We start from the raw sequence: 87,474 nt of genomic DNA on the forward strand, positions 1-87,474 counted from the left end.
TTTCAACAGCCTGCTAGCTCATGTTCTTGGTTCGTGCTTCTAAGCGCCTTTTAGCGCACAAACCTTGAGGTGAGCCCATGGACGCCTTGTGGCCGCTGGACTTGGCGCCCTGACGGTCGACCAGGTGAAGCGGACGATGCAGTGTTCGCGCCTGCAGGGGTGCAGCATGGAATGGCTTGAAAACCCAAAACGGTCGAGCCTGCCGCTCGTGGTTCTGCGGGGGCGTTTGGCCGTCCGGATCCGCATCAAGTGTCGGGCGTGCGGGACGCTTTCCCATGTCTCCCCTGAAACGATGATCGCCAAGCTCCAGGCAGAGCAGAAGGGCGGCGACGCCACGTTAGTCTCGGAGATCGCCGGCCTCTTGCAGAAGCCTTGCCCGTGCGGAAAGACTTCTTGGGATGTCGATGTCGCGTGGCCTGACCCGAACACCATTGGGGGACGCAGGGCGCTCGAACAAGCGCAAGCGCAGCGCGATCGTCACCGGCTCCGAGAGCCCACCGACTTTTAGGAGGCAACCCGTGTGCAACGACTACGAGCTTGACCTGGTGCTCGAGGAGATGAATGCGGCGATCGACCGCCAGCTCGGCCTCGAAGTGGACATCCCGAACGCGCCGCCGGAGCAATGGGACCTGCCATTCGCCAAGCGCATGTACCCTAGATATTACGGCCTAATCCTACGGCCGGCGGACCCTGATCGCCCGTTCGGCGAGCCGCTGAAAACCAGCGTGGCCTACTGGAATCTGACGCCGCCCTGGCACCGCGCGCCCGTAAAGGAATGGAAGGCCCAGTGCAACAACGCCCGGTCGGAAGAGATGGCCGGAAAGAACAGCTTCAAGGACGCCGTCAAGAAGCGGCGTTGCATCATCCCAGCAACGGCGTTCTACGAATGGACGGGGCCGAAGGGATCGAAGCAGAAGCATCGCATCACCCGCCGAGACGGTGAGCCCATGTTCTTCGCAGGCCTCTATTCGCCCGCCAATGATCCGGAGCGCGGGCGGATAGACACCTTCAGCATGGTCATGCAGGCGGGCGCGCCGCCAGACGACATCGCGCCCTTCCATAATCGCCAGCCGGTTCCGCTGAACCGCGACAGTGTGCGCGTTTGGCTGGACCTTCAGGCGGATATGACGCAGGGGTCCGAGGCCTGGCGCGAGGTTATGAAAGCCCCAAGGCCGGGGACGTTGATGTTCGATCCACCAGAGCCGAAGGCCGCCTAGCGGCCCGGGTAACGGCTGGCGCGGCCTCCGACGCCACATCGGCCCTCGCGGGCGCATATTTCTCGCCGCATTGGCCGCAAAGGATCTCCAGCCCCGCCCTGCCCCAGAGGTTGGCCGTTCCCGCGCCGCAACGGTGGCTGTACTTGGTCCGAAATGGGCGGGTTGGTGGCGGCGTGGCGAGGCCCAGAACGGCAAGGCGTTGGCCCGCGGCCTCACCTCCCAAAATCTGCTGCACGGCGGCGGACGCAGCCGGATAACGGTCGAGCCAAGTGATCGCGAAGCCGGTCGCCATCAGCTCCTGGCAGGCCTGGTCAAAGCGCCCACCCTGGATCACATAGTCCTGCATGTGATCGCCGGTCTTCTTCCCGCCCGGCTTGCCGGTATCCGACGGCATAAGCCCGATGGCCTCCATTTTTGCGGCCCATTCGAGGTTGTGATAGCGCCCGCGCCCCGGCTTTCCGAAATGATGCTGCCATAAATGGACGAGCTCGTGCCCGACGGTTTGGAGCACTTCAATCACCGGTAGGACGCCGAACCAGCTCGGATTCAGTGCGATCTCGTCCGTCGCAACTGACCGGTCGCTGTTCTTCACGAACCGCGCCGCGCTGAAATAGCCGTAGCACCTCTTCTCGCGCTGGAGCGTGATGAGGCACGGCGGAAGCGCGCCGTCGAAGAGGCGCTGATTGAAATGGTCGAAAGCCTGCTGGAGTTCGCCATAGGCCTCTCGTGTCGGCGTGTGCATGTTCCCTGTTCCTGGATGAGGAAATGGAGGTCGGCCGAGGGGCCGACCTCCGCTCGATCGCCGCTCCAGTGGGTGGTGAGCGGCCGCGCCAGCGTCTGGCGTCGAGCATCGCGGGAAGTGGTGGGCTTCCCGGACTTGGCGCTACCGCGCCAACTCGTTACCGCCCCTTCCAGGCCGGCAGGATCACGTCCTTGGTCAGCTGCACCAGGACCTGTTTGCCCGGTCGGATCTCCAACGTGGGCTGCACAGTCAGGGTGCGGCTCGCCATCTGCATCCCGAGCTGAGCGGTTTGCTGGCCAAGCGCGGCGGCGGCGACTTGGGCGTTGCTGACGTTTTGACCGTTGGTCGCTTGAGGCTGGCTCAGTTGTACGCCCGCGCTAAACAGGCTGACGAACAGGGCGCTACCGAACGCTTTGGCGTAGTGGTTGTTCACCTTGTCGTTCAGGCCAGCATAGCCCGAGGCGTCGGCCGCCGGCATACCGCCGAGGTCGATGCTGGAGCCGTCGGGAAAGATGAGCCGCTTCCACACCACCTGGACTCGGGCTTGGCCGATCGAGACCTGGCTGTTGTAGAGGCCGATCACTTTCGTCCCTTGTGGGATAAGGACCGATGCACCGCTTACGCTGTCGAAAACGTTGCGCGTGACCATGCCCGTGACGATCCCAGGAAGATCGCTATTGATCCCGCTGTTGAGCGTCACGTTGATCACCGAGCCCGCCTTGAGCTCAAGAGCGCCCTTCGGCGCCTCGCGGCGAGCATCGAGATATGCCGGGTCCTTCCCAGCCGCCGAAGCGAAGGCTCGCTTCGCAGCTTGGTTGTTCGGGTCCGAACCTTCGCCTGCGCCGCCGACACCGGCTGGCATTTGGGGCATTTGAGGGAACTGGGGGGTAGCGCCGGCCGCAGCCCTTAGAGCGCTCGCCAGGGCCGCAGTTGGCGAAGCGGAGGCGTCCGAAGCGGCGTGCCCGCCGGCAGACTGGGCTTGAACCTGCGTCGGCGCGGCATAGCTCGCTCTGATCGCCGAGAAGCGTTCAGCTCGCATTTGGCGGACCATGTTCGCGCGCTGGATCCAGTCTTCCTCATAGGGGTTGACCAGGGCGGGCGCGGCGCCCGGTTGCCCCTGCCCTCCGGCGAGCTGCACGTTTTGCCCGGGTTGGGGCCCAGCCGGAGCAATGCCAGCGGCCTCCTCCGGAGTTAGACCTTCAGGACGCTCGACATCGTGGCCGCTAGTTGCGGGGATCACGCCGGCGGCTTGCTGATAATCCAGGAAATCGGGTTGCCGCGACACTTCCTGGATCTGGACCTCTTCGCCCTTGGAGTTGCGCTCAGCGCGCGCTTGCTCGCGGTGATCGGCGGCGGACATCGCCATCCAGACCAGCCCGCACAAGACCCCGCCACCGATGATGAGCGGAAGATTGTTCAGCGTCTTCGTCCCCGCGCCGCCCTTCGGCGGGGGCGTCAGGATGTCGGGATCCGGAGCGCCGGCCAGGTCGAGGTTCGCCTTGGCTTCCTTCTTCTTGAAGAGACCCTTCATCGCGCCGACACCTCCATAGTCCAGCCGCCCGCTTCAACGAGACCTTGGGGCGTGCGGAAGAAAGCCCGGGCCTTCGCGGGCGCGTTATCGACCTGGAGCCGCAGCATGAGCAGGTTGTCTCCGGCGCTCAGCTCGTACCGGACGAAATGAGCCCCCTTCACGCCATTGTCGGCCGCGACCGCGTAGCCGGAGCGGGCCAGCTCGCGGTTGAATGTCGGGGTGAAGCTGTCGCGGCCGGGACACGCGGGCTGGGGTACGTAGATCGTAGTCGCCGCCGGCGGAAGCGTGGCCCTGATTTGATCCAGGGTGGATCGCACCGCGGATTGAACTTCCGCAGGGGTGAGTTCGGCTCCGACCGAGGCCTCAGCCTTCACGGGGCCGAGGCAGGACAGGCTCACCGCCATCATCAGGGCGGCGCTCATGCGCCACCCGTCCGGTGGATGATGACCTTCGTTTGTCGGCGGCCGACACCCGACAGCAACGCGCCACGTTCCAGAACCTGGTCGACGATGAAGCGGTTCTTGACCTTCCGGTAGTTCACCACCTGTTCGGTCGATCCATCGAGCATCACGAGGACGGGCGCCTCGCCGTTTTCGACCTGGTCGGGGAACTCGATGTAGGTCTTCTTACCGTCGGAGTAGACGCGCAGCGGCCGCCACGACGGCCGATCGCCCGTCATCTCAAAATTGAAGTCGAGATCGGTGATCGTTTGGCCGGTCGGGAGCACCGTCGCCCTGCGTTCTTGATCTTTGCGAGCGGCGGCAGCGGCGGCTTGGCGCTGCATATTCTCGTTGAACGCCTTCCACTGGGCGGCCTGGTCCTCGGGATACGTGAAGTTGATCCCCATCATCCGATCGGTCTTTCGGCTCGCCAGCTGCACGTCGTAGAGCCGGCGGTTCGTTGCGATGATGAGGTTGCCAGAGAGCCCGACTTCCTTGGGCTTCACGAGAATGGAAATGGTCTGATTGCCCTCCTCGCCCACGGCGGCCGGCATGATGTCCCAGCCCAGCACGTCGGCGGCGTTCAGGTTGTTGATGACCTCGCCCTGCTGCAGCTCGATCCTGCAAATCTGCATCGGCGCGCAGACGAGGGTCGGCTGGGTTTGGCCGAACACGAACGAGATGAGCCCGTTCGTGCTTCGCACGGGCGTCACCGGCGCGGCCGCATACTCCGTCGTCATCTTGACCGCTTGAGCCTCGCGCGCCCGGAGCGGCTTCTGCTGGCCCGACAGCGGCGCGATCGGCGGCGGGGCGTGCATCGGATACTGAGGGCGCGGCGCCGCATCGACCGTGCCCGGCGACGAGGAAGGCGCCAGGGCGACCGGCGAGGATGAAGCCGGTGTTGCCGCCGGGTTGGCCGGTTGGCCTCCACGTTGCGCCTGCGCCGGCGTCGCCGTCAGAACGATGGGCTGCGAACGAGGAGCCGAGGGATGCGTCGCGATCGGGGCGTCGAGCGCCGGGACCGTTTGGGCGTGGGCTTGAGCGCCGAGCGACAGGGCCATCATGGTCCCGGTGAGAAGCGCTTTGCGGGTGTTCATGCTGGCTCCGATCACAGTTGCTTGCCCCAGCTGAGGTCTTGGATGAACAGGCCGATGGGATTGGCGCGGATCGCGGCCTCCTCGTCCTGCTGTTTGATGGTCGTGGTGACGACGGCGAACCACGGCTCCGTGCGAATGAGCGTCCCGCCGCGATCGCGGACGGTTTCGACCCACTCGATCCGCCAGGTGTTGCCGCCCACTGGCAGGACGGACTTGACGTCCACCGTCACGGCTTCGGTTTCAGCTCGCTTGATCGGCGAGTTCTCGCGGAAGTTCCGATCGACGGTCGCATAGGCCGACGAACCGCGCAGAAGCACGGCATAGGTCTCCTTGGCGATTGCCTGAGCGGCGGCGGCATCGAGGTAGACCGTCCGCGCGTTGCGGACGAACCGGGCGAGTTGGTTCCGGATCACACGCTGATCAGGTCGCGCGGCTTGGTCGGCCTCCTTCACCGGAAGCACCGCGCCCAGGTGATCGACCTCGACGATGTACGGCTTGAGCGCGGGCCTAGTGGCGAGCACGGATAGGCCATAGCCGAAGCCGATGTTTCCGACCGCGAGAACGAGCGCGATTGTCCGCCAGGTTTGCTCGCGCTTGATGGTGTTCGACTCCCGCTCGAGCGTGTCACGGCGAGCGTTCAGGTAGACGTTCTCAGGAACGTCGCGGGCCTTGGTCATGGGGATCCCCTATTCTTCTTCGCGGGCTGCATCGCGCTCAGCGCTACGCAGCGATTCATCATCAGAGCTGGAGGCGCTGTTGCCGCCCGATCCGGACGGACGGCTCCGCGAGCCGCCGTCGTCTTCCATATCGGCCGCCTTCGCCGACGCCTCAGCGCGCTCCTCGCGCCAGGACTTGGCGGCGGCCTCCATCGGTTCGGCTTCGCTAGCGCCGGCGGCGCCGGCCGCACTTCCCGCCATCTTGCCGCCACCAGAGATGGTGCCCTCCCCGGCCGACTTTTCGCCCGATCCGGCGTAGGCTTGGGCGCGCTCCCGGCGGTCCTCGTCCCGCTCCGCGCGTCGCGCGACTTGCTTGCGCAGGTCCTCGCGGTCGCCCTTGAGGCTCTCGGACATCCGGGCAGTGGCCGTGCCGTGTCGGCTACCGCCGGCGAGACGTGACTCAACGTCCTGGACGGCGGCCCTACCGAGGTTGCTCATCGTCCCTTTTGCGAGAGCGCCAAAGGAGGCCGGTTGTCCGCTCGCGCTAAGCTGCTCTCCTGCCAGCTTCGCGGCATTGTTGACTGCCAAGCCAGCTCCGGCCAGGCCAGCGCCAACGCCTGCAGCCGCGCCCGCCACCTGGCCTGCCGCAGTCGCGATCGGATTTGCACCGCCGCCGCCGCCGCCACCGCCTGAAAGTTTGCTTGCGACCCATGTCGGGATAGCCGCTGCGACCCCGAGATAGACGACGCCGGCCGCCAGGATCTCAAGCACCGTCTCGATGTCGTTCCCGGACGCCTGGAGCGCGGCGGCGTAGCCTTTGATTTGGCTTTCGCCGATGCCGACGATGATTTGAAGGACCAGCAGCTCAACGCCGATTTCCAGCGGCGCCTTAAATGCGCCGATCGCCATATCCTTCGTCCAGCGCGATCCGGCGAGGCCCATCATGACAACGCCCACGGAGGTGATGAAGTAGCCCTTCACCAGAGCCATGATCATCAGCGTCGTGATCAGAGCGAACACGACCACGATGATGATAGCACAGAGGCCGAGTGAAACCTTCGCGCCAACAGCGTCCAAGCCAACGCCCGTGTCTGTGCTCCAGATCAGCGTGGCGATCTTCTTGCCGGCGGTAAAAACGTCGGTGGGGCGCATACCCCCGGAGCCACCCGCACTTTGGGCGGCCTGATCGCCGAGTTCGCGCATGGTGTTGACCATGCCTTGCCCCCACTCCGAGGAGTGGTTCAGGATCGCCGACATTACGCCGACAAACAGGATCCGCTTCATCAGCTCGACGAGGAAGTCGGCGGCCGAGCCCTTCGCAATGAGCACCATAAGCATCGCGTAGGTGAACTCGATCGTCGCCAAGCCCCAGAATATGCGGTTGGCGAACTTCCGAAGGATCGGTTCAATCCCTCCGGCCAGTCCGTTCCGATAGCTGTTGGTGATGTTGTCGATCAGGTCGCCGGCGGCCAGGGCCGGGCTAGCGATCATCGCTCCAGCAGTGATCGCCAAGATTGCCGCCGCGACGCGGACCTCACGCTGGTCCAGGCGCATCAAAAGGTTTCCCCTTTGTACTCCGCCTCGGAGGGCTTGAAGTAGGTAGCTGCGCGCGCGCGATCAGCGGCTTCCTTGTCGGCCGCCGTTTGCATCGCCTGAGCCTGCATCTGGACCTGCTGCATGATCAGCTCGCGCAGGCGCATGGTCTGGTGGACGCTTTCCATGGAAAGCTCGTTCGCCACGTCCAGGGCCTCTTTCTGGCCGTCGGCGCTATCGAGTTGGCCCTTCAGCTGATCCAGGAGGGCATACTCGTCGTCCATCCCGTCAGCTTGAGCGTTCAGCGCCTTCATCGTGTTCAGGACGCTATCGTTGGTCTCGTCGGACCACTGACGATATTTGTCCTTCATGTTCGAGCTGGACATGCCCGAGGCCAGATAGGAGTCGAGGCTCTTGTATCGGCTCGTGAACTGATCGCTGAGATTGGACGCGGTGTACGCCAGGCCCTTAGCTTGCGAGTAGATGTTGCGGACGCGGTCGATGTTCGACTTCACGTCACCGATGACCTTCGCGGGCAGGGACGCGGTGTTTTGCACCATGTTCGCATACGACTGGATCTGCTGCTGGAGCTGAGCAGCCTGGTTGATCAGCTGTTCGGCTTGCTGGGCTTGCTGCAGAAGCTGGGTCGTGACGTTGGAGCAGTTGGTGCAGACGACGATTCCGCTACCGAACTGGGCTGACGCCTGTTGCGGCGTCACAGCCGTCGTAAAGGCGAGCGCCGACGTGGCGATCGCAATAGCCTTGCGACGCATCTTACTTCTCCGAGCTGATCAGGTGTTCGAAGGCCACGCCGCGCCGGCGTAGCCACTCATAGGGCCACTCGCTCCCTTTCTCCTCGACCAGGTCGCGGATGACGGGGAGGATTTCGCGGTCGCTAACGCCCACGAACGAAAGGGCGATCGGGCCCAGCTCGAGAGAGAACCGACGCTGGCCCAGGGGCGAGTAGTAGTAATATTCGCGCTTGGGAACGCACTGCGCGATCGTGCGGATCGCCTGGGGGCCCAAGCCGAACTTGGTATAGGCCGGGTAGCGTTCCGCGTTCGGGTTGGCGAGGAAGATCTTGGTCGGGCAGCTTTCGTCGATCACGCTTCCGATCGGCGAGTCCGCGATGTCGGTCAGGCTCTGGGTCGCGAGGATCACGGAGCAGTTCGCGCGGCGGAGCGTTCGCAGGAAGTCAGCGATCTTGTCGCGGAACACCGGATGCTGGAGCGTCACCCAGGCTTCGTCGATGACCAGCATCGCCGGCTGACCCTTCAGCGTCCGCTCGAACTGTCGGAAGAGGGTCAGAAGGACCGGGATGACGATTTGGTCGCCCCGGTCCATCAGGTTCTCGATCTCATAGACGCGGAACTTGGCGTCTTTGACTTCGCCCTTTTCTGCGTCGAGCATCCGGCCCGCGGGCCCGGTGATCAGGTACGGCGCGAGGGACTGCTTGACGTGCCGGTCGTTGCAGAGGTTCACGAAGGCGGTCAGAGAACGTTGACCAGGCCGGCTTCTCATGTTCGCCAGAGCCGAGTGGATGTTCTGCTTCTGGTCCGGGGTGGGCTGCTTCCCGTCGTTTTGGAGGGCGTAGCAGATCCCGAGCCAGTCTTCGGCCCAGGCCACGTCACCGTCGGTTTCGAGGTGCTCCAGGGGACAGAGGCCGGGCGTGTGCTCGCTGCCGAGGTCGTAGAACGACCCGCCCATAGCTTGGCACAGCGCGTAGCTCGATCGCCCCTTATCGAAGAAATCGATCGTGGCGTTGGGGTAGCGGAAGAACTGAGCGCTGATCGTCGTCAGCAACGTGGACTTGCCCGAGCCCGTAGGGCCGAAGACAATCGTGTGACCGACATCCGCGACGTGCAGGTTCAAGCGGAAGGGCGTCGCTCCGGTCGTTGCCGTGTACATGAGCGGCGGCGCCGGATAGCCGAACCGAAACTTGTCGTTCGGGTTCTTTCTCAGCCCCGGCCAGGCGCTCGCCACAGGTAGGAGGTCGGCGACGTTGTCCGTCGCCATCATCGGTCGGCGCACATTCGGATCAACGTGCCCGGGCAGCGAGCCCAGCCAGGCCTCGGTCGCGTTCCACTTCTCGACGCGCGTGGTGAAGCCTTCGTTGTTGATCGCGTTGGCAACCATCCGGGCGCGTTCGGCCAGTTCCTCCGGATCTGGTCCGGTGAGGATAATGACCGACGTGTAGTAGCCGTACCGAACTTGTGCGCTGTTCGCGCGCTGGATTGCGTGCTCGACCTGACCGGCCATATTCGCCGCGTCTTGATTGATCTTGCCGCCGTCGTTCCGCATGATCCGGCTCATCAGCGGAATGGCGACGCTAGCCCACCTGTTCTGGGTCTTGGTCAGCGCCTGGACCGACGTGTGGGGGTCCATGTAGATCATGCGCGTGGACCAACGGTAGGGCAGCGCCAGATCGTCCAGCACGTCCAGGATCCCCGCGAACGAAGCGCTCGGGAACCCCTCGATCGAGACCACGGCGATGAAGTTTTCGCCGATGCGCGGGGGGTCGCCTGGGAAAAACTCCTGTCCAGCGATCCAGCCGTCCATGTAGGTCGGGATCGGCGGAAGATTGAGCGACACGTCGTAATCGCCAGTGATCGCCTTCTGGATGAAGTTCACGACCTCATCCTGGACTTGCTGCTTGCCGGCGCGATCGACGTATTCGATCGACTTCATGCGGCGGATAGCGCGGACCCCGGCGGACAGCGTGTCCTGCAGCTCCTGGAGGCCGCGCTCGAAAGTTTCGATCTCGCGCTCAAGTTCGCTTCGGCCCGAAGAGAGATCCTCGCCCGAGACGAAGATGCTCCCGATGTTCTGACGATCGACCTTTGGCGTCAGGAACTGAGCGAACAGGGCATGTTCGGTTTCGTACTGTCCCGAGAGCCTGGTGAAATGGGCGCGGCGTTCGAGGTCGATCAGCTCGGAGATGGGGTCGGGGAAAGCGGAGTGGGCGCGAGGGCTGTAGCCAGGCGCCTCCAGTCGAACACTCTCAACCCACGTCGCCCAGCCGTTGCCGAGCCGGTTCAGCGCGACATTCAGATAGTCGGACATCAGATCGCGTTCGGCGTTCGTCAGGGTCTGAGCGTCGTGCCCTTCGAAGACGAAGCCCGCGAGGAGCGATCCGTCTTTGCAGCGCACGACCCCCGGTGCGACGACTGCGCTGTAGTTCAGCAGCTCGACAAAGCCCGGCTTCGTGTCGCGATATTGCTTTAGCGAGAGCATCGGGGTCCTACTTCTTGGAGTTCTTCTTCGTGATCTTCACGAAAGGCGTGGAGCGCGGAGCGTAGTGGCGCCGGTACTTCCGCAGCCGCACGTAGACGAGGCGGAGCTGAGGGTCCTTTTTCGCCGCGCTCTGGAGCAGAGGCAGGGTGACGAGCCAAATGGCGGCGCAAACACCGGCCACCCACGGGTCCCACGACACGAAGCCGATGAAACCGCAGATGGCGGCGACCCCGATGACCAGATTGGACTCGGCGCCGAAGACCAACAGGGGGCGATAGAGCGCCCTGTAGATCGGTTTGCGCCGCTTGGGCGCGTCACCCTGCCCGATGGACATCAGCCGAGCCCCAGCTGGCTCGCGGCGGCCTGCAGCACGGCGCCCGAGCCGCGCATCTTGTCGATGAGCGTAGCGATGCCGACGATGACGCCGAGGCCGATCGCGACGCGCATCAGCACTTCCATCAGCTTGCCCATCTCCTGGCCGCTCATGAAGGCGATGACGCCCACGGCGGCCGAGACGATGGCGATACCGGTGATGTACTTGCCGGTCAGCAGGGTCACGACGTAGTTGATCGCAGCGTCCATCTCGGAGACGCCGGCGCTACCGGCCAGGGCGAGCGTGGGCGCGGTGACGGCCGCGACTGCGATAGCGGTCGAGGCGATCTTCTTGAGGTTCTTGGGCTTGAGTTTCTGGAGTTTCATGGGTCAGATTTCCACGGCTTGGGTTTCATAAGATCCGTCTCGCCAGGACTTGACCTGGAGGATCTCGACGACCCTCCTGCCCTTTCCCATGAAGACGACGAGACCGATGGCCTGAGCGACCATCAGGTGGGCCGGGGCGGAAGTTCCTTCCGCCACCAGCTGTTCGAGGCGCATGAGCGCGTCGATCCCGGAATCGGCGTGGATCGTGGCGACACCCCCAGGGTGGCCGGTGTTCCATGCCTTCAGCAGCGCGAGCGCGGCCTTGTCGCGGACTTCGCCGACGACGATGCGGTCGGGCCTCAGCCGCAGCGTAGCCTTCAAGCACTTGAGCATGTCGGCGTTCTCGTCGGCCCGCAGATCGACGTAGTTGGCGGCTGAGATTTGAAGTTCGCGGGTGTCCTCGATGCTGACGATCCGGTCGTCGGGGCAGAGGCTGCAGATTTCGAGGAGGACGGCGTTCGTGAACGTGGTCTTGCCGCTGCTCGTGGCGCCGGCGACCAGGATGTTCTTCCGGTCACGAACAGCCGCTTGGATCACCTCGCGGGCGGCGGCCGACATGCGGTCGTTCTCGACGTAGTCATCCAGGGGGAAGACCTTGGACGCCTTCTTCCGGATCGCGAACGAGGGCCGATCGACGACGGGCGGGATCATGCCCTCGAACCGCATTTCGTAGAACGGTAGTTCGCACTCCAGGATCGGTTGGGAGGGGCCCAGCTCGATACTGTGATAGCTCGCGATCATTCTCATGATCGACTCGGCTGACTGGCTATCGACCAGGCCGGCCGGGGTCATGGGCTCCCCAAGACGATCGAGCCAAAGCTCGCCCGTAGGGTTGAGCATCACCTCAACCACGTTGGGGTCGCGCAAGTATTCGAGAAGGACGGGGCCGAGAGCCTCGTCCAGATTGGCGCGAGTGCGCCTATCGCGCTCGGCGCGAGCCGATATCACGTTAGCAGCGGAACTCATTGGCTTTTTCCGTTTCAACCGCCCACCAGCGGCAGAGCCTATAAGGCCACAAATCGCGAACACCTGCAACAAAAATTACCCTATAGGGTGTTTTGTCGGTTCCGCTTCACGTGATCACCTTGTATTTTCAGGCTCTAGGCGATGACTCCCGCATTCTCGGGGGCCCATTGCCTTCTCTTAATCTGCGTTAACGCTGTTATCGCTTGTCGCAATATTTCTGGGTCGAAGTCTAGTGGGTGCTACTCGCGAGACACGCCCGGCGGATTGATGGAGACCGCTTCGTGACGCTGACCCTCGACTGCTATAGCTATGGCGACTTCGCCGTGCCTCTCGTCCCCGGCTCGCGCGATTGCGCCCTGTTTGAGCGGAACCGGCACGCCGAGAAATGCCTCCCGCTTTCCATCGCCAACACCGCGGGCTGGTCTCTTCTCTGCCCTGACGGCATTACCGTCACTTGGAATGGTGGCCCCTCAGATACGGACCTCGTGGTGGAGTTCGACCACCCGGAACGTTGGGCTCCGACCCCTGATCGGCCCCACGCGAAGCCGTTCGCCAAGTCGCACTTCAAAACCGGCGTCGTGACCTTTGATGTGGGCTGGCTTTTCCGCACTTCGCCGGGCTGGCAAATTCTCGCGAAGGGCCCGCCCAATTCCCTCAAGGACGGGATCGTTCCCTTGGAGGGCATCATTGAGACCGAATGGCTGGACTACAGCTTCACGATGAACTGGGCGATGACCAGGCCAGGCGTCATCCGCTTTGAGAAGGATGAGCCCTTCTGCTTCATCACCCCTATTCAGCTCCAGCCCTTCGTCGATTGCCAGCCTGTAGAGCATCGTCTCGAGCATCATCCCGAGTTGATGGCGAATGTCAGGGCGGGAGGCGCCGAACGTGACGAGTTCATGGCGCGTATGCGCGCCGGCGACGCGCAGGCGATCAAGCGAGGGTGGATGGGTCGCTACATGCGTGGGGAACAGCCCGCCGGGTCCACTGCTCCACGTCCCGAGCGCCACTACCACAAGATCCGGGGGAAGCTGCTGGCGCCGGCCCAGGCCAATTTCGATCCAGAGACAGGCAAGCTTTCACGCTCGCCAGCGACGCGAATCATCCGCTCGAGCGCCGAGGCCTCCGGTCTTGGCTTCCTGGTCGTCGACGACATGGTCTCGGCCGAGACTTGTGACCTTCTCCGGCGTCACTATGAGACTTCCCAGCTCGCCTATCAGACCGGCGTACAAGACGAGTTCTGGGACAATCGCCTTCTGCATTACTCGACGAGCTTGGACCTGGACCCGTCCATGGCGTCGCTCATGGCCCAGGCGATGGAGAAGGGAGTTCAGCGCGCCGAGGCGTTCTATCAGACGCCCTCCCCCCTTTACGCAGACGTGCTCCACCTTCTGGGATGGGAAGAGGGGCGCTTCATGCGAGTCCACGCCGATAACGCCTATTCCGATGGGGCGCCGCACGCGCTGGCGCACCGCGCCTACTCCGGCCTTCTCTACTTGAATGACGACTACGAAGGTGGCGGGCTCTATCTGCCGCGCCAAAACGTGGTTCTTCAGCCGAAGAAAGGCATGTTCGTGTCGCTTCCGTGCGGTCTGAGCCATGAACACGGTGTCGTCCGGGTGGAACGCGGCACACGCTACACCATGCCCTTCTTCCTTACGCTGGATCCGTCAAAAGCGCTTCCAGGTTTGCCGAAGAGACATCCCCGCAATGCCCTTCAGCCGCGATCGTGGATTTCCGGATCCTCCATCGCGGCCTTGACCGGAAAATTGACGGTCTCCAGCGGCGCACGAGAACTCCAGTACGAAGAGAGCGAGGCGTGATCTCCCAGATGAGGAAGAAGTATCTGCGGGAGCCGACACCGGCCGATCTCCGCTGCAATGTGCGCCTGGTCCGAGAGCGGGTTGGTTGGGACGTGAGCCAGTTGGCGAAGAAGATCGGCACGACAGCCCAGACCCTTCGCCGCCTTGAAGCCGAGAAACACGCGCCTTCGCTTCCAGTTGCGTTGCGGATCTCCGCAATTCTTGATGTGCCTGTAGATGATCTCTGGTGCGTTCCTAGCTACGGCGCACTTCGACCTTCGATCACCACAACGGCTACAAGCGTGGATCTCCGCATCGCGGGCGTGGGCGACCAGGGCGAGCCGGAGAAGGCCTAGGCGATCTCCTCTTCTGCTCCGGCGCGGTGCCGCTGCTGGCGCGGCGCGCTCGGCGCAAAACCTTCAGGCGGCGCGGGCCCGGAGCCCGTTGCCGCCTTTTTCATATCACGGTGCTCATGCGCGTCAGCCAATTGCGCCGGCTCACGCGCGCGACCCGGTATCGAGCCGCGGCCTTCGATCAAGCTCCCGATTCCCAGAGACGCCAAGGCGCCGTAGCTGAAAACAGATTCAGCGACGAACAGAGCTCGCCCCCAGATCTTGGGGTCAATCGTTGCGGCAAGGTGCAGGCTCATGATCAGGCCGAGCATCGCGGCGGCGAACATGGGCCACCATTTCGTGGAGCGAAGCGCCACCCAAAGAAGGACCGAAAGTAGCGCCGCGTCGACCAGGGCGAGACCTACCTCCACACCCCGGAGTTTTGCTTGGAAGACGAATGGCGAGGCGAACCAGGCGGCGACCATTGCGGCCGCGACCGACCTTCCCTCCCGCCCGCCAAAAACGAGCCCCGTGGTCGCGGAGATGACCAGGGCCCCTAGGCCGACCCACTGATACAAATGGTGAAGCTTAAGCAACGCGGCAACGAAAAAAGGGCCGGAGCTACAGCGCCCCGGCCCTTCCTATCTCCATAATTCGACCTGGGCGACCAACTCGACCGCGCACAGGACGGCAGGCGCTCGCCTGGCTTGAGATCCGAGGGGGCGGTGCTTGAGGCCCGCCCCCTCATCTAGAACCTGGTCGAACCGCTCGCGCGGACCCTGGTGGTCTGCCCGGCCTTGCTCGCCGCCGTCGTTTCAGCCTCGAGGCCGAACGTCCACTCGCCACGGCGGTAGGTGCCGCCGGCGCCCAGGACTAGAGAGTGATCGTCCGTGCCGCTCGGCTGCAGCGACCAGATCGGGCTATCAGCCCAGTCCGCGTATCGCATCCGAGCCGCCCCGCCTCTGTGGAGTTTCTGGCGATACTCCAGACGGAACGCCGGCAAGAGCGTCCCTTCGTCCAGCTCGTATCGGAGTTGACCACGAACGCCGAGCGCTCCGACCACGTCGCTTGCGCGCTGATCCATGAACGCCAGCGCGTAGGTCGCATCGCCCTGTTCAGTGAAACCGCTAAGGTTGGTCCACACGAACTGAACCCGGCCATACGGCGACACCATCAAACGGGGCCCTTGATGTTCCCAGCCAGCGGAAATCGCGCCGAACACCTGGTCGCCGCGACGCGAGCCAGTGACCGTTGCGCCGGTGGCGTCGATGTATCGCTGGCTGTCGAAGTCGAGCTTGCTAACACCCAGAACGGCATCGACGAAGGTTGCGCGCCCCGGCTGGTAGGACCCGTAACCGAAGAAACTGACCGACGAGGCCGAGGACTTGGTCCCCTTGTCGCCGATCTTCGTTTCGTCTTTGCCGAAGCCCGCGCCTGCACCCAGAACGATCTTCTCGCCGATCGGTGCGTCCACGCCGGCCGAAAGGCCGCCCGTCGTGAACTTCGACTTGGACCGGCGTTGCGCGCCGCGCGAGTTCCCGAAGTCGATCGCGCCTCCGGCCCACACCGAGACATCCGACGTGGTGGTCTGTCGCGCAGGCTCGCCGGCCGAGATTGGGTCATGGCCGCGGCCGAGCGCGCGATCGAGCTGGGCGGTGAAGTCGCGCCCTGCTTCTTCTTCTCGGGACACCAAGTCCCGGGTCAGCGGGAATGCAACGGACAGGCCGCTCTCGCGGCGACCGTTGTGGAGCCCCTCAAGGCGTCTCATGACGTTCGAAACCTGAGAGTCGCCGAACCGGCTCGCTGTGGCCGTTTGTGCGGCAATCAAGCCAGCCACATCACGGTTGAGCGTTGGGTTTTCCCGTTCCTGCACGTCCAGGGTCACGAAGGCCACAGCGGACACCGTGCGGCTGTTGGTCAGGGTGAAGCCGACGCGCGTGAGGCCGGTGAATTGACCTTTCGACGAGAAGACCATGAAGAACCGATCGCCCTCCTGTTCAACTCGCACATTGGCGATCTGGGGATCGAACGCAGCCAGTGAAGCCGCCACGAACGGTCCGCCCAACGCCCCCTCGGTAAGGTCGATCCGGACTTCCTTTCCCTGGAGCACGGTCGCTTTGAGGTCCTTCGAAGGCACGGCGGCCGCGAGGACAGACGCGACCAGGCTCGCGGGCTCCGAGGGGCCCCACTTGTTTCGCACCAAGAACGTCATCCTGGCTTCGCCCGAGAACTCCGCTGGGGCCGTGAAGGTCAGGTTGGTCCCCGATGTGGTCGCGTCCCCCGCCGAGGGCACATCCACGATGTCGGCGCCCTCGAATGGTCCCCCTTCGGCGGCCTGAGCAAGATCGACGGTGAACGGCACGCCAGCCACCACTTCGATCCGCACGTCGCGAACCACGGGCAGGGCCCCTTTCTCAACAACGACCGTCACGACAGCCTCAGCCGCCGCGCCGGAAGACGAGACCGCGCGGTATTTGAACCGATCAGTGCCGACAAAGTCAGGTTCAGGAGTGTAGAGCGCCTCGCCCTGCTCGACCTCTACGACGCCCTTTTGCGCCTGCTCCACGACCGCGAGCGACGCAACCGGCGCGCCTTGCACGAGCCGCATAAGGTTGACTGCGATCGGCGTGTTTACGGGCGTCGACTCTTCCGCAGGCTTCGCCTGCAGCTCCTCCGAGGGCTTCGGTGGCTCAACCGGGCAGATCGCGGGCGGGACTACGGACGAGCCATCCGCGCAGACTATTGGCGGAGGCGGCGGAGGCGGCGGAGGCGGCGGCGGCGGCGGGATAGCCACCACGTCCACGTTGAACACAGCCGGCGCCGAGTCTGCACCAACGCCGCGCCCGATAAGCTGGAAGCTGTCACCGCCCACGAAGCCGGGCGCAGGGGTGTACGTGGCATTCGAGCCTGAGACCACAACGCTTCCGTGCGCTGGAGAAGCGTAGCTCTCGATCGCGGCTAGAACGCCCGACGTGCTGATGCTGAAAACAACCGGCTCTCCTTCCTGAGTGGTCAGCGACGCGCCCTGGAGAACTGGCGCGCCGGGCGCCGCAACGTTGACGGAGAAATGGCCTATGGCCGACGCTCCCCCCGGGCCAGACACGGTGTAGTCGATCCCGCCAGCACCAATAAAGCCGTCGGCGGGTACAAACGTCACGGTTCCGCCTGCGAGTGAGGCCGTCCCTCCCACAGCGGCGCCCGACAGACTGAAACTGTTGACGATTCCCGTTGCGGGCAGGGCGAACGACACCGACTGCTTGTAGCCGGTGTTGACAGAGCCGCCGGTTGCGACGGGCGCGGCCGGCGCGGCGACATCGATGGTGATAGTCCCCGAAGCGGTCTCACCGATATCGTTCGTCCCGGTCACGACGAAATGGTCTTGACCGACGAAGCCGGGGTTGGGCGTGTAAGTGAAGTTACCGCCCGTTCCGATCGAAAGCCCCCCGCTTGCGGGCGGCTCGGTGATCGTCGCGTTCCCCTTCATGAGGTTAGCGCCGAGGGACGTAACGACTTTGTTCGTCACCGGCGTTTCGAATGCAGCGGTCCACGTCGCGTCTAGCGGCTGGACCAGCGGCGGCTTTGCGATCGTGAAGTCCATGCGCGCCGGGGCCGACGTACCGCCGGGACCTGTGAGCGTCACTTCCACGCTCTCGGTGCCGTAAAAGCCTCTGGCTGGATTAAACTCCAGCATGCCGCTGGGGACGTTATACCCGAAGGTCCCATTTGCAGACGGCGGAACGTTGATCGACGTGGCAATGCCGGTGATCGGCATCTGAAGTTGTAGAGGAGTGAGGTACGGTCCCGACGCCGAAGCGGGACCAATCGTTGGGGCGGCAGGCATGCCGATGTTGATCGTTACGACGCCCGACTTGGGCCCGCCCTCACCGTCGGCGGTATAGGTCAAGGTGTCAGTGACGCCGTAGTAGGCGCTGCTACCCGTGTAGGTTAACGTTGTGCCACTGATAGTTGCGCTGCCCTTAGTCGGCGGGGACGTGACGGCGACGCTCGTAAAGGTCCCGCCGATGGGCAGGCTCAGGTTCGTAGCGGCGTTGAAAGGCACGTTCATGGTCGCGTCGCCAGCCGTCACCGGGGCGGGGGCGTTGATGGTCACGCTCATCGAACCAGCCCCGCCGTAGCAGGCGTTCTCCGCATAGACCGTGACCACATCGGTCCCTGCGCTAGATCCGGCAGTGTACGAAACCGTGCTCCCGCTCAGGCTCGCAGTGCCGCGGCCCCAGGAGGACGCGGCCGAATACGCCCAACCATTCACGACTGTAACGGTCGCGGTTCGGGTCGCGCCTGTGCTCAGCGCGATTGCGTTGGGGGAAATCGAGACCGACGGCGACGGATATCCGTCGCACGGATCCACCGGAGGCGGCGGAGGCGGCGGCGGAGGCGGCGGCGGAGGCGGCGGCGGAGGTGGCGGCACCGGGCACAACGAAGGGTCGCTCGCCGTCGACCCGTCGTAGCAGGGGTACGTCGGCGGCGGCGGCGGCGGCGGCGGCGGCGGCGGCTCCACCACGACCGGAGGAGGTGGCGGCGGCGGAGGCGGAGGCGGCGGAGGCGGCGGCGCTGGAGGGGGGGTCGGACACGCCTGATCCGAACCGATTATCTTCCCGTCACCGCAGTCTTGTCCGGGACACCACGGATCGTCCGGATTCTTTTCGCAGTACCAGGGATCATGCGTTTGGCTTTGGGCCGGTGTCGCGGCCAGAACAGCAGCGCCAACTGCTGTAACAATGGCTGCGCTGTTGTTGAATCCGCCGGCCGCTACAGTGGCGGCCGTGGCGACTGAGACGAAGAAGCGCCGAGGCGCTCCGTCCCTGGCGCGCGATGTTCCTTGATCACTTGCACGGCCGCTAAGGCGGCGCTGCGCGGCAGCATCGTTGCCGCCGCAATTTGCTCTTTTGGACATAAGCGGTTCCCTGGTTCGGCGGCGAGCGCGCGTCAGCTGCACACCTAAGCGGCTGCAACATGAATTACCCTATAAGGTACAAACCAGCTGCGATCAACGGCCGCTAATTCGCGCTTTACCCAGTTTATGACCGCTGTGCTTGGCAGTACGCCCGTCTTTTCAGTTCGGAACGTCGATGAGTTTGAGAGCGCCTTGAACCGATATTGCGATCACGGTCGATCGCCGTGACGCGTGCGGCCTTGGAGAGCACGCGCCGATAAGCCGCCATCCACGGCGGGTTGTAATCACGGGGCGGGCCGGCTGTTTTTCAACCGGAAATATACGTCCCGTAAACTATAGCGCGACCCACTTTCGGCGCGAACTCCGCGCATTCGCGCTCCGTTGATGTATAGATTGCTCCAGAGAGTGGTTAATCTCGTATTCAGCACACATAAATTACCCTATAGGGTGTTTTGGGGTTGCTCTCGTTTTTGTTGCCGCTAAACTCCTAATTGTCAGCACGGCGCTGACACCGGCCAGACGGCTCGGAAAATCAAGGAGTTAGACAACATGACCATTCGCTCGAAGATCGCCCAAGCTGCCGCCATCGCCCTGGTCCTGGGCGCCGGTTTCACGGCCAATGCTGAAACCACTCAGAACGTCAGCGCTGCGCCGGAAAAGCTGTTCCTGGTGACGGTCGACAGCACCGGCTGCGCCGACGTGAACGCCTCGGACGGCCCGATCGCCAGCTTCTCGCGCAACTGCGGCGAGTACCAAGCCGCCATGCCCCGCGACATGTGGATCCCGTCCATCCGCAGCCAGGTGATCGACAAGCTGTGCCCGAAGGTCGACGGCGGCCGTCAGTGCATCGACGCCGTGGTGGTCCGCAAGGGCAAGCCCGACGCCAAGCTGACCGAGCAACTGCTGCGCCGGACCAGCGACACCCAGGCCGTGTTCCTGGCCCGTCAGCTCCGCCTCCGCATCCCGATGTAAACCCCTGGTCGCCCTCCCCCGGCCGCTACCCCCTCCGGCGGCCGGGGTTGGAGAGGAGTAGGGAATGTTCCCCGACAACCGAGCGCGGGCCGTGGAGCGCAGAGCGCTTCACGGCTCTGGCGGGCCGCCAGAGCCCGCAGTGGCGTCCGAGGTTCACCGCTTCAGAGATCGCTTGGAGCGCATGAGGCGGGCCAACGAGCTACTCACCAAATGGCGTCCGAACCAGGCCGCTCCCGCTTTGGAGCAGCTGGGTTTCCCTCGATCGACGGTCGCGCGCCTGATCTCTCCCGCAGTGGGGGGGCAATACGGCTTCACAGACGCGGAGATCGCCGAAGCGGAAGCCGAGTTCATCAAGGCGCTCCGGCAGGAGACCACTGCCATTATCCGGGCGGTTGAGTAGCGCGCTTTGAACGGCGCCGCTGTCCCCCGCCCTTCCCTTCCACATCATATCGGCTTGGAGCGAAGCGCATGTCTTGGACCGACGAACAGGTGGCGACCTTGACCAAGCTATGGGTTGACGGGCTGTCCGCCAGTCAGATCGCCAAGCAGCTAGGCGGCGTCTCCCGTAATGCTGTGATTGGTAAGGTTCACCGGCTTGGGCTCGCGGGCCGAGCCGCGCCATCGCAGCCTGCCCGTCCAGCCTTCAAGGCCCCTCGCCTGCCCTCCCGGGCGGCACCGTTGGCCCCGCGGCCCGTGGCGCCAATTAAAGCGCCTCCTGCGCCGGCTCTCGCTGCATCGACCCGGACCGTGGATCGCGAAGAACCTGGCGCGGCCACCGTCCTGACGGTTGGCCCCCACATGTGCAAGTGGCCGATAGGAGACCCCCTGTCAGACGGCTTCACCTTCTGCGCCCGTCGTGCGCCCGATGGGCGGCCATACTGCGGCGACCACGCTCAGAAGGCATATCAGCCACGGCAACCGCCTCGCCGGAAGTCACCGCACGACACCCCCGCGCCCAGGCGCAACATGTCCGGCCTGCGCTACTAGGCCGACCTGTTCACCGCCGCGCGCATTTCAATCGTCATCCCAGGTCCTGCAGGAGCATAATATGGTCGGAAGGTCCAAAACTCAGCCGAGCCACGTCGCCGTCATTGACCATTACGTCGGCACGAACATTCGGCTTCGGCGAAAGGAGCTTGGCCTTAGCCAGTCGCATGTCGCCGACGCGATCGGCGTGTCATTTCAGCAGCTCCAGAAGTACGAGCGAGGGACAAACCGCATTTCGGGGTCCACCCTTTTCGTGACGGCGGAAGTCCTGAAGGTGCCTGTGTCCTACTTCTTCAAAGGGCTCCCTGACCATTCAGCCGGCGAGACTTTCGACGCGCTGACCGGCGTCCAGGATCTGCTCGCGGAAGGCGGCAGCCTGGAGCTGCTTTCTTCGTATCGGCGCCTGTCGCCGAACATGCGCAGGGCCCTCGTTGCGATCAGCTCCGCTCTGGTTGCCGACGATGAGGCTCTGGAAGATCCGGCGCGGGCTCGGATGGCCAGTTAGGGGCGTCGATACAAATCTGAGGCGAGTGCGACGAAATAACGCGAGTCAGCAACTTTCGAGTAACCAGCCGAAACGTAAACATGGTTCAGTTCGGTAAGGGGCGTTTCATGGTAGTGTTTCAGGACGGGTGCGCGTTCGACATCACCCCCGATGATTTGAAGGCTTATCTTCGGTCAGTCGCAGGCGGCCAGGCGGTCGCGCTCGAGCAGTTCAGCATCGAAGTTGGCGACTACCTGGGCGACTTCACGGACATGTCTCCCGCTCTAGCGCGGGTGCTTCAGGGCGCACTAGCGGCCAACGCACTCGGCAGGTCGGCCAGCGGCGATCTTTCTATCCTGGCCCAGCTCGTAGCTTCACGACAAACGGACCTGGTCGCCAATAAGCCGCCCCGGATCCGGCACGTCGCGGCCTAACCAGGTCAGTTCCACAACGTTTTGTAAGGGCCCGGCCGCACGCGCACGCGAGCGGACGGGAGAGTATTGTCTATGCTTAAGCCGCTTTCAGGCCGCCTACTTGATGTCGAGAACGTCGCTCTCGTAGAGGAGCTGCCGAATGTCCGGCGGAAGCAGGAGTTGCCAAAGCGGCACGCCGAGCGCGGCGGCGATACGCGACATCATCGTGATCGTGACGTTCACGCCGCCATGCTCGATGCCGCTGATATAGTTCGCCTTTACACCGGTCGCCTCAGCAACGTGGACCTGATTGATCTCCTGGAGTTCGCGCTGGCGCTTAAGCGCTTCGGCGAAATATCCGACTTCCGGAAACTCGCTTGTGTCGATCGGGCGGACCGTAGGCATAGCATCTCCCTTGCGGCCGTCAGCGCACAGACCAGCATAGCACCTCGACCCTTCTTAAATTGCCCGCCCACACCTTGGGACGAGCACCAATGCACCCGCTCGCGAGGGGTGTGCCGTCTGCCGGCAGAGAACGCCAGATTGGTTACTGCAGCGTTTCGCGGGCGCCAACAGTTCCGGCGAATTAAGAATTGCTGGAGGACGGCGCGGGCTTTGACCGTGGGCGGCCGCGCTTACGCGTCTCCTCTCCACCGAAAAGCTCTGGGATCGTGACCTCGAAAGTGCGCGCGATGCGGTACACCAAGCCCAGCTCCGGCTCGATCCGACCGCTTTCTAGTAGAGAGACCTTCGCCTGGCGCGTGCCAGCGCTATCGGCGAGCTTCTGCTGGGACCAGTTCCTGTTCATCCGCAGGGTCCGGATGCGAGTGCCGAGAGCCTGGCGCACGGCGAGCCAGTCTCCATCGACATGCGGGTCAGCCTTTGGCGCCTGGTCCACCAACATCCGATTCTCTGCCTCTCAGATCCTGACCACCAAGCCTGAATCGACGGCGAGTTTGACGCCCGCAAATCGTCGCAGATTGTGCCGCTATCTATATGACGGTTCGCCAGTTTTTGACCAGCACCTCGCGCAAATTCGCGACGCCGAATTTGGTCTGTTCCCGGTGCCCCAAGCCGCCTACCGACTCAGCGAACCATTGTCTTTATTGGGGAATTTGTCGCTTCCGAGAATCGGCAATTCCTTAAAACTCGTTAATCGCAAGCCTAATTTTATTCTCTCAGAGAATAATAATGGGGGTGTTCGCGGCGTGTCAGTTCGGCACACTACCCCCTGGCGAAGCGAGTCTTCGTTCCGTCTCTTTGGTCTGAGTGTCGCTCGGGTGTGTGTGCGATGAGGCCCAAAAAGACGAAAGCCCAGCTCTTCGGCCGGGCCTTTCGATAGTTCGGGATTTCGTGGCGTTTTCCGCCGGTGTCGCAACCAAGGAAATCCCACGAAACCGAAGGCCAGTCAACTCAGAATCATGATTCTGAGCACGTTACTGGCTTGCCTATCGTCTGGAGCCAGTCGGAGGGCCTCATCCTAGTGGAGAGGATCCGATGGACAGCTCAGTCCTGCTTGGAGGGGTAGCCCCCTCCCCTTTGCTCGCGGTCAGCGAGCGCGACGTTATCTTTCGTGAATCCAGCCGGTTGCGCGGGACTTTTGAGAGATCCTTCTGGCGGTCCGTGACGAAGCACGAGGCCCGAAAGATCGCCGCCGCGTGTGAGGCGTTTGAAGACGCCACCAAGCGCTATGGAAAGCGGGAGGGCGCGCTCGGCGCCACGGCCGTCCGCGTCGCCAAGTATCTCGCGAACATGGCGCACGCCTGCCGTGGCCGCGTGGATCCGTCCTTCGCCGAGATTTGCCGGAAGGTGAAGCGCTCCAGGGCGGCAGTTGCACGGGCGATCCGCAACCTGGTCCTTCATGGGTTCCTGGAACGGGTTCGGCGGGTGGAGCGGACTTCGCGCGTCGGCGCGGGCCCGCAGCTTCGACAAACCTCCAATGCTTATCGCGTCAGCCTTCCGGCCAAGGCCGCGGGCCTGATTGAGCGGTTCTTCCCCCTCCCCGCTGACGAGCTGGTCAGACAGCAACAGCGGGCCACTGAGCAGAAGGCTTACGACAAGGCGGGAGTTGAAATCTTGGGGGCGTCTACCGGGATGTCGGCGGCTCTTAAACGCATGGAGGAAGCTCTTGAGCGGAAACGTTTGGAGAGCCTCGCGCGAGTTCAGTGAGTGCGCCTGAAATCCTCTTTTCCTCTTATTCTATGGATATACCTGTCATGTGAAGGATAACACCGGCTCCCAATGTGCCGGGCGCTATCACTGTGCCTAATGAGCTACCTTCGGGCCACAGCAACGGCCTCCCTATGTCATTCGAGATGGCAGAGGTGGCGATCGCGTGCGCCATGAGGTACCCTATAGGGTATGAGCGACGCCCTCCCCTCACAGCAGTCTCAAGTCTCGCGAATTTCTGGCGCGACTTGCGACCGAAAAGGCGAGCATGTCGGCTACTCACGTAGGACGGCCGAGTGCGGAGAAGCCATCGCGCAGCTCGAGATGCTCCGGAACGCCGGCTGTTCGGCGGTGTTCGAGGATATTGGTGGGATCTCCCTGGTTATCAGACCAGGCCTGGAGGAAGCGATCCGGGCTGCGTCTGGCGGCGTTCTCGTGGTCGCGGGGTTCGATAGGCTTGCCGGTCGGATTGAGGATCTTTTGGAGATCCTTCGGCAGATCGAAGCCGCGAACGCTCATCTGGTGTCGCTTCACGATGGGTTCGATACTCGGGTCGCTACCAGCAGCTTTGAGTTCTCCCGTTTACTGAGCCAGTTCCGACAGAGGGCTTTGCATCTTTCTCGCCGGTCGAGGCGGGCTCGGCGGTTCGGCCCCCCTACCCTTTCCGGCGCCAACCTGGTCAGAGCCCTTGAGGCTTACACTGCAAAGGATATTGGGTTGTCAGAGGCCGTTGCCGCGTCCGGTGTCTCGAAGGCGACGTTTCTTCGGAGGGTCGCTGAGCTTAGATGCGCGCGTGAAATATCAAATTCTGGGTTGAACGCTAACCCGTGCTAAACCTCGTCTGTGCAGAATGTCACCGTTGAGGTGACTTATGATCGTTTCCGAAGGCCAGTGGGCGTTTTCGTTTAGCCGGCAGAAGCTTGACGCTTTCCTTTTGAAGGTTGCTGAGGGCCACGGAGCCGCAGTCTCAGACCTGGCGCCGGCTATTGGGCCGATTTTCCGTGATCTTTCAGGCCTCGATCCGCGCGGCGCTCAGGTCCTTCTGGTCGAGATCGAGCGAGCGGAATCGGCTGGAGAGTCAATCCTTCCCGCGGAAGGCTTGGAGTGATGGAGCTCCACCGGTAGACAAACGGTATACCACTAGCATCCGAATACCATTCCACTTGTCGACGCGTAGTGCGCGGCGACCACGCGCATGACAAACGCAGCGCATAGCGACTGCATTGAACTAGTCCGAATATAGCCGACATATCGCTTGCGTATCGCCCTCGCGTGCTGTACATATGCCCTAGGCTGTGGAGACGCGCGGAATATGGCCGCGATGCGTCTCGCAGCGGGATAGTGGGCCAGTGCGCGACGTAGTGTTGCGGCGGCGCATACGCGGAGTCTACCGATGGGAGCCGTACTTTCGGTGTGTTCAAGTAAGGGTGGGGCCGGGAAATCGACCCTGAGCCTCATCCTCGCCGGCGCGCTTGAGGCGCAGGGCTACAGCGTCCGCATCATTGACGCGGATCCAGCTGGGCGTCTTGTGAAGGTCGCTGAGGCTGGCAGCCTTCCAGACGGCATTTCCGTCACGAAGGCGCTTGAACGCGAAGTGAGCAAGGCCATCCGCGCCGCCGCCGACGAGGTCGATTGCGTGATCGTCGACGTTGCCGGAACGGCGAACTTGGCGATTGCCGCAGCGGCGGGCAATTCGGACCTGACGATCGTCCCGGCCAATCCTAGCGCACCTGACGTAATGGACGCGGTCGATACGGTCGAACTCATCCGCGACATGGAAGAAACCTCGCGGAGAAAGCACCCTTACGCCCTGGTCTGGATGCGCGTGCCGCAGTTCCGATCGCGCGAAATGAACACGCTCGAAGCGACGGTAAGAGGGGCGGGCATCCCCATCCTCTATTCGATTGCGAACCGCACCGCTTACCAGGCGATGTTCTCCTACAGCACTACGCTTCAGAACCTCGACGCTGGCGACGTGCCCAACCTCGACAAGGCTCTGGCCGAGAGTACGGGTCTGCTCGACGCCGTCCTGGATATGATCAAACAGACCGCAGACGCGGCGTGAGGTGGACTATGTCAGAGACCGCAGCAAAACCCGTTCGGCGTGACATTCTGGCCGGTATCAAGCCTCGCGCGACGCGGGAGCCGCTCGACGACGAGGCGATCCTCGCCGTGGCGTCCAAAAGCGGCTTCGCGCGCGAGGACGCGCCAGCGGCAAGCCCGCCGGCGTTGATCCAGCCGTCGTCAGAGGGGCGAGATCGGGCGCCACCGGCGAAAACGCCCTTGCGCCGCGAACGGAAGAAATCGCCCTACAACGAAAGCTTTTCCGCCAAGGTGTCGCTCGAAGCTATGAACGCCATCTACGAAGAGGCCAACAGCCGCGAAATCCAGATTGGTCGCGTGATCGATGAGATGGTCGCCGCCTGGAAGGCGGCCACCGGGAAGTAGGCTCCAGGGGGGCGGTAATTCCACGAATACGGGCGGGGAGGGGAGGGCGAGCTTGAACTCTTCTTCCCCGAGCCTAGACTACCAAAGTCGCATGACGCGATTGCCCTCCGGCGATGTTGCCGGGTCCAATGATGGATGGCTCAAATGCTGGTTTTCTGTGAGTTCGGAAGCTCTAGCGCCATCGGCTTTGTGCCGGATGGAACGCCGCTCAATGCGCCCTTCGCGCTCCAATGCTCGCCCACGGCCCCGCCGATCTCTGTCCTGGGGCAGTTCTGCAACGTCTCGGTCGTTGCCGAAACCGCCGGCGAGACCGAGGCCCAGCGGGTCGCGACGATCTACGACAACATGGTCCGCAGGCAGCAATACGTCAGCGAGCACGGCTTCGCGCGTCTCATCGGGGAGGGCCTGATCGAGATCTCGACTGGCCGAAGCACCGTCCAGGTGCATCACACCGGGAGCTGCTGGAGTGTTCGCGGAGGCCTCTACGAGGCGCTGGATACGAACCTCGAAATCGCCGCTTCCCTGGTGGTGAACGGCTAAATCTTCGCGAGAACCTAACGTCCGCTAAACCTAACGGGCATACCCTATAGGGTGTTACCCACCCCCAAAGAGGGAGTCAGTGAACATGTCAACCGCCAGAAGTCCCGGTGTGCAAAAGGAGAAGCTCGCCAAGCGGGCGGCGAGAATGTGGAACGACACTAACGACTTCGCTGTTGGCGCCATTGGGGCTGTCACGATCGCGGCCGTGGTGTTCACGATCCAGGTCACAAATCCGCCCGTAGAGCATCTTTCACGGGCCGGAGCCGTGGTGGCGGTCGAGCCGGCGGGCGACAGCAGGACAGTCGTTACAATCCCCGGGCGGCGTCTCCAGGTCGTGGGGGTTTGGCCTGGCGTCGTCGGAACGCCTGTAGCGATCAAGACCTGGACCAAGGGCAGTGGCCCGATCAGCTTGCCGATCGTCAGGGCCTCCGAGCTGTGCTTCGCCAGCGGCGACTACTGCTCTCCCATTCAGAACCTTGGAGAGTGATATGGGAAAGCTCTCTAAGGTGTCCGGGTCCGAGCTCATCCAGTTCGCCATTCTCTACGCGCTGGCGGTCGGGAAGCTGACCTACCCATGTTTCGGAGAGGGCTTGGCGGATGTCCTGTCATGCACGCTGCCGGCGGCGATTTTCACCTACGTGACGCTTCAGGTGATCGCCGGCGACATGCATCTCGTCGCAGCAAGGGTCAAAGCGCGGGGAGGCGTGAAATGAACCTGTTCGAGCGCCTGGACCCGCTGGGCCGGATCCTCTTCGTGTTGTGGGTGCTGTTGCTGACCTGCTGGCTCGGCTCCACCGCCATCAACTTCGTTCGAGCCTTCCACGCTTTTAGCGATGTGCCCCGGGACGTGCTGTGGCTCGCCAGCCCAGTCTCCCTAGTTCTCTTTCTCACCGCGACGGGTATGGGCTTCCTGGAGGACAGCTTCCGAGCGGCCATCCTAGCGCCGATCATGGCCGCGTTCTTCCACTTCCTGTCCGGAGAGTGGCTGAAATGACCCGAAACAGCGTGTCAGCGACTCCAGGGACCAGGGGACTCTTCTTCACCTGTGACGGATGCGGCCCGGTTGCGGTCAGGGATGTGATTATCCCCAAAGACCATGTTGGGAATTTCTACTGTCCGACATGCGGCTATGACTGCCTATACGAACACGAATTGCCGGGCCCGCCCGTCGATGAGCGGGAGCGCAAAGCCATCTCAAAACGCGATAGGGCGCTCTGGAATGCCGCGCACTGGCGAGCGTTCTGGATCGTGGCGCCTCGACAGCGGCTGGAGATTGTCTGGCTTTTCTGGCTCTCCAGTCCTGTCGGCGAGAGCTATCGCCGCCTTCGCCGCTCCGACACGCTTTGGCAAATCCGGATGTTCCGAAATCGTGTCATGAGGGGCGTCCGCGGAATGGCGGAGCGATGGGATCGCAAGCGAAAAGCGCGGCTCCTATACGAGCCTCTTCCGCACGCCGACGATGCAGATGACCTCCCGTTCTAGGCGCTGACGGCCGCTGGGCTGTTTGCCGTCGCGATGGAGCTTGATGGCGCTGTGCGCCTCTTCAACTGTCATGAGCTTTTCCCCTGCGACGACCAGAGCGGCGCTGAGGATTTCGCTCTCGCCTGGATCACGGCCCGCGAGATCCAGCCTGATCTATTCGCTTAGCCCGAGGCTTTGGGCCTCGGGGACGGGGCTCCAGAGAGGGGTTTGCGGGCGATTTCGGGGAGGGGAGGGCGGTTTGCCTTTGGCGGTGTCGCCCGGCCGGTCTAATCTCCTAGTCAACCGCTTCCGGCGATGTTGCCGGGTCCAATGTTGGAGAGCGACATGCTCGTTACGGTTTCTTCCCCCGCTGGCGACCTTGCCGGTTTCGTTTCCGATGACGCGGACCTGGACGGGACGTTCCGCCTGATCGAACAAGAGTCATTCGAGGCGATCGCGGTGTATGGCTGGCGTTGCGAAGTGAAACGCTCGCCCCCGTCGCCCTTCACCATGACCGAAGGCGAAATCTTCCACACCATCTGGGAAATGTTCTGGACCAAGGGCCTGCAAATGGGCCGCCTTGGCTGCATCCGACCGCTGGGCGAGGATCAGTTCGAGATGACGACGAGCGCCGGCGTCTATCGGATCACCGAACGTCCCTTCGCCTGCGTGGTGGAATCCGGCGGCCTGTTCGGCAGCTCTTCCACCGTCAACGCCGCCGCTGGCGAGCTGTTTCTCAAGATGAAGGGCGAGTGGCTGGCCTAGCGCCTCCCTCTCGCCTCACGCCCCCCGGCGGCGTTGCCGGGATCCGATGATGGATCATGAACATGGAAGCTCTCGACCTGTTTGGTCGCGTTGACCAGCGAGCCCTCGACATCGAGGCCATCCACCAAGCGACCGCGATCTACACCGTCCCGCCGGAGGTTGAGGCGCTCCTCGACGCCCTGGAGTGGCCGCAGTGCGGCGGAGCTCTACTCGACCCGGGCGCGGGGACCGGCGGTTTCGTGGTTGCCGCCTTGGCGCGCCTCGACCTGGTCGCCGATGGCGTCACCGCGGCCGTCGTCAGGGTGAAGGGCTACGAGTTCCATCCAGGCGCGGCCGGGGCGGCGCGTGAGCGGGTACGTCATCACCTTCAGGGGCGAGGGTGGAGCCTCGCAGCGGCCAGCCTTGCTGCCTCGCAGATCATCGAGCAGCGGGATTTCCTGCTGTCCCTCGTCCCGGTCGGAAAGTTCCGCCGCATCGCCCAGAACCCGCCCTACCTCCGGAATGCGAACCTTCCCGAGGCCTATCGTGAGGAGTTCGACGCCGCCATGCCTCGGCATGTGAGGGGTGACTTGATGCACGCCTACCTTCAGAAGGCGGCCGACATCGTCGAGCCGGGCGGTGTCATCGGCGCCATCACCTCCGATCGCTGGCTGATCAACAGCGGGACGGCCGAGCTGCGCCGCCAGATCGGCGAGATCTTCACCGTCACCGCTTGCCGCCGCCTGGAGTCGACCTCTGCCTTCTACAGGCCCAAGGCGCGGTCCAAGGGGACGCCGGCGCGCGTCCATCCCGTCGCCCTGGTTCTGACCCCCACTCGAACGGGTCGGGCGCTGGGCGGCGAGCCCTTCGACATCGACGACGCGCGCGGGGCGTTCTCCGGAACCCGCTTGGCTGACCTCGCCGAGATCCAGCTCGCGCCCTGGCTTGGCCCCGAAGGGATTTTCGTCGTGAAGGACCTGGAGGGCCTCGACGCCCCCCAAGCCGTGAAGGTGATCGGCCCGAAGGACATTCACCCGCATGAGGACCGCCTCAAGGGGAGCCACCGTTGGGCCCTGGTCACGGAGCGGGGCGACATCAATCCGGCTGTCCGCGCGCATTTGGAATGCACAATCCAGAACATGCCGCCCCGTGGCCGCCGGCGCGAGATCCATATTCCGCCGGAAACCTTTGCCAGCCGCCTACCGCTTCCGGTCGAGGCGATCGTGGTCCCGCGCATCGCCCGACGACTCCGCGCCGTTCCGCTCCCCGCCGGCGTCATGCCGCTCAATCACGACCTGGTCGTGGTGAGCGGGCGTGGTCCCGAGGTTCTCGCGGCGTGGCTCAACGACCCGCGCGTCCAGGCTCAGGCCCTGGCAGGATCCGCGCCGCTAGAGAACGGCTATAGGAGCTTCACCGCGACGCTGCTGCGCGAGCTGCTGATCCCGGCCGACCTGGAGGGGCTCGATGTCTAGCGCAGCCCAGCAAGACGCCGAGACGTTCGACCCCGCCGTTGCCGAATGCTGGATCGCTCGCGGCCGAAAGCCCGAGCACGCCGCAGCTCTCGCGATGGTGTGGCGGGATTTCCCTGACCTTCCGCACGGCGCGCCGGCCGAGGATCGTATGGCCCGCATGAAGTCGCGAACCCAGGCGATGAAGCCCGTCTTCGACGCGATCTCAGCCGAACAGGCCGCCGAGCTGGAGGCGCGGAACTTCGCTTCCGTCGAGCGGAGCGTCCTGGAGGGGAAGGGCAGTGATCGGGACCTGGCCGTCCTGCGCGGCCGGGACGATTACGGCTACGACTGGCATCTTTCCCATCGCTATGCGGACGGGTGGTGTGACGCGCATACGGGCAGGGCGCACAAGTATTCGGAAGCTTTCCCATGCCGCGCGCCGCAAGAGGTCCGTCGCGCCGCGTATGACCGGGGCTTTGCCGACGGCGGCGGCGATCGCGACGACCTATTCGATGTCGCCCGCCGCGCCTACTTCGCCCAGCTCCGCAAGAGCAACATGGTCCCGCCGCCGGCCGCGCCGATCGCGGCGCGGCCGCTCCCCAGCGCGTGGCTCAAGCCGACCGATCGGCCGCGCCCCGCGCGCTGGGATCGGCGCCTGGTCATCCTTAGCGACGCTGACATCGCTACTGCGGATCCGAAGTTCGACTACCTCAAGATCATTCAAGATTGCCCGGGCGCCGACCAGGCCAAGGTGTTGGTTCTGACCAACGAAGGCTTCGTTGACGGCGGAGCATTCGTCCCGCCGGCGGGCGGGCCGCGCAGCGTGTCGGCCGACGCGGCGGCTCAGCAGATCCGCGACCATCTGGCAGGCCGCGAGTTCGATGACATCCTCGTCGCGCTTCAAGGCGCTGACCTTGATCTTCTCGACCAGGTCGCCGGCGCGCTCCCGCTTTGCCGGTCGATGGAGCGCACCCGCAACACCCGGCTCCAGTTCCGGGCTCACCTGAAGGTGTGGCTCGATCGCGGGGTAGGCGGGGGCGATAACGTCGGGGCGGGTCACATCCGTTGGGGGAAGATGATCAATGGCGTCTCGGGCAAACTCGGGGAGTTTACCGCCCGATACGCAGGACCGGCGCTAGGCCGGGGACATCTGGTCCACGTCGAGACGGCGGCGGGCCAGCTGGCCTTTGGCTTCGCCACGGCCGACGGCGTTCCGCTGACGCCTGAAATCATCGTCTCCAGCAAAGCCCGGCTCCGCGCCGAGGTCGCCAAGGCGCTCCGCGCCTTCACGGCGGCCACGCCGATCATGTACGCCGCAGCGGCGCGATCGGCGGTGCCTGCTGGAGCGGTCTCGGACTGTGGAGCCCGCGCGTGATTATTGGGGCCTTCGGCCCCTTGGGGAGGCTCCAGAGCGGGGTTTTCGAAGGATTTCGCCTTGCTTTCGCGCTTCCGTGCTGGGTGACGGTCCCCGGCTGGTGTAGATTCAGGGAGTCGCTGATCAGCGACGCCTTCCCGGCGGGGTTGCCGGGTTCCGATGATGGAAACGACACATGACCATTCGCGAAATCCCCCTCAACAAGCTCGTCCTGTCGCCGAACAACATGCGAAAGGGCGACATTAAAGACCCCGCGACCGGCGTGGGTCAGGTGGACGTTTCGGACCTGCTGGTGAGCTTCCGCGCCCGGCGCGCCGCCAAGCAATCCGTCGTCCTCCAGAACCTTCGCGTCACCGAGGAACTCTCCGAGGCGGGCAAGCCCACGGGCCGGTTCGCCGTCCACGTCGGCGGTCGCCGCTATCGCGCCCTGGACTACATGGCCGCGCTCAAGGAGCTTCCCAAGACCTATGCGGTTCCCTGCATGGTCTGCGACTCCGAGGCTCACGCCTTGGAAGAGAGCATCGAAGAGAACATGGCGCGGCTGGACCCGCACCCCGCCGCCCGCTTCAAGGCGTTCAAGGCCCTGGTCGATGAAGGCCGCACCGTCGCCGAGGTGGCCGAGCGGTTCAACACCACTGAGAACATGGTCGCGCGTCGGCTCAAGCTGGCGATGGTTTCGCCGCGCATCTTCGAACTGTTCGAACGCGACGAGGTCACGATCGAGCAGATGCAGGCCCTGACCCTCAGCGATGATCACGAGCTCCAGGAGAAGGCGTACTTCGACTTCCCGAGCAAGTCCGCGCACGAACTCCGCCGTCGTCTCGTGGAAGGCGAGCGGCAGACGCGCAACTACAGCCTCTTCCAGTTCATCGGCGCCGAAGCCTACAAGGCGGCGGGCGGCTTCATCCGCCAAGACCTCTTCGCGAACGACGATGAGGGCTACGTGGGCGACCACGCCCTGGTCGAGAAACTCGCCATCGAACGCCTGGAAGCCGAGGCCGAGGCCGTTCGCGCCGAAGGGTGGAAGTGGGTCGAGGTCCGCACGGAGCTTTCCTACACCGACACCGAGAAGTTCGGTCGCGTCTACCCGACCGACAAGCCGCTGAGCGAGGAGGCCCTCGCTCGGATCGAAGCCATCAACGCGGAGTTGGAGGAACTCTCCAACGCCGAGGAGACCGAGGAAAACACCGCCCGCTTCATGGAGCTGGAGGGCGAGCTACCCGAGGCGCAAGAGACCGAGGAGGAATACACCGCCGAGAGCTTGGCCCTCGCTGGCGCGATCGTCACCGTCTCGCCCTACAACGGCGACCTCAAGATCGAACGCGGGCTGGTGAAGCCCGAGGACACCAAGGCCATGAAGGCGATGGCCCGCGCGGCTGAGAGCAACGGCGAGACCGTTGAGGTCAAGACTGGGGCAGGCCAGCCCAACCGGCGAGCAGATGGGCTTCCCGCCGCCCTGGTCGAAGAACTCACCGCCCGCCGCACCCTGGCGATCCGGCAGCTCATGATGGACAACCCCAAGGTCGCCCTGGTGGCCCTGGTCCATCGCCTCGCGCTGCTGACCTTCTATCGGAAGAAGGACACCTACGGCAGCAGCATCTTCGCCAGCGCCATCGTGGTTGATGGGGGCACCTATCAGCACGACGTGTTCAAGCACGGCGACGACCTTAAAGCCTCCGCTCCCGCTGCCGCGCTGGAGGCGCGGAAGGGCTCGATCTCGTTCGGCCTTCCCGAAAAGCCTGAGAACCTGTGGTCGTACCTCGCCGACGCCGATGACGCCGACCTCATGCGGATCATGGCCTACTGCACGGCGAACCAGGTCTACGCCGTCGATCTGGGGATCAACTCCGACCTTCGTCGCCGGAACTCCCACGAGATGGCCGACGCGCTGGGCTTGGACATGGCCGACTTCTGGTCGCCGACCTCCGCGTTCTTCAAGCGCATCCCGCGCGAGGAGATCATGCGCGCCATGACTGAGGGCGCCGAGGTGGTCGAGACGCCCGAACTGGCGAAACTCAAGAAAGGCGAACTCGCCGAGCGGGCCGAGCAGGTTCTCGCCGGGAAACGCTGGGTGCCGGAAATCCTTCGCACCCCGCCCCTGGAGCCGGTCCTCTCCGCGCCCGCCGACGATGCGCCCGCCCAGGACGAACACGGCATCGAGGACGAGGAGGCCCTGGACGACGAAGAGGCTCTCTTCGACGACGAGGGCGATGACGAAGTCTTTGACGATGACGGCCAGCTCGACGCGGCTTGATCTAACCGGCCGGGGCATCGTGCCCCGGCCACCCTCTGGAGGTAGCTTTGAACGGTAGTCTTGGAATTTCGGCCCTGGGGGCGGGCGGCGCTCAACCGCTTCGTCGGCCGCGCGCCACAGCCACGCGCCGCGGCCGCTGGCGCGGAGCGAGCGGATCGGCCATAGGTGTTCTATCCTGCAGCGCCACCGCACACGGAAACCCGCCCGACGTGTCCGAGACCTACCGCATCGACATCCGAACTCCCGACGGTCAGCTGCTGCGTCAGCACGAGACGCGGACCCCCGACCGCGCAGCCGCCGTCGCGGCTTATCGCGGCCTCCTCTCCCGCAGCTTCAAGGCGCCCGGCTACGCCGCGCGCCTTGTGGTGATGGGGGAGGGCGGCAAAAACCGGAGCGTCTACTTCTCGCACTACGACAAGCCGTTGGGCCACGGCCGGATTCACCCGCAAGCGCCGTTGATGGCGGGCCTTCTCGATCCGGGCCAGGTCGAGCGCGTCGAGCGTTGGACGCCGCTCGAGGAGGGCACGGGCCAGCTTCTCGCGTTGGTCCGTGATGCGCTCGATCGAGGCGATGATGGCCTGGTCGAGACGCAAGCCGAGTACGTCGCCGGCGTTCTGCTGTCGTCGGTTTTGGCGGATGGGTTCGACGAGGTGAAGCGGCGGGTTTCGGGTCAAGGCGAGGGCTATTCAGTCGACGACGACAAGATGTTGCGGATCTCGATGAGGACGCTCGCGAGTGCGTTGAAGAACGCCGGTTTCGAGGTCGAGTGAGGCCGTCCGGTGTTCGCTGAGTGGTTCTGGCCGCAGTTGGGGGGAGGGGCTACGCCCCTCCCTGAGCCGGAGCCGCTTCGCGTCTCCGTCTACCCACCCCAGCGGGGGCTCGCCCCCGCAACGCCCCCTAGTAGGATGGGCGCTGACGCGCATTAGGGCTCCAGAGGGGGGGTTATCCGACGATTGGAGGGGAGGGGGCAGGGCGGCCATGCTACAAAGGCCGTGGGAGCGATGTTGCTCCGTCCGACGATGGACCCTCAAGATGACCCTTCAGCTTGTCATTTCCCCCGAAGAACGCGCCGCCAAGATCGCCGAGTTGAACGACGCCATGCGCGCCAACTTCACCGGCTCCTGGTTGATGACGCCGGGTGTTCGCGAGCTGATCGGCGAAGACCCGCTCAAGCGTTCCGCTCTCATGCTCGCGATCCACGAGTTCAAGGATTTCGAAGAGGGCGACAATCCTTACGGCGAGCGTGATTTCGGTGCGTTCCTGTTCGACGGCGAGCGCATCCTTTGGAAGATCGACTATTACGACAAGGCTCGCGAGGCGGGTTCGCCCGACCCGGCCGACAAGGCGGTCACGCACCGCGCCATGACGATCATGCTCGCTTCGGAATACTGAGGCGGGCGACCAGGCCGAGAGGCAGAAGGTGGGGGGTATGAGAGTTGTTCTCGACACGAATGTTCTGGTGGCGGCCGCCGGCAGCTCCACAGGCGCTTCGGCCTGGTTGCTGACGCAGGCCGACCAGGGGAAAGTGTCGCCCCTCGCCACAACCGCGCTCCTGCTGGAATATGAGGACGTTCTATCCCGGCCCAAGACCGAGTTGATCACCGGCCGGAGCGCCCAGGACCTGCGGCGGATTTTCGTGACCCTGGCGGCTCTCACGGAACCGGTGCATATTCGGTGGCGATATAGGCCCCTTCTTGGGGATCCAAGTGACGAAATGGTGCTCGAAGCTGCGTTGAACGGCCTCGCTCCCTATATCGTCACCCACAATGTTCGGGACTTCGTTGGAGCCTCAGCGTTCGGAATTTCAGTCATCACCCCAGGCGATTTTGCGAGGAGGTTTAGAGCATGAATAGGTTGGTTCTCAGCACGCAAGTTGACGGCGCGGTGATGGAAGAGGTCTATCAGACTGTCGAAGCCCGCAAGGTCACGCTGTCGCAGTTCGTGGAAGACGCGCTCAAGGAAAAGCTGGAGCGCGACGAGATGGTCGCCGTGTTCGCCTCCAAGGGCGCGGGCGCTCAGCCTGGCGAGCTGACAGCGCTCATGCTCTCCGGTCCCGACCGCGCGCCGCTGTTCGATACCGACATCATGCCGAAGGGCGAGGCCTGAGACCTCAGAGATTGCTAGGCCGCTTCGGGCGGCCTAGCGAGCCTTCGGCGGCGGGGCTCCAGGGGAGGGTTCGCCTTCCTTTTCAGAGGACCCCTCTCTCTTAGGGATTCTGCCGCCGCGTCCAATGTTCTAAGGTGGTGTTCAAGTCAACGGGCGATGTTGCCCGGTCCAATGATGGATTAGACGATGACACGCGATAGCAGCCTTCACCCGACCCTCTACATCAGCGACGTGGCGCCATTCGTGTTCCCCGACGTGCGCGAGGCGATCGACGCCGTGTCTGCGTTCGAGGCCACGAGCCCTGACTTCCACGAATACGACATCGCGTCCTTCAACCCCGCTTGCCCGCTGACCGGCTACGTGGTCGCCGTGAAGACGGGCGGCGAGAAGGCCGGGTGGTTGCGCGAGTGCCCCCACACCTAACCCAAGGGCCGTGAACGCGGCTCTCCTATTGGGGCGACGTTGCCCCGGTCCGAAGGTGGATCAGACAAATGACACCGAGCAAAGTTGAGATCGTCCAGGGGCCTCGCGGGTGCAGGATCATTCTTAGAGAGGATGAGGGCGGTTACAGCGCCGCGTTCGACGCGGAGGGCGACGGCGTCTGGATCAACTCCCCGATGGGGGTTCACCTGTACGCGACCCGGGCGTGGGCTATCTCCAACGCCTCGCGCAAGATCCGCGAGGGCCTCGCCAATCGCATCACCCCCGCCGTCACCGCCTGGTTGGCGTCGCTCGCCAGCCCCCAGCTCGATCTATTCGCCGCTTAGCGGCTCTCCCAGAGGGGCGATGTTGCCCCGGTCCGAAGGTGGATCACATGGCTTCCCGCGAAACTCAAAGCCTCCCCGTCGAAATCGACTTCCTGGAGCTGGCGCGCAGGCGCGGCGCCGCCCTCTTCCGCGTCCTCGCCGATCACCGCGACGGCTGGCGCGGGTGGGTCGGGCACTACATCAACGAGGACCGCGAGGTGGCTCTCCGCCAGGCCCTCGATCTGGCGTTCTGCTACAGGGCCGCCAACGGTTCCGTCGAAGAGATTGACGTGGTCTCCGGAGAGGCGCGTCCGGTGCAGGAGCTGGCAGCGTGAGCGGGGCGGTCCTGGAGATCGGGCGGCATCCGATCGCAGCGGCGATCGACAAGCTAAAGGCCGAAGGCGCGCCGACGCAGGCCGACGCCTTTTGCGACGACGGATCGCCCGTCATGGTCGCCTACGGCGCCGGGGTCGACAGCACCGCAATGGTCATCGAGATGGTTGAGGCGGGGATCCACATCGACGTGTGCCTCTTCGCCGATACGGGCAGCGAGAAGCCCGCGACCTACGAATATCTGGAGATCTTCCGCGCCTGGTTGGCCGTGCGCGGCGTCAGGCTTGAGGTAGTCCAGTATCAGCCCTCCAACTTCAAGAATTTCCCAGCCTACCGGGGCTTGGATGAGAACTGCTTCACGAACGGGACTCTCCCGTCCATCTCGTTCGGCTTTTCGAGCTGCAGCCAAAAATACAAGGTCGCCCCGCAGAACAAATGGACCGAGGCCTGGGCGCCGGCGGCCAGCGTTTGGAAGCGCGGCGGCAAGGTCATCAAGCTGATCGGCTACGACTGTTCTCCGGCCGATCAGAAGCGTTACGCACACGCCGAGGGCTACCAGGATGAGCGCTTCCTCTACTGCTATCCCCTTCGCGAATTAGGGTGGAAGCGCGAGGATTGCATTGCCCGGATCGAGGCCGCAGGCCTTCCGGTCCCTGCCAAATCGGCGTGCTATATGTGCGGCTCAACTAAGCCGTTGGAATTGCACGACTATCCGCCGCATTTGCTGCGCCGTATCGTTCTTATGGAGGCGCGTGCCGCCCCTCGTTTAGTGAAAATCGAGGGACTTTGGCGGAACGGCGTGAAGGGCACGCGCGGCGGCGTCGCCAAGCCTGGGAAGATGACCGACTACATCAGGGCCCAGGGCCTGCTACCGGCCGACGAGATCGACCTTATCGCGGCCTCGGCGCCGGAGGCCCTGGTGAGCTGGCAAGCCGCGCAGGGCTCGTTGCCGATCGCCGATCGTCCGCCCCTTGCTTCGTGGCTTGGCCTTTTTGATCTCCTCGACGAGGGGGCGTTCGGGGCCGACTTCCTCGCCGGCGTCCAAGTCCCCGCCGAGGCGCGGTCGTCCCAGGAGTTGGCCGCATGACCGCCGACAATGTTGAACCGCGGATTGCGCTCGAGCTGGAGATGGTCGCCGCTCTGTTCGAGCCCTGGGACCAGCTGGATATGCGCGTGGCGATCCTGGAGCGGGCCTGCGTAAGTCCCTCTGACATCGCCACGGTCGTTGCGGATGTCGTCGCCGCGCGGGAGGAGCTTCGGCGGAAGCTCTATCCCATCTTGCGCGCATATCAGGCGGTAATGACCGATGATGAGGAGAAGGATTAGCCGGGTAGGGCTGTGGATTGCACAATACATGGATTGTGCAATCCACCAGGGCAGGGAGGTTCCCGCCTAGGGGCGAGAACCTCGACGCCTTCGGCGGGTAGGGCTCCAGAGGAGGGTAAGCGATTGAATTGAAAGGTGAAGCGAGTGATTTCGGTTGTCCAGATTTCGCGGGACTGTATATTTCTAATTGTCAGCAGCCGCTGACGCCCCTTCCGGCGATGTTGCCGGGTCCAATGATGGATGGAATGCTATGCTGAGCACTACTCTTCTCCTCGGTAATCTGGGCGGTGAACCGGAAATCAAGCAAGCCGGTGACGGTCGTGTCGCTAAGTTCCGCGTCGCTACTGACGAAAGCTGGATTGATCGCCGCTCCGGTGAGCGCAAGAAAAAGACCACCTGGCACTTCGTCGAGGTGTGGAAGGTCGGTGTCATCGACGCCCTGGAAGGCCTGCAGAAGGGCGACGCCGTCGTGGTCCACGGCATCATTCAACAGAGCCGTTACGAGGAGAACGGCGAAATGAAGTACACCCAGACGATCGCTGTAAAGGGCTGGGATCACTTCGTCGCCCGCAACCTCTACGTCGGCCGCGACAGCGAGGACTAAGTCCCTCTTCGGGCGCTGAGCTGGCCTCGGCGCCCACATCTCCCGAAACCCTCAATCCTTCAGGCCGCGCCAACGGGTGCGGCCTCTTTGGGTGCGTCAATGCAAAGCCGTCACGTCATCAGTATCTCGCGTGAGATTCCGCGCACGCAGCGGGCTCCTTACGGGGCAGTCGCGGAGCACTTCGGTAGGATCGAACTGCTAGGCGAAAACGAAGTCACCGCCAGGGCTAAGGCGCGGGAAGTCGCCCGCCGCTTCCCGACCTCCGAAGGCTTCAAGGTCGAGCTTCTCTACTGGGAAGCCAGCGGTCGGGCCGTCGACTTCCAGGAGGTGGAGCTTGTCTAACAGCCTTATCCCCCGCGCCACCATCTACCAGATCGAGGCTGCTCGAAACGACGCCCTCCGCCTCTATGCCGAAGCGTTCGACGCCCTGCAGCGCGCGAACGAGGCCCACGGCTTCACCGTGCAGAGTGGGCCACGCGGCCCGGTCATCGCCATTGGCGGATACCGCAGCGAACGCACCTATGGCCCGAATGATCGCGCCGAGTTCCTCGAAGAGATGGCCCTTTCGGTGGACCGTTCCGCCTGGAATTTCCTGATCGGCTTCACGAAGCTGGAGACCCTCATGGATCACAAGGCGCGAACCGAGTTCCGCCGCCAGCTCGCCGACAAGCCGCCGCCCGTCACGGCCGAGACCTGCCTCGCGACCATGGAGAAGCTCGCCGGCGAGGCCGACATGATCTTTAAGCGCGGCGTGGCTGAGGCGTTCTCCGCTCTCGATCGCCGGTTCCGCAGTCACGACGGCTTCAAGATCGGCTCGCGCGTCGTCCTGGCCCGGTCGATGGACGAGAACGGGTGTTGGAACTACGCCTGGCACCGGGACGAGCAGCTCAGGGACGTTGAGCGGGCGTTCTACGTCCTGGACGGACAGCCGACTCCAGATCGAAGCGGCGGCATTGTCGGCGCGATCGAGGCCGCGCGAGGCGGCTGGGGTGCGAAGGCCTACACCGCCAAGAGCGACTATTTCGAGGCCCGGGTTTTCATCAATGGGAACATCCATCTCTGGTTTCGGCGCAAGGACCTGGTCGAGCGCGTCAACCTCCTGTTGGCCGACTATTACGGCGCGGTGCTCGGAGACGGGCAGACCAGGGACAACAGCCACGCCGAGCCAAACCGGACCCCGGCCAAGAACTTCGGTTTCTTCGAGACGCCCGAGGCGGTCGCTCGAACAATCATCGACCAAGCCTACATTAGGCCGACGGATCGCGTTCTGGAGCCGCAGGCGGGACGCGGCGCTATCGCGCGCCTGGTCGTCGCGAAGGCCGCGCGCGTCGATTGCGTCGAGATCCAGAGCCACCTCGTCGACCAGCTCCGCGCGATCGACGGTCTAGGCCGGGTCGTTCATGGCGACTTCCTCGGAGTAACGCCCGAGGAGATCGGGCTCTATGACCGCATCGTCATGAACCCGCCGTTCGACTGGGGTCGCGACATCGACCACGTCCGCCACGCCCTCCAATTCCTCGCGCCTGGTGGTCGCCTGGTGGCGGTGATGTCGCAGGGCGTCGAGTTCAGACAAGACCGGAAGGCGACAGAGTTCCGGAAGCTTCTGGAGGAAATGGGCGGTAAAATGCACGATCTTCCGGCCGGTTCGTTCGCGGCGTCGGGAACGATGGTGAACACAATCTATGTAACGATCAGTCGGCGACTGTAAAACTTGACGCTGTGTGAGCCCGCTATCTTGAGATAGCGGGCTCTATTGTTTCGCCGATGGCGAAATATACGGGCTCCAGAGGGGGGTTAACTATCTATATTGCTTGAGGGGTTGCCTGTCATTTCCTAGAATACATCAAGAGATCAGGGAATACGGACATGCAGATGAACGCCCCCAAGACTTCGGCCGCCAGCAACGCGCAAGTCGCGTTTCCTCGCCCGTCCATGTCCGTGATCTTGGATCAACTTCGCACCATGCAGGCGGAAGCCCGCGAGGCGTCGCAGAACATTCCCGTTCTCGCCACCGCGACCCGCTGAAACCAGCTCTGGACTTAGTCCGAGGCCCGCCGGCGGCGTTGCCGGCTTCCAATGATGGAGAACCCCGTGAACAAACCGCTCCAGGCTTACGAGGTCGTCGACGCTACCCTCGTGACGACCCGCACGCGCTGGCGCCCGCACTGGCCGCGCATCGCGGTCATCGTCGCCCTGATCGGCTTCTGGACCCTCGTCGGGATCGGCATCTGGCGCCTGACCCACCCGTCCTAAGCCCATCTCTATTCATCTCAATGGGCCGCCCCGGTTGAGGACTGGGGCGGCTACAAAGGAGCCTCACATGCGCTTCGACTATTCCCTCAACCCCTTCGCCGCGGTTTGCGCGATCATCCTTGGTTCCGCCCTGGCCTACATCGTGGTCGGCGGCCAGTTCCCCGAGAACGCGGACCTCTTCGACTTCGTCAATGCGGGCAGCTCTTGCTTCCTGGCGTCGGTCCTCGTCGGCGTCGGCGTGACCACCCTGGCCGAGCGGTTCATCGACCGCGAGGAAGAAATCCAGGACCTGAAGGCCAAGGTTCAGGCGGTCGCCATCGAGCGCGACACAGCAATCGGCTACGTGAAAGAGCAGGGCAAGAACTTCGACAACGTCGTCGCCGAGTTCGAGGACGTGAAGCGGCGGTTCCACCTGGTCCCGCGTGACGCGGACGAGGAGACCCCCGACAACGTGGTTCGTCTGCACTCCTAAGCGGTGTGAACCACACAAAAGAACGCCCGGCTCCGACGAGGAACCGGGCGTTTTTCGTTGCACCTGGTCGACTAGATCCGAAGAAGGATCACAGCGGCCGCGATCAAGGTCACGCCCGCGCCCGTCACGGCAATGATGGCGGCCCAGACCGCCCGCCGTTCACTTTGCACGGCGGCCAGCCTATCGGCCTCGAGCTGGACCCGGAACGGCTCAAGGATGGACTTGGCCTCTTCGGCGAAGGTCTTCGCCAAATCGGCCGAGCCTTGCGCCAGGCGCCGGGAATAGAACTCGACGCCGGCGTTCACGGTCTTCTCAACATAGGCTTGGCTCGCGGCGATTTGCTGAGCCGTCCTCGCCGCGATTTGGTCTTCGCTCGCAGTCAGCTTCGCGGACATCCGATCGACCATGCGCGCGGCGATCACCTCGAGCGCGGTGAGCACCAGGAGGACCGGATCGCCCTTGGTCAGAAGCACCTTGTGGCGCTTGGCGACCTCGGCAATGACCTCCTTGTGCGTCAGAGCCGGCGTTGCCGGCTCTGCGTCGTCGGTCAGGTCTAGGCGGCCTTGTTGCACGCGCCCGCCCCCAGGACCTGGTCAAGCTGGGAGAAGATCTCCTTGGCGATCAAGTGGGCGCGCTGCTTTTCCATCACGCCCACGCCGGCGTCGTCGCCCAGCTCCGCGAACTCGGCGAAGGTCAGGCTCGGGCCCAGGAGCTTTTCGCGCAGCAGCTTTTTGAACAGCGTAGCGCGTTGTTCCTTGATCACGACTTCGGCCGTGATCCGCTGCTTCCAGCGCAGATAGGTAGCGAACTGCTCCCAGGTCTTGCCGTCGCCGGCGATCGGACCCTCGTGCTCGTTGAGCCACACGACCATTTCGGTTTGCTCGTCGAGGCCCTTTAGAACCTCGTCCACGCCCTGGACCGACAGTTGAAGAGATCCGCCGCCCATGACGGGCGTGTGCACGATCGGTCGGATGTCGTTGGAGCGCAGCACGTCGAACAGGTCGTTTTCGCGCATGTAGTTGATCAGCGGAAAATAGTTCGAGGCGCCATTGTCGATGACGAAGTCCGACGTGCCAGCGAGCATGTCCGTCACCATCTGGTCGTAGGCGGCCTGGTCGATCTCGTCTTCATTCGTGACGAGTTGGATCCGCTTCACCGGCAAGGCCTTGTAGGCGAAGAGGGTGGCCGTCGCCGGGTCATTGTCGAAGGCCTGGACCTCCTTGTCGCGCGACATGAGCCATTGAGTGATCAGAGAGGCGACGTAGGACTTACCGACGCCGCCCTTCGTCGTCATGACGAAGTGAGCTTGTTTCAAGGTCGACTCCTTAGATGAGATCCTCGCGCTTAACAGCGGCGGGATCGGTTCGGGTTAGGGGTTGGAACCGCTTGATCGGAGCTCGACGCGGTTCGGTCTCAGGTCCTGGGCTCGCCTGGTGCGGCGGAGCCTGGATGATCGGCGGAGGGGCCGGGGGGGCGGCTGTGCCGTAGGGGCTGGCGTTCGGGAGATGGCGCTTCACGAGCTTGGTGAATTGCTCGTAGGTCATCGGCATCTCCAGATCCCGATGGATTTGCTTCATCGGTTCGCCGCGCTTGAGACGCTCCGCGATCCGCTCCTTTGCGGCCAGGAACGCCACTCTGGTTGAGCCCCAGGGCCCTCGCTTTCTCTCTGTCATGGAGGGGTCTCAGGATCGGACGGCCAATCCGCCGATTTCACCCTATAAGGTATGTCAGCAACCGAGCTTGGCGTCAAATTCTCGCAATTCTTAGACAAGAGATAGACAAAGGTTGGCAACTGTTGGCAATTCGCGGGTTGCCAGCGCCTCCAGGACCGGGATTTAACGAGTTTTGCCGATCAATTGCCTGGAGCCTTTAGGCAAGATGTGCATTGTTGGCCAACATCGCTACGCGACGTTGTCCATCAATGCCCGACTTACTCGCCTACGGCTCGACGCGGTCTTGTTCTGCGAAGCTTAGTGCGGCTCCCGCCGCTCTTGAGACTGGAGGGCCAGATGGAAAAGCCAGAGGTGCGCGAGCGGAACCGTCCGCTGCGTGTAGTCGTCTCGAAATCCGAGCGCGCCATGATCGAGGCCCGCGCTGAATCCGCGGGCATGACGGTCTCGTCCTACCTCCGCGTGCTTGGCCTAAATCACAAGCCCAAGAGCATATTCGATCAGGACGCGGTCCTTGAGATGGCGCGGGCGTCGGGGGATGTCGGCCGCCTTGGTGGTCTGCTCAAGTGGCTGTTGTCGGAGGCTCCAGCGGGGGAGATCGCGGCGAAGGCGACGGGCCTTCTCGATGAGATCGCCGATGTCGTCCGCGTGCTCCGCGAAAAGGCGGGCCGGGTATGATCGCCAAGCGCATGAAGGACAAAAAGGTGCTGTCCAGCTTTGTTCGGCTGGGTCAGTACGTCCTCGACGTGAAGTCCCTGGAGGATCCGGCCGTCTATGAGCGGCTGGCCTCATACATCATAGACGACCGAGGAACGGGCGAACGAGTGGTCGGGGCGCGCGTCACGAATTGCATGACCCTGGACCCGGTCATGGCGATCCGTGAAATCGAGGCGACCCAGCGCCGGAACACGCGATCCCAAGCCGATCGCAGCTACCACCTCGTGTTCAGCTTCCCGGAAGGGGAGCGGCCCTCCAAAGAGGTCCTGGAGGCGATCGAGGACGAGCTGGTTGGCGCGATCGGACTGGCTGACCATCAGCGGATCTCCGCGATCCACGACGACACCCGGAACCTGCACGTCCATGTGGCGATCAATCGTGTCCACCCCACCAAGTTCAACAACGTCACGCCGTTCTACGACAAACAGAAGCTCATGGCCGCCTGTGTCGCCCTGGAGCAAAAGTACGGCCTCCAGGTAACGAACCACGGCGCCCAGGCGAACAGGTTGAAGGATGGCGGGCGGGAGATGGAAGCCCACTCCCTCCGCGAGGCTTTGCAGACGTGGATCAGGAAGAACGCCGAGCGTGACCTGGTCCTTGCCGGCCAGGTGGCGAAGACTTGGGCTGAGCTGCACGAAGCTTTCGCCGAGTACGGCCTGGAGATCCGGCCGAGAGGGGCGGGCCTGATCGTGCGCGCCAAGGGTATGCGCGCGCAGCTCAAGGCGAGCGATGTCAGCCCCACCCTGGCCTTCAAGCCTCTCACCGACAAACTGGGGGCCTATGAACCGCCCTCAGAGCAGGTCGAGCACATCGAGCCGAAGGCGGTCTATGAGGGGCGGCCAGTCGAGAAGCCCTCTCCGGAGCGCGACGCCGGCGCTTCGGAAGAGCAGGCGCGTTCAGATGATCGTGAGCCGCCGGGGCAGGATCGCACCCAGGACGCGCCGAAGTCTGAGGGGGCGAAGAAGCGGGGAGGGCGGTCTTCGGCTGTCGATGACCTGTTTGAGCGCTGGAAGCTCGAATCCGCCGCCATTGCAAAGCGCCGCGCCGAGCTGTTGGAGGAGCACCGGAAGAGGCACAGAGCGAACGAGGCCGAACTGGCGCGCTACCATAGTGAGCGTAGCAGCGACCTTGCATACGATCACAGGCTGAGAGGGTTGCGGAGGAAGCGCGCGACGGCAGACCATGCCGAGGAACGGGCGGCGGATTGGAAACAGGCCAATGCTTCCCGCAAGGCTGATAGGCAAGCGATCCTGGATGGGACGAAGCCGATCCGGTGGCCCGACTTTCTGCAGCGTGAAGCCGCCGCCGGCGATGAGGTCGCTTTGGAGGCCCTCCGCCGGAAGGACCGCGCCCGGGCCAAGGTGATCGAGGACATCATCACCGCCCCGAACTTCGCGGCGGCGCGCAGCGTGGTCTACGCCGACCTAAAGCCGACCGCGAACAAGTACGGCGACCTTCGCTACTTCACCAAGGATGGCGGGGCTGTCACCGATCGCGACGTAGGCGTTCGCGTCGATACCTTGTCGCTGGGCGCCGCGGTTCTTGCCGTCGCTCTCGCGTCTGATCGGTTTGACGGCCAGGTCCTGGTTGTCGATGGCACCGAAGCCTTCAAAGCGGCTGTTGTCGAGGCGGCATCTATTCCCGGCCTCGATGTGACTTTTGCCGATCCGGCTATGGAGGCGGCGCGAAAGGCTAAGATCGCCGAGCGTCAGCAGGCGCCGCAGGCGGCCGAGAAGGAAGTGGACCGCTACGTTCGCGAGCGCAACGAGGTCCGGACGAAGGTCGAGGATGTCCTGCCGCATCGGGTTTGGCACGCGAGCGACGCTGGCGACGCCATCTATCGAGGGCGCCGCCAGTTTGAGGACGGCACGGGGGCGCTCCTCTGGGAACGGGCTGGAGAAATGCTTGTCCAGCCCGTGAGTGCCGCCCAGGCCCGCCGCGCCTACTACTTCAAGGGCGGAGATCCGTTTAAGATCAACAAGCATGGAGTTTGTTCTTCACACGGCGTTAAGCAAGAAAGGCCGGGTTCCGAGACTAGAAAGGAGCGGTCGGAACAAAAAAGAAACCGATAGAACCGTTTTCCGTTTGGCGTCCACACACCCTATAGGGTAATTTTTGTTCCCTCTGAAATGGCGATGTCCAGTGAGGGAACGTGGAAACCGTAAAGACAGATCAAACGGCGGGGCGCGGGCACGCGCAACTGTCATACGCTGTGCTCGCGCTCGTCGTGGTGGTCCATTCGGTGTTGGTCACGCAATGGATCGCCGCGCGATGCGGCTACCAGCCCGCGCTCGGACCCCGCCTGTTCGGCCCCTTCTACAATCCGCTCGTCCTGTTCGAGTGGTTCCCGCGCTGGCTGTTCGTAGCGCCCCAGGTGTTCAAGCCCGCGCTCTATGTCTGGGCCGGTGGCCTTGTCGCGGCGGCCCTCATCCAACGCGCGTATCTTGGCTTTTTTGTTCGCCGCCTTCGGCGCACTGAGGGCTTGCACGGCACCGCGCATTTCGCGACCGAAAAGGAGATCGCGCACGCTGGGCTTCTTCCTCGTCGCAAGCTGTTTCGGAAATCTCCGGCGGGGGCGGGCGTCTATTGTGGCGCCTGGCGTCGTCCCGAGACCGCTCTGGACAAGATCCTATTCCAGAAGCCGGCTCTGCGCGCTCTCCGGCATGACGGGCCTGAGCATGTTCTCGCCATCGCGCCGACGCGGAGCGGTAAGGGCGTCGGCCTCGTTGTTCCGACGCTTCTTTCTTGGCCGCATTCGGTCTTCGTCAACGACCAGAAGGGCGAGCTCTACGAACTGACCGCCGGGTGGCGCGAGAAGTACGCGGGCAACCGCGTACTCCGGTTCGCTCCCGGCGACGCGACCGGCAGCGCTCGCTTCAATCCGCTCAAGGAGCTGCGCTGGGAAACCGTTGACGAGGTGGGCGACGTTCAGGCCCTGGCACGGGTTATCGTGGACCCCGAAGGCAAGGGCCTGAACGACCACTGGACGAAGACCGCGCACGCCCTTTTGACGGGCCTGATCATCCACCTGCACTACGCGCAAAAGCCGATCGGCCGGGAGGTGTCCCTTCCCGATGTCGCGTCGGCGTTGTCTTCGCCGGGCCTCATGAACCTCTGGAACGACATGCTCAACAACGAGCATGTGAAGGGGGGCGCCCAGCCCTGGCTTTCGCGGATCGCGGGCAAGCCCGACGGCCATAAGGTGGTCGTTGAAGCGGGGGCCGACATGGTCAACCGCCCAGAGGTGGAACGGGGCTCGGTTCTCTCGACCGCCATGTCCTACCTGGCGCTCTATCGCGATCCCAAGGTCGCTCAGAACGTGAGCGAGAGCGACTTCACGATCGCCGACCTCATGGATGGTGAGAAGCCGCTCTCGCTCTATGTCGAGGTCCGCGCCGACGAAGAAGGCCGGATGCGGCCGCTCATGCGCCTGCTGATCAATCAGATGGTCGAGGTGCTCATGCGGGCGCCCATCAAGTTCGACAAGGGGCGTCCGGTCATGCCCCACAAGAACCGACTGCTTTTGATGCTGGACGAGTTCCCGTCATACGGCCGTCTGGATATTTTCCAACAAGCCCTCGCGGTGATGGCGGGGTTCGGGATCAAGGCCTACCTGATCATCCAGGACACGGCCCAGCTCGCGATATATGGCCGCGACGAAGCGATCACGTCCAACTGCCACGTCCAGATCGCCTACGCTCCGAACAAGCTTGAGACCGCAGAGTGGATCTCCAAGCGCCTCGGCCAGACCACGGTCATCACCGAGAACCTGTCCTATTCGGGCAAGCGTCACGGATCGCTTGGCAATGTGTCCCGCAGCTATCAGGCCGTGGGGCGAGCGCTCCTCAATCCCTCAGAGGTCATGCAGCTCCGCGGGCCGACCAAGGACCCGAACGGCCAGATCACCGAGCCGGGCGATCTCCTCGTCATGGTTGCGGGGAGCCCCCCCATCGCCGGCGAGCAAAGCCTGTACTTCCAGGATCAACGCTTCATCGCCCGCGCCTCAGTGCCCCCGCCGGAGCGCAAGGCGCGGCCTTTCACCACCTACACCAACCCCAGCTACGAGGCCCCCGGCGCCGTGAAGCCAGGCGGCCACTCGTTCGATGTCCCCTTCACAGTCGACGAGGACGGCGTCGTTCACGAGCAAGTTTTCAAGGTGGCCCCATGATCATGCGCTCCGCGTTCGGCGTCGTCGCCGCAACGATGACGCTCCTGTCGATGGCGCAAGCAGCCGGCTTCCGCCTCAACATGACGCCCTCGATCCCGGAAGGGGTCTACATCGCAGACGCGAAGCCGCCCTCGCGCGGCGACCTCGTCCTGGTATGCCCGCCCGATACCCCGTTCTTCCGGGGCGCGCGGGCCAACGGCTACCTTTTCCGAGGGCGTTGTCCGGGCGGCTACGTTCCGCTCATGAAGCCGATCGCGGCTGTCGAAGGCGACACCGTGGAAGTCACTCCGGCCGGGATCCGGGTGAACGGCGTGGCCCTAGCCAATACGCGCGCCTACAGCGCCGACGCCCACGGCAACCGCCTTCCGCACCCGGAGGCGGGCCGCCACGTCGTCGATGCTGGAGAGATGTGGCTTCTGTCGAGCTATGACGGTCGAAGCATCGACAGCCGATACTTCGGCCCACTTCCGATCTCTGGAGTGGAAACGGTCGTCCGGCCGGTCCTCGTCCAAGGGGGCAAGCCTTGATCGACGCAGCGCTTCTCGCCTGTGCGTCGGAGGTCGCGCCCCAGACGCTGCAGGCCATTATTCAGGTCGAGAGCCGGGGCAACCCCCTCGCGCTCAACGTCAACAAACTGCCGACGAAGCCGCCGCCCGCCGCGACGCTCCTGGATGCGGCCGCCACCGCGCGGTTCTACATCTCCAAGGGCTATTCGGTGGATTTGGGCCTTATGCAGGTCAACAGCCGGAACCTCGCCAAGCTCGGACTGTCGGTCGAGCAGGTCCTGGAGCCGTGCACGAACATCCGCGCCGGCGCAGCCATCCTCACCCCATCCTATCAGGCGGCCGCTCGCATCCACGGCGAGGGCCAAACCGCGCTGTTGGCGGCGTTGTCAGCCTACAACACCGGCACGTTCACGCGCGGCTTCTCCAACGGCTACGTCGGTCGCTACTTCGCCACCGGCCCCGCCTTCTCCCCATCGCAGCAAACCCGCAAAGCGCCGGCGCCGCCGGTGGCGGATCGCTACGCGACCTCTTCCTTCGTGTTCATCAGAAAAGGGATCTCCTATGGACCTGCCTTCGATCGAGCAGGCGTCGCAACTGACGCTGTCGCTCAACCTCAATGATCTCGGAATCCCCGGCGTCGCGATCGTCCTCAGTCCCGACGAAGCCGACGATCTTGGCGCCTTCGTCGAAGACGCCGTGGACCTCGACGACGTGATCGCTTCCTCGATCGAGGGGGGCGCTTCCTGATGTCGGAATACGCAGCCAAGGTCGCTCAAGACGTTATCGACCAGCTTGAACGCGGCGTCGCGCCCTGGACCAAGCCGTGGAAGCCGGGCGAGCGCTTCATGCCCTGGAACCCCATCACGGGGAAATCCTACCGGGGCATGAACTCTGTCTACCTGCTTATGCAGGGCCGCCCGGACACGCGCTGGCTTACTCGGCGCCAAGCCGAAGCCGTCGGCGCTCAGCTCAAGGACGGAGAGCGCGGCAACGACATCCGTCTGCAGTTCTTCGCCTTCCACAAGACCGAGACTCGGAAGGATGAGCGCGGGAAGATCGTTCGGGGCGAGGACGGCAAGCCGATCAAGGACATCGTCCAGCTCGAGCGCCCCCAGGTCACGAACTTCTGGGTCTACAACGCCGATCAGTTCGTCGGCCTGCCAGAGCAGACCCGCGAGGTGGCGCCGGAAGCCGAACGGCACGCCAAGGCCGAGGCGCTGATCAAGGCCGCCCAGGCGGACATCCGGCACGTCGAAGGCGATCGCGCCTACTACAACCCGCGCGAGGACCACGTCGTTCTTCCGAACTTCTCGCAGTTCCCGACGCCCGATCGCTACTACGCCACGGCGCTGCACGAGCTGGGTCATTGGACGGGTCACGAGACCAGGCTCAACCGGGACCTGGCGAACCCGTTCGGTAGCGAGGCCTATGCCCGCGAAGAACTTCGCGCTGAAATCGCCTCGCTCATGATCGGCGACGAGCTGGGGATCGGCCACGATCCTAGCCGCCACGCGGCCTATGTCGGTTCTTGGATCAAGGCCCTGCAGAACGATCCTCGGGAAATCTTCCGGGCCGCGGCCGACGCCGAAAAGATCTCCCAATTCCTGCACAACCCGCTCGTCCAGACCAAGACGGAAACCCAGGCCGTCGAGCGGACGATCGCGCCGCCGGCAAGGGGCGCGGCGGAGAAGGCCGCGCCCCCTCGCGAGACCGCCGAGCAACTCGATCTACAAGGAGGCAATATGCGCCGCCAGCCGCAGCGCGTGGTGCTGCACATCCCCTACGCCGAAAAGAACCGCGCCAAAACCGTCGCGCGTGAACACAACATCCCGCTCAAGTGGGATGGCGACGCGAAGCTGTGGTGGGCCCCGGCCGACGCTAACCTCAAGCCCCTGGAGCAATGGCGGCATAAGGCGACCGCCGACCTTCACATGGGGCCCGAGGAGGAGTTCAAGCAGGTCCTGGAGAAGGCCGGGTTTGACTTCAAGGGGCCGGCCGAGATGGATGGGAAGATCCATCGCGTGCCGATGAAGGACGACGAGAAGGGGGCCAGGAGCGGCGCCTATTGCGGCTACAAGGAAGGGCACCATCCGGGCGGATGGTACCTCGATCATCGCGTCGGCCAGCAGATCAATTGGAAGTCCGAGCGCCCGATGGAGCGGGTCTCGGAGGCTGATCGCCAGCGCCAGGAGCGGGAGGCGCAGCGAGCGAAGGACGCGCGCGATCGGGAGGTCGCCGCGACGCAGAAAGCCGCCGCAGGAGCCGTCGCCGCGCTTCTCGAAAAATGCGAACCCGCGAGCCGGGATCACGCCTACCTGGTCAGGAAGGGCGTTGGGGGCCTTGGCCTCCTCGTCAACAAGGTCGGGCCGATCAACTGCCCTCCTGGAGCCGAGGAGCCGCAGCACTTCAGCGCGCGCGGGCATCTCCTCGTCCCGTACCACGACATCAACGGCAACCTCATGGGCGCGCAGACGATCTCGCCCAGGGACAACAACAATAAGTCCATGCCGAAGGGCGCCGCTCTCCAGGGCGGGTTCCATGTCATCGGCAACCTCAAGGACAGCGACCCGATCGTGATCGTCGAGGGCTGGGCGACCGGCAAAACAATCTTCGACGAGACGGGCAAGCCTCAGATCGTGGCGTTCAACGCGACCAACCTTCTCGCCGTCGCGAAGGCCTTCCGCGAGCGCTACCCCGAGCGGCCGATCGTCATCGCCGGCGACAACGACCATCGCAAAGAAGGCCAGATCAGCGAGAAGACCGGGCGGCCTTACGGCAACCCCGGCCGCGATAAGTCGAAGGAGGCGGCCGAGGCCGTTGGGGGGCAGGCGATCCTCCCTGACTTCCCGAAGGGCGCGAGGGGCACCGACTGGAATGACCTCCGCCAGGATGAGGGTAAGGAGGCCTTCCACGCCCAGTTCGGCCCCGCTCTCGCTGGCGCCCTTGCGATCATCGAGCGGCGCGAACTGGCGAAGTCGATCGCCGCCGAGCGTGAGCAGCGGTCGCTGATCCCGCAGCACCAAGAAGAGAAGCGGCAGCGCGAGTTGCCCCCTCGCACGCTGGAGCATGAACGCCCAGCGCTGGGTCGCGCGATGTGACGCCGATCGGACGTGGCCTCGCGGCCACGTCCGTCTTCCTCCCAAACAGGTTTTGCGAAAGGCGGAATAATGACTGCCAAGATCAGTCCAGTGCAGGCTTACGCGTTTATCGCCCGGGAAAGCGGGTCCAACGCATGGATCCCCGATCTCACCGGGGCGAATGAGCACTACGACGTTGAGGCCAAGCTGGCGCGCGAGGTATTCAGGCGCGATCAGAACGTGCCCTCACGAGGTGTCGCGCCGAGTGCGGCCGACGCGCAGGCCGCAGCGATACGCCGCGCGGAGCTAGAGCAGTTTGAGGGTGAGCGCGTGCTATCCCGCCCGGAGCGGGCCGAGGCCGACCGGCTCGATCGAAGCCTGCTGAGATACGTCTCAAGCACCCATGACCTGGAGCACCGTTGGCGTGCCGCTGCTTCGACTGCGGAGCGAGATGCCGACAAGCGCCTGACTGCGATGTTTGCGAAGTGGGGGGAAACCTGGACGACGCCGGCAGGGCGCGACGACATGAAGCGTGTTCGCGACCACGGATTTTGGGTCATGGGCGAGATGACCCGACGCGAAGCAAAGGCCGTGATCTTCGAGTATGAGGCCGATCTCGCAAAGTTCCCGCCGAAGCACGAGAGCGTCCAAGTCATGTCCAAGCACATGCGGGACGCAACGATCCCTTCGTCTGCAGGGCCGATTGTCCCCTGGAACGAGCTCGGCGAACCGGAGCGCGCTGGGTTCGTGTCGGACGACAAGCGCGGCTTTGTTCCGCCTTGGCACCCCTACGTCGCGGAGCTTCAGGCCAGTATGGACAACGGCGCGAGGCTTCTCGATGACGCCCGCCGGTTTTCCAGGTGGCGGGAAAGCGCACTGGAGATCGAGGCGTATCGGAAGCAGGTAGTGACAGACCGGGCCAAAGGGCGCGACGGCTCAGGCCCAACCCTCGGCGACAGGTTCCGCAGCATCATGAAAGACGGGGTGACGCTGGAGCAGCGCGATCGCCAGGAGCGCTCTGCAATTGACGGTCAGATCGAAGCCGCGACGGCCACGATCGGGGAAGCTTCGGCCGAGGTCGCTTGGCGAGCGGAATTTCAGGAGGCGAGGGCGGAGGCTTCAACGCGCGACGTAGAGCTGGACAGCATCACGCTCGCGGCGCCGGCTGCGGAACTGCTTGTCGGGTCTAGCGAGCGTGAGGGGGCGAGCGTCGATCGCTATTCCGAGACCGCCTATGACATGGACGACTACTATGTCGGTCCTACCGATGAGTCGATGGCCGACTGGGATTCTTGGCTGAAAATGGACAGGACCGAGCGCGCGGCGATAGCAGCCTCGTATGCCGAATCTCCTGGGGAGAAGGGGCGTCGCTGGGAGGACCAGGTGGCGCACTTCAACGAGCGCGAGGACGGCAAGCGGGAGTTCCTCGCAATGGAACAGGTTGATCGGGATCGGATCACAAAGGAGTTCTTTGCCCTGGATCCCGTTGACCAAAACAGGAGTCGCTTCCACGACGGCGTCTATTTGGGCATTGCCATGTCCGACATCCCCAAAAGCGAGATGCCGTTCGGCGCTCGTTTGGCGGGCGAAGAGGCAGGTCTTCCGGGCTTCGAACCAGACTATGAGGCCGAGGAAAAGCTCTACTCAGACTACATGGATCAACTCCTTGCGGCGCACGAGGCTGACGTGGCGCTAGAGGAAGGCAGGGCTCTCCGCTTCGATGATAAGAGCCTTGGCTACCAGGTGGCCCAATGCGCCCTTCAGAAGGAGATCGCAACCAGGGGGCTCGGAAGCGGTCACGATCTAGAGCAAGAGCACCTTGGGGCGAAGTGGTCTTACGAGAGTAGTCAGCTGGTGGACGGTGAGTTGCGCCATTCGTTCACGCACGCCAACCATCCACGAGGCGGCAAGGTCGAGTTCACTGTGCAGGGCGCGCCTTTGGCCGAGCTAGGTGAGCTGGAGCAGCTCAACAATGTACCGGATCTCGCCTGGCGTAACTTGGACGAGAACGTCGCGGACGCTCTGATCGAGCGACATCTCGACCAATCCGAGAGGTTCCCTCATCCGTTCGAGCCTCAAATCAGGGGGACGCTCGCCGCCGAAGCCGCAATATCGGCGCGACACGAGCTGGTCGACGAGATCCGCGCCGGCAAGGATAGCAGCCAGGCCGAGGATCGAGCCCGTGAACAGGAAGGCGCGCTTTCTCTTGGCCGCTGACCGAAAGCCTATCCTGGGGGCGGCTGTAGTGGCCGCCCTCGCTTTCGCTGGCGTCGCGTTTGCTGCGCCGGTTGAACGGTCGGGCGCCGCGGCGTGGGTGCAGGATGGCGACACCCTCACCGTTGGCGGAATCTCTTGGCGCCTATGGGGGATAAACGCTCCTGAGCTGCATCTCCCTGGAGGCGGCGCCTCCCGCGACGGCGTCGCGGCCAGAGAGGCGCTTCGGACCTATGTCGCCGGCAGGTTGGTCACATGCCGCTCGGATGGCGCCCGGTCCTACAACAGGGTTGTCGGGGTGTGCCGCACTGATCGAGGCGAGGATCTGTCATTCTTGATGGTCATCTCCGGCTACGCGGTGGACTGGCCTCGGTTTTCGCGGGGCTACTATGCCAGAGCTGAACGCGAGGCTCGCGCCAATGCCCGAGGACTGCAAGTCGGGCGAGGCTTAGAGCCCAAGTAGCCGGTTCTCTGCCGATCGGCGCTGCGATCTCTCAAGAGGAGATCGCAGCGTTTGTCATGTTATTATTTCGTTCATCACGATTGTCACGCGCTCCTCTCGTGTATGGCGCTGTGCTTGATTCAACCTCTCAATCCAGGGGAGGGGCGTTCGCACTATGTTCTTGAACATTTATGTTCCCGTGTCATACTTCTACTGTCGCCGCTTTGGCGGCGTAGGAGATCGTCATGACTGGCCGTGCGGGCGGTTCGCCCGACATCATTGATATGGTTCCGCTGCACGAAACGGGTGGCCGGGAGCTGGTGGTGATCACCCCGGCGATGAAGGCTCGCGCGGCGCGGTATCGTGGCCGGCAGGCCGGCAACGCCATCGGTTCGTTCGTTGGTGAAGTGGTCGCCGGTTTCGCGTTCCGTCTGGCTCACGCCTTCCTTGGCGTCGTGAGCGCGGTTTGCGCGCTTACGGTCACTCCTGGCGCTGTGGCTGCGATCATCCTTGGTGCGATCTGGGGCATCTGGCATTCCCATTGGGCGGCCGTCGGCGCCCTGTGGTCGCTTGGCGCCGCCCTCGTGGCGTGGACGCTCCTGGTGACGGCGAAGCGGGTCGGGATCGCGCTTCGCGAGCTGGAGCATGGCGGGCAGGAATAGGCTTTCCGCCCGCCAATTCGCGTCGTTTCGCCTCGTCTAGCGGCTTGCGGGTTGTGAAGGCCTCGTCACTGCTTTAGGTCAGCGCCGCGTGAAGCTCAAACCCGGCAGTCTCGACATCCTAATCGGCGCGAACCTGCGCCGGCTTCGCCTTAGCGTCGGGGTAGGCCAGCCTGAGTTGGCGGCTTTCCTGGGCGTGTCGTTCCAGCAGGTCCAGCGGTACGAGCAGGGGCAGACGAAAATCCCCGGCAGTACGCTCATCGAGATTTCCGACCTGTTGAAGGTACCGATCGGCGATCTGCTTGGCGTTGACGTTGGCGCGCCGCCCGGAGCCGAAGAGTCGCCATACGGCGAGGTGGACCTGGATCGCCTGTTCGTCGCCGTGAAGACCTTGAGGAACGGCCCTTTGCGCGAGGCGATCCTTGGGCTGATAGATGACTTTGTCGAGGTGTCGCTCCGCGGGCCCAGGGACGACGACTAAAGCGAGTGGCTTTGTGTAGGAGTTTGCGTTTTGGCGGGTGAGTTGAAGTTGGAAACCGTTCTGGAGCGCGCAAAAGACGCGACCAGGTTGGCGCGAGAAACCGAGGACCTCGACATCCAGCGCGAGATCTCGAACGTCGCCGTGGCTTGGATCCGGATCGCCGAGAAGATGACTGGCGAGGCGATCGAGGCGGCCTTCAGCGAGGCGGCCGCGAACGCGAGGTAGCCGTTAGGCGAGCGGGACCGGCGCTAGGACTTCGGCGCCGCACCGCCAATGTAGGGATCGGTTATGGGCGAGCAAGTTGATCCAAAATCGGTCCGCGTAACCGTCGATCGCTCGACGCTGTCAGCGGGCGAGACTGATGTTGTGGCCCCGGCGAAATCCCCTGAAGCGGCTACGCCGGTGATCCTCGACCTCGTCGAGTATTACACGCCCAGCGACTTCATCAGCCACAAGCAGCGCGTCCAGTACCAGGGCGTCGTGGAGCGGGCGAGCGATGGCTTCACCGCCCTGCGCATCATGGTCCCAGGCGCCCAACGCGCCCAGCAGATCGAGGTGGGCAACCTCTACGCACTGACCATCAATGGCCGCCGTGTAGTCTTGCGGTCGCCGCGTGATCGCTGGCGCATCCGCGCCCAGGAAGTGCGGCGCGAGGTCGAGGGACAGATCGACGAGTGGGCCAAGCCATACTTCGATCCAGGCTCCGACAAGTGGTTTAAGCGCGCGCCCAACTATCGAGACGAGACCGACGAGGAGGCTGAGCGCAAATACCGTCGGCTGATCCTGGGTGAGCAGCCCGCCAAGCGGTCGAGCACCGCGCGCGCCAAGACGCCCGAACCGCAAGGCTGCGCGGTGTTCATGTTCGCCGGCGCTGGCCTGCTGCTAGGCGGCGCTTTCCTAATCTCGCAGCTGGTCTAGGCGGCCAGAAGCCTTCCGAGGGCGCTCCGATGCGATGGCGCGGCCATTAGTCCACTAAGTTGACCAATTAGCCGGGGTCATCGCCTAACATATCTTATCGGAAATTCTCCAAGGATTTCAAAGGCTTACATGGGGGCGCGGCGCATGGGGTTCAAGGCAGTGGGGAGCGTTTGCGCGTTAATCTAGCGCTAACTACGACCGGAGGTATTTTTCTTGCGTCGTACACGTCAGCGTGTAGACCTGGACTAGGCGCTCCCCAGCGTCACCGGCCTAAGTCGGCCGCGAGGCCCGCTCTGAATCCCTCTCGATATGGAGCGGGCCTTTGCACTCTCGTTGCGAACATCCGAGCGGCTAGTGCCGCGACGTGCCTGGCTGGATAAGCGGCTTCGTACCCATCCGGATCTCGCTGTACTCGGCCTTGAGCATTTCGATCACGTCCGGCTGGTCGATCCCCGCTACAATCCCGCAGAGCGCGGCGGCGCGGAGTGCGGCAGCTGCGCAGGCCTCGCCGGCGGCCGCTGGGGAAAGATTGGTGCTGGCGCCCCTTATGAGGGCGTCGCAGACCTGCAGCACGGCGCGTTCAGCGTTCTCCTGGAGCACTTCATAGGCCTCAGTCTGGAGATCCTCCGCTGTGCTTGGGCGCGGGGAAGGTTCGCCAACGGCCTCGACTGCAGCCAGCACCTCAGCGAACGCTTCATCGACCAGGGCGGCCAGCTCGCACGCCCGCGCGTCCAGCTCAGACCAGGGGATGTGTCGAACGCCCTTGCCCGCCTGCGCCTCTAGTTCCGCGCCGCGCTGAGATGGGATGCGCGCTACGATCGTTAGGCCGCTTGGATAATCGCCGAATTGCGACAGCAGCCTAATGCGCGGCCGCCACGGGGAGCTTGTACGAAGCTCCTGGGCGCGATCCATCGCGTTCGCAAACCCGGCCCCGACGCTCACTTGAGGGTTCACCACGACGCCCCTGCATTCTGTTGGAAACCAACTGCGACTTGACTCCAATCGCGCGGCGAACGAGAACGTTTGCGGAACATCCGCAAATGCCAATCTCAGAGCGCCCGCCGAGGGGCTGGACGATCGTTGCCGGCACCCTGACCCTCGATAAGACGATAGCCGGGTATCTTGCCCGAGACCATGACGTGCGTGGACGTTGCTACACCCACGACTGTCGCCGGAATTGCCATCTCGATCATGGAGGGTTCACCTCAAGGTTTGTGCGCTAAAAGGCGCTTAGAAGTACGAACCAAGAACATTGGTGCGGAAGTCGGCGTTCGCGCGTGTCGGCGCGTGGCTGGTCGTCTGCGCGCTCGCTAGCCGGAAAGCAGACCTTTCAGTCTCTCGCCTGGAGGGTTAGGCGTCATCATGAGGTGCGCGCTCCGCTCGCCGCCCAAACTGAACCTTCAACCGGCGCAGCAGGAGAGCTGCTTCACATCCTTGGAGAAGGTCTGGGCCGCGAGCTTCAGGCCTTCCACCATGGTCAGGTAGGGGAACAGCTGGTTGCCAAGCTCGCCGACGGTCATGCGCGCCCGGATGGCGAGCGCCGCCGTCTGGATGATCTCGCCCGCCTCCGGCGTCACGGCCTGGACGCCGATGAGCCGGCCGCTACCGGCTTCCGCGACGAGCTTGATGAAGCCGCGTGTGTCGAAGTTAGCGAGGGCGCGCGGGACGTTGTCCAAGGTCAGGAGCCGGCTGTCGGTCTCGATCCCGGCGCGGCGGGCCTCCGTCTCGCTGAGCCCGACCGTGGCAACCTGCGGATCGCTGAACACGACCGCCGGCATCGTGGCCAGGTCTAGGGCGACCTCGCCACCGGTCATGTTGATCGCCGCCCGGGTTCCGGCCGCCGCCGCGACATAGACGAACTGTGGTTGGTCGGTGCAGTCGCCGGCGGCGTAGATGTGCGGCGTGCTGCTGCGCATGGCCGCGTCGATCACGACGCCGCCCTGCGCGTTGACGGCGACGCCGGCCGCCTCCAGGGCGAGCGCTCGGGTGTTGGGCGCCCGGCCCGTCGCGACGAGCAGCTTGTCCGCGCGAAGTTCGCCTTGGCCGGTAGCGAGGACGAACTCGCCGTCGGCGTAGGCGACCTTGCTCGCCTGGGTGTGTTCCAGCACCTCGATGCCCTCGGCGCGGAAGGTGGCCGTGACCGCCTCGCCGATGGCCGGGTCCTCACGGAAGAACAGGGTGTTGCGCGCCAGGATCGTCACCTTGCTGCCGAGCCGGGCGAAGGCCTGGGCCAGTTCGACGGCGACGACCGACGAGCCGATTACCGCCAGGCGCGACGGGAGGGTCTCGCTCTCAAGGGCCTCCGTCGAGGTCCAGTACGGCGTATCCGACAAGCCCGGAATGGGTGGCTCGGCCGGGCTGGCGCCGGTGGCGATCAGGCAGCGGTCGAAGGGCACATGTTGCTCGACCCCGCCGGCCTGGCGCACGAGCAGACTGTGGCGGTCCCGAAAGAGGGCATCGCCGCGCAACACCGTGATGGTCGGGGTGTCGGCGAGGATGGTCTCGTATTTCGCCTGCCGCAGATCATCGACGCGCGCCTGCTGCTGGGCCACCAGCCGCTCGCGCAGGATCGCGGGCGTGCAGGCCCCGATCCCGTCATCGAACGGGCTTTCGCGGCGCAGATGGGCGATATGCGCCGCACGGATCATGATCTTGGACGGCACGCAGCCGACGTTGACGCAGGTTCCGCCGATGACGCCGCGCTCGATCAGGGTGACCTTGGCGCCCTGCTCGACGGCCTTCAGCGCCGCCGCCATCGCCGCGCCGCCGCTGCCGATGACGGCGATGTGCAGCGGGACGCCGCCGGCGCCGCTTTGCGCCCCGCCCGCCAGGAAGCCCAGCGCCTTGTCGAAGACACTTGGGGGCGCCGCGCCCGTGTCGTCGACCGAGGCGAGATATCCGAGCGTCGCGACCGTGGCCGCAAGGGTCTCGGAGCTCACCCCCGCATCGGCCGCGATCTCCGCCCGCGCCTTCGGATAGGAGACGGCGGCCGAGCGCACGCCTGGGACGCGCTCCAGGGCCTCCCTCACGTGCGTGGCGCACGAGTCGCAGGTCATTCCGTCAATGCGCAGGGCGATCACGTCGGTCACGGGGCAGGTTCCTCAGCGCTTCACGGTGGACGGGTAGCCCGCGCCCGCAGTCGCCTTGGTCAGGGCGGCGACCGTCGTCTTGGCGTCATCGAAGGTGACGACGGCCTCGCGCTTTTCGAAGCTGACCTCGGTTTTCTCGACGCCGGCGACCTTGGCAAGCGCTGTCTTGACGGTGATCGGGCAGGCCGCGCAGGTCATGCCGGGCACCGTCAGGGTGACCGTCTTCGTCGCGGCCCACGCGGGAGAGTTGAGCGCGCCCATCAGGGCGATCAGGGAGACGAGCTTCTTCATGGGGGCTTCCTTTCAGTAGAACAGGGGCAGGACGTAGGGGAACGCCAGCGCGACAAGGACGAGCGCCGCGACCGCCCAGAAGATCACTTTGTAGGTGGTCCTGACCTTGGGCACGGCGCAGACTTCGCCGGGCTCGCAGGCGCGGGCCGAGCGGAAGATTCGGCGATAGGCGAAGGCCATGGCGACTAGCGCCGCGCCGATGAACAACGGACGGTACGGTTCCAGCACGGTCAGATTGCCGATCCAGGCCCCGCTGAATCCGAGGGCGACCAAGAGGAGTGGGCCGAGGCAACAGGTCGAGGCCAGAATGGCGGCCAAGCCGCCAAGCGCCAACGCGCTGCGGCCGCTTTTGGATTCCGACACGGAGAATCTCCTTTCGATAAACCTCGCCATGGCGTCAAGAAACCACCCCTTCGCGGGGGCGCGCGGGAGCATTGCGAGGCGGCGCGGCGAGATCCCAGATCGCCACGACCACCATCAAGGTCAGTCCGGGATAGAGGAGCCACGCCGTCGGCCAGCCGCGGGTGGCCATGAGCAAAGCCGCCGCAAGCACCAATGTCGGCCCGACGACGCTCAGCGCCATTCGCGCCCACCGACGATGGCGAAGCCCGCCGACCGTGTTGGCGATGAGGGCGATCACGGCGAACAGCGGCAGGAGGTAACGGATGAAGACTCCTTCGTACTGGCTCAGGAAACCAAGGCCCAGCGCGGCGCCAAGACTCGCGAGCGCCGGGAAGCACGCCGCGCACCCCATGGCGGTGACAATCGAGCCGATGACGCCCGCCTTGTCAGCCGCGCGTGTGAGGGGATTCTGGATGGGCATCGCAAATGGCCTCGGCGACTTCGGTGGAACCGTCAGAGCGACGCTGCGATCATGACCGCAGCTTGCCCGTGAGGGCTGAAGATCACTACATACGATCTGTAGTGACTACAGACTCAAGCCCAAAATTGAGAGGCGCAGAACAGCATGGCGGATACCGCGATCCCGATTGGCGAACTGTCCCGGCGCACGGGCTGCAACATCGAAACGATCCGCTACTACGAGCGGATCGGCCTGATGCCCGCGCCGCCTCGGCGAGGCCGCTACCGCAGTTACGGCGGAGGCGATGTGGTCCGGCTCGGATTTGTGCGCCGCGCCCGCGAACTCGGCTTCACACTCGATGAGGTGCGAGCGCTGCTTGGCCTGGCGGCTGGCGGACACTCCACCTGCGCAGAGGTGCGCGACTTGGCCGCCGTTCATCTGAAGGACGTTCGAGCGCGGATCGCCGATCTCAAGCGGATGGAGCGGGTCCTGGCTGACTCCGTCCGAGCTTGCGACGCAGGGCAGGATCCAGGATGTCCGCTGATCGACACCCTCTATGCCGAGCCCCGCGCGCCGGCGCCAAGAGCATAGCGGCCCAACCTGTCGATTCTCTACCATCTAAGTGTCTTCATCCCTCGGACGGCGGGATACGACCGATGGTCGCCTTGCTGACGCCCAGAACCCGAGCCAGATGGCGCACGCTTTCGCCATTGGCCCGCTGCTGGGCGACGAAGGCGCGCTGCGCCACGGTCAGGCTGTGGCGGCGTCCAAGCTTGACGCCGCGCGCCTTGGCGCGTTCGCGGCCCTCGCTGGTGCGCGACCTGATCAATTCACGCTCGAACTCGGCCAAGCCGCCCAGCACCGTCAGCATCAACCGGCCGTGCGGGGTGGTGGTGTCGGCCCAGGTGTCCCGAATTGAGCGGAACTTCGCGTCCTTCTCGGTGAGAGCGGCCAGAACGTTGAGAAGATCGCGTGTCGAGCGCGCCAGGCGATCGAGCCGAGTGACCATCAGCACGTCGCCTGCCGCCAGCGAAGCGATGGCGCGCTTGAGCTGGCTGCGGTCGGTCTTGGCGCCCGACGCCGTCTCGCTGAACACCTTTTCACAACCGGCCGCCGTCAACTCGGCGACCTGCGCCTCGACGCTCTGACCGTCGGTCGAAACCCGTGCATATCCGTAAATCATGCGCCTATTTCTGAGACTATAATTCGAGACACGCAAGCCGCTGAAATCGTTGAGGCTAGTCAGCGTCTCATTTTTCGCGAATTATGAGCCACCTGCAGAAGCGGTCAGGACCATCCCATGGCGCGGCGAAGCTTGCTCACGGGTGACGAACGGCGAAGGTTGTTCGAGCCTCCGGTCACCGACCGAGAGGTGGCGCGCTGCTACACGCTGGTGCCAGACGATCTCAAGTGGATCGACGAGCGTAAACGTCCAGCCAACAAGCTGGGCTCCGCTGTGCAAATGGCGCTGCTACGCCATCCAGGTTTTGGGTGGCTGCCTGGTCAAGTTGTTCCCCCGATCGTGCTGCGCTTTTTGTCCGACCAAGTGCATGTTTCACCTGAAGCGCTAGGCGACTATGCCAAAAGACTAAAAACACGCAGCGAGCACGCAGGTCAGCTTCATGAGCGACTAGGGATACGCTTGTTTGTCCGTGGCGATATTCGCTTGGCGGTGTCGATCGCCGCCGCGGCGGCCGTCGCCACCGACAAGGGCGGAGCCATCGTGGAGGCCCTGATCGCAGAACTGCGCCGGCGACGGATCATCCTGCCGTCTCCCGACACCTTGGAGCGCGTCGGCCTGGCTGGCCGCTCCCAGGCAAGACGCAAGGCGGCTGAGGATCTGCTGGCGCCGATCTCGCTCTCGCAACTGGACCGCATCGACCAACTGTTGGTCAATGACGCCAACCTCAAGAAATCGGCCCTGGCCTGGCTGCGCGACATCCCGGAGTCGCCGAGCGCCGCGTCGATGGCGGGGATCACCGAGCGTCTGGCCTACGTTCGCGCCATCGGTATCAATCCGGCGATCACCGAGACCATCCACGAACGGCGCTTCGAGCAGTATGTCCGAGAGGGAGCGGTCGCGCCGGCCTTCCTGCTCAACGGTTACGGCGTGGGTCGCCGCCGGGCGACCGTGGTCGCGCAGCTGATCTTTCTCGAAAGCCGCCTGAGCGACGCCGCGGTCGATATGTTCGACAAGATGGTCGGCTCGCTGTTCGCCAAGGGCCGTCGGGGGCGCGAGCGCAAGTACCAGGCCAGCAGCCGCGAGGTCAGCAACCTCATGCGGTTGTTCAGCGGCGTGATCGGCGCGGTCGAACATGCCCGGGCCGACGGCGGCGACGTGCTCGACACACTCGACGCCCAGGTTGGATGGTGGAAGGTCATTCAGGCCAGACCGAAGATCGAGGCCCTGGCGGCGCTGGCGGTGGAAGATCCACTGGTTAGCGCCGCCGACCGCTACGGCGCCCTGCGCCGGTTTGTTCCGACCTTCCTGGAACACATACGCTTCCGGTCAGGCACGGGCGGCGCCTCATTGCTGAAGGCCCTTGAACTCCTCCGCGACCTCAACCGGTCCGGCCGGCGCGAGATTCCCGACGACGCGCCTATGCCGTTCGTCTCCAAGCATTGGAAAGCCCTGGTCAAGCCCATCGGTGGCCCGATCAACCGACGGCTCTACGAGACGGCGTTGATGGCGACGTTGCGTGATCGGCTCCGTTCTGGCGACGTGTGGATCGAAGGTTCGCGATCCTACAAGCGCTTCGCCGACTACCTGCTGCCCAAGGACGAAGTCGCCGCCGAAGCCGAGACCTTGCCCGTCGATACCGAGATGGGAACCTATCTGGCTGAGCGCGCCAGCCTGCTGGATCAGCGGCTCGCCAGCTTCTCACGGCGCCTAGCCAAGGGCGACCTGGTCGGCGTGACGCTGAAAGGCGACGAGCTGTCGGTGACGCCGGTGAAGGCCAATGCGCCGGACGAGGCCAGGTCGCTAGATCGGGCGATCGACGCGCTGCTTCCCCGGGTCCGGATCACCGAGTTGCTCAGAGAGATAGACGCCCTGACGGGTTTCTCGTCGACGTTCCGCGAGCTGAGGTCGGGCAAGGTCCACGACAATCCCAGCTGCATCCTCGCCGCGGTCCTGGCCGACGCCACCAATCTTGGTCTGGAGCGGATGGCCAACGCCAGCCAAGGCGTCACCTACGCTCAGCTCGCCTGGACCCAGAGCTGGTATCTGAGCGAAGAGAACTACAAGGCCGCGCTGGCTAGGATTATCGAGGTCCACCACGCGCAGCCGTTCGCCCGACACTGGGGCGATGGCCAGGCCTCGTCTTCCGACGGCCAATTCTTCCGCTCGGGCCGCCGACGCGGCGGAGCGGGTGAAGTCAACGCCAAGTACGGGCCTGAGCCTGGCTTGCGGATCTATACCCACCTGTCGGACATGCACGGCTCGTTCCACACCCGCGTGTTGTCGGCCACTTCCTCGGAGGCGCCCTATGTGCTCGACGGCCTGATTGGTCGTGGCGGCGGGGAGCACTACACCGACACCGGCGGGGCGACCGACCACGTATTCGCCCTGTGCCACCTTCTCGGATACCGGTTCGTACCGCGCTTGCGTGATCTGCAGGATCGCCGCTTGGCGATCATCGGAGCCAAGCCGCGCCACAAGATCCTTGAACCACTCCTTGGCCGTCCGATCCGGGTCGATGTCATCGAGGAAAATTGGGAGGACATCGTCCGTCTGGCGGCGTCGCTGAAAGCCGGATCGGTCGCGCCGTCGGTGATGCTCAAGAAGCTATCGGCGTTCAAACGCCAAAATCGCCTCGACATGGGCCTGGCCGAGGTCGGCCGGATCGAGCGCACGCTGTTCACGCTCGACTGGCTGGAAAGCCCGGAACTGCGCCGCCGCTGTCAGGCCGGGCTCAACAAGAGCGAGGCGCGCCACGCGCTGGCCCAGGCGGTGTTCGTCCACAAGCAGGGGCGGATCGCCGATCGCACTTTACAGAACCAGGAACACCGCGCTTCAGGCCTCAACCTGGTGATCGCCGCCATCGCGCTTTGGAACACATTATATATGCAGCGCGCCGTCGAGCATCTGCGGGAGAGGGGCGTGGCCGCGCCCGATGAGCTTCTAGCCCACCTCTCGCCGATGAGCTGGGCCCATGTCGGTCTGACGGGCGACTACCTCTGGGCCGACGCTGCCACGGCAGGCGGGCTCAGGCCGCTGAACGATCCTGCTGACAGGCTCTACCGAGTCGCCTAGCAGGCTGTTGAAAAAGTCGCTCCGACAGGCCGATTTCCGCGATTTGGCTCGCTTAGCGCGAACTGTAGCCAAATCCGGCTATTGAAAACATTGGCTTATTGATTTCGCCCTGGTGACTTCAGCCTCTTTACCAGGGGGCAAAAATCGAATTTCAACAGCCTGCTAGCTCATGTTCTTGGTTCGTGCTTCTAAGCGCCTTTTAGCGCACAAACCTTGAGGTGAGCCCCACCTCTCGCGGCGCGAACTGATGACGCCCGACGAAATCATGCGGCTGGATTCCAGCCTGGAGATCCTTTTGCGCCAGGGCGCCGCGCCGGCCATCGCCGCCAAGGTCCGATATTACGACGGGCCGGAGTTCCGGGGCCTGTTCACCGCGGCGAGCGTTTAAACGGCACCGCCTCTGTATAGGCGTGTACACCGGCCGCGCGGCGCGCCTCCAACGGTGAGTTTTGGGGCAGCGCCTCACCGTTCAGGCCGCTGTTGGGCGGCGGATAGTTCTGAGCGACCGGCAACACCCTCCCCTACCCGATTTGCCGCTCCACGCCCCGGAATCGGGCGTTAGCGACCCATCTGCCGGCGACTTCGGTCAGGATTTCTCTCAACGGCTCCGCCACGCTTTTCTCGAAAAGCCATGCGACGGTTGGATTGGGCTCGGATTGTTGAATGTTTTCGCCGATCTTTCTCTTGGAATAACTTGTCGGCCGACTAGGCCGACCCATTTTGATGGGGGATGCCGGGTGGGAGGACCGCGAAGCGGGCCGGGGCGGCCGAAGGCCGCGAGCCGGCGGGGGCGAAGCCCCCAAGAGGCGGGGCTTTCTTCCTTTTCCTAGGTTCTGAGGTCTGGGTGCGAAGTTATCCACAGGGCGGCCTACCCCAAAACTCACCGTGCCGGTTCAGATTCTAAGATTCTTCTTAGATTCAAGATTCAGGAGCCGTAACCCTCTGAACCGCAACAGAGAATCAGGCCGAAAAGTGAGTGTTGGGGCCGAGTCGCGTGAGCTTTGGGGTAGCCTACGGTGAGCTTTGGGGTCGGTAAAAGTGAGTTTTGGGGCCGAGTCGCGTGAGCTTTGGGGTGGGCGCCTTCTCGACGGTGAGTTTTGGGGTAGCGCCTCACCAACCAACGGGGAGCTAGCCGATTTGCCCAACTCACAATTCGCCACTAAGGTGAGCTGCGAATCTGCTCTTACTCACCGTTGGACGTTTTGATGTCGAAAGGCGCCGTAGTCGATCTCGCTATTCGGACCCTGGATCAGAAGGGGCGCGGCAACCCGTTCGACCCGGCCAACTATGGCGAGATCGTCAAGCCTGGCGAGCTGGTGGACATCGTCGAGCTGAGCCCCCTCACCCTCGCAGACCGCCGCATCTACAATCTGCTGATCGCCAACGCCTGGGAGCGGATCGGCGAGCCGATCATCCATCGCATCTCGAAAACGGCTCTGAAGGGCACGCATCAGGGCAACGAGCGGGTGGAAAGCTCGCTGTTGCGGCTGATGGGCACGATCGCGATCGTCACCATCCGCAAGGCTGGTAAGAGCTACAAGCGCCGCGTCCAGCTCCTCGGCCCGAGCGACGAGAGCCTGGAGAAGGACGGCTTCCTTCACTACCGCATCCCCGAGGAGCTGATCGAGATACTGCGGAACAGCGAGGTCTATGCCCGCCTCAAGACGCAGGTGATGTATTGCTTCGAGTCGAAATACGCCCTCTGCCTCTACGAGATGATCGAGCGCCGCATAGGCCTGGAATACAAGCAGACGGAAGATTTCACGGTAGAAGAGCTTCGCGCCCTCCTGAACGTGCCCGAAGGGAAGCTGGAGCGGTTCGCGGATTTCAACAAATACTGCCTAAAAGCCGCCAAGGACGAAATCAACAAGCTCTGTCCTTTCTTCGTAGATTTCACGCCCCTCAAGAAGGGGCGCAAGGTCGAGCGGGTGGCGCTTCATTGGTTCCCCAAAACCTCCACCGGCAAGCGCGATGCGCAAATCCTGATCGATCAGCACAGTGTCGTCCGGCGGGCCAAGCTGCGGGGCGAACCGTCCGAAATGCCGGTCCTGGTGGAGTTCAGCCAGCCGGCTGACGAACGGTGAGCCCCTACCCCAAAACTCACCTTTCAGACGCCTGCCGTTTGCCCTCAGTATAGGCGTATAGTTGTATACATCTATACGCCGCTGCGACCGACCCGGTTGCGGCCCTTCTTGACGAACAGATCGTCCAACGCCTCAGCCAAAAGGCTTTGCACCGTTGTCCCGCCCTCGGCCGCGAGGATGCGGAGTTGGGTGCTAATCTCGGGGGGGAAGTGGCCGCCGATCAGCTTGGTCCCTTGCCGCCCTCCCGGCGCCGCTTTGGCGGCGGGCGCCTCGGCCGGCGTAGCCGGCGGGGGCGCGGGATCGCCGCCAGCCTTGGCGCGGTCGAGAACGGCCTGAAGCGCATTGCCCTTGGCCATCACGCCACCTCCGTCTGTTTGTATAGTCGTATACTTGTATACTCGTATAACTGTTTGATTTCGGCCGCCGCCGGGCCATGCGGCTCGAACTCCTGCACCGCCTGGCCGACGGCTTGGGCGCGGAAAAAAGCTTTGCGGTTGCCGACCGTCACCGGACAGACGGCCGCGCCCAGCTCCTCCACCGCCTTCATCGCGTCGCCCGTCTCCTGCCCCTGGGGTGGCACGAAGGTCAGCACGACGGCGAAGGCCCGGTCGAGCTGGCGCACCACCTCCAGCGTGTGCGTCATGCTCATGGTGTCGAACACGGCTGTCTTGGTCGGGATCAGGATGAAGTCGGCATGACGCGCCGCCTCGAAGGTCACGTCGCGCGCCACGGCCGCGCCGTCGATCACCACCAGGTCGGTGCCGGCGTCGGCGCAGGCCTTCAGCATCGCCGGCAAGCGCACCGGCTGGATCGAGGCGACGGCGGGCGTGTCGAGCTGGCGCACGTCCTTCCAAAAGGAAGCGGTCGCCTGCGGGTCGAGGTCGATGATCGCAACCTCCTTGCCGGCCTGCTCGGCCGCCACGGCGAGGCACGTCGCCAGGGTGGTCTTACCGACTCCGCCCTTCTGCGAGAGGATGGCGAGAACCTTCATGCTACACTCCTACAGGTATAGGCCTATACTTGTATACACGGGCAAACGAAAAAGGGAAGGGGACACCGCGCGCGCTCATCCCTCGGGCTCCTCGTCCCCGTTGAGGGGCTCGTGGCGCATCGCGCCATGACCCGGGATCGGGCAGAGCGGCGCCCCGGCCGTCTCCAGCCATTTGCGCGCGGTCCTGACGGTGTAGCCGCACGCCGGGCATTCGCACTTGAGCATCCGCACCGCCTGTTTCCTCGGCGCGGTCGTCAGCCCGCCGGTGTCGAGGCGAGCGTGGGGGAGGGGACCCGCCGCCGCGAGGATGGGGGCGACCGCTGCCAGGAACGCATCGCCCGGCGTCGTGGCCCGCATCGGCCCGACCAGCCCAAGCCCAAGCGCGATCCGTTTAAACGGCTTCCCATGCCCGGCCTTGATGCCCACGGCCGCGTGGACCAGCTCGTGCGCCAGGATCGCGGCGATCTGCGCCGGCATGGCGTCGGGCGCATGGGCCAGGTCCGGGCGGATGAAGATTTCAAAGTGCCCGTCCGCGCTGCGCCGGTTGTCCCAGCATTCGCCGATCGCACGGCTCCTTCGGCCGGCGCTGGTGAAGCCGATCGCCACCCGCACCCGGTCGGGGAGGGGCGCGCCCAACGCCTCGAACAGCGGCGCCATACCCGCCGCCACCCCATTCAGCCAGCTCTCCCGGTTGTCGTGGATCATCTCATCTCTCCCTTCACATCGCCGCAGGGCGATGGCCTCGGCCATCGGCCCTGCCGTCGTGGCGAACAGCCCAGAGCGAGGGGGGCAGCGGGAATCCGCCGGGGTGGTGCGGGCGCAGGCGCAGCCGAGCCACGGCCCGGCCGATTGCCGTTGCGGGGGAGAGGGGGCGGCGCGCCCCTTTCCCCTCCTAAACGGAGATCTTCGCCGGCGACGCCGGCGGCCTCATGCGCGCCTCAAGCCCGCCCGCGCGAGCGATCTTCGCCCGGCAGGGACGAGACGCCGATCGGCGGCTCGGTCGGAGCGCAGCGGAGATAGAGCGCGGTCCCCTTGGGGACGCGCCCATCGCCTTGCGTTAAATAGCACTAAGTGCTATATACCTTTGCGATGACCGATGCTGAGGAAACCGCGCGGACCTTCAAGACCGCCTGGTTCGCCAAGGCGGCGCGCAAGGCGTTGATCGACGACGCGGAACTTTGCCGGGCCATCGCGGAAGTGCGGAAAGGTCAAGCCGACGACCTCGGCGGGGGTGTGTTCAAGAAGCGCCTAGATAAGAATAGGAGCCGGAGCATCATCCTAGCCAAGGGCCGCGCGCATTGGGTTTACGAATATCTGTTCGCAAAGAAGGACCGGGACAACATCGACGACAAGGAACTGGCGGCCTTTCGCAAGCTAGCTGGGACCTATGAGGGGTTGGACGATCAGCAGCTAGATCGACTCCTGAAAGATGGAGATTTTACGGAGATTTGCCATGAGCGCTAAGCGTAAGTTCAACAGCGATGCCTTTGAGGCCATCCATTCGTCTGCCTCGGCACTGTTCAAAGTAGGCGCGATCGACAAGGCGACTATGCGCGATTTCGATGAAACCTGCCTGGCCGTCACGCCGACCATCGCGCCGGCGGCGATCAAGCAGCTCCGCGAAAGCAACAAGGTCAGTCAGCCCGTGTTCGCCCGCTACCTCAACACTAGCGAAAGCACGATTGAGAAGTGGGAGACCGGGGCCAAAAAGCCGAGCGGCGCCGCCCTGAAGCTGCTGGCCATCGTCCAGAAGCACGGGCTCCAAATTCTAGCTTAGCCCCCTGTCGTCCTGTATACAAGTATACAAGTTCCGCGCCTAGCGCCCCCGATCTTGCACTGTGTAAGCCTTCGCTCCTGGCGTTCAGGCTTAGAGGAAAGAAATCAATGACGGCTACCGGAAGGACGTTCGCCACGGCCTGGGATGCGATCACTGACTCACCCGAAGAGGCGGCCGTCCTGAAGGCGAGGGCTGATCTCATGATCGCCCTGGCCGACCACATCAAGGCGCAAGGCTGGACCCAGGCCGAGGCGGCGAAGCGACTGCGCGTGACGCAGCCGCGCATTTCCGATCTCGCGCGCGGTAAGTTCAACCTGTTCGGACTGGATCACCTGGCGATGATGCTGGCCAGGGCAGGGCGACAGGTCGAGATTCGTGTGAAGAAAGCCGCGCCGCGCAAGCAAGCGGCTTGACTGTTCTTACACGCGCCAGGTCAGCCGCCGCTATCTCCAACCCGCTCGCCTCGCCAGCGTCGCCCTGAGCGTCTTGTCGCTGACCCCATAGGCGCGCGCCACCACGCGCACCGGCTCGTCGCCGGCGAGGCGGGACCGCGCCTCGGTGATCTGCTGGCCGCTCATCTTCGGCGGCCGACCAAGGTGGCGGCCGGCGGCCTTGGCAACCGCGATTCCATGCCGCTGCCGGTCCCGAGTGCGGCGACGCTCGTGCGCGGCCAGGCTGGCGAGAATGTCGGCGATCAAACGCCCGTCGTTCGTGGTGATGTCGAGGGAGGGGAGGGCGATCACCCGCAGCACGACGCCGCGACGGATCAGCTCGTCCATCAACAACACGGCCTCGCCTGTGCTGCGGCCGAGCCGATCCAGCTCGGTCACGACCAGCTCGTCGCGAGCTTGGAGGCCCGCCAGGAGCTTGTCGAGGCGATGGCGCGCCTTCACCCCGCTCTGCACCTCCTCGATGATTTGGTCGCACTCGGCGGCGCCCAACGCCGATCGCTGGCGGGCGAGGCTCTGTTCCTCGGTCGAAACTCGTGCGTAGCCGTAGCGCATTTCTTCCACCACCTTTCGCCCCTTCCAACTAGCTGATTTGCTTGGGCCGGGGGAGGGGGGAAGAAAGGTAGACCTTTCGGTCAGTACGAGGAGCCTGGAGATCAAGTGAGAGACCGCGCCGTCGGCCGGGCTTCCTCGCATCTGCTCGCGCGGATGCGGGGATTGAATCACAATCCTGATTGATTAGGCCGTCGCAGCGAGGGCTCGATGCATCCGAGCCCACCACATGGCCGCTCCGGTTCCGGCCATCACTACCGGGGGCAGCAGCGCCACCAGCTGCTGCCCTCCTGATTTTTATAAATTTCTGAACTATGACGTTTCTGTCATCTGTTCGTCACGTCCGCTTCATTCGGGGTTCGGTAGCCTCTTAGCTGGCTGAGTAGCGGGCTTTCAGACTCCGTCGCCGGCTGACGGCGCAAAGGACCGGGGGATGGATCAAGCTCGCGTTTGGGCCGGTTTGACGGCGATCCTGCTCAGCAGTTCCCTGGTCGCGAGCCCGGCTCTTGCGAGCGACGCTGATTGGCGGACCGCCGCGAACATTGGAGAGGGCGGTCTGGTGGCGCTTGCGCTCGGCAAGTCTGTAGCCAGTAGCGATTGGGGCGGGGCGAAACAACTCGGCTACAGCGTCGCCGTGACCGCGGGCACGACCCAAGTCCTCAAACATGCGTTTCCCGAAGCCCGACCGAACGGCTCCGACAATCTCTCCTTCCCATCCGGGCACACGTCCGTGTCGTTCGCCGCTGCCGGCTATCTGCACCAACGCTATGGTTGGCGATGGGGCCTCCCCGCCGCCGTCGCCGCAGGTTTTGTGGGCCTGTCGCGGGTCCAGTCGAAAGATCATCGCTGGGATGACGTCCTCGTCGGGGCGGCGTTGGGAGAGGCGACGGCGTTCCTCTTCACCTCCCCCCGCGACGGCCATGTCACCGTGCTCCCCTGGGCTGGCCGCCAGGGCGGCGGAGTTATGATCAGGGCAGAGTTTTGACGCTGCGGCGCGCGGCAGGTCCGCTCTTGAGCAGGCGCGGCCATTGCGGAAAGCTGGAGCCTCCGGGCACCCTGTCGGCCATGCTTTCATTTCGCCCTTTAGCGGTGTCGTGAGGACGCGAACGGCGCTGAGCGGCGGCCGACGACCGGGGAGCGAGCCATGAAGATTCTTGTCGTCGAAGACGAAGCGAAGACTGCTGCCTATTTGCGGCAGGGGCTCACCGAACACGGCTTCACCACGGACTTGGCCGCGAATGGGGAAGATGGAGTCCACCTGGCGACGGTCGGCGGCTATGACCTGATCATCCTGGATGTGATGCTTCCGGGGATGAACGGCTGGTCGGTGATGGCCGAGCTTCGCCGCGAGGCCATAGACACCCCGGTCCTCTTCGTGACCGCGCGCGACGCGGTCCAGGACCGGGTGAAGGGGCTGGAGCTTGGCGCCGACGATTATCTGATCAAGCCCTTCGCCTTCTCCGAACTGCTGGCTCGCGTCCGGTCGATCTTGCGTCGCGGGACTGGCCGGCAGGCTTCCACCCTGCGAGTGGCTGATTTGGAAATCGATCTGGTCCGGCATCGCGCCACTCGCGCCGAGAAGCTGCTGGACCTCACGCCCAAAGAGTTTGCGCTGCTCTCGCTGCTCCTTCGGCGCGCCGGAGACGTGGTGTCGCGCACCATGATCGCCGAACAGGTTTGGGACATCAATTTCGAGAGCGACTCCAACGTGGTGGACGTTCACATGCGCCGCCTGCGGCTGAAGGCGGACGACCCCTTCGACCGGAAGCTGATCCACACCGTGCGCGGCGTCGGCTACGTCCTGGAGGATAGGTCGTAATGGCCATCGCTGGATCGCCACGCCGGCCATGGTCTCCTTCGATCGCGCTGCGGCTGACGGTTTGGTACGCACTTTCCGCCTTCACCCTGATCTTCGCCGCCACCGCCTTCCTCTATTGGGTGCTGGTCACCAACCTGGTCCGGGAGGACGCACGGTTTCTGGCCGACGAACTCGACACGGTGCAGATGATCCTGCGGGCCGCGCCGTCGGGCGCCTGGGCCTCCCCGCTCGTCTCGCGCGCGCCGTCGCCGAGCGGTCGCCAGCTTTACGTCCGACTGCTCGATCGACGTGGCGGCGTCGTGCTCGAAACTGCCAACATGCGTCAGGTGCTCCCCTCGCCGAGCGCCGCCGCCTTGGCGGCCATCGGCTCGTCCCGCGCCGTTGACGAGGCGGCGCGGTCGAGCTCGGGCGAGCCGTTCCAAACTCTGACCGCGACCGCGGCGACGAACGATCCGGCGATCGGATATGTGCAGGTGGCCATGAACCGAGGGGCCGAGGAGCATCTCCTCGCCCTCTATCGGGCGCGCCTGGTCTGGGTGCTCAGCCTGTCCTTGATCGCCTGCGCGATCGTCGGTTTTCTGATTGCTCGCGCCGGCATGCGCCCGATTCAGCGCATCGGTCGCACCGCCGAACGGATCGGATCCAGCACTCTCCACGAGCGGATACCGATCGCTGGGCTTCCGGGTGAACTTTCGACCCTGGCCCAAGCGTTCAACGCCATGCTCGACCGTCTGGAAGACGCCTTCGGTCGCGTTTCGCGCTTCTCAGACGACGTGGCGCACGAGTTGCGCACCCCGATCAACAACCTGCGCGGCGGGATCGAGGTCGCACTGGCCCGGCCGCGGACGCGGGGCGAATATTGTGAAGTCCTGGGTTCTTGCCTCGAAGAGAGCGGGCGATTGGCGAGGGTTGTTCAGAGCCTGCTCTTCCTCGCCCGGGCCGACAATGCCACCGAGCCGCTGCAACGGGAGTCGGTCGACGTTGAGCGGGAGCTGAGGGCCGTTGCGGAGTTTTACGAGCCCTCCGGGTTGGAAGCCGGCATCGCCGTCACAGTGGTCGCGCAGCCGATCCACGCCATGCTGAATCGGACGCTTTTCCAGCAAGCTGTCGGCAATCTGCTGGCCAACGCGCTGGCCCATACCCCCCGAGGGGGGGCGGTTCAGATTGCCGCGAGCCGGGATGATCAAGAACTGCGCGTCGTGGTCGCCGACACGGGGCGCGGGATTTCGGAAGACCAGTTGCCGCATGTGTTCGACCGATTCTTCCGGGCCGATCCGGCGCGGTCCGGATCGGAACACAATATCGGGCTTGGCCTCTCGGTCGTCCAAAGCATCGTCGAGCGCCATGGCGGTCGCGCGGAAATCGCCAGCCAACCGGGCAGGGGAACGGAGGTGCGACTGCGCTTTCCTTTAACGCCCGAGAGCTAAGCCGGCACAGATGACGATCCCGTCATCTGTTCGTCATCGTGACTTCAGACTCCTTTCCTTAGAACGCCAAGTCATGAGGAGCCGCAGGGAGGCCGGATGAGACAGTTTCACAGATGGGTCAGCATATTCGCGGCGATCTTTTTGCTTGCGGTCTCGGCGACCGGGGTGATCCTCCAGGTCCAAAAGCTGACGGGCGAAGATGCCGACGCCGACAAGCCCGGCAAGACGGATCAGGTCAGCGCCCTGAGCACGGCCATTCCGTCGCCGGACTACGCGGCTCTGATCTCACGCACGCTCGACGCCGCCCGCGCCCGCGCGCCGAACACCCCGATCACCTCCATCGTCCTGAAAGGTGAGGGCGACGAGGTGGAGGGCGTGGTCGAGTTTCCGGGCGATCCGCCGCGCCAGCTCACCATCGACGCCCGCTCCGGGCGTGTGGAAAGGGACGAAAGGCACGAAGCGGAGTCGCTGATCCTGAGAATCCACAGCGGCGAGATCCTTGGCGAACCCGGTGTGGTCCTGGGCATCCTGTGGGGCCTGGCGCTCGTGATCCTCTCGATCACCGGCGGCTGGGTCTACATCGACATGTACCGGCGCCGGCGCAAGGCGAGCGGAAAAGCGGGGCTGTTCTGGTGACCCGAGGGCGGTTAGTCCTGCCGCTGCTGCTCGCGGCCGGCGCCTGCGTCGTAGCCTTCCCGGTCGCTGCGCAAACCTCGCTCGGTCCGCCCGCGCCGACCAATAGCGAGCCGCCGCCCGTCCAGCAGAACTCCACACCCCCTCCCAGACAGGGCTTCTCGTTCAACCCCGACGCCGGCGTGGTCTATCAGTCGGGAGACTTCCGCGTCACCGCCTGGGGCTATGCTGAGCGCGCCTTCGACCCTGATGGTCCGGACTATTTCCGGCGGGTCCGCCAAGGCATGGAAATCGATCTGCCACGGCTGTCGGACAGCGTGCGTCCCGCGTTCGTCTACGAGGTCGATCTCACCAACACCAACTTCTTCGGCGACTTCGGCGGCAAGGGCGGAAACATCGGCCGCCGCAACTTCGAGAACCTGTTCGTGGCGCTTCAGCACCCCGACGATCCTGGCAAGTTTCGCCTGCTCGTTGGTGAGAACACGCATATACTCTCGCGCGAGGATAATCTGTCGTCGGGCAACCTGCCGACAATCAACCGCTCGTTAATTCTCGAAGAGCATGGCTCGGTCAACAGCTTCGGCACACAGTTCGGCGTGCAGTTCCAGAAGGCTCTCTCCGACAAGCTGACCGTCCAGCTCGCGGCGCTCGATAACCGGGGGTCGCTCAACACTCCTGATCCTCGCTATTCGGTTGGTAATTCGCTCGCCGGCAAGATCATCCTGACGCCGATCAATACCGACGGCCGCAAGCTCACGATCGGCGCCGCCGTCGATCGCACTGGCGACATTCGCGATCGGGTGTTCACGCTCGCGACGGCGATCGGCGCGGCCCCGCTGGGCGGCGTGCCCGCCACCGGCAACAAGCTCAGCGGCGAAGCCGATATTGCCTACACCTTTCCGCTGCTCGGACACGCCACGACCCTGGAGGCGGAAGCCCTCTACTCCCAATTCTCGGGCAGCCGCTCGAACGTGGGGGGCGGCTATGCGATGGTCCAATACTCGCTGTTCGACGCGCCCCACACTGGCGATCTCGACCTGTTCGCGCGCTACGACGTGGTGAGCCTCGGGATCGACAGCGTTGCCGGGCGCGCGACGCAACAGGCGGTGCGGGCGGGGGTGAACTACAACCTTCCCTACACCAAGAAGCTGACGAGCCTTCACGTCGAATACGCCCATAATCTTCTGTCCGGGCCGGCCACGATCGTCACCAATTACAATCCCAGCGATGAGTTCAGGATCATGTTGCGGGTGAGCCTGCAACGCTATGTTCGCCACTAGGCCAGGATACTATGACCCAGCAGCTCCTGATCCTGGCGGTCATCGCAATTTCGTTCGTCGCGCTGATCGGATGGCGTTTGTGGGTTGGGCTCCGACGCCGAACAGGTCAACTACCGGGCGGTGAGGGCACTGGTTCGACCACGATGCACGGTCCTGCAGGACCGCCGCATACGGTCCAGCGGCAACGGGCAGCGCCCGTGCCGCTCCGGGTTGCGCGCATCTTTCAGGAAACGCCGACGGTGCGCACCTTCCGACTCGTCGATCCGGAGCAACCGCGTATAGGATTCAGCTTCAAGGCGGGCCAGCACCTCAATCTGCGGCTGTTGATCGATGGCGATGAGGTGCGTCGTACCTACACGATCGCCTCCGCCCCGTCGCAAACCGCCTATGTCGAGCTGACCATCAGGCGCGAGCCCGAAGGGCTGTCGTCGCGGTATCTCCATGATCATGTCAGCGAGAACGACATCATCGTGACCGCCGGCGCCGCGGGCCATTTCACGTTTGAGGGAACTGAAGCCGAGAGCCTCGCGCTGATCGCCGGCGGCGTGGGCATCACGCCGCTGATGAGCCTGCTGCGCGATCTTCTGAACCGGGTCTGGCCCGGCGACATCTACCTGATCAGTTGTGTGAAATCTTCGAACGACATCATCTTCCGCGACGAGCTGGAATATCTTCACCGCCGGCACCCGAACTTCCATCTTCTGATCCTCGTCACCGGTGATGCCACGTCCGATTGGGCAGGCGAGACGGGCGCAATCACAGCCGAACGGATCGCGCGCATGGTGCCCGATATCGCCTCGCGCCGGGTCCATCTTTGTGGCCCCGCCGCCATGATGATCGCCGTCCAGGCGATGCTCGACCAGCTCGGCACGCCAAAAGATCAGGTATTCGTCGAATCCTTCACAGCCCCGCCCGAGACCCTGGACGATGACCACACGGTTGCGGCCTTGACCGACAGTCGGGTGCTGTTCAAGCGGTCGGGTAAGGCGATTGAGGTTCCGGCAGGCGAGAAGCTCCTGGATGTGGCGCTGGCTGCCGGCGTCGACATCGAATACTCCTGCCGAGAGGGTATTTGCGGCACGTGTAAAGTTAAGCTTCTTTCCGGCGATGTCGACATGGCTCGCTCGGGAGCGCTCCTCTTATCTGAAGTCGCTAAAGGCTATGTGCTTGCCTGTCAGGCACGCGCCACCTCGCCAAAACTCGTCATCGACGCATGAGCAATTTCTCATGCTTGCCGAGCACCTAGGCCAGACCCGGGGGGCCGGAGGTCTACATGGATGTACTGGTGCAGGACGCCCTGGAGGTCGTCTCGGCCCACCCTGGGTACGCAACCCTATTTGTGTTCCTGGTGACCGCCGCCGAAGCCATCGCCGTCCTGGGCCTGTTCATTCCCGGAACCGCGATCCTGATCGGCATGGGCCTCTTAGTCGGCGCGGGCGACTTGCCATTGTGGCCGGTTCTGGGGGCCGGGACCCTGGGCGCGATCGTCGGCCATGCTGCGTCGTTCTGGCTCGGCCGGCGGTATCAATCCCAGTTGCGGGGCTCGTGGATCTTCCGGCGCTGGCCGCTGCTGCTCGCCAGGACCGATCAGTTCTTTCGCCACTACGGGCCGTTCAGCATCGCTCTGGGCCGTTACGTGCCGACGGTCCGGCCGATGGTCCCCCTCGTCGCCGGCATGGCTAATATGTCCTCGCCTGTGTTTCATATCGTGAACGTCATTTCGGCCCCGATCTGGATGGCCACCTACATCCTGCCGGGCGCGCTCGCCGGCGCATGGCTGGCGGCCCTGGGGCCGGAACTGCGGCTGGCGCTGCTCACTGCGGCGGTGGCCGCATTCGGCATAACGACCTTCCTATCCATCAGGCGTATCTTTCGACCCCCCGGCGCCCGTCCGGGAGAGATTTCGTGCGCGGCGACCCCTCCGGATCAGCCGCTTCCACCACCCTAGCCGTGAATCTGGCTGGTCATTTGCGCGATGCGCGCGGCTGAAACCAAAGCAACAGCGCGGCGGCGGCCGCGAAGGCCGCGCCGGCGAGGAAGGTCGCCGATGGGCCGGCGGTTTGCCACAATAGGCCGGCCAAGGAGCTGGCCACCAGAAGCGCGCCAGCCAGCACGAGGTTGAAGATGCCGAACGCCGTGCCGCGCAGATCGTCCGGGGCGGTATCGGCGACAAGCGCCGACAGCAGCCCTTGCGTGAGGCCCATATAGGCCCCCCAGAGGACCACGCCGATGAATAGGCCCAACAGGCCCGGCGCGAGGCCAAGGACGAGATCCGCCAGCACGAGCATCGCCAGACCGGCGATCAGCACCGGCCGGCGTCCCACGCGGTCAGAGAGCGCCCCCGCCGGGGTGGAGATCGCGGCGTAGACTAGGTTCATCACCACCATCACCGCGGGGACGACGGCGACCGGCAGGCCTGCGGCCTGACCCTTCAGCACCAGAAACGCTTCGCTGAAGCGCGCTAGCGTCAGGACCGACCCAGTCAGCACGACCCACCAATAGGCCGGCCCAAGTCGTGCCAGCTCGGCGCGCCGGATGGGCCACCCGCGCTGACCGCTGGGCTTGCGGCCGGCCGGCTCCCGCACGGCGAATATGGTCAGAAACATCGCCAGCGCCGCCGGCAGGACGGCCCACCAGAACACCGCCCGGTAATCGCTGGCGTAGAGCGCCATCAGCGCGATCGCCAGCAGCGGACCTACAAAGGCGCCGAGCGTGTCGAGCGCCTGCCGCAGGCCGAACGCTGCGCCGCGCAGCGCCGGCGGCGTGATGTCCCCGACCAGGGCGTCTCGCGGCGCGCTGCGCACTCCCTTGCCGACCCGGTCGAAGAACCGGGCGGCCAAGACGGCCCCCGCCGATCCCGCCAGCGGGAACATTGGCTTGGTGATCGCCGACAGGCCGTAGCCGATGACGACCAGCAACTTGCGCTTGCCCACCCGGTCCGACAGGACTCCGGAGAAGACCCGCGCCACCGACGCCGTCGCCTCGGCCACGCCTTCGATCAGACCGACCGTCGCGGTGCTGGCGCCGAGCACGCCCACCAGAAAAAGGGGCAGCAGGCCATGCACCATCTCCGAGGAGATATCCATCAAGAGGCCGACAAACCCGAGCGCCCAGACGCTTGCCGGCACCCGTCGCCACCCGCTTAAGTCTGGCTTCGATGGTGTGGCGGCCACGCACCAATTCTCCATGATGACGCCGCAGCGCCGCCGGTGCGATCGGGTCTCCCGGAACGAGCGGCGGCTTTGCTACGAGCCGCCGCTCGCCCCGACGAGGACCCTAGACCTTGATATTCACGCCGCCTCTGGCTTTCGCCAACTCCGCCGCCCGTTCAGCCGGCGGATCATTGGCTTCGCTTTTGGCCGGACGCTGCTGTTGCGCCTGAAACTGCAGTTGCTGCAACGTCTGTGACGTCGGCAGCGACGAAGCTGCACCTACCTGCATATTGCACACTCCGATAATAGGCGAGGAATCGCCAACAGCCCAATACAGATTGAGCTTTTCCTCTTTACATCCGCGAAGCTTACCTCAGTCTAAACCAATCAGGCTCAGTAAATGACGAGTTTGTCATCTAGACGTAATGTCTAACTGCTGCCGTGCGCAACAACGTCTCTTTGTGACTTCGGTCTGACGTCTTATACTGTTGCTTTCCGCGAACGTCGCGGCACGGGTCGGACGAGAGCCCTGCCCGCCGTGTCGGCTGAGGAGGCGCCCGCGATGACATCCGGCGGTCTATCCCGGCAAGCGCTCGGCATCACGGTGAACCACACCGCGCCTGACCCGGGCCGGCGCCCCGGTGACTGCCCCACGTCATGCGGGTCGCGAGAGTTCGAACGAGACGTCCGCCGACGCGTAGCCCAATATTTCATCGACACTGGAGTTGGGCAGCACGCCGATTTCCGTATGATCTCAAAATCCTTGATCCTTGGAATTCTGTACTTCGGATCCTATGCCCTCCTGCTCACCGGATTGCTCCCTTGGCCTCTGGCGTGGATGCTCTGCATCACTATGGGCGTCGGCCTTGCCGGCCTAGGCTTTTGCGTTGGGCACGATGCACTACACGGCGCGTACTCCGCCAACCCGCAGGTGAACAGGGTGCTGGGGCTGGTCTTCGAGGCCTTGGGGGGCAACGGTGACGCATGGAGGCAGTCTCACAACGGCGCTCATCACGGCTGCCCCAATGTAAGCGGGCACGATAAGGACGTTGACGTCAGCCCGTTGATCCGCCTTAGCCCACATAGCGCGTATCGGCCCGTTCATCGGTTCCAGCACCTCTATGCCTTCGGTCTCTACAGCCTAGCGACGTTGAACTGGGCTTTCGCGAAGGATTACGCCGCCTTCGCCAGCGACGGCGCACTCCGCATCCGCGCCCACAGCGCCGCAGCTTGGGCGCGGCTGCTGCTCGGAAAGCTCGCGTTCTATCTGGCGATGGCGGTTCCCTTCCTGCTCTTGCAGATGCCGCTTTGGCAGGTCGGGCTCGGCTTGCTGACAGTCCACCTTACCGCGGGACTAATCGTCGGCACCGTCTTTCAACTAGCCCACACCGTCGAGGGCGTGGAGCACATGCCGGCCTCGGGGGCTCCGGCGGCTAAGGCGGCTTGGGCGGCCCATCAACTCCGGACAACAAGCAACTTCGCAACGGGTAGTCGGCTCGTCGAGTGGTACATTGGCGGGCTGAACTATCAGGTCGAACATCACCTTTTCCCGCGCATCTGCCATGTCCACTATCCGAAGATCAGCCCGATCGTGCGGGCCGCCGCACTGGAACACGGGCTTCCGTACAACCGTCTGCCCTCCCTTCGGCACGCGATCGCAGCTCATTGCCGAATGCTCCAGCGGTTTGGGAGGCCGGCAGAAGCGACCGCGCAGACCAGCAACCAACCATCCGCCGCCCGGTCCAGGTACACGCCATAAGACCCGCCAGCCCAAGCACGGGCATGGCGGACAGCAAAGTAGGACGCCGGAACGGTCGTCGGCCCGTTCGGCCGGTCGATTGTAGGGACCGGAAAACGCCGCTCAGGGATGTTGCGACGAGTTGGCGGCGGGCTCCACCACTACGGCGCAGCGCTGCGATTTCGCTGTTCGGGTCGCCGTTCGCCGGCATGTGGTCAGGGCCTCAGCGTTCTGCCGCGAGAGGTCGGAGGCCGCCGCCAGGCCATTCCACGTGGCAAGGTCGGCGGTTCGCATAAGCTGCGCGCCGGCCTCCCACCGGTTCAGCCGAAGCGTCGCGGCTGCCATCCGCTCTGGTACACGCCAGCTCGCCGGAAGGGCGCGCGCGATCGGCCCCGAGAAACACACCCACACGATGATGCCGGCGACGGCACCCATGGCTGTCATGATCGCGACCTGGCGAATCTGCTCGCGCCCGGTGCGCTGGCGCTCGGCCAGGCGCTCCAGGTCCGCGCCGGCCGCATCCACCCGCTGCACGGCGTTCGCCAGCTCCCGCCGACCCTGCTGCTGGGCGGTCTCCGACGCCTGGCGAATCTGCGAGGCGAGGTCTTGGGGCGTCAACCGCAGGGCCGGATGCGCCTCCATAGCCGCAAGGCTTTGGGCGATCGCCGCCAGCGTCGGGGCGTAGTCCGGCGCCGTGGTCGGCTGATCTTCCAGCGCCGCGCGGAGCTGGGCCACCTCGGCTCTGAGCGCCTCGAAGGCCGCCGCCGGATCGGCCCCTAATCCCTCATGATCCTCGGCCATGCTCTCTCGTTATCGTCCCAGCCCGATAGAACGCCCAAGCGTCAGCGAACGAACCAGCGCGTCGCCCATGCTTCGGCCTGCGACCTCGCGGACCTTCCCAAGCCCAAGCTCCACCTTCTTGCCGCGAAGGATAGATTCCACCTGGGCGTCGCGGCCAAGGCCCTGCGCCATGGTTTTCATGCGCGCCTCGATGGCTCTCCGGGCATCGGCGTTCCGGGAACTGGAGCCGAGCTCCGTCCGCAGCCCCTGCAGACCCTTCCAGTCCGCCACGAACCGCTCGGCGCGGGCGGCGGGGTCGAGACGCACCTGGGCCTCCTGCGCCATCGCGCGGCGGACCTCCGTCATGCCCTCGGGCGTGCCGCCCCGGGCCGCGAGCCCTGGGTTGCGCGCGAGGGCCGAACGGAGATCCATTGTGGTCTCTTTGGAAACACCCTCCAGCCCCTCGCGGGCCTTCTGCATCTCAATTTTCTGGTGCGGCAGGATCGGCAGGCCCTGTGCGCCCATCCGCTCCGCATCGGCCCACGCGGCCACATAGCGCGATGTGGCCCGGTCCACCGACTTCGCCGGCATAGGCGCCGCCCGCTCCACCGCCTCGGCAACCCCTCCGGTGGGTCCGCCGGCGCCGGGGCGGCCAAGTTTCAGGCCGTCGAACATGCTGCGCTTAGCCGTGCGGGCGCCCTCGGGGATTAGGGGGCGGTCGACTCCGCGCCGCTCGGCGAACGCTTGGCCGTAGTCCAGGGTCGTATCCTTCGCTCGCTCCCGGCCAAGCGTCCGGGTGAGCTGCGCCCGGTCCTTGAAGTCATCCCCGCCGTAGTGGACCGCGAGCGTCTCCCGGTGACGGCTCATCCCGACATAGGCCGCGTGGCGGTCCAGGCCCTCGCTGGCGAGCAGGTGGCCGTGATCCACGGTGACGCCCTGGCTCTTATGGATGGTGGACGCATAGCCGTGGTCGATCTGGGCGTAGTCCTTGAGGTCGAACCGGACCTCCCGGCGCTCGGTGCCGTCGAGGCGCACGGTCAGGCTGGCGCCCCCGCCACCGTGTGGCTCGATCCGCTCCACGGTCCCCAGCGTGCCGTTCTTGACGCCCATCGACCGCTCGTTGCGCAGGAACATCACCCGGTCGCCGGCGGCGAACGCCCGCGCGCCGCGCTCAGTCTGCACCAGCTGGTCGGCCCCCAGCGCGCCTGCGGCGCGCATCCGGCCGCGCGCCAGCTGGTTCAGCTCCGCCACGTCGGCCCGGGTGTGGGCGAGCATGACCTGAGTGGTCTCCGGCCGGGTTTGGCGCACGGCGTCCCAGCCGTCCACGAGGGCGCTGCGGGCCGCTTCCCGCGTCTCGTGGCCCCTCACCATGCCGGCGGTCTCGTAGCGGGCCAGGGCGGCCCCTGTGCGGCCCGTGGCCAGCTCCCGCGTCGCCTCCCGCTGCCAATCGTGGCGCTGGCGGCGGATTTCGGTGATCTCGGCCGCGCCGTGCCGCTCCGTCAGCGCCCGGAACGAGGCGCCTGCCTCGATGGCCTGCAGCTGCTCGGCGTCGCCGACCAGCACCACCTTGGCGCCGGCGCTCTCGGCCGCCGACAGCACCCGGTCCATCTGCCGCGAGCCGATCATCCCGGCCTCGTCGATCACCAGCACGTCGCGCGCCGTGAGCATGTCCCTGCCCTGCGCCCACCCGTGCTCGAGACTGGCGATCGTCCTCGAGGTGATCCCGGACCCGCCCTCCAGGCTCTCCGCGGCGATCCCCGACAGGGCCGCGCCGCGCACCTGGTAGCCCGACGCCTCCCATGCCTCCCGGGCTACGCCCAGCATCGCGCTCTTGCCCGTGCCGGCGTAACCGACGACCAGTGCGAGATCTCCGGAGCGACTGATATGCTCCAGGGCGTCTCGCTGTGATCCCCTCAGATCGAGACCGCGGGCCTCGCCGGCGGCCACCCCACTCTCCAGCGCCGCCGGCGAGACCTTGTGCGCGCCGCGGCCGGCGAGCTGCTCGGCCGACCGCTCAAGCCGCTGCTCCGTGGCCAGCATTTCGCGTGTGCTGAATCGCTCCCGGCCGACGCCGTCCTTGCCCAGCGCCACCAGCTCGGGCGAGGTCTGCACCGCGCTCATGGCCTGGCTGAACTGATCGGCGTCGTCGGTGTGCCGGTGAACGAACCGCGCCAGGTCGTGATCGGTGAAGGTGCTCTGTTGGCGGGTGATGGCGTCCAGCGCCACGCTCGGCTCCGCGATGATCCGCTCGCCGTTGCGCCGTGCGATTTCGCGGTGATCCATCGCCCGTTCGGCGTCTTCCCCCCTGCCCTCGCGCCGCGCGCCGGCCGGGCCGATCTTGTGCTGCGGCTCCAGGCCGATGCCCTGCGCTTCCAGGGTCCGGTGATCCACCTGGGCGTCGATCCCCAGCTCGGCCAGCCGCTCGTTCACATGGCCGGCCCAACGCTCGCGCCAGCCCTCCAGAAGCTCGGTCGAATTCCACTCCCGAACCTTCTTGCCGAAGCCCTCCGGACCCACTTCCCGCATCGACAACATGACGTGGGCGTGCGGCTTGGCCAGGCCGTCCGGCCCCACGTCCCAATGCACATTGAGGTCGGCGACCATCCCCCGGTCGACGAACTCGGTCTGCACGAAATCCCGCGCCAGCTCGACGCCCTGCGCCTGGCTCATCTCTCGCGGAATGGCGAACTCGATCTCGCGGGCGAGCTGGGCGTCCTTGCGCTTCTCGAACGCCTCGACCTCGTTCCACAGCGTCTCGCGGTCCTGCCAGCGCTCCGGCGAGCCTTCCGGCACCATGATCTCGGAGTGCTCGACGCCCGCCTTATTGCTGAAGTTGTGCGACCGTCCCAGCCTTTCGTCGTGCAACTCGGAGGCCGAACGATAGGCCGCCGCCGCCACGGCGCTGGAGCCGTTGGCGCGGGAAATCACCTTGGCGCTGAAATGATAGATGGCCACGAGCGGGAGGATGCCTCAGCCGTAGGCGTTCTACAAGCGCACGTCGGCACGACGTATAAGCGCGCACTCAAAACCCTAAGGCCTTTCGTGATGGACTCAGCGGGTGGAGAATGATTCACTCAGTCCGACGAACGCGCCAATTGGAGATTGAGGCCGGCCCATGCGCAAACCCCGCGACATCGACGCCGAGCTGAAGGCGCTCCAGGACAAGGCCAAGACGCTTAAAGCCCGCAAGGTCGTGCAGCTCGGGGAACTGGTGACGGTCACCGGGGCCGACGTGCTCGATCTGGAGACGTTGGCCGGCGCGTTGCTGGCGGCGGTGAACGGCGCGAAGTCAACCGAGCAAAAGGAGGCGTGGCGCTCCGAGGGCGCGGCCTTCTTTCAACGCCGAGGACGCAAAGGGCGCACGGGCGTTGCAGCTTCGGGTTCGAACGACGGCGGCGGCGCAGCGTCGCGCGGCGACGGCGATCCGGCGCGCTGAATCCGCCCACGCCCGCACCGATACGAGAGCCTGGGTCATGCAACGCCGCGAACGCACCCGCCACCTGATCGAATTGGGCGGCCTCATTCAAAAGGCCGGCCTGGTGGACCTCACCGACGACGACCGCGCCACCATCTTGGGCGGGCTTCTGGAGCTGGCCGATAAGCTCCAGGGCGAAGGCGGCGCGGCCCTTGCGGACGGCTTCCGGCGACGCGGCCGGCGCGCGTTTGAGGCCGAAGCGAAGGCCGCCGAATGAGGGGCCTCCTGCGCCTCGTCGCCCTGATCATCTACGTCGGCGCCGGCTGCCTGATCGGCTTCATGGTCGGCCGCCTGCTGCTGATCCCGGTCGCGGCCGTGACGCATATCGACAGCACCTTCGCGTCGATCCTCCCGATCGCGGCCGGCGTCGTCGGCGCTGTCAGCGGACTGGGCTGGTTCAATGCGCGGTTCGCCCTCCCCGCGGCGCGCGGCGGCGTCCACGGCTCGGCGTATTTCGCCAGCCCGGGCGAAGTCAAAAGCTCGCTCGGCGGCGCGGCCGGCCTGATCGTCGGCCGCGAGAACCGCAAGGGTGGCCAGCTCCTCCGCTACGCCGGCCAGGCGCACCTTCTGACCATCGCGCCCACCCGCTCCGGCAAGGGGGTGGGCGCCATCATCCCCAACCTGCTGACGGCCGATCGCTCGGTCCTCTGCATCGACCCCAAGGGGGAGAATGCCCGGATCACCGCCCGCGCCCGGGCGCGCTTCGGCTCGGTCCACGTACTCGATCCGTTCGAGGTATCCGGCCAAGCCACGGCCGTCTTCAACCCGCTCGCGGGCCTCGATCCCGACAGCCTGGACCTGGCCGAAGATGCCGCCCTGCTGGCCGATGCCCTGGTCCACGATCCGCCCGGCCAGGGCGGCGAAGCCCATTGGAACGAGGAAGCCAAGGCGCTGATCGCCGGCGTGATCCTCTACGTCGTCTGCGAGGAGCGCCCTGAAACCCGCACCCTGGCCACGGTGCGCGAGCTGCTGACCCTCAGTCCCGCCGATTTCGCCGCCTCCCTGGCCATCATGCAGGAATCGCCCAGCGCCGGCGGCCTGGTTCGTCGCGCCGCCAACCGACACCTCGGCAAGAGCGAGCGCGAGGCGGCTGGCGTGCTGTCCTCCGCCCAGCGTCACACCCATTTCCTCGATAGCGTCCGGATCAACACGACCATGGCGCGGTCGGATTTCCGCTTCGCAGACCTGAAGGAAGCCAAAGCGACCGTGTTCCTGGTCCTGCCGCCGGAGCGGCTGGACGCCTATTCCCGTTGGCTGCGACTGATGGTGGCGCAGGCGATCCATGACCTGGCTCGCTCCCCTGCCCGGCCGGCGGCCCCGGTCCTCTTCCTGCTTGATGAGTTCGCGGCCCTCGGCCGCCTGGAACCCGTCGAACGGGCCTTCGGCCTGATGGCCGGGTACGGCCTCCAGCTCTGGCCAATCCTCCAGGACATGCACCAGCTTTGGAGTACCTACGGGAAAAGCGCCGGAACATTCGTGTCCAACGCCGGCCTGGTCCAAATCTTCAACGTCGCCGACGTGGAAACCGCGAGCTGGGTGTCCAAGTCGATCGGCGCCACCACCATGAGCTACCAGACGACGGGAACCAGCACCTCGCGCGGCGGAATGCAGCTTTTCGAGACCAAATCCACCTCGACCACGGCCCACCTGGGTTCACCTCAAGGTTTGTGCGCTAAAAGGCGCTTAGAAGTACGAACCAAGAACATTGGTGCGGAAGTCGGCGTTC

100 protein-coding genes are annotated in these 87,474 nt (G+C 64.5%); 68 read left to right on the top strand and 32 right to left on the bottom strand.

Annotated features, from left to right (window positions below):
- The first annotated feature begins 166 nt into the window (after positions 1 to 166).
- Together AC07R7_RS24030 and AC07R7_RS24035 are read left to right on the top strand one after the other, a co-directional pair.
- Complete coding sequence (locus AC07R7_RS24030) at positions 167 to 508, top strand: hypothetical protein (RefSeq protein ID WP_494636826.1); 342 nt, start codon at positions 167 to 169, stop codon at positions 506 to 508.
- Between the two features lie 10 nt (positions 509 to 518).
- Positions 519 to 1,217: an SOS response-associated peptidase gene (locus tag AC07R7_RS24035; RefSeq protein WP_494636827.1), complete on the top strand. Its 699-nt coding sequence runs from the start codon at positions 519 to 521 to the stop codon at positions 1,215 to 1,217.
- Here AC07R7_RS24035 and AC07R7_RS24040 read toward each other — a convergent pair.
- The 11 genes from AC07R7_RS24040 to trbB form a co-directional block, all read right to left on the bottom strand.
- On the bottom strand, positions 1,156 to 1,959 hold the full coding sequence (locus AC07R7_RS24040; RefSeq protein ID WP_494636828.1) for a SprT-like domain-containing protein: 804 nt from the start codon (positions 1,957 to 1,959) through the stop codon (positions 1,156 to 1,158). The genes AC07R7_RS24035 and AC07R7_RS24040 overlap by 62 nt on opposite strands.
- A 157-nt stretch (positions 1,960 to 2,116) precedes the next feature.
- On the bottom strand, positions 2,117 to 3,490 hold the full coding sequence (locus AC07R7_RS24045) for a TrbI/VirB10 family protein (RefSeq protein ID WP_494636829.1): 1,374 nt from the start codon (positions 3,488 to 3,490) through the stop codon (positions 2,117 to 2,119).
- Positions 3,487 to 3,912, bottom strand: a complete 426-nt coding sequence (locus tag AC07R7_RS24050) for a conjugal transfer lipoprotein TrbH (RefSeq protein WP_494636830.1) — start codon at positions 3,910 to 3,912, stop codon at positions 3,487 to 3,489. Before AC07R7_RS24050 ends, AC07R7_RS24045 begins: the two co-directional genes overlap by 4 nt.
- The gene (gene trbG, locus AC07R7_RS24055) at positions 3,909 to 5,027 is read right to left on the bottom strand and encodes a P-type conjugative transfer protein TrbG (protein WP_494636831.1); all 1,119 of its coding nucleotides are present in this window, start codon (positions 5,025 to 5,027) and stop codon (positions 3,909 to 3,911) included. Before trbG ends, AC07R7_RS24050 begins: the two co-directional genes overlap by 4 nt.
- An 11-nt stretch (positions 5,028 to 5,038) precedes the next feature.
- Positions 5,039 to 5,704 carry a VirB8/TrbF family protein gene (locus tag AC07R7_RS24060; RefSeq protein WP_494636832.1) on the bottom strand — a complete coding sequence of 222 codons (666 nt, stop codon included), beginning with the start codon at positions 5,702 to 5,704 and terminating at the stop codon, positions 5,039 to 5,041.
- Between the two features lie 9 nt (positions 5,705 to 5,713).
- Positions 5,714 to 7,237, bottom strand: a complete 1,524-nt coding sequence (gene trbL, locus AC07R7_RS24065; RefSeq protein ID WP_494636833.1) for a P-type conjugative transfer protein TrbL — start codon at positions 7,235 to 7,237, stop codon at positions 5,714 to 5,716.
- Positions 7,237 to 7,989 carry a P-type conjugative transfer protein TrbJ gene (trbJ, locus tag AC07R7_RS24070; protein ID WP_494636834.1) on the bottom strand — a complete coding sequence of 251 codons (753 nt, stop codon included), beginning with the start codon at positions 7,987 to 7,989 and terminating at the stop codon, positions 7,237 to 7,239. Before trbJ ends, trbL begins: the two co-directional genes overlap by 1 nt.
- Position 7,990: 1 nt before the next feature.
- Entirely contained in the window at positions 7,991 to 10,450 is a 2,460-nt protein-coding gene (locus tag AC07R7_RS24075; RefSeq protein ID WP_494636835.1) for a VirB4 family type IV secretion/conjugal transfer ATPase, read from the bottom strand.
- A gap of 7 nt (positions 10,451 to 10,457) precedes the next feature.
- Positions 10,458 to 10,784, bottom strand: coding sequence for a conjugal transfer protein TrbD (gene trbD / locus AC07R7_RS24080; protein ID WP_494636836.1), 327 nt, complete (start codon positions 10,782 to 10,784; stop codon positions 10,458 to 10,460).
- Complete coding sequence (locus AC07R7_RS24085; RefSeq protein ID WP_494636837.1) at positions 10,784 to 11,149, bottom strand: TrbC/VirB2 family protein; 366 nt, start codon at positions 11,147 to 11,149, stop codon at positions 10,784 to 10,786. The genes trbD and AC07R7_RS24085 overlap by 1 nt, the downstream gene beginning before the upstream one ends.
- Positions 11,150 to 11,152: 3 nt before the next feature.
- Positions 11,153 to 12,115, bottom strand: a complete 963-nt coding sequence (gene trbB, locus AC07R7_RS24090; RefSeq protein WP_494636915.1) for a P-type conjugative transfer ATPase TrbB — start codon at positions 12,113 to 12,115, stop codon at positions 11,153 to 11,155.
- A gap of 281 nt (positions 12,116 to 12,396) precedes the next feature.
- Between trbB and AC07R7_RS24095 the strand changes: the two genes are divergently transcribed.
- Both AC07R7_RS24095 and AC07R7_RS24100 read left to right on the top strand, forming a co-directional pair.
- Positions 12,397 to 13,938, top strand: coding sequence for a DUF6065 family protein (locus AC07R7_RS24095; RefSeq protein WP_494636838.1), 1,542 nt, complete (start codon positions 12,397 to 12,399; stop codon positions 13,936 to 13,938).
- Positions 13,935 to 14,273: a helix-turn-helix transcriptional regulator gene (locus tag AC07R7_RS24100; RefSeq protein ID WP_494636839.1), complete on the top strand. Its 339-nt coding sequence runs from the start codon at positions 13,935 to 13,937 to the stop codon at positions 14,271 to 14,273. Before AC07R7_RS24095 ends, AC07R7_RS24100 begins: the two co-directional genes overlap by 4 nt.
- Here AC07R7_RS24100 and AC07R7_RS24105 read toward each other — a convergent pair.
- Positions 14,270 to 14,734 carry a hypothetical protein gene (locus AC07R7_RS24105; protein WP_494636840.1) on the bottom strand — a complete coding sequence of 155 codons (465 nt, stop codon included), beginning with the start codon at positions 14,732 to 14,734 and terminating at the stop codon, positions 14,270 to 14,272. The genes AC07R7_RS24100 and AC07R7_RS24105 overlap by 4 nt on opposite strands.
- Before the next feature lie 263 nt (positions 14,735 to 14,997).
- Positions 14,998 to 18,366 carry an autotransporter family protein gene (locus tag AC07R7_RS24110; protein ID WP_494636841.1) on the bottom strand — a complete coding sequence of 1,123 codons (3,369 nt, stop codon included), beginning with the start codon at positions 18,364 to 18,366 and terminating at the stop codon, positions 14,998 to 15,000.
- Between the two features lie 1,347 nt (positions 18,367 to 19,713).
- Between AC07R7_RS24110 and AC07R7_RS24115 the strand changes: the two genes are divergently transcribed.
- The 5 genes from AC07R7_RS24115 (at position 19,714) to AC07R7_RS24135 (ending at position 22,041) form a co-directional block, all read left to right on the top strand.
- Positions 19,714 to 20,136 carry a hypothetical protein gene (locus tag AC07R7_RS24115; protein ID WP_494636842.1) on the top strand — a complete coding sequence of 141 codons (423 nt, stop codon included), beginning with the start codon at positions 19,714 to 19,716 and terminating at the stop codon, positions 20,134 to 20,136.
- Positions 20,137 to 20,200: 64 nt separating this feature from the next.
- Positions 20,201 to 20,536, top strand: coding sequence for a hypothetical protein (locus AC07R7_RS24120; RefSeq protein ID WP_494636843.1), 336 nt, complete (start codon positions 20,201 to 20,203; stop codon positions 20,534 to 20,536).
- Between the two features lie 68 nt (positions 20,537 to 20,604).
- Entirely contained in the window at positions 20,605 to 21,123 is a 519-nt protein-coding gene (locus AC07R7_RS24125; RefSeq protein ID WP_494636844.1) for a GcrA family cell cycle regulator, read from the top strand.
- Between the two features lie 61 nt (positions 21,124 to 21,184).
- Positions 21,185 to 21,628 (top strand): helix-turn-helix domain-containing protein, encoded by a 444-nt coding sequence (locus AC07R7_RS24130; protein ID WP_494636845.1) that lies wholly within the window; start codon positions 21,185 to 21,187, stop codon positions 21,626 to 21,628.
- A gap of 80 nt (positions 21,629 to 21,708) precedes the next feature.
- Positions 21,709 to 22,041, top strand: a complete 333-nt coding sequence (locus AC07R7_RS24135) for a hypothetical protein (RefSeq protein WP_494636846.1) — start codon at positions 21,709 to 21,711, stop codon at positions 22,039 to 22,041.
- A 96-nt stretch (positions 22,042 to 22,137) separates the two neighbouring features.
- Here AC07R7_RS24135 and AC07R7_RS24140 read toward each other — a convergent pair whose 3' ends face one another.
- Positions 22,138 to 22,425, bottom strand: coding sequence for a helix-turn-helix domain-containing protein (locus AC07R7_RS24140; RefSeq protein WP_494636847.1), 288 nt, complete (start codon positions 22,423 to 22,425; stop codon positions 22,138 to 22,140).
- A 181-nt stretch (positions 22,426 to 22,606) separates the two neighbouring features.
- Positions 22,607 to 22,924 carry a helix-turn-helix transcriptional regulator gene (locus AC07R7_RS24145; RefSeq protein ID WP_494636848.1) on the bottom strand — a complete coding sequence of 106 codons (318 nt, stop codon included), beginning with the start codon at positions 22,922 to 22,924 and terminating at the stop codon, positions 22,607 to 22,609.
- A gap of 593 nt (positions 22,925 to 23,517) precedes the next feature.
- Here AC07R7_RS24145 and AC07R7_RS24150 point away from each other — a divergent pair.
- The 28 genes from AC07R7_RS24150 to AC07R7_RS24285 all read left to right on the top strand — a co-directional run bounded on the left by AC07R7_RS24150 (position 23,518) and on the right by AC07R7_RS24285 (position 42,302).
- A complete protein-coding gene (locus AC07R7_RS24150) occupies positions 23,518 to 24,189 on the top strand; it encodes a hypothetical protein (protein ID WP_494636849.1) in 672 nt (223 codons plus the stop codon).
- Positions 24,190 to 24,513: 324 nt separating this feature from the next.
- On the top strand, positions 24,514 to 25,023 hold the full coding sequence (locus AC07R7_RS24155) for a recombinase family protein (protein WP_494636916.1): 510 nt from the start codon (positions 24,514 to 24,516) through the stop codon (positions 25,021 to 25,023).
- Positions 25,024 to 25,060: 37 nt separating this feature from the next.
- A complete protein-coding gene (locus AC07R7_RS24160) occupies positions 25,061 to 25,297 on the top strand; it encodes a hypothetical protein (RefSeq protein ID WP_494636850.1) in 237 nt (78 codons plus the stop codon).
- 285 nt (positions 25,298 to 25,582) lie between these two features.
- On the top strand, positions 25,583 to 26,254 hold the full coding sequence (locus AC07R7_RS24165; RefSeq protein ID WP_494636851.1) for a nucleotide-binding protein: 672 nt from the start codon (positions 25,583 to 25,585) through the stop codon (positions 26,252 to 26,254).
- A gap of 8 nt (positions 26,255 to 26,262) precedes the next feature.
- A complete protein-coding gene (locus AC07R7_RS24170; protein WP_494636852.1) occupies positions 26,263 to 26,637 on the top strand; it encodes a hypothetical protein in 375 nt (124 codons plus the stop codon).
- A 144-nt stretch (positions 26,638 to 26,781) separates the two neighbouring features.
- Complete coding sequence (locus tag AC07R7_RS24175; protein ID WP_494636853.1) at positions 26,782 to 27,177, top strand: hypothetical protein; 396 nt, start codon at positions 26,782 to 26,784, stop codon at positions 27,175 to 27,177.
- Positions 27,178 to 27,262: 85 nt separating this feature from the next.
- Positions 27,263 to 27,664: a hypothetical protein gene (locus tag AC07R7_RS24180; RefSeq protein WP_494636854.1), complete on the top strand. Its 402-nt coding sequence runs from the start codon at positions 27,263 to 27,265 to the stop codon at positions 27,662 to 27,664.
- 1 nt (position 27,665) lies between these two features.
- Complete coding sequence (locus AC07R7_RS24185; protein ID WP_494636855.1) at positions 27,666 to 27,890, top strand: hypothetical protein; 225 nt, start codon at positions 27,666 to 27,668, stop codon at positions 27,888 to 27,890.
- Positions 27,887 to 28,171, top strand: coding sequence for a hypothetical protein (locus tag AC07R7_RS24190; protein ID WP_494636856.1), 285 nt, complete (start codon positions 27,887 to 27,889; stop codon positions 28,169 to 28,171). Before AC07R7_RS24185 ends, AC07R7_RS24190 begins: the two co-directional genes overlap by 4 nt.
- A 797-nt stretch (positions 28,172 to 28,968) precedes the next feature.
- A complete protein-coding gene (locus AC07R7_RS24195; protein ID WP_494636857.1) occupies positions 28,969 to 29,403 on the top strand; it encodes a hypothetical protein in 435 nt (144 codons plus the stop codon).
- Between the two features lie 62 nt (positions 29,404 to 29,465).
- Complete coding sequence (locus tag AC07R7_RS24200; RefSeq protein ID WP_494636858.1) at positions 29,466 to 30,854, top strand: Eco57I restriction-modification methylase domain-containing protein; 1,389 nt, start codon at positions 29,466 to 29,468, stop codon at positions 30,852 to 30,854.
- Positions 30,847 to 32,208, top strand: a complete 1,362-nt coding sequence (locus AC07R7_RS24205) for a hypothetical protein (protein ID WP_494636859.1) — start codon at positions 30,847 to 30,849, stop codon at positions 32,206 to 32,208. The genes AC07R7_RS24200 and AC07R7_RS24205 overlap by 8 nt, the downstream gene beginning before the upstream one ends.
- A 175-nt stretch (positions 32,209 to 32,383) precedes the next feature.
- Positions 32,384 to 34,462 (top strand): ParB/RepB/Spo0J family partition protein, encoded by a 2,079-nt coding sequence (locus AC07R7_RS24210; protein WP_494636860.1) that lies wholly within the window; start codon positions 32,384 to 32,386, stop codon positions 34,460 to 34,462.
- Between the two features lie 209 nt (positions 34,463 to 34,671).
- Positions 34,672 to 35,232: a hypothetical protein gene (locus tag AC07R7_RS24215; protein WP_494636861.1), complete on the top strand. Its 561-nt coding sequence runs from the start codon at positions 34,672 to 34,674 to the stop codon at positions 35,230 to 35,232.
- 262 nt (positions 35,233 to 35,494) lie between these two features.
- Positions 35,495 to 35,854, top strand: a complete 360-nt coding sequence (locus AC07R7_RS24220) for a DUF3768 domain-containing protein (protein WP_494636862.1) — start codon at positions 35,495 to 35,497, stop codon at positions 35,852 to 35,854.
- A 37-nt stretch (positions 35,855 to 35,891) separates the two neighbouring features.
- Positions 35,892 to 36,311, top strand: coding sequence for a putative toxin-antitoxin system toxin component, PIN family (locus tag AC07R7_RS24225; protein WP_494636863.1), 420 nt, complete (start codon positions 35,892 to 35,894; stop codon positions 36,309 to 36,311).
- On the top strand, positions 36,308 to 36,568 hold the full coding sequence (locus tag AC07R7_RS24230; RefSeq protein ID WP_494636864.1) for a hypothetical protein: 261 nt from the start codon (positions 36,308 to 36,310) through the stop codon (positions 36,566 to 36,568). Before AC07R7_RS24225 ends, AC07R7_RS24230 begins: the two co-directional genes overlap by 4 nt.
- Before the next feature lie 186 nt (positions 36,569 to 36,754).
- The gene (locus AC07R7_RS24235) at positions 36,755 to 36,991 is read left to right on the top strand and encodes a hypothetical protein (protein ID WP_494636865.1); all 237 of its coding nucleotides are present in this window, start codon (positions 36,755 to 36,757) and stop codon (positions 36,989 to 36,991) included.
- Positions 36,992 to 37,059: 68 nt separating this feature from the next.
- The gene (locus AC07R7_RS24240) at positions 37,060 to 37,335 is read left to right on the top strand and encodes a hypothetical protein (protein ID WP_494636866.1); all 276 of its coding nucleotides are present in this window, start codon (positions 37,060 to 37,062) and stop codon (positions 37,333 to 37,335) included.
- Between the two features lie 47 nt (positions 37,336 to 37,382).
- Entirely contained in the window at positions 37,383 to 37,649 is a 267-nt protein-coding gene (locus AC07R7_RS24245; protein WP_494636867.1) for a hypothetical protein, read from the top strand.
- Positions 37,646 to 38,734 carry an adenine nucleotide alpha hydrolase family protein gene (locus tag AC07R7_RS24250; protein WP_494636868.1) on the top strand — a complete coding sequence of 363 codons (1,089 nt, stop codon included), beginning with the start codon at positions 37,646 to 37,648 and terminating at the stop codon, positions 38,732 to 38,734. Before AC07R7_RS24245 ends, AC07R7_RS24250 begins: the two co-directional genes overlap by 4 nt.
- The gene (locus AC07R7_RS24255) at positions 38,731 to 38,973 is read left to right on the top strand and encodes a hypothetical protein (protein WP_494636869.1); all 243 of its coding nucleotides are present in this window, start codon (positions 38,731 to 38,733) and stop codon (positions 38,971 to 38,973) included. The genes AC07R7_RS24250 and AC07R7_RS24255 overlap by 4 nt, the downstream gene beginning before the upstream one ends.
- 250 nt (positions 38,974 to 39,223) lie before the next feature.
- Positions 39,224 to 39,577 (top strand): single-stranded DNA-binding protein, encoded by a 354-nt coding sequence (gene ssb, locus AC07R7_RS24260; protein ID WP_494636870.1) that lies wholly within the window; start codon positions 39,224 to 39,226, stop codon positions 39,575 to 39,577.
- A 99-nt stretch (positions 39,578 to 39,676) separates the two neighbouring features.
- The gene (locus tag AC07R7_RS24265; RefSeq protein ID WP_494636871.1) at positions 39,677 to 39,919 is read left to right on the top strand and encodes a hypothetical protein; all 243 of its coding nucleotides are present in this window, start codon (positions 39,677 to 39,679) and stop codon (positions 39,917 to 39,919) included.
- A complete protein-coding gene (locus AC07R7_RS24270) occupies positions 39,912 to 41,285 on the top strand; it encodes a DUF4942 domain-containing protein (protein ID WP_494636872.1) in 1,374 nt (457 codons plus the stop codon). Before AC07R7_RS24265 ends, AC07R7_RS24270 begins: the two co-directional genes overlap by 8 nt.
- A gap of 158 nt (positions 41,286 to 41,443) precedes the next feature.
- Positions 41,444 to 41,602 carry a hypothetical protein gene (locus AC07R7_RS24275; protein ID WP_494636873.1) on the top strand — a complete coding sequence of 53 codons (159 nt, stop codon included), beginning with the start codon at positions 41,444 to 41,446 and terminating at the stop codon, positions 41,600 to 41,602.
- 66 nt (positions 41,603 to 41,668) lie between these two features.
- Positions 41,669 to 41,830: a hypothetical protein gene (locus tag AC07R7_RS24280; protein WP_494636874.1), complete on the top strand. Its 162-nt coding sequence runs from the start codon at positions 41,669 to 41,671 to the stop codon at positions 41,828 to 41,830.
- 67 nt (positions 41,831 to 41,897) lie between these two features.
- Complete coding sequence (locus tag AC07R7_RS24285) at positions 41,898 to 42,302, top strand: hypothetical protein (RefSeq protein ID WP_494636875.1); 405 nt, start codon at positions 41,898 to 41,900, stop codon at positions 42,300 to 42,302.
- 71 nt (positions 42,303 to 42,373) lie between these two features.
- On the opposite strand, the gene traM is transcribed toward AC07R7_RS24285, so the two are convergent.
- Genes traM through AC07R7_RS24300 form a run of 3 tightly spaced genes read right to left on the bottom strand, consistent with a single transcriptional unit; the run spans position 42,374 to position 43,975 of the window.
- On the bottom strand, positions 42,374 to 42,874 hold the full coding sequence (gene traM / locus AC07R7_RS24290; protein ID WP_494636876.1) for a conjugal transfer transcriptional regulator TraM: 501 nt from the start codon (positions 42,872 to 42,874) through the stop codon (positions 42,374 to 42,376).
- A complete protein-coding gene (locus AC07R7_RS24295) occupies positions 42,856 to 43,617 on the bottom strand; it encodes a nucleotide-binding protein (protein WP_494636877.1) in 762 nt (253 codons plus the stop codon). Before AC07R7_RS24295 ends, traM begins: the two co-directional genes overlap by 19 nt.
- A 10-nt stretch (positions 43,618 to 43,627) precedes the next feature.
- Positions 43,628 to 43,975, bottom strand: a complete 348-nt coding sequence (locus tag AC07R7_RS24300) for a TraK family protein (RefSeq protein ID WP_494636878.1) — start codon at positions 43,973 to 43,975, stop codon at positions 43,628 to 43,630.
- Positions 43,976 to 44,311: 336 nt separating this feature from the next.
- Here AC07R7_RS24300 and AC07R7_RS24305 point away from each other — a divergent pair, with 336 nt between their 5' ends.
- The 13 genes from AC07R7_RS24305 (at position 44,312) to AC07R7_RS24365 (ending at position 57,154) form a co-directional block, all read left to right on the top strand.
- Entirely contained in the window at positions 44,312 to 44,650 is a 339-nt protein-coding gene (locus AC07R7_RS24305) for a plasmid mobilization protein (RefSeq protein WP_494636879.1), read from the top strand.
- Positions 44,647 to 46,761: a TraI/MobA(P) family conjugative relaxase gene (traI, locus tag AC07R7_RS24310; protein ID WP_494636880.1), complete on the top strand. Its 2,115-nt coding sequence runs from the start codon at positions 44,647 to 44,649 to the stop codon at positions 46,759 to 46,761. Before AC07R7_RS24305 ends, traI begins: the two co-directional genes overlap by 4 nt.
- An 80-nt stretch (positions 46,762 to 46,841) precedes the next feature.
- Entirely contained in the window at positions 46,842 to 48,857 is a 2,016-nt protein-coding gene (locus tag AC07R7_RS24315) for a type IV secretory system conjugative DNA transfer family protein (RefSeq protein ID WP_494636881.1), read from the top strand.
- Positions 48,854 to 49,384: a conjugative transfer signal peptidase TraF gene (gene traF / locus AC07R7_RS24320; RefSeq protein ID WP_494636882.1), complete on the top strand. Its 531-nt coding sequence runs from the start codon at positions 48,854 to 48,856 to the stop codon at positions 49,382 to 49,384. Before AC07R7_RS24315 ends, traF begins: the two co-directional genes overlap by 4 nt.
- The gene (locus AC07R7_RS24325; protein WP_494636883.1) at positions 49,381 to 49,983 is read left to right on the top strand and encodes a lytic transglycosylase domain-containing protein; all 603 of its coding nucleotides are present in this window, start codon (positions 49,381 to 49,383) and stop codon (positions 49,981 to 49,983) included. Before traF ends, AC07R7_RS24325 begins: the two co-directional genes overlap by 4 nt.
- The gene (locus AC07R7_RS24330) at positions 49,925 to 50,110 is read left to right on the top strand and encodes a hypothetical protein (RefSeq protein ID WP_494636884.1); all 186 of its coding nucleotides are present in this window, start codon (positions 49,925 to 49,927) and stop codon (positions 50,108 to 50,110) included. The genes AC07R7_RS24325 and AC07R7_RS24330 overlap by 59 nt, the downstream gene beginning before the upstream one ends.
- Positions 50,110 to 52,461 (top strand): zincin-like metallopeptidase domain-containing protein, encoded by a 2,352-nt coding sequence (locus AC07R7_RS24335; RefSeq protein WP_494636885.1) that lies wholly within the window; start codon positions 50,110 to 50,112, stop codon positions 52,459 to 52,461. Before AC07R7_RS24330 ends, AC07R7_RS24335 begins: the two co-directional genes overlap by 1 nt.
- A gap of 69 nt (positions 52,462 to 52,530) precedes the next feature.
- Positions 52,531 to 54,657: a hypothetical protein gene (locus AC07R7_RS24340; protein ID WP_494636886.1), complete on the top strand. Its 2,127-nt coding sequence runs from the start codon at positions 52,531 to 52,533 to the stop codon at positions 54,655 to 54,657.
- A 97-nt stretch (positions 54,658 to 54,754) separates the two neighbouring features.
- Positions 54,755 to 55,117 (top strand): thermonuclease family protein, encoded by a 363-nt coding sequence (locus AC07R7_RS24345; RefSeq protein WP_494636917.1) that lies wholly within the window; start codon positions 54,755 to 54,757, stop codon positions 55,115 to 55,117.
- Between the two features lie 224 nt (positions 55,118 to 55,341).
- Positions 55,342 to 55,758: a hypothetical protein gene (locus tag AC07R7_RS24350; RefSeq protein ID WP_494636887.1), complete on the top strand. Its 417-nt coding sequence runs from the start codon at positions 55,342 to 55,344 to the stop codon at positions 55,756 to 55,758.
- An 88-nt stretch (positions 55,759 to 55,846) separates the two neighbouring features.
- Entirely contained in the window at positions 55,847 to 56,236 is a 390-nt protein-coding gene (locus AC07R7_RS24355; RefSeq protein WP_494636888.1) for a helix-turn-helix domain-containing protein, read from the top strand.
- 87 nt (positions 56,237 to 56,323) lie between these two features.
- The gene (locus tag AC07R7_RS24360; protein WP_494636889.1) at positions 56,324 to 56,461 is read left to right on the top strand and encodes a hypothetical protein; all 138 of its coding nucleotides are present in this window, start codon (positions 56,324 to 56,326) and stop codon (positions 56,459 to 56,461) included.
- A 177-nt stretch (positions 56,462 to 56,638) separates the two neighbouring features.
- Positions 56,639 to 57,154 (top strand): hypothetical protein, encoded by a 516-nt coding sequence (locus AC07R7_RS24365; RefSeq protein ID WP_494636890.1) that lies wholly within the window; start codon positions 56,639 to 56,641, stop codon positions 57,152 to 57,154.
- A gap of 351 nt (positions 57,155 to 57,505) precedes the next feature.
- Here the strand turns inward: AC07R7_RS24365 and AC07R7_RS24370 are convergent, their stop codons facing one another.
- The 5 genes from AC07R7_RS24370 to merC all read right to left on the bottom strand — a co-directional run bounded on the left by AC07R7_RS24370 (position 57,506) and on the right by merC (position 61,357).
- A complete protein-coding gene (locus AC07R7_RS24370) occupies positions 57,506 to 58,066 on the bottom strand; it encodes a hypothetical protein (protein WP_494636891.1) in 561 nt (186 codons plus the stop codon).
- A gap of 488 nt (positions 58,067 to 58,554) precedes the next feature.
- On the bottom strand, positions 58,555 to 60,243 hold the full coding sequence (merA, locus tag AC07R7_RS24375) for a mercury(II) reductase (RefSeq protein WP_062099739.1): 1,689 nt from the start codon (positions 60,241 to 60,243) through the stop codon (positions 58,555 to 58,557).
- A gap of 12 nt (positions 60,244 to 60,255) precedes the next feature.
- Complete coding sequence (gene merP, locus AC07R7_RS24380; protein WP_062099740.1) at positions 60,256 to 60,534, bottom strand: mercury resistance system periplasmic binding protein MerP; 279 nt, start codon at positions 60,532 to 60,534, stop codon at positions 60,256 to 60,258.
- Between the two features lie 12 nt (positions 60,535 to 60,546).
- Entirely contained in the window at positions 60,547 to 60,897 is a 351-nt protein-coding gene (gene merT, locus AC07R7_RS24385) for a mercuric ion transporter MerT (protein ID WP_062099741.1), read from the bottom strand.
- Positions 60,898 to 60,931: 34 nt separating this feature from the next.
- A complete protein-coding gene (gene merC, locus AC07R7_RS24390) occupies positions 60,932 to 61,357 on the bottom strand; it encodes an organomercurial transporter MerC (protein WP_062099742.1) in 426 nt (141 codons plus the stop codon).
- 144 nt (positions 61,358 to 61,501) lie between these two features.
- Here merC and AC07R7_RS24395 point away from each other — a divergent pair, with 144 nt between their 5' ends.
- A complete protein-coding gene (locus AC07R7_RS24395; protein WP_062099743.1) occupies positions 61,502 to 61,927 on the top strand; it encodes a MerR family transcriptional regulator in 426 nt (141 codons plus the stop codon).
- A 37-nt stretch (positions 61,928 to 61,964) separates the two neighbouring features.
- On the opposite strand, the gene AC07R7_RS24400 is transcribed toward AC07R7_RS24395, so the two are convergent.
- Entirely contained in the window at positions 61,965 to 62,519 is a 555-nt protein-coding gene (locus tag AC07R7_RS24400; RefSeq protein WP_062099744.1) for a recombinase family protein, read from the bottom strand.
- A gap of 117 nt (positions 62,520 to 62,636) precedes the next feature.
- Here AC07R7_RS24400 and AC07R7_RS24405 point away from each other — a divergent pair, with 117 nt between their 5' ends.
- The 3 genes from AC07R7_RS24405 to AC07R7_RS24415 all read left to right on the top strand — a co-directional run bounded on the left by AC07R7_RS24405 (position 62,637) and on the right by AC07R7_RS24415 (position 67,675).
- Entirely contained in the window at positions 62,637 to 65,591 is a 2,955-nt protein-coding gene (locus AC07R7_RS24405; RefSeq protein ID WP_062099745.1) for a Tn3 family transposase, read from the top strand.
- Between the two features lie 244 nt (positions 65,592 to 65,835).
- The gene (locus AC07R7_RS24410; protein ID WP_494636918.1) at positions 65,836 to 65,979 is read left to right on the top strand and encodes a type IV secretory system conjugative DNA transfer family protein; all 144 of its coding nucleotides are present in this window, start codon (positions 65,836 to 65,838) and stop codon (positions 65,977 to 65,979) included.
- An 817-nt stretch (positions 65,980 to 66,796) separates the two neighbouring features.
- Positions 66,797 to 67,675 (top strand): replication initiation protein, encoded by an 879-nt coding sequence (locus AC07R7_RS24415; RefSeq protein WP_494636892.1) that lies wholly within the window; start codon positions 66,797 to 66,799, stop codon positions 67,673 to 67,675.
- A 71-nt stretch (positions 67,676 to 67,746) separates the two neighbouring features.
- On the opposite strand, the gene AC07R7_RS24420 is transcribed toward AC07R7_RS24415, so the two are convergent.
- The 3 genes from AC07R7_RS24420 to AC07R7_RS24430 form a co-directional block, all read right to left on the bottom strand.
- Positions 67,747 to 68,031, bottom strand: a complete 285-nt coding sequence (locus tag AC07R7_RS24420) for a ribbon-helix-helix domain-containing protein (RefSeq protein WP_494636893.1) — start codon at positions 68,029 to 68,031, stop codon at positions 67,747 to 67,749.
- Positions 68,031 to 68,666, bottom strand: coding sequence for a nucleotide-binding protein (locus AC07R7_RS24425; protein WP_494636894.1), 636 nt, complete (start codon positions 68,664 to 68,666; stop codon positions 68,031 to 68,033). The genes AC07R7_RS24420 and AC07R7_RS24425 overlap by 1 nt, the downstream gene beginning before the upstream one ends.
- A 75-nt stretch (positions 68,667 to 68,741) precedes the next feature.
- Positions 68,742 to 69,371 carry a hypothetical protein gene (locus tag AC07R7_RS24430; protein ID WP_494636895.1) on the bottom strand — a complete coding sequence of 210 codons (630 nt, stop codon included), beginning with the start codon at positions 69,369 to 69,371 and terminating at the stop codon, positions 68,742 to 68,744.
- 384 nt (positions 69,372 to 69,755) lie between these two features.
- Here AC07R7_RS24430 and AC07R7_RS24435 point away from each other — a divergent pair, with 384 nt between their 5' ends.
- The 3 genes from AC07R7_RS24435 (at position 69,756) to AC07R7_RS24445 (ending at position 70,856) form a co-directional block, all read left to right on the top strand.
- Positions 69,756 to 70,130, top strand: a complete 375-nt coding sequence (locus AC07R7_RS24435) for a type II toxin-antitoxin system RelE/ParE family toxin (protein WP_494636896.1) — start codon at positions 69,756 to 69,758, stop codon at positions 70,128 to 70,130.
- Positions 70,120 to 70,443 (top strand): helix-turn-helix domain-containing protein, encoded by a 324-nt coding sequence (locus AC07R7_RS24440; protein WP_494636897.1) that lies wholly within the window; start codon positions 70,120 to 70,122, stop codon positions 70,441 to 70,443. Before AC07R7_RS24435 ends, AC07R7_RS24440 begins: the two co-directional genes overlap by 11 nt.
- 107 nt (positions 70,444 to 70,550) lie before the next feature.
- Positions 70,551 to 70,856, top strand: coding sequence for a helix-turn-helix domain-containing protein (locus AC07R7_RS24445; RefSeq protein WP_494636898.1), 306 nt, complete (start codon positions 70,551 to 70,553; stop codon positions 70,854 to 70,856).
- A gap of 30 nt (positions 70,857 to 70,886) precedes the next feature.
- Here AC07R7_RS24445 and AC07R7_RS24450 read toward each other — a convergent pair whose 3' ends face one another.
- On the bottom strand, positions 70,887 to 71,447 hold the full coding sequence (locus AC07R7_RS24450; RefSeq protein WP_494636899.1) for a recombinase family protein: 561 nt from the start codon (positions 71,445 to 71,447) through the stop codon (positions 70,887 to 70,889).
- 430 nt (positions 71,448 to 71,877) lie between these two features.
- On the opposite strand from AC07R7_RS24450, the gene AC07R7_RS24455 reads away from it, so the two are divergent.
- The 7 genes from AC07R7_RS24455 (at position 71,878) to AC07R7_RS24485 (ending at position 78,551) form a co-directional block, all read left to right on the top strand.
- Positions 71,878 to 72,429 carry a phosphatase PAP2 family protein gene (locus AC07R7_RS24455; RefSeq protein ID WP_494636900.1) on the top strand — a complete coding sequence of 184 codons (552 nt, stop codon included), beginning with the start codon at positions 71,878 to 71,880 and terminating at the stop codon, positions 72,427 to 72,429.
- Positions 72,430 to 72,588: 159 nt separating this feature from the next.
- Complete coding sequence (locus AC07R7_RS24460; protein ID WP_494636901.1) at positions 72,589 to 73,263, top strand: heavy metal response regulator transcription factor; 675 nt, start codon at positions 72,589 to 72,591, stop codon at positions 73,261 to 73,263.
- Positions 73,263 to 74,690: a heavy metal sensor histidine kinase gene (locus AC07R7_RS24465; RefSeq protein ID WP_494636902.1), complete on the top strand. Its 1,428-nt coding sequence runs from the start codon at positions 73,263 to 73,265 to the stop codon at positions 74,688 to 74,690. The genes AC07R7_RS24460 and AC07R7_RS24465 overlap by 1 nt, the downstream gene beginning before the upstream one ends.
- A gap of 96 nt (positions 74,691 to 74,786) precedes the next feature.
- Positions 74,787 to 75,326 carry a PepSY domain-containing protein gene (locus AC07R7_RS24470; protein WP_494636903.1) on the top strand — a complete coding sequence of 180 codons (540 nt, stop codon included), beginning with the start codon at positions 74,787 to 74,789 and terminating at the stop codon, positions 75,324 to 75,326.
- Positions 75,323 to 76,603 carry a porin family protein gene (locus tag AC07R7_RS24475; RefSeq protein WP_494636904.1) on the top strand — a complete coding sequence of 427 codons (1,281 nt, stop codon included), beginning with the start codon at positions 75,323 to 75,325 and terminating at the stop codon, positions 76,601 to 76,603. Before AC07R7_RS24470 ends, AC07R7_RS24475 begins: the two co-directional genes overlap by 4 nt.
- Before the next feature lie 11 nt (positions 76,604 to 76,614).
- Complete coding sequence (locus tag AC07R7_RS24480) at positions 76,615 to 77,820, top strand: 2Fe-2S iron-sulfur cluster-binding protein (protein ID WP_494636905.1); 1,206 nt, start codon at positions 76,615 to 76,617, stop codon at positions 77,818 to 77,820.
- A gap of 56 nt (positions 77,821 to 77,876) precedes the next feature.
- A complete protein-coding gene (locus AC07R7_RS24485; protein ID WP_494636906.1) occupies positions 77,877 to 78,551 on the top strand; it encodes a DedA family protein in 675 nt (224 codons plus the stop codon).
- A gap of 16 nt (positions 78,552 to 78,567) precedes the next feature.
- On the opposite strand, the gene AC07R7_RS24490 is transcribed toward AC07R7_RS24485, so the two are convergent.
- Positions 78,568 to 79,776, bottom strand: a complete 1,209-nt coding sequence (locus AC07R7_RS24490; protein WP_494636907.1) for an MFS transporter — start codon at positions 79,774 to 79,776, stop codon at positions 78,568 to 78,570.
- A gap of 103 nt (positions 79,777 to 79,879) precedes the next feature.
- On the bottom strand, positions 79,880 to 80,044 hold the full coding sequence (locus AC07R7_RS24495; protein WP_494636908.1) for a hypothetical protein: 165 nt from the start codon (positions 80,042 to 80,044) through the stop codon (positions 79,880 to 79,882).
- A 459-nt stretch (positions 80,045 to 80,503) separates the two neighbouring features.
- Between AC07R7_RS24495 and AC07R7_RS24500 the strand changes: the two genes are divergently transcribed.
- Positions 80,504 to 81,514, top strand: a complete 1,011-nt coding sequence (locus AC07R7_RS24500; RefSeq protein WP_494636909.1) for a fatty acid desaturase family protein — start codon at positions 80,504 to 80,506, stop codon at positions 81,512 to 81,514.
- A gap of 102 nt (positions 81,515 to 81,616) precedes the next feature.
- On the opposite strand, the gene AC07R7_RS24505 is transcribed toward AC07R7_RS24500, so the two are convergent.
- Positions 81,617 to 82,294 (bottom strand): DUF6118 family protein, encoded by a 678-nt coding sequence (locus AC07R7_RS24505; protein ID WP_494636910.1) that lies wholly within the window; start codon positions 82,292 to 82,294, stop codon positions 81,617 to 81,619.
- Between the two features lie 9 nt (positions 82,295 to 82,303).
- Complete coding sequence (gene traA / locus AC07R7_RS24510; protein ID WP_494636911.1) at positions 82,304 to 85,228, bottom strand: Ti-type conjugative transfer relaxase TraA; 2,925 nt, start codon at positions 85,226 to 85,228, stop codon at positions 82,304 to 82,306.
- Positions 85,229 to 85,388: 160 nt separating this feature from the next.
- Between traA and AC07R7_RS24515 the strand changes: the two genes are divergently transcribed.
- The 3 genes from AC07R7_RS24515 to AC07R7_RS24525 form a co-directional block, all read left to right on the top strand.
- Entirely contained in the window at positions 85,389 to 85,709 is a 321-nt protein-coding gene (locus tag AC07R7_RS24515; RefSeq protein WP_494636912.1) for a conjugal transfer protein TraD, read from the top strand.
- 37 nt (positions 85,710 to 85,746) lie between these two features.
- A complete protein-coding gene (locus AC07R7_RS24520; RefSeq protein WP_494636913.1) occupies positions 85,747 to 85,965 on the top strand; it encodes a conjugal transfer protein TraD in 219 nt (72 codons plus the stop codon).
- On the top strand, positions 85,962 to 87,474 hold a 1,513-nt coding region (locus AC07R7_RS24525), incomplete at its 3' end, for a type IV secretory system conjugative DNA transfer family protein (RefSeq protein ID WP_494636914.1). The genes AC07R7_RS24520 and AC07R7_RS24525, both read left to right, overlap by 4 nt.

The organism is Caulobacter sp. GW821-FHT05F04 (genome assembly GCF_059419665.1).

Excerpts from the sequence above, each read along its gene's own strand:
- AC07R7_RS24350 (WP_494636887.1), top strand. The coding sequence starts at position 55,342 with ATGACTGGCCGTGCGGGCGGTTCGCCCGACATCATTGATATGGTTCCG.
- AC07R7_RS24515 (WP_494636912.1), top strand. The coding sequence starts at position 85,389 with ATGCGCAAACCCCGCGACATCGACGCCGAGCTGAAGGCGCTCCAGGAC.
- trbB (WP_494636915.1), bottom strand. The coding sequence starts at position 12,115 with ATGAGTTCCGCTGCTAACGTGATATCGGCTCGCGCCGAGCGCGATAGG.
- AC07R7_RS24255 (WP_494636869.1), top strand. The coding sequence starts at position 38,731 with ATGACCGCCGACAATGTTGAACCGCGGATTGCGCTCGAGCTGGAGATG.
- trbL (WP_494636833.1), bottom strand. The coding sequence starts at position 7,237 with ATGCGCCTGGACCAGCGTGAGGTCCGCGTCGCGGCGGCAATCTTGGCG.
- AC07R7_RS24235 (WP_494636865.1), top strand. The coding sequence starts at position 36,755 with ATGACACGCGATAGCAGCCTTCACCCGACCCTCTACATCAGCGACGTG.
- AC07R7_RS24400 (WP_062099744.1), bottom strand. The coding sequence starts at position 62,519 with ATGATTTACGGATATGCACGGGTTTCGACCGACGGTCAGAGCGTCGAG.
- AC07R7_RS24060 (WP_494636832.1), bottom strand. The coding sequence starts at position 5,704 with ATGACCAAGGCCCGCGACGTTCCTGAGAACGTCTACCTGAACGCTCGC.
- AC07R7_RS24040 (WP_494636828.1), bottom strand. The coding sequence starts at position 1,959 with ATGCACACGCCGACACGAGAGGCCTATGGCGAACTCCAGCAGGCTTTC.
- AC07R7_RS24455 (WP_494636900.1), top strand. The coding sequence starts at position 71,878 with ATGGATCAAGCTCGCGTTTGGGCCGGTTTGACGGCGATCCTGCTCAGC.
- AC07R7_RS24150 (WP_494636849.1), top strand. The coding sequence starts at position 23,518 with ATGGACAGCTCAGTCCTGCTTGGAGGGGTAGCCCCCTCCCCTTTGCTC.
- merC (WP_062099742.1), bottom strand. The coding sequence starts at position 61,357 with ATGCCCATCCAGAATCCCCTCACACGCGCGGCTGACAAGGCGGGCGTC.
- AC07R7_RS24130 (WP_494636845.1), top strand. The coding sequence starts at position 21,185 with ATGGTCGGAAGGTCCAAAACTCAGCCGAGCCACGTCGCCGTCATTGAC.
- AC07R7_RS24110 (WP_494636841.1), bottom strand. The coding sequence starts at position 18,366 with ATGAGCGTGACCATCAACGCCCCCGCCCCGGTGACGGCTGGCGACGCG.
- trbD (WP_494636836.1), bottom strand. The coding sequence starts at position 10,784 with ATGTCCATCGGGCAGGGTGACGCGCCCAAGCGGCGCAAACCGATCTAC.
- AC07R7_RS24030 (WP_494636826.1), top strand. The coding sequence starts at position 167 with ATGGAATGGCTTGAAAACCCAAAACGGTCGAGCCTGCCGCTCGTGGTT.
- traI (WP_494636880.1), top strand. The coding sequence starts at position 44,647 with ATGATCGCCAAGCGCATGAAGGACAAAAAGGTGCTGTCCAGCTTTGTT.
- AC07R7_RS24050 (WP_494636830.1), bottom strand. The coding sequence starts at position 3,912 with ATGAGCGCCGCCCTGATGATGGCGGTGAGCCTGTCCTGCCTCGGCCCC.
- trbG (WP_494636831.1), bottom strand. The coding sequence starts at position 5,027 with ATGAACACCCGCAAAGCGCTTCTCACCGGGACCATGATGGCCCTGTCG.
- AC07R7_RS24075 (WP_494636835.1), bottom strand. The coding sequence starts at position 10,450 with ATGCTCTCGCTAAAGCAATATCGCGACACGAAGCCGGGCTTTGTCGAG.
- AC07R7_RS24335 (WP_494636885.1), top strand. The coding sequence starts at position 50,110 with ATGTCGGAATACGCAGCCAAGGTCGCTCAAGACGTTATCGACCAGCTT.
- AC07R7_RS24220 (WP_494636862.1), top strand. The coding sequence starts at position 35,495 with ATGACCCTTCAGCTTGTCATTTCCCCCGAAGAACGCGCCGCCAAGATC.
- AC07R7_RS24115 (WP_494636842.1), top strand. The coding sequence starts at position 19,714 with ATGACCATTCGCTCGAAGATCGCCCAAGCTGCCGCCATCGCCCTGGTC.
- AC07R7_RS24205 (WP_494636859.1), top strand. The coding sequence starts at position 30,847 with ATGTCTAGCGCAGCCCAGCAAGACGCCGAGACGTTCGACCCCGCCGTT.
- AC07R7_RS24165 (WP_494636851.1), top strand. The coding sequence starts at position 25,583 with ATGGGAGCCGTACTTTCGGTGTGTTCAAGTAAGGGTGGGGCCGGGAAA.
- AC07R7_RS24285 (WP_494636875.1), top strand. The coding sequence starts at position 41,898 with ATGCGCTTCGACTATTCCCTCAACCCCTTCGCCGCGGTTTGCGCGATC.
- AC07R7_RS24485 (WP_494636906.1), top strand. The coding sequence starts at position 77,877 with ATGGATGTACTGGTGCAGGACGCCCTGGAGGTCGTCTCGGCCCACCCT.
- AC07R7_RS24200 (WP_494636858.1), top strand. The coding sequence starts at position 29,466 with ATGGAAGCTCTCGACCTGTTTGGTCGCGTTGACCAGCGAGCCCTCGAC.
- AC07R7_RS24240 (WP_494636866.1), top strand. The coding sequence starts at position 37,060 with ATGACACCGAGCAAAGTTGAGATCGTCCAGGGGCCTCGCGGGTGCAGG.
- traF (WP_494636882.1), top strand. The coding sequence starts at position 48,854 with ATGATCATGCGCTCCGCGTTCGGCGTCGTCGCCGCAACGATGACGCTC.
- AC07R7_RS24135 (WP_494636846.1), top strand. The coding sequence starts at position 21,709 with ATGGTTCAGTTCGGTAAGGGGCGTTTCATGGTAGTGTTTCAGGACGGG.
- AC07R7_RS24435 (WP_494636896.1), top strand. The coding sequence starts at position 69,756 with ATGACCGATGCTGAGGAAACCGCGCGGACCTTCAAGACCGCCTGGTTC.
- AC07R7_RS24420 (WP_494636893.1), bottom strand. The coding sequence starts at position 68,031 with ATGGCCAAGGGCAATGCGCTTCAGGCCGTTCTCGACCGCGCCAAGGCT.
- AC07R7_RS24445 (WP_494636898.1), top strand. The coding sequence starts at position 70,551 with ATGACGGCTACCGGAAGGACGTTCGCCACGGCCTGGGATGCGATCACT.
- AC07R7_RS24460 (WP_494636901.1), top strand. The coding sequence starts at position 72,589 with ATGAAGATTCTTGTCGTCGAAGACGAAGCGAAGACTGCTGCCTATTTG.
- merP (WP_062099740.1), bottom strand. The coding sequence starts at position 60,534 with ATGAAGAAGCTCGTCTCCCTGATCGCCCTGATGGGCGCGCTCAACTCT.
- AC07R7_RS24170 (WP_494636852.1), top strand. The coding sequence starts at position 26,263 with ATGTCAGAGACCGCAGCAAAACCCGTTCGGCGTGACATTCTGGCCGGT.
- AC07R7_RS24265 (WP_494636871.1), top strand. The coding sequence starts at position 39,677 with ATGCAAAGCCGTCACGTCATCAGTATCTCGCGTGAGATTCCGCGCACG.
- AC07R7_RS24520 (WP_494636913.1), top strand. The coding sequence starts at position 85,747 with ATGCAACGCCGCGAACGCACCCGCCACCTGATCGAATTGGGCGGCCTC.
- AC07R7_RS24300 (WP_494636878.1), bottom strand. The coding sequence starts at position 43,975 with ATGACAGAGAGAAAGCGAGGGCCCTGGGGCTCAACCAGAGTGGCGTTC.
- AC07R7_RS24175 (WP_494636853.1), top strand. The coding sequence starts at position 26,782 with ATGCTGGTTTTCTGTGAGTTCGGAAGCTCTAGCGCCATCGGCTTTGTG.
- AC07R7_RS24505 (WP_494636910.1), bottom strand. The coding sequence starts at position 82,294 with ATGGCCGAGGATCATGAGGGATTAGGGGCCGATCCGGCGGCGGCCTTC.
- AC07R7_RS24145 (WP_494636848.1), bottom strand. The coding sequence starts at position 22,924 with ATGTTGGTGGACCAGGCGCCAAAGGCTGACCCGCATGTCGATGGAGAC.
- AC07R7_RS24500 (WP_494636909.1), top strand. The coding sequence starts at position 80,504 with ATGATCTCAAAATCCTTGATCCTTGGAATTCTGTACTTCGGATCCTAT.
- AC07R7_RS24225 (WP_494636863.1), top strand. The coding sequence starts at position 35,892 with ATGAGAGTTGTTCTCGACACGAATGTTCTGGTGGCGGCCGCCGGCAGC.
- AC07R7_RS24440 (WP_494636897.1), top strand. The coding sequence starts at position 70,120 with ATGAGCGCTAAGCGTAAGTTCAACAGCGATGCCTTTGAGGCCATCCAT.
- AC07R7_RS24395 (WP_062099743.1), top strand. The coding sequence starts at position 61,502 with ATGGCGGATACCGCGATCCCGATTGGCGAACTGTCCCGGCGCACGGGC.
- AC07R7_RS24340 (WP_494636886.1), top strand. The coding sequence starts at position 52,531 with ATGACTGCCAAGATCAGTCCAGTGCAGGCTTACGCGTTTATCGCCCGG.
- AC07R7_RS24495 (WP_494636908.1), bottom strand. The coding sequence starts at position 80,044 with ATGCAGGTAGGTGCAGCTTCGTCGCTGCCGACGTCACAGACGTTGCAG.
- AC07R7_RS24275 (WP_494636873.1), top strand. The coding sequence starts at position 41,444 with ATGCAGATGAACGCCCCCAAGACTTCGGCCGCCAGCAACGCGCAAGTC.
- AC07R7_RS24245 (WP_494636867.1), top strand. The coding sequence starts at position 37,383 with ATGGCTTCCCGCGAAACTCAAAGCCTCCCCGTCGAAATCGACTTCCTG.
- trbJ (WP_494636834.1), bottom strand. The coding sequence starts at position 7,989 with ATGCGTCGCAAGGCTATTGCGATCGCCACGTCGGCGCTCGCCTTTACG.
- AC07R7_RS24480 (WP_494636905.1), top strand. The coding sequence starts at position 76,615 with ATGACCCAGCAGCTCCTGATCCTGGCGGTCATCGCAATTTCGTTCGTC.
- AC07R7_RS24120 (WP_494636843.1), top strand. The coding sequence starts at position 20,201 with ATGTTCCCCGACAACCGAGCGCGGGCCGTGGAGCGCAGAGCGCTTCAC.
- AC07R7_RS24190 (WP_494636856.1), top strand. The coding sequence starts at position 27,887 with ATGAACCTGTTCGAGCGCCTGGACCCGCTGGGCCGGATCCTCTTCGTG.
- AC07R7_RS24330 (WP_494636884.1), top strand. The coding sequence starts at position 49,925 with ATGGACCTGCCTTCGATCGAGCAGGCGTCGCAACTGACGCTGTCGCTC.
- AC07R7_RS24045 (WP_494636829.1), bottom strand. The coding sequence starts at position 3,490 with ATGAAGGGTCTCTTCAAGAAGAAGGAAGCCAAGGCGAACCTCGACCTG.
- AC07R7_RS24470 (WP_494636903.1), top strand. The coding sequence starts at position 74,787 with ATGAGACAGTTTCACAGATGGGTCAGCATATTCGCGGCGATCTTTTTG.
- AC07R7_RS24430 (WP_494636895.1), bottom strand. The coding sequence starts at position 69,371 with ATGATCCACGACAACCGGGAGAGCTGGCTGAATGGGGTGGCGGCGGGT.
- AC07R7_RS24405 (WP_062099745.1), top strand. The coding sequence starts at position 62,637 with ATGGCGCGGCGAAGCTTGCTCACGGGTGACGAACGGCGAAGGTTGTTC.
- AC07R7_RS24210 (WP_494636860.1), top strand. The coding sequence starts at position 32,384 with ATGACCATTCGCGAAATCCCCCTCAACAAGCTCGTCCTGTCGCCGAAC.
- AC07R7_RS24085 (WP_494636837.1), bottom strand. The coding sequence starts at position 11,149 with ATGAAACTCCAGAAACTCAAGCCCAAGAACCTCAAGAAGATCGCCTCG.
- AC07R7_RS24125 (WP_494636844.1), top strand. The coding sequence starts at position 20,605 with ATGTCTTGGACCGACGAACAGGTGGCGACCTTGACCAAGCTATGGGTT.
- AC07R7_RS24425 (WP_494636894.1), bottom strand. The coding sequence starts at position 68,666 with ATGAAGGTTCTCGCCATCCTCTCGCAGAAGGGCGGAGTCGGTAAGACC.
- AC07R7_RS24195 (WP_494636857.1), top strand. The coding sequence starts at position 28,969 with ATGTTGGAGAGCGACATGCTCGTTACGGTTTCTTCCCCCGCTGGCGAC.
- AC07R7_RS24140 (WP_494636847.1), bottom strand. The coding sequence starts at position 22,425 with ATGCCTACGGTCCGCCCGATCGACACAAGCGAGTTTCCGGAAGTCGGA.
- AC07R7_RS24155 (WP_494636916.1), top strand. The coding sequence starts at position 24,514 with ATGCTCCGGAACGCCGGCTGTTCGGCGGTGTTCGAGGATATTGGTGGG.
- AC07R7_RS24105 (WP_494636840.1), bottom strand. The coding sequence starts at position 14,734 with ATGGTCGCCGCCTGGTTCGCCTCGCCATTCGTCTTCCAAGCAAAACTC.
- ssb (WP_494636870.1), top strand. The coding sequence starts at position 39,224 with ATGCTGAGCACTACTCTTCTCCTCGGTAATCTGGGCGGTGAACCGGAA.
- AC07R7_RS24180 (WP_494636854.1), top strand. The coding sequence starts at position 27,263 with ATGTCAACCGCCAGAAGTCCCGGTGTGCAAAAGGAGAAGCTCGCCAAG.
- AC07R7_RS24230 (WP_494636864.1), top strand. The coding sequence starts at position 36,308 with ATGAATAGGTTGGTTCTCAGCACGCAAGTTGACGGCGCGGTGATGGAA.
- AC07R7_RS24465 (WP_494636902.1), top strand. The coding sequence starts at position 73,263 with ATGGCCATCGCTGGATCGCCACGCCGGCCATGGTCTCCTTCGATCGCG.
- AC07R7_RS24305 (WP_494636879.1), top strand. The coding sequence starts at position 44,312 with ATGGAAAAGCCAGAGGTGCGCGAGCGGAACCGTCCGCTGCGTGTAGTC.
- AC07R7_RS24450 (WP_494636899.1), bottom strand. The coding sequence starts at position 71,447 with ATGCGCTACGGCTACGCACGAGTTTCGACCGAGGAACAGAGCCTCGCC.
- AC07R7_RS24415 (WP_494636892.1), top strand. The coding sequence starts at position 66,797 with ATGTCGAAAGGCGCCGTAGTCGATCTCGCTATTCGGACCCTGGATCAG.
- AC07R7_RS24160 (WP_494636850.1), top strand. The coding sequence starts at position 25,061 with ATGATCGTTTCCGAAGGCCAGTGGGCGTTTTCGTTTAGCCGGCAGAAG.
- AC07R7_RS24370 (WP_494636891.1), bottom strand. The coding sequence starts at position 58,066 with ATGGATCGCGCCCAGGAGCTTCGTACAAGCTCCCCGTGGCGGCCGCGC.
- AC07R7_RS24185 (WP_494636855.1), top strand. The coding sequence starts at position 27,666 with ATGGGAAAGCTCTCTAAGGTGTCCGGGTCCGAGCTCATCCAGTTCGCC.